The 113,469-nt window shown below is 56.8% G+C and carries 110 protein-coding genes, 2 pseudogenes and 1 riboswitch (2 of these 113 running past the window's edge); of the genes and pseudogenes, 66 read left to right on the plus strand and 46 right to left on the minus strand.

Features of this window, described 5'->3' with window-relative positions:
* The 9 genes from tar to flhE all read left to right on the plus strand — a co-directional run.
* A protein-coding gene (tar, locus tag C6A40_RS13815) for a methyl-accepting chemotaxis protein II (RefSeq protein WP_045335048.1) crosses the window boundary here: on the plus strand, positions 1-692 show its 3' end. It extends 976 nt beyond the left edge of the window; only the last 692 of its 1,668 coding nucleotides appear in the window; its start codon lies beyond the left edge, outside the window; the stop codon is at positions 690-692.
* A gap of 44 nt (positions 693-736) precedes the next feature.
* Positions 737-2,338: a methyl-accepting chemotaxis protein IV gene (gene tap, locus C6A40_RS13820; protein ID WP_032663276.1), complete on the plus strand. Its 1,602-nt coding sequence runs from the start codon at positions 737-739 to the stop codon at positions 2,336-2,338.
* Positions 2,339-2,357: 19 nt separating this feature from the next.
* Positions 2,358-3,224, plus strand: a complete 867-nt coding sequence (cheR, locus tag C6A40_RS13825; RefSeq protein WP_008500429.1) for a protein-glutamate O-methyltransferase CheR — start codon at positions 2,358-2,360, stop codon at positions 3,222-3,224.
* A complete protein-coding gene (locus tag C6A40_RS13830) occupies positions 3,221-4,270 on the plus strand; it encodes a protein-glutamate methylesterase/protein-glutamine glutaminase (RefSeq protein WP_008500430.1) in 1,050 nt (349 codons plus the stop codon). Before cheR ends, C6A40_RS13830 begins: the two co-directional genes overlap by 4 nt.
* Before the next feature lie 17 nt (positions 4,271-4,287).
* Positions 4,288-4,677: a chemotaxis response regulator CheY gene (cheY, locus tag C6A40_RS13835; RefSeq protein ID WP_008500431.1), complete on the plus strand. Its 390-nt coding sequence runs from the start codon at positions 4,288-4,290 to the stop codon at positions 4,675-4,677.
* Between the two features lie 10 nt (positions 4,678-4,687).
* The gene (gene cheZ / locus C6A40_RS13840) at positions 4,688-5,332 is read left to right on the plus strand and encodes a protein phosphatase CheZ (protein WP_008500432.1); all 645 of its coding nucleotides are present in this window, start codon (positions 4,688-4,690) and stop codon (positions 5,330-5,332) included.
* Between the two features lie 148 nt (positions 5,333-5,480).
* Entirely contained in the window at positions 5,481-6,629 is a 1,149-nt protein-coding gene (flhB, locus tag C6A40_RS13845) for a flagellar biosynthesis protein FlhB (protein ID WP_021240449.1), read from the plus strand.
* The gene (gene flhA / locus C6A40_RS13850; protein ID WP_008500434.1) at positions 6,622-8,700 is read left to right on the plus strand and encodes a flagellar biosynthesis protein FlhA; all 2,079 of its coding nucleotides are present in this window, start codon (positions 6,622-6,624) and stop codon (positions 8,698-8,700) included. The genes flhB and flhA overlap by 8 nt, the downstream gene beginning before the upstream one ends.
* On the plus strand, positions 8,700-9,092 hold the full coding sequence (gene flhE, locus C6A40_RS13855; protein ID WP_008500435.1) for a flagellar protein FlhE: 393 nt from the start codon (positions 8,700-8,702) through the stop codon (positions 9,090-9,092). The genes flhA and flhE overlap by 1 nt, the downstream gene beginning before the upstream one ends.
* A 58-nt stretch (positions 9,093-9,150) precedes the next feature.
* Here the strand turns inward: flhE and argS are convergent, their stop codons facing one another.
* Positions 9,151-10,884, minus strand: a complete 1,734-nt coding sequence (gene argS, locus C6A40_RS13860; protein ID WP_008500436.1) for an arginine--tRNA ligase — start codon at positions 10,882-10,884, stop codon at positions 9,151-9,153.
* 239 nt (positions 10,885-11,123) lie between these two features.
* On the opposite strand from argS, the gene C6A40_RS13870 reads away from it, so the two are divergent.
* Together C6A40_RS13870 and cutC are read left to right on the plus strand one after the other, a co-directional pair.
* Positions 11,124-11,693 carry a VOC family protein gene (locus C6A40_RS13870; protein ID WP_045335046.1) on the plus strand — a complete coding sequence of 190 codons (570 nt, stop codon included), beginning with the start codon at positions 11,124-11,126 and terminating at the stop codon, positions 11,691-11,693.
* A 69-nt stretch (positions 11,694-11,762) separates the two neighbouring features.
* Positions 11,763-12,506, plus strand: a complete 744-nt coding sequence (gene cutC, locus C6A40_RS13875) for a copper homeostasis protein CutC (RefSeq protein ID WP_023344430.1) — start codon at positions 11,763-11,765, stop codon at positions 12,504-12,506.
* 175 nt (positions 12,507-12,681) lie between these two features.
* Here the strand turns inward: cutC and cmoB are convergent, their stop codons facing one another.
* From cmoB to C6A40_RS13900, 5 genes are read right to left on the minus strand one after another with little or no spacing between them, the layout of a single operon-like run.
* A complete protein-coding gene (gene cmoB / locus C6A40_RS13880) occupies positions 12,682-13,653 on the minus strand; it encodes a tRNA 5-methoxyuridine(34)/uridine 5-oxyacetic acid(34) synthase CmoB (RefSeq protein ID WP_032652494.1) in 972 nt (323 codons plus the stop codon).
* A complete protein-coding gene (gene cmoA, locus C6A40_RS13885) occupies positions 13,650-14,393 on the minus strand; it encodes a carboxy-S-adenosyl-L-methionine synthase CmoA (RefSeq protein ID WP_008500441.1) in 744 nt (247 codons plus the stop codon). Before cmoA ends, cmoB begins: the two co-directional genes overlap by 4 nt.
* Positions 14,394-14,433: 40 nt before the next feature.
* Positions 14,434-14,829, minus strand: a complete 396-nt coding sequence (locus C6A40_RS13890; protein ID WP_021240443.1) for an MAPEG family protein — start codon at positions 14,827-14,829, stop codon at positions 14,434-14,436.
* Between the two features lie 51 nt (positions 14,830-14,880).
* Complete coding sequence (locus C6A40_RS13895) at positions 14,881-15,699, minus strand: DUF72 domain-containing protein (protein ID WP_045335044.1); 819 nt, start codon at positions 15,697-15,699, stop codon at positions 14,881-14,883.
* Positions 15,696-16,262 carry a hydrolase gene (locus C6A40_RS13900; RefSeq protein ID WP_045335041.1) on the minus strand — a complete coding sequence of 189 codons (567 nt, stop codon included), beginning with the start codon at positions 16,260-16,262 and terminating at the stop codon, positions 15,696-15,698. The genes C6A40_RS13895 and C6A40_RS13900 overlap by 4 nt, the downstream gene beginning before the upstream one ends.
* Positions 16,263-16,525: 263 nt before the next feature.
* On the opposite strand from C6A40_RS13900, the gene aspS reads away from it, so the two are divergent.
* The 6 genes from aspS (at position 16,526) to ruvB (ending at position 21,781) form a co-directional block, all read left to right on the plus strand.
* On the plus strand, positions 16,526-18,298 hold the full coding sequence (gene aspS / locus C6A40_RS13910; RefSeq protein WP_045335038.1) for an aspartate--tRNA ligase: 1,773 nt from the start codon (positions 16,526-16,528) through the stop codon (positions 18,296-18,298).
* 1 nt (position 18,299) lies between these two features.
* Positions 18,300-18,743 carry a dihydroneopterin triphosphate diphosphatase gene (gene nudB / locus C6A40_RS13915; protein WP_008500446.1) on the plus strand — a complete coding sequence of 148 codons (444 nt, stop codon included), beginning with the start codon at positions 18,300-18,302 and terminating at the stop codon, positions 18,741-18,743.
* A 27-nt stretch (positions 18,744-18,770) separates the two neighbouring features.
* Positions 18,771-19,511, plus strand: coding sequence for a YebC/PmpR family DNA-binding transcriptional regulator (locus C6A40_RS13920; protein WP_008500447.1), 741 nt, complete (start codon positions 18,771-18,773; stop codon positions 19,509-19,511).
* A 34-nt stretch (positions 19,512-19,545) separates the two neighbouring features.
* Positions 19,546-20,067 (plus strand): crossover junction endodeoxyribonuclease RuvC, encoded by a 522-nt coding sequence (gene ruvC, locus C6A40_RS13925; RefSeq protein WP_014832404.1) that lies wholly within the window; start codon positions 19,546-19,548, stop codon positions 20,065-20,067.
* 80 nt (positions 20,068-20,147) lie between these two features.
* The gene (gene ruvA / locus C6A40_RS13930) at positions 20,148-20,762 is read left to right on the plus strand and encodes a Holliday junction branch migration protein RuvA (protein WP_008500448.1); all 615 of its coding nucleotides are present in this window, start codon (positions 20,148-20,150) and stop codon (positions 20,760-20,762) included.
* 8 nt (positions 20,763-20,770) lie between these two features.
* Positions 20,771-21,781, plus strand: coding sequence for a Holliday junction branch migration DNA helicase RuvB (ruvB, locus tag C6A40_RS13935; protein ID WP_008500449.1), 1,011 nt, complete (start codon positions 20,771-20,773; stop codon positions 21,779-21,781).
* 52 nt (positions 21,782-21,833) lie between these two features.
* Here ruvB and znuB read toward each other — a convergent pair whose 3' ends face one another.
* Positions 21,834-22,619, minus strand: coding sequence for a zinc ABC transporter permease subunit ZnuB (gene znuB, locus C6A40_RS13940; protein ID WP_045335036.1), 786 nt, complete (start codon positions 22,617-22,619; stop codon positions 21,834-21,836).
* Positions 22,616-23,371, minus strand: coding sequence for a zinc ABC transporter ATP-binding protein ZnuC (gene znuC, locus C6A40_RS13945; protein ID WP_008500451.1), 756 nt, complete (start codon positions 23,369-23,371; stop codon positions 22,616-22,618). The genes znuB and znuC overlap by 4 nt, the downstream gene beginning before the upstream one ends.
* A gap of 77 nt (positions 23,372-23,448) precedes the next feature.
* On the opposite strand from znuC, the gene znuA reads away from it, so the two are divergent.
* The 3 genes from znuA to lpxM all read left to right on the plus strand — a co-directional run bounded on the left by znuA (position 23,449) and on the right by lpxM (position 26,820).
* Complete coding sequence (znuA, locus tag C6A40_RS13950) at positions 23,449-24,393, plus strand: zinc ABC transporter substrate-binding protein ZnuA (RefSeq protein ID WP_025910050.1); 945 nt, start codon at positions 23,449-23,451, stop codon at positions 24,391-24,393.
* A 15-nt stretch (positions 24,394-24,408) separates the two neighbouring features.
* Entirely contained in the window at positions 24,409-25,728 is a 1,320-nt protein-coding gene (mepM, locus tag C6A40_RS13955; RefSeq protein WP_008500453.1) for a murein DD-endopeptidase MepM, read from the plus strand.
* A 120-nt stretch (positions 25,729-25,848) separates the two neighbouring features.
* Positions 25,849-26,820 carry a lauroyl-Kdo(2)-lipid IV(A) myristoyltransferase gene (lpxM, locus tag C6A40_RS13960; protein WP_008500454.1) on the plus strand — a complete coding sequence of 324 codons (972 nt, stop codon included), beginning with the start codon at positions 25,849-25,851 and terminating at the stop codon, positions 26,818-26,820.
* Positions 26,821-26,865: 45 nt separating this feature from the next.
* Here the strand turns inward: lpxM and pyk are convergent, their stop codons facing one another.
* Both pyk and C6A40_RS13970 read right to left on the minus strand, forming a co-directional pair.
* Positions 26,866-28,308, minus strand: coding sequence for a pyruvate kinase (gene pyk, locus C6A40_RS13965; protein WP_008500455.1), 1,443 nt, complete (start codon positions 28,306-28,308; stop codon positions 26,866-26,868).
* Between the two features lie 137 nt (positions 28,309-28,445).
* The gene (locus C6A40_RS13970; RefSeq protein ID WP_008500456.1) at positions 28,446-29,315 is read right to left on the minus strand and encodes a MurR/RpiR family transcriptional regulator; all 870 of its coding nucleotides are present in this window, start codon (positions 29,313-29,315) and stop codon (positions 28,446-28,448) included.
* A gap of 356 nt (positions 29,316-29,671) precedes the next feature.
* On the opposite strand from C6A40_RS13970, the gene zwf reads away from it, so the two are divergent.
* From zwf to kdgA, 3 genes are all read left to right on the plus strand, one after another.
* Positions 29,672-31,147: a glucose-6-phosphate dehydrogenase gene (gene zwf, locus C6A40_RS13975; RefSeq protein ID WP_008500457.1), complete on the plus strand. Its 1,476-nt coding sequence runs from the start codon at positions 29,672-29,674 to the stop codon at positions 31,145-31,147.
* 233 nt (positions 31,148-31,380) lie between these two features.
* Positions 31,381-33,192 carry a phosphogluconate dehydratase gene (gene edd, locus C6A40_RS13980; RefSeq protein ID WP_032652400.1) on the plus strand — a complete coding sequence of 604 codons (1,812 nt, stop codon included), beginning with the start codon at positions 31,381-31,383 and terminating at the stop codon, positions 33,190-33,192.
* Positions 33,193-33,231: 39 nt separating this feature from the next.
* Complete coding sequence (gene kdgA / locus C6A40_RS13985) at positions 33,232-33,873, plus strand: bifunctional 4-hydroxy-2-oxoglutarate aldolase/2-dehydro-3-deoxy-phosphogluconate aldolase (RefSeq protein ID WP_008500459.1); 642 nt, start codon at positions 33,232-33,234, stop codon at positions 33,871-33,873.
* A 41-nt stretch (positions 33,874-33,914) separates the two neighbouring features.
* Here the strand turns inward: kdgA and purT are convergent, their stop codons facing one another.
* Positions 33,915-35,093 (minus strand): formate-dependent phosphoribosylglycinamide formyltransferase, encoded by a 1,179-nt coding sequence (purT, locus tag C6A40_RS13990; protein WP_045335033.1) that lies wholly within the window; start codon positions 35,091-35,093, stop codon positions 33,915-33,917.
* 171 nt (positions 35,094-35,264) lie between these two features.
* Here purT and C6A40_RS13995 point away from each other — a divergent pair, with 171 nt between their 5' ends.
* Positions 35,265-35,915, plus strand: coding sequence for a tellurite resistance TerB family protein (locus C6A40_RS13995; RefSeq protein WP_045335031.1), 651 nt, complete (start codon positions 35,265-35,267; stop codon positions 35,913-35,915).
* Positions 35,916-36,000: 85 nt separating this feature from the next.
* Positions 36,001-38,061 (plus strand): oligopeptidase B, encoded by a 2,061-nt coding sequence (ptrB, locus tag C6A40_RS14000; protein WP_023293953.1) that lies wholly within the window; start codon positions 36,001-36,003, stop codon positions 38,059-38,061.
* Here ptrB and exoX read toward each other — a convergent pair.
* From exoX to C6A40_RS14015, 3 genes are all read right to left on the minus strand, one after another.
* Positions 38,058-38,720 carry an exodeoxyribonuclease X gene (exoX, locus tag C6A40_RS14005; RefSeq protein WP_008500463.1) on the minus strand — a complete coding sequence of 221 codons (663 nt, stop codon included), beginning with the start codon at positions 38,718-38,720 and terminating at the stop codon, positions 38,058-38,060. The genes ptrB and exoX overlap by 4 nt on opposite strands.
* A 24-nt stretch (positions 38,721-38,744) precedes the next feature.
* Positions 38,745-39,395: a carbon-nitrogen hydrolase family protein gene (locus tag C6A40_RS14010; RefSeq protein WP_008500464.1), complete on the minus strand. Its 651-nt coding sequence runs from the start codon at positions 39,393-39,395 to the stop codon at positions 38,745-38,747.
* Positions 39,396-39,505: 110 nt separating this feature from the next.
* Positions 39,506-39,736: a DNA polymerase III subunit theta gene (locus C6A40_RS14015; protein ID WP_008500465.1), complete on the minus strand. Its 231-nt coding sequence runs from the start codon at positions 39,734-39,736 to the stop codon at positions 39,506-39,508.
* A 137-nt stretch (positions 39,737-39,873) separates the two neighbouring features.
* Here C6A40_RS14015 and yobA point away from each other — a divergent pair, with 137 nt between their 5' ends.
* From yobA to C6A40_RS14030, 3 genes are read left to right on the plus strand one after another with little or no spacing between them, the layout of a single operon-like run.
* Positions 39,874-40,245 carry a CopC domain-containing protein YobA gene (yobA, locus tag C6A40_RS14020; RefSeq protein WP_008500466.1) on the plus strand — a complete coding sequence of 124 codons (372 nt, stop codon included), beginning with the start codon at positions 39,874-39,876 and terminating at the stop codon, positions 40,243-40,245.
* Between the two features lies 1 nt (position 40,246).
* A complete protein-coding gene (gene copD, locus C6A40_RS14025; RefSeq protein WP_008500467.1) occupies positions 40,247-41,116 on the plus strand; it encodes a copper homeostasis membrane protein CopD in 870 nt (289 codons plus the stop codon).
* 16 nt (positions 41,117-41,132) lie between these two features.
* On the plus strand, positions 41,133-41,471 hold the full coding sequence (locus C6A40_RS14030; RefSeq protein ID WP_008500468.1) for a YebY family protein: 339 nt from the start codon (positions 41,133-41,135) through the stop codon (positions 41,469-41,471).
* 405 nt (positions 41,472-41,876) lie between these two features.
* On the opposite strand, the gene C6A40_RS14035 is transcribed toward C6A40_RS14030, so the two are convergent.
* The gene (locus C6A40_RS14035) at positions 41,877-42,818 is read right to left on the minus strand and encodes a VirK/YbjX family protein (protein ID WP_045335029.1); all 942 of its coding nucleotides are present in this window, start codon (positions 42,816-42,818) and stop codon (positions 41,877-41,879) included.
* Positions 42,819-42,994: 176 nt separating this feature from the next.
* On the opposite strand from C6A40_RS14035, the gene pphA reads away from it, so the two are divergent.
* Positions 42,995-43,639, plus strand: a complete 645-nt coding sequence (gene pphA, locus C6A40_RS14040; protein WP_045335027.1) for a protein-serine/threonine phosphatase — start codon at positions 42,995-42,997, stop codon at positions 43,637-43,639.
* A 34-nt stretch (positions 43,640-43,673) separates the two neighbouring features.
* Here pphA and C6A40_RS14045 read toward each other — a convergent pair whose 3' ends face one another.
* The 4 genes from C6A40_RS14045 to yebS all read right to left on the minus strand — a co-directional run bounded on the left by C6A40_RS14045 (position 43,674) and on the right by yebS (position 49,425).
* Positions 43,674-43,913: a YebV family protein gene (locus C6A40_RS14045; RefSeq protein ID WP_008500472.1), complete on the minus strand. Its 240-nt coding sequence runs from the start codon at positions 43,911-43,913 to the stop codon at positions 43,674-43,676.
* A gap of 106 nt (positions 43,914-44,019) precedes the next feature.
* Positions 44,020-45,462 (minus strand): 16S rRNA (cytosine(1407)-C(5))-methyltransferase RsmF, encoded by a 1,443-nt coding sequence (rsmF, locus tag C6A40_RS14050; RefSeq protein WP_045335025.1) that lies wholly within the window; start codon positions 45,460-45,462, stop codon positions 44,020-44,022.
* A 77-nt stretch (positions 45,463-45,539) separates the two neighbouring features.
* Positions 45,540-48,173 (minus strand): PqiB family protein, encoded by a 2,634-nt coding sequence (locus C6A40_RS14055; protein ID WP_045335023.1) that lies wholly within the window; start codon positions 48,171-48,173, stop codon positions 45,540-45,542.
* Positions 48,142-49,425 carry a membrane integrity lipid transport subunit YebS gene (gene yebS / locus C6A40_RS14060; RefSeq protein ID WP_021240425.1) on the minus strand — a complete coding sequence of 428 codons (1,284 nt, stop codon included), beginning with the start codon at positions 49,423-49,425 and terminating at the stop codon, positions 48,142-48,144. Before yebS ends, C6A40_RS14055 begins: the two co-directional genes overlap by 32 nt.
* 132 nt (positions 49,426-49,557) lie before the next feature.
* On the opposite strand from yebS, the gene C6A40_RS14065 reads away from it, so the two are divergent.
* From C6A40_RS14065 to htpX, 4 genes are all read left to right on the plus strand, one after another.
* The gene (locus tag C6A40_RS14065; protein WP_008500476.1) at positions 49,558-50,055 is read left to right on the plus strand and encodes a GAF domain-containing protein; all 498 of its coding nucleotides are present in this window, start codon (positions 49,558-49,560) and stop codon (positions 50,053-50,055) included.
* Between the two features lie 96 nt (positions 50,056-50,151).
* Positions 50,152-50,838: an RNA chaperone ProQ gene (proQ, locus tag C6A40_RS14070; RefSeq protein ID WP_014884292.1), complete on the plus strand. Its 687-nt coding sequence runs from the start codon at positions 50,152-50,154 to the stop codon at positions 50,836-50,838.
* A gap of 19 nt (positions 50,839-50,857) precedes the next feature.
* Entirely contained in the window at positions 50,858-52,906 is a 2,049-nt protein-coding gene (gene prc / locus C6A40_RS14075) for a carboxy terminal-processing peptidase (protein ID WP_025910096.1), read from the plus strand.
* A gap of 193 nt (positions 52,907-53,099) precedes the next feature.
* Positions 53,100-53,981 (plus strand): protease HtpX, encoded by an 882-nt coding sequence (htpX, locus tag C6A40_RS14080; RefSeq protein WP_014884290.1) that lies wholly within the window; start codon positions 53,100-53,102, stop codon positions 53,979-53,981.
* A gap of 50 nt (positions 53,982-54,031) precedes the next feature.
* Here the strand turns inward: htpX and C6A40_RS14085 are convergent, their stop codons facing one another.
* A complete protein-coding gene (locus C6A40_RS14085) occupies positions 54,032-55,405 on the minus strand; it encodes an MFS transporter (RefSeq protein WP_045335020.1) in 1,374 nt (457 codons plus the stop codon).
* 178 nt (positions 55,406-55,583) lie between these two features.
* Here C6A40_RS14085 and kdgR point away from each other — a divergent pair, with 178 nt between their 5' ends.
* Positions 55,584-56,375, plus strand: coding sequence for a DNA-binding transcriptional regulator KdgR (gene kdgR, locus C6A40_RS14090; protein WP_008500482.1), 792 nt, complete (start codon positions 55,584-55,586; stop codon positions 56,373-56,375).
* A 66-nt stretch (positions 56,376-56,441) separates the two neighbouring features.
* Here the strand turns inward: kdgR and C6A40_RS14095 are convergent, their stop codons facing one another.
* Positions 56,442-56,681 carry a YobH family protein gene (locus C6A40_RS14095; RefSeq protein WP_008500483.1) on the minus strand — a complete coding sequence of 80 codons (240 nt, stop codon included), beginning with the start codon at positions 56,679-56,681 and terminating at the stop codon, positions 56,442-56,444.
* A gap of 159 nt (positions 56,682-56,840) precedes the next feature.
* Between C6A40_RS14095 and mgrB the strand changes: the two genes are divergently transcribed.
* The 7 genes and pseudogenes from mgrB (at position 56,841) to rlmA (ending at position 62,075) form a co-directional block, all read left to right on the plus strand.
* Positions 56,841-56,984: a PhoP/PhoQ regulator MgrB gene (gene mgrB, locus C6A40_RS14100; RefSeq protein ID WP_006175995.1), complete on the plus strand. Its 144-nt coding sequence runs from the start codon at positions 56,841-56,843 to the stop codon at positions 56,982-56,984.
* A 74-nt stretch (positions 56,985-57,058) separates the two neighbouring features.
* The gene (locus C6A40_RS14105) at positions 57,059-57,349 is read left to right on the plus strand and encodes a YebO family protein (RefSeq protein ID WP_008500484.1); all 291 of its coding nucleotides are present in this window, start codon (positions 57,059-57,061) and stop codon (positions 57,347-57,349) included.
* 24 nt (positions 57,350-57,373) lie between these two features.
* Positions 57,374-58,363, plus strand: a complete 990-nt coding sequence (locus C6A40_RS14110) for an MBL fold metallo-hydrolase (RefSeq protein WP_084832312.1) — start codon at positions 57,374-57,376, stop codon at positions 58,361-58,363.
* 525 nt (positions 58,364-58,888) lie between these two features.
* Positions 58,889-59,033, plus strand: a pseudogene (locus tag C6A40_RS14115) (DUF2627 domain-containing protein).
* A 13-nt stretch (positions 59,034-59,046) separates the two neighbouring features.
* On the plus strand, positions 59,047-59,256 hold the full coding sequence (gene cspE, locus C6A40_RS14120; RefSeq protein WP_001062678.1) for a transcription antiterminator/RNA stability regulator CspE: 210 nt from the start codon (positions 59,047-59,049) through the stop codon (positions 59,254-59,256).
* A gap of 219 nt (positions 59,257-59,475) precedes the next feature.
* On the plus strand, positions 59,476-61,194 hold the full coding sequence (ftsI, locus tag C6A40_RS14125) for a peptidoglycan glycosyltransferase FtsI (RefSeq protein ID WP_045335016.1): 1,719 nt from the start codon (positions 59,476-59,478) through the stop codon (positions 61,192-61,194).
* A 65-nt stretch (positions 61,195-61,259) separates the two neighbouring features.
* On the plus strand, positions 61,260-62,075 hold the full coding sequence (gene rlmA / locus C6A40_RS14130; protein ID WP_032675027.1) for a 23S rRNA (guanine(745)-N(1))-methyltransferase: 816 nt from the start codon (positions 61,260-61,262) through the stop codon (positions 62,073-62,075).
* On the opposite strand, the gene mntP is transcribed toward rlmA, so the two are convergent.
* The 5 genes from mntP to manX all read right to left on the minus strand — a co-directional run bounded on the left by mntP (position 62,072) and on the right by manX (position 66,227).
* On the minus strand, positions 62,072-62,638 hold the full coding sequence (gene mntP, locus C6A40_RS14135; RefSeq protein ID WP_039266936.1) for a manganese efflux pump MntP: 567 nt from the start codon (positions 62,636-62,638) through the stop codon (positions 62,072-62,074). The genes rlmA and mntP overlap by 4 nt on opposite strands.
* Before the next feature lie 9 nt (positions 62,639-62,647).
* Positions 62,648-62,838: riboswitch (yybP-ykoY riboswitch) on the minus strand.
* 198 nt (positions 62,839-63,036) lie between these two features.
* Positions 63,037-63,495 (minus strand): DUF986 family protein, encoded by a 459-nt coding sequence (locus C6A40_RS14145; protein WP_114191297.1) that lies wholly within the window; start codon positions 63,493-63,495, stop codon positions 63,037-63,039.
* Positions 63,496-63,550: 55 nt separating this feature from the next.
* The gene (locus C6A40_RS14150; protein WP_006810994.1) at positions 63,551-64,402 is read right to left on the minus strand and encodes a PTS mannose transporter subunit IID; all 852 of its coding nucleotides are present in this window, start codon (positions 64,400-64,402) and stop codon (positions 63,551-63,553) included.
* A gap of 12 nt (positions 64,403-64,414) precedes the next feature.
* The gene (gene manY / locus C6A40_RS14155) at positions 64,415-65,215 is read right to left on the minus strand and encodes a PTS mannose transporter subunit IIC (RefSeq protein ID WP_008500490.1); all 801 of its coding nucleotides are present in this window, start codon (positions 65,213-65,215) and stop codon (positions 64,415-64,417) included.
* Positions 65,216-65,261: 46 nt separating this feature from the next.
* Positions 65,262-66,227 (minus strand): PTS mannose transporter subunit IIAB, encoded by a 966-nt coding sequence (gene manX / locus C6A40_RS14160; protein WP_045335011.1) that lies wholly within the window; start codon positions 66,225-66,227, stop codon positions 65,262-65,264.
* 315 nt (positions 66,228-66,542) lie between these two features.
* On the opposite strand from manX, the gene C6A40_RS25615 reads away from it, so the two are divergent.
* Positions 66,543-66,701: a protein YoaL gene (locus C6A40_RS25615; RefSeq protein WP_371258203.1), complete on the plus strand. Its 159-nt coding sequence runs from the start codon at positions 66,543-66,545 to the stop codon at positions 66,699-66,701.
* Positions 66,689-68,248, plus strand: a complete 1,560-nt coding sequence (gene yoaE, locus C6A40_RS14175) for a CNNM family cation transport protein YoaE (RefSeq protein ID WP_008500492.1) — start codon at positions 66,689-66,691, stop codon at positions 68,246-68,248. The genes C6A40_RS25615 and yoaE overlap by 13 nt, the downstream gene beginning before the upstream one ends.
* Positions 68,249-68,254: 6 nt before the next feature.
* Here yoaE and C6A40_RS14180 read toward each other — a convergent pair whose 3' ends face one another.
* The 4 genes from C6A40_RS14180 to pabB all read right to left on the minus strand — a co-directional run bounded on the left by C6A40_RS14180 (position 68,255) and on the right by pabB (position 73,444).
* The gene (locus C6A40_RS14180; protein ID WP_045335008.1) at positions 68,255-69,853 is read right to left on the minus strand and encodes an EAL domain-containing protein; all 1,599 of its coding nucleotides are present in this window, start codon (positions 69,851-69,853) and stop codon (positions 68,255-68,257) included.
* 130 nt (positions 69,854-69,983) lie between these two features.
* Entirely contained in the window at positions 69,984-71,348 is a 1,365-nt protein-coding gene (sdaA, locus tag C6A40_RS14185; RefSeq protein WP_008500494.1) for an L-serine ammonia-lyase, read from the minus strand.
* Between the two features lie 185 nt (positions 71,349-71,533).
* Positions 71,534-72,112, minus strand: a complete 579-nt coding sequence (locus tag C6A40_RS14190) for a CoA pyrophosphatase (protein WP_008500495.1) — start codon at positions 72,110-72,112, stop codon at positions 71,534-71,536.
* A 6-nt stretch (positions 72,113-72,118) separates the two neighbouring features.
* The gene (gene pabB, locus C6A40_RS14195) at positions 72,119-73,444 is read right to left on the minus strand and encodes an aminodeoxychorismate synthase component 1 (protein ID WP_045335005.1); all 1,326 of its coding nucleotides are present in this window, start codon (positions 73,442-73,444) and stop codon (positions 72,119-72,121) included.
* 61 nt (positions 73,445-73,505) lie between these two features.
* On the opposite strand from pabB, the gene C6A40_RS14200 reads away from it, so the two are divergent.
* Positions 73,506-73,688: a YoaH family protein gene (locus tag C6A40_RS14200; RefSeq protein WP_008500497.1), complete on the plus strand. Its 183-nt coding sequence runs from the start codon at positions 73,506-73,508 to the stop codon at positions 73,686-73,688.
* 6 nt (positions 73,689-73,694) lie between these two features.
* Here C6A40_RS14200 and C6A40_RS14205 read toward each other — a convergent pair whose 3' ends face one another.
* Entirely contained in the window at positions 73,695-74,039 is a 345-nt protein-coding gene (locus C6A40_RS14205; RefSeq protein WP_008500498.1) for a RidA family protein, read from the minus strand.
* Between the two features lie 133 nt (positions 74,040-74,172).
* Here C6A40_RS14205 and C6A40_RS14210 point away from each other — a divergent pair, with 133 nt between their 5' ends.
* The 5 genes from C6A40_RS14210 (at position 74,173) to rnd (ending at position 80,552) form a co-directional block, all read left to right on the plus strand.
* Positions 74,173-76,083, plus strand: coding sequence for an ATP-dependent DNA helicase (locus C6A40_RS14210; RefSeq protein WP_023293935.1), 1,911 nt, complete (start codon positions 74,173-74,175; stop codon positions 76,081-76,083).
* A gap of 66 nt (positions 76,084-76,149) precedes the next feature.
* Positions 76,150-76,845 (plus strand): tRNA (adenosine(37)-N6)-threonylcarbamoyltransferase complex dimerization subunit type 1 TsaB, encoded by a 696-nt coding sequence (gene tsaB / locus C6A40_RS14215; RefSeq protein ID WP_023293934.1) that lies wholly within the window; start codon positions 76,150-76,152, stop codon positions 76,843-76,845.
* Between the two features lie 37 nt (positions 76,846-76,882).
* Positions 76,883-77,464 (plus strand): Slp family lipoprotein, encoded by a 582-nt coding sequence (locus tag C6A40_RS14220; RefSeq protein ID WP_023293933.1) that lies wholly within the window; start codon positions 76,883-76,885, stop codon positions 77,462-77,464.
* Positions 77,465-77,667: 203 nt separating this feature from the next.
* Entirely contained in the window at positions 77,668-79,353 is a 1,686-nt protein-coding gene (gene fadD / locus C6A40_RS14225) for a long-chain-fatty-acid--CoA ligase FadD (RefSeq protein WP_014884268.1), read from the plus strand.
* An 83-nt stretch (positions 79,354-79,436) separates the two neighbouring features.
* Complete coding sequence (gene rnd, locus C6A40_RS14230) at positions 79,437-80,552, plus strand: ribonuclease D (protein WP_123060062.1); 1,116 nt, start codon at positions 79,437-79,439, stop codon at positions 80,550-80,552.
* A 73-nt stretch (positions 80,553-80,625) separates the two neighbouring features.
* Here the strand turns inward: rnd and minE are convergent, their stop codons facing one another.
* The 3 genes from minE to minC are packed head-to-tail and all read right to left on the minus strand — an operon-like array spanning position 80,626 to position 82,442.
* Positions 80,626-80,895 (minus strand): cell division topological specificity factor MinE, encoded by a 270-nt coding sequence (gene minE, locus C6A40_RS14235; protein WP_008500504.1) that lies wholly within the window; start codon positions 80,893-80,895, stop codon positions 80,626-80,628.
* A gap of 3 nt (positions 80,896-80,898) precedes the next feature.
* A complete protein-coding gene (minD, locus tag C6A40_RS14240) occupies positions 80,899-81,711 on the minus strand; it encodes a septum site-determining protein MinD (RefSeq protein ID WP_008500505.1) in 813 nt (270 codons plus the stop codon).
* Between the two features lie 23 nt (positions 81,712-81,734).
* Positions 81,735-82,442, minus strand: a complete 708-nt coding sequence (gene minC, locus C6A40_RS14245) for a septum site-determining protein MinC (RefSeq protein ID WP_114191298.1) — start codon at positions 82,440-82,442, stop codon at positions 81,735-81,737.
* A 123-nt stretch (positions 82,443-82,565) separates the two neighbouring features.
* Between minC and C6A40_RS14250 the strand changes: the two genes are divergently transcribed.
* The 3 genes from C6A40_RS14250 to C6A40_RS14260 all read left to right on the plus strand — a co-directional run bounded on the left by C6A40_RS14250 (position 82,566) and on the right by C6A40_RS14260 (position 84,082).
* Positions 82,566-82,841: a YcgL domain-containing protein gene (locus tag C6A40_RS14250; RefSeq protein WP_045335000.1), complete on the plus strand. Its 276-nt coding sequence runs from the start codon at positions 82,566-82,568 to the stop codon at positions 82,839-82,841.
* Positions 82,842-82,888: 47 nt separating this feature from the next.
* On the plus strand, positions 82,889-83,548 hold the full coding sequence (locus tag C6A40_RS14255; RefSeq protein WP_114191299.1) for a fumarylacetoacetate hydrolase family protein: 660 nt from the start codon (positions 82,889-82,891) through the stop codon (positions 83,546-83,548).
* A gap of 93 nt (positions 83,549-83,641) precedes the next feature.
* A complete protein-coding gene (locus tag C6A40_RS14260) occupies positions 83,642-84,082 on the plus strand; it encodes a YcgN family cysteine cluster protein (RefSeq protein ID WP_008500509.1) in 441 nt (146 codons plus the stop codon).
* Positions 84,083-84,197: 115 nt separating this feature from the next.
* On the opposite strand, the gene dsbB is transcribed toward C6A40_RS14260, so the two are convergent.
* Positions 84,198-84,728, minus strand: a complete 531-nt coding sequence (dsbB, locus tag C6A40_RS14265) for a disulfide bond formation protein DsbB (RefSeq protein WP_028015880.1) — start codon at positions 84,726-84,728, stop codon at positions 84,198-84,200.
* Between the two features lie 143 nt (positions 84,729-84,871).
* Positions 84,872-86,410, minus strand: coding sequence for a Na(+)/H(+) antiporter NhaB (gene nhaB / locus C6A40_RS14270; RefSeq protein WP_023325493.1), 1,539 nt, complete (start codon positions 86,408-86,410; stop codon positions 84,872-84,874).
* Positions 86,411-86,611: 201 nt separating this feature from the next.
* On the opposite strand from nhaB, the gene fadR reads away from it, so the two are divergent.
* Positions 86,612-87,331: a fatty acid metabolism transcriptional regulator FadR gene (gene fadR, locus C6A40_RS14275; protein WP_008500512.1), complete on the plus strand. Its 720-nt coding sequence runs from the start codon at positions 86,612-86,614 to the stop codon at positions 87,329-87,331.
* 109 nt (positions 87,332-87,440) lie between these two features.
* Here the strand turns inward: fadR and C6A40_RS14280 are convergent, their stop codons facing one another.
* Entirely contained in the window at positions 87,441-88,973 is a 1,533-nt protein-coding gene (locus C6A40_RS14280; RefSeq protein WP_045334993.1) for a SpoVR family protein, read from the minus strand.
* A gap of 321 nt (positions 88,974-89,294) precedes the next feature.
* On the opposite strand from C6A40_RS14280, the gene C6A40_RS14285 reads away from it, so the two are divergent.
* The 3 genes and pseudogenes from C6A40_RS14285 to C6A40_RS25620 form a co-directional block, all read left to right on the plus strand.
* Positions 89,295-90,593: a D-amino acid dehydrogenase gene (locus C6A40_RS14285; protein WP_008500514.1), complete on the plus strand. Its 1,299-nt coding sequence runs from the start codon at positions 89,295-89,297 to the stop codon at positions 90,591-90,593.
* A 9-nt stretch (positions 90,594-90,602) separates the two neighbouring features.
* Positions 90,603-91,673, plus strand: a complete 1,071-nt coding sequence (gene dadX, locus C6A40_RS14290; protein WP_045334989.1) for a catabolic alanine racemase DadX — start codon at positions 90,603-90,605, stop codon at positions 91,671-91,673.
* A gap of 14 nt (positions 91,674-91,687) precedes the next feature.
* A pseudogene (locus tag C6A40_RS25620) lies at positions 91,688-91,834 on the plus strand (hypothetical protein); the annotation flags it as partial.
* Here the strand turns inward: C6A40_RS25620 and C6A40_RS14295 are convergent.
* A complete protein-coding gene (locus C6A40_RS14295) occupies positions 91,769-93,502 on the minus strand; it encodes a potassium/proton antiporter (protein ID WP_021240401.1) in 1,734 nt (577 codons plus the stop codon). The pseudogene C6A40_RS25620 and the gene C6A40_RS14295 sit on opposite strands and share 66 nt — an antisense overlap.
* A 97-nt stretch (positions 93,503-93,599) precedes the next feature.
* Positions 93,600-94,514 (minus strand): muramoyltetrapeptide carboxypeptidase, encoded by a 915-nt coding sequence (ldcA, locus tag C6A40_RS14300; RefSeq protein ID WP_045334988.1) that lies wholly within the window; start codon positions 94,512-94,514, stop codon positions 93,600-93,602.
* A gap of 107 nt (positions 94,515-94,621) precedes the next feature.
* On the opposite strand from ldcA, the gene emtA reads away from it, so the two are divergent.
* Positions 94,622-95,233, plus strand: a complete 612-nt coding sequence (gene emtA, locus C6A40_RS14305) for a membrane-bound lytic murein transglycosylase EmtA (RefSeq protein ID WP_008502664.1) — start codon at positions 94,622-94,624, stop codon at positions 95,231-95,233.
* Positions 95,234-95,271: 38 nt separating this feature from the next.
* Here emtA and ycgR read toward each other — a convergent pair whose 3' ends face one another.
* Entirely contained in the window at positions 95,272-96,003 is a 732-nt protein-coding gene (gene ycgR / locus C6A40_RS14310; protein ID WP_008502663.1) for a flagellar brake protein YcgR, read from the minus strand.
* A gap of 208 nt (positions 96,004-96,211) precedes the next feature.
* Here ycgR and C6A40_RS14315 point away from each other — a divergent pair, with 208 nt between their 5' ends.
* Positions 96,212-96,466, plus strand: a complete 255-nt coding sequence (locus C6A40_RS14315; protein ID WP_008502662.1) for a GlsB/YeaQ/YmgE family stress response membrane protein — start codon at positions 96,212-96,214, stop codon at positions 96,464-96,466.
* Between the two features lie 112 nt (positions 96,467-96,578).
* On the plus strand, positions 96,579-98,681 hold the full coding sequence (locus C6A40_RS14320; protein ID WP_058657671.1) for a TonB-dependent siderophore receptor: 2,103 nt from the start codon (positions 96,579-96,581) through the stop codon (positions 98,679-98,681).
* Between the two features lie 64 nt (positions 98,682-98,745).
* Here C6A40_RS14320 and C6A40_RS14325 read toward each other — a convergent pair whose 3' ends face one another.
* Together C6A40_RS14325 and C6A40_RS14330 are read right to left on the minus strand one after the other, a co-directional pair.
* On the minus strand, positions 98,746-100,431 hold the full coding sequence (locus C6A40_RS14325; RefSeq protein ID WP_021240398.1) for an alpha,alpha-trehalase: 1,686 nt from the start codon (positions 100,429-100,431) through the stop codon (positions 98,746-98,748).
* Positions 100,432-100,533: 102 nt separating this feature from the next.
* Complete coding sequence (locus C6A40_RS14330) at positions 100,534-101,490, minus strand: AraC family transcriptional regulator (RefSeq protein ID WP_008502659.1); 957 nt, start codon at positions 101,488-101,490, stop codon at positions 100,534-100,536.
* A gap of 115 nt (positions 101,491-101,605) precedes the next feature.
* Here C6A40_RS14330 and C6A40_RS14335 point away from each other — a divergent pair, with 115 nt between their 5' ends.
* Entirely contained in the window at positions 101,606-102,793 is a 1,188-nt protein-coding gene (locus C6A40_RS14335; protein WP_025913132.1) for an MFS transporter, read from the plus strand.
* A 41-nt stretch (positions 102,794-102,834) separates the two neighbouring features.
* On the opposite strand, the gene gap is transcribed toward C6A40_RS14335, so the two are convergent.
* Positions 102,835-103,845, minus strand: coding sequence for a type I glyceraldehyde-3-phosphate dehydrogenase (gap, locus tag C6A40_RS14340; protein ID WP_021240396.1), 1,011 nt, complete (start codon positions 103,843-103,845; stop codon positions 102,835-102,837).
* A gap of 78 nt (positions 103,846-103,923) precedes the next feature.
* On the minus strand, positions 103,924-104,904 hold the full coding sequence (locus tag C6A40_RS14345) for a GlxA family transcriptional regulator (RefSeq protein ID WP_045334986.1): 981 nt from the start codon (positions 104,902-104,904) through the stop codon (positions 103,924-103,926).
* A 148-nt stretch (positions 104,905-105,052) separates the two neighbouring features.
* Here C6A40_RS14345 and C6A40_RS14350 point away from each other — a divergent pair, with 148 nt between their 5' ends.
* Together C6A40_RS14350 and C6A40_RS14355 are read left to right on the plus strand one after the other, a co-directional pair.
* Positions 105,053-106,024 (plus strand): fatty acid desaturase, encoded by a 972-nt coding sequence (locus C6A40_RS14350; protein WP_045334984.1) that lies wholly within the window; start codon positions 105,053-105,055, stop codon positions 106,022-106,024.
* Positions 106,017-106,775, plus strand: coding sequence for a phosphate/phosphite/phosphonate ABC transporter substrate-binding protein (locus C6A40_RS14355; RefSeq protein WP_045334982.1), 759 nt, complete (start codon positions 106,017-106,019; stop codon positions 106,773-106,775). The genes C6A40_RS14350 and C6A40_RS14355 overlap by 8 nt, the downstream gene beginning before the upstream one ends.
* On the opposite strand, the gene C6A40_RS14360 is transcribed toward C6A40_RS14355, so the two are convergent.
* Together C6A40_RS14360 and C6A40_RS14365 are read right to left on the minus strand one after the other, a co-directional pair.
* Entirely contained in the window at positions 106,754-107,650 is an 897-nt protein-coding gene (locus C6A40_RS14360) for a LysR family transcriptional regulator (RefSeq protein ID WP_045334980.1), read from the minus strand. The genes C6A40_RS14355 and C6A40_RS14360 overlap by 22 nt on opposite strands.
* Positions 107,651-107,671: 21 nt before the next feature.
* Positions 107,672-109,960 carry an FdhF/YdeP family oxidoreductase gene (locus C6A40_RS14365; protein ID WP_045334977.1) on the minus strand — a complete coding sequence of 763 codons (2,289 nt, stop codon included), beginning with the start codon at positions 109,958-109,960 and terminating at the stop codon, positions 107,672-107,674.
* 1,003 nt (positions 109,961-110,963) lie between these two features.
* On the opposite strand from C6A40_RS14365, the gene C6A40_RS14370 reads away from it, so the two are divergent.
* The 4 genes in view from C6A40_RS14370 to C6A40_RS14385 are tightly spaced (at most 28 nt apart) and all read left to right on the plus strand, a layout consistent with a single transcriptional unit that may run on beyond the window.
* The gene (locus C6A40_RS14370) at positions 110,964-111,458 is read left to right on the plus strand and encodes a hypothetical protein (RefSeq protein WP_039266581.1); all 495 of its coding nucleotides are present in this window, start codon (positions 110,964-110,966) and stop codon (positions 111,456-111,458) included.
* A gap of 23 nt (positions 111,459-111,481) precedes the next feature.
* Positions 111,482-111,985: a type VI secretion system lipoprotein TssJ gene (gene tssJ / locus C6A40_RS14375; RefSeq protein ID WP_023344389.1), complete on the plus strand. Its 504-nt coding sequence runs from the start codon at positions 111,482-111,484 to the stop codon at positions 111,983-111,985.
* 28 nt (positions 111,986-112,013) lie between these two features.
* Positions 112,014-113,357, plus strand: coding sequence for a type VI secretion system baseplate subunit TssK (gene tssK, locus C6A40_RS14380; protein WP_008502649.1), 1,344 nt, complete (start codon positions 112,014-112,016; stop codon positions 113,355-113,357).
* A gap of 17 nt (positions 113,358-113,374) precedes the next feature.
* Positions 113,375-113,469 carry the 5' end (the start) of a DotU family type VI secretion system protein gene (locus C6A40_RS14385; protein WP_008502648.1) on the plus strand. Its footprint extends 1,144 nt past the window's final position, so only the first 95 of its 1,239 coding nucleotides appear in the window; its start codon is at positions 113,375-113,377; its stop codon lies off the right edge, out of view.

Consider the following 113,469-nt stretch of genomic DNA (forward strand, 5'->3'; position numbering starts at 1 on the left):
AGCTGGCGGAAAGCGCCTCCGAGACGGCGCAGCGCGGCGGCCGCGTGGTGGATGGCGTAGTGAAAACCATGCACGACATCGCCGAGAGCTCGAAGAAAATCGCCGACATCATCAGCGTTATCGACGGCATTGCCTTCCAGACCAACATTCTGGCGCTGAACGCCGCCGTGGAAGCGGCGCGCGCGGGCGAACAGGGACGCGGATTTGCCGTGGTGGCCGGGGAAGTGCGCAACCTGGCCAGCCGCAGCGCCAACGCGGCAAAAGAGATCAAATCGCTGATTGAAGATTCCGTCTCCCGCGTCGATACCGGCTCCGTGCTGGTGGAAAGCGCCGGGGAGACCATGAATGACATCGTGAATGCCGTCACCCGCGTGACGGACATCATGGGTGAAATCGCCTCTGCGTCTGATGAGCAGAGTCGTGGTATCGACCAGGTTGCCCTGGCGGTATCGGAAATGGATCGCGTGACACAGCAAAACGCCGCCCTGGTGCAGGAGTCCGCTGCGGCGGCCGCTGCGCTGGAAGACCAGGCGAGCCGTCTGAAGATGGCCGTCTCGGCGTTTCGTCTCGCTTCACTCGCTGGAAACACGGTCACCCCGCAGGCGACGTACCGCGCGCCAGCCGCTGAAACGGCTGCAAACCGTACGCGTACCGCGGCGACCGGACAAGATGAAAACTGGGAAACATTTTGACTGACAATTAAACCGCGGCTGCTTGCCGCTTGATGGGAGCGTGGATGTTAAATCGTATTCGTATCTCGACCACACTGTTTTTGATTCTGATCCTTTGCGGTGTGTTGCAGGTTGGCAGTAACGGGTTGTCTTTTTGGGCGTTTCGCGATGGCTATCAGAATTTGCAGGACGTTGAGGCGAGTAATCAGCAGCGCTCCGCACTGGCACAAACCCGTGCCGTGCTGTTGCAGGCAAGCACTGCGCTGAACAAGGCGGGAACCTTAACCGCGCTAAGTTATCCGCCGGATGACATTAAGGCGCTGATGGCCACCGCACGCGACAGCCTGAAACAGGCTGACGCACAGTTTAAGACCTTTGCGGCACAGGCCACCGGCAGCGAGAAAGAGAAAGCGCTGAAGGCCGCCATGAAGACCCATTTTGAACAGTGGTACAGCGATCTCGACCATCAGGCGACGTGGCTTGAGAACAACCAGCTGTCGGACTTTATGACCGCGCCGGTTCAGGCCTCGCAGGCGGCGTTTGACGGCAGCTTTGACGCATGGCAGCAGGATATCAATCAGTCTGTTCTGCGCGCCGGTGAAGCAAGCCGCACCAGCTATCACATGTCGGGGGTCATCTTCGGCGTGATGGTGATTCTGGCGGGCTTGCTGACCGGCGCCGCGCTGCTCTGGTCACGCAAAATGATTGTGCAGCCGCTGGCGATTATCAGCAGCCACTTCGACAGCATTGCGAAAGGCGACCTGGCGCGTCCGGTGGCGGTGTTCGGCAAAAACGAAATTTCGGCAATCTTTGCCAGCCTGAAGGCGATGCAGGGATCGCTGAGGGAAACGGTATCCGACGTGCGTCAGGGCAGTTATGCCATGCACACCGGGATCTCAGAGATTGCGGCAGGTAACAACGATCTCTCATCCCGCACCGAGCAGCAGGCGGCCTCGCTGGCGCAGACGGCAGCCAGCATGGAGCAGCTGACGGCGACGGTTAGCCAGAACGCCGATAACGCGCGTCAGGCATCTGACCTGTCAAAACAGGCGGCGATGACGGCGAAGAAGGGCGGCGACCAGGCGTCCCACGTCGCCAGCACCATGCAGGAGATCGCCACCAGTTCACAGAAAATTGGTGACATCATTAGCGTGATTGACGGTATCGCGTTCCAGACCAACATACTGGCGCTGAATGCTGCCGTTGAAGCGGCGCGTGCCGGGGAGCAGGGGCGCGGGTTTGCGGTGGTAGCGGGTGAAGTGCGTAACCTGGCGAGCCGCAGCGCCAACGCGGCGAAAGAAATTAAGGTGCTGATTGAAGAATCGGTGTCACGGGTTCAGCAAGGCTCTGCCCTGGTGGATACGGCGGCACAAACCATGCACGAAATCGTCACCTCGGTGACGCGGGTGAACGACATCATGGGCGAGATTGCCTCGGCGTCGGATGAACAGCGTCGCGGGATTGAGCAGGTTGCTCAGGCGGTCACCCAGATGGATCAGGTGACGCAACAGAACGCCTCGTTAGTTGAGGAAGCGGCAGCGGCAACCGATCAGCTGGCCAGCCAGGCGGATCGTCTGACCGGGCTGGTCGCGGTATTTAATGTGAAAGAGCACGTTGAAGCAGTAACAGAAGTCGGGCGGTCGCAGGCCGTGCCAGTTGTATCCTGAATGTAATTAAGAAGGCGCTATGACATCACCAATGCCCCCTGGGCAAACGTCATTATTGTTGCAGATGACACAGCGCCTCGCGCTGTCCGACGCGCATTTTCGTCGGATATGTCAGTTAATCTACCAGCGTGCGGGGATCGTGCTTGCGGATCATAAGCGGGACATGGTCTACAACCGTCTGGTGCGGCGCTTGCGTACGCTGGGGCTGGATGATTTTGGCCGCTATCTGAGCATGCTCGAGGCGAACCAGAACAGCGCAGAGTGGCAGGCTTTTATTAACTCGTTAACCACCAACCTGACGGCATTTTTCCGGGAGGCCCACCACTTCCCGGTCCTGGCCGAGCATGCGCGCCGGCGCACCGGGGAGTATCGCGTCTGGAGTGCGGCCGCCTCGACGGGTGAAGAGCCGTACTCGCTGGCGATCACCCTTGCCGATACGCTGGGGATGGCGCCGGGACGCTGGAAGGTCTACGCCAGCGATATCGATACCGAAGTGCTGGAGAAGGCGCGTAACGGTGTTTATCGCCAGGATGAACTGAAAACGCTGTCGCCGCAGCAGCTGCAGCGTTATTTCATGCGCGGCACGGGCCCGCATGAAGGCCTGGTACGCGTACGCCAGGAGCTGGCGAACTGCGTCGAATTCGCGCCCGTTAACCTGCTGGATAAGCAGTACAACGTGCCGGGGCCGTTCGACGCCATTTTTTGCCGTAACGTCATGATCTATTTTGATAAAACGACGCAACAGGACATTTTGCGTCGGTTTGTTCCGTTGCTCAAGCCTGACGGTTTACTGTTTGCCGGGCACTCGGAAAACTTCAGCAACCTCGTGCGTGAGTTTAGCCTGCGTGGGCAAACGGTATATGCGCTGAGTAAGGAAAAAGCATGAGTAAAATCAGGGTATTGTCCGTCGATGATTCAGCGCTGATGCGTCAGATCATGACTGAAATTATCAATAGCCACAGCGACATGGAGATGGTGGCAACCGCCCCCGATCCGCTGGTAGCGCGGGATTTAATTAAAAAATATAACCCCGACGTGCTAACGCTGGATGTCGAGATGCCGCGCATGGATGGCATAGATTTCCTCGAAAAATTAATGCGGCTGCGGCCCATGCCGGTGGTGATGGTCTCCTCCCTGACCGGGAAAGGATCGGAAATCACCCTGCGCGCGCTGGAGCTGGGAGCGGTGGACTTTGTCACCAAGCCGCAGCTCGGCATTCGCGAGGGGATGCTGGCGTACAGCGAGATGATCGCCGAGAAGATCCGCACCGCGTCGCGGGCGAAGCTTGCCGCCCACACGCCGATGGCCGCGCCTGCGACCCTTAAGGCCGGTCCCTTACTCAGCTCGGAAAAACTGCTGGTCATTGGGGCGTCAACCGGAGGAACAGAGGCAATTCGTCATGTACTCCAGCCATTGCCGCTCTCAAGTCCGGGTATTCTGATCACGCAGCATATGCCGCCAGGCTTTACCCGTTCGTTCGCCGAACGCCTGAACAAGCTGTGCCAGATCAGCGTGAAAGAGGCGGAAGACGGCGAGCGCGTGCTCCCGGGACATGCCTATATCGCGCCGGGCGACAAGCATATGGAACTGGCGCGCAGCGGCGCTAACTATCAAATCAAAATTCATGACGGACCGCCGGTCAACCGGCACCGTCCGTCGGTGGATGTGCTGTTTCATTCGGTGGCGAAACATGCGGGGCGCAACGCCGTGGGGGTGATCCTGACGGGGATGGGCAACGACGGGGCCGCCGGAATGCTTGCAATGCACCAGGCTGGCGCCTGGACGATTGCGCAGAATGAAGCAAGTTGTGTGGTGTTCGGCATGCCGCGCGAGGCCATCAATATGGGTGGCGTGAGCGAAGTGGTCGATCTTAGCCAGGTAAGCCAGCAGATGCTGGCGAAAATCAGTGCCGGACAGGCAATACGTATTTGACTCAGGAGTATTATTTTATGGCGGATAAAGAGCTTAAGTTTTTGGTTGTGGATGACTTTTCCACCATGCGTCGCATTGTGCGCAACCTGCTGAAAGAGCTGGGCTTCAATAACGTTGAAGAAGCAGAAGACGGCGTGGATGCGCTGAACAAGCTGCAGGCGGGCGGGTTTGGTTTTGTGATCTCCGACTGGAACATGCCAAACATGGACGGTCTGGAACTGCTGAAAACCATTCGTGCTGATGCGGGAATGGCGTCCATGCCGGTGCTGATGGTCACGGCAGAAGCGAAAAAAGAGAACATCATTGCCGCTGCACAGGCGGGCGCAAGCGGCTACGTGGTGAAGCCATTCACGGCGGCGACCCTGGAAGAGAAGCTCGGTAAGATCTTCGAGAAACTCGGCATGTGAGGTGTTGGTTATGATGCAACCTGCTATGAAACCCGTTGAAGAACACTCGCCGAGCGACATTATCGTCCGCATCGGCAGCCTGACGCGCATGTTGCGTGACAGCCTGCGTGAGCTGGGTCTGGATCAGGCAATTGCCGAAGCGGCGGAAGCGATTCCTGATGCACGCGATCGTCTGGACTACGTCGTGCAGATGACCGCTCAGGCCGCGGAACGTGCGCTGAACAGCGTGGAAGCGTCGCAGCCGCACCAGGATGCGATGGAAAAGGGTGCGAAAGCGCTGACCAAACGCTGGGACGAGTGGTTTGAGAACCCTATCGAGCTGGCTGATGCCCGCGAGCTGGTGACCGATACCCGTCAGTTCCTGGGGGATGTGCCGGGTCACACCAGCTTCACCAATGCCCAACTGCTGGACATCATGATGGCGCAGGATTTCCAGGACCTGACCGGTCAGGTGATCAAGCGCATGATGGATGTGATCCAGGAGATTGAGCGCCAGCTGCTGATGGTGCTGCTGGAGAACATCCCGGAACCGGCAGCCCGTCCAAAACGCGAGAACGAAAGCCTGCTCAATGGTCCACAGCTCGACGCCAGCAAGGCGGGCGTGGTGGCAAGCCAGGATCAGGTGGACGACCTGCTGGACAGCCTCGGCTTCTGATGGTCCATTCCGCCTCAGGGGAGGGATGCCCCCTGAGGCGGTTTGCGACAAAATCACCGAAAAGAGCCCGAATAAACGGGCTTTTCCCGCCATTGGATTTCCGCTGCGCTGGCATGATACCCGTGACGTAATGGGCTGAGCGTGCACAGTGGCAGAAGAGAACGACGACAAAACGGAAGCCCCCACACCCCACCGACTAGAAAAGGCGCGTGAGGAAGGGCAAATCCCCCGATCCCGAGAATTGACCTCCCTGCTGATCCTTATCGTAGGCGTGTGCATTATCTGGTGGGGCGGGGAGTCGCTCGCCCGCAAGCTGGCGGGCATGCTGTCAACCGGCTTACGTTTTGACCACAGTATGGTCAACGATCCGAATCTGATCCTCAGCCAGATTATTCAGCTGATTAAAGGGGCCATGGTTGCGCTGCTGCCCCTGATCACCGGGGTTGTGCTGGTCGCGCTGGTCTCGCCGGTGATGCTCGGCGGTCTGGTTTTTAGTGCCAAATCGCTGCAGCCGAAATTTTCCAAACTCAACCCGCTGCCGGGTATTGCGAAAATGTTCTCTGCCCAGACCGGGGCCGAGCTGCTCAAAGCCATTCTCAAATCGGTGCTGATGGGCAGCTCCGCGGGGTTTTACCTCTGGTACCACTGGCCGGAAATGATGCGTCTTATCAGCGAATCGCCGCTCACCGCGATGAGCAACGCGCTGAATCTGGTCGGGCTCTGCGCGCTGCTGGTGGTGCTCAGCATTATCCCGATGGTGGGTTTTGACGTGATCTTCCAGCTCTATACCCACTTCAAGAAGCTGCGGATGTCGCGTCAGGATATCCGTGACGAATATAAGCAGATGGAAGGTGACCCGCACGTGAAGGGGCGCATCCGCCAGATGCAACGTGCCGCCGCCCGTCGCCGCATGATGGACGATGTGCCAAAGGCCGACGTCATCGTTACCAACCCGACACACTATTCCGTTGCGCTGCGCTATGACGAAAACAAAATGAGCGCGCCGAAAGTGGTGGCGAAAGGGGCGGGGCTGATCGCGCTGCGTATCCGTGAAATTGGCACCGAACACCGCGTGCCGATCCTCGAAGCCCCTCCGCTGGCGCGTGCCCTGTACCGCCATGCGGATATTGGACAACAGATCCCGGGACAACTTTACGCCGCCGTGGCGGAAGTGCTGGCCTGGGTATGGCAGTTGAAGCGCTGGCGTCTGGCCGGCGGTCAACGGCCTGTGAAACCTGAGAACCTTCCGGTGCCTGCCGCGCTGGATTTTATGAACGAGAAGGACACTGATGGCTAATCTGGTGGCAATGTTGCGCCTGCCCGGCAACCTGAAATCGACCCAATGGCAGATCCTGGCCGGGCCGATTCTGATCCTGCTAATTCTGTCGATGATGGTACTGCCGCTCCCGGCGTTCATCCTCGACCTGCTTTTTACTTTCAATATCGCGCTGTCCATTATGGTGCTGCTGGTGGCGATGTTCACCCAGCGTACCCTGGAGTTCGCCGCGTTCCCGACCATTCTGCTGTTTACCACCCTGCTGCGACTGGCGCTGAACGTGGCGTCCACGCGTATCATCCTGATGGAAGGCCACACCGGGGCGGCAGCGGCAGGTAAGGTGGTGGAAGCGTTCGGCCACTTCCTGGTGGGCGGTAATTTCGCTATCGGTATCGTGGTGTTCGTCATCCTCGTAATCATCAACTTTATGGTCATCACCAAGGGTGCAGGGCGTATTGCGGAAGTGGGCGCGCGCTTTGTGCTGGACGGGATGCCGGGCAAGCAGATGGCGATCGACGCCGACCTGAACGCCGGGCTAATCGCCGAAGATGAAGCCAAAAAGCGCCGTGCGGAAGTGACGCAGGAGGCGGACTTCTACGGCTCCATGGACGGTGCGAGTAAGTTTGTGCGTGGTGACGCCATCGCGGGCATTCTGATCATGGTGATTAACGTGGTCGGCGGCCTGCTGGTGGGCGTATTGCAGCACGGGATGGACATGGGCCACGCGGCGGAAAGCTATACGCTGCTGACCATCGGTGACGGTCTGGTCGCGCAGATCCCGGCGCTAGTGATCTCCACTGCGGCGGGTGTCATCGTGACCCGCGTGAGCACCGATCAGGACGTTGGCGAGCAGATGGTGGGACAGCTGTTCAGTAACCCGCGCGTGATGCTGCTGGCCGCGGCGGTGCTCGGGTTGCTCGGCCTGGTGCCGGGTATGCCAAACCTCGTCTTCCTGCTGTTTACGGCGGCGCTGCTGGGCCTTGCCTGGTGGATGCGTGGCCGTGAAACCAAACCGGCAGCGGAACCTGTTCCGGTCAAAATGCCGGAGAATAATCAGGCCGTCGAAGCGACCTGGAACGACGTTCAGCTGGAGGATTCTCTGGGAATGGAAGTCGGGTATCGCCTGATCCCGATGGTCGATTTCCAGCAGGACGGCGAGCTGCTCGGCCGTATCCGCAGTATCCGTAAAAAATTCGCCCAGGACATGGGCTTCCTGCCGCCGGTGGTACACATCCGCGACAATATGGACCTGCCGCCCGCGCGCTATCGCATCCTGATGAAAGGCGTTGAAATTGGCAGCGGTGATGCCTATCCGGGCCGCTGGCTGGCGATTAACCCCGGCACCGCCGCAGGCACGCTGCCGGGCGAGCAAACCATCGATCCGGCCTTTGGTCTGGCCGCGATCTGGATTGAAAGCGCGCTGAAAGAGCAGGCGCAGATCCAGGGTTACACGGTTGTTGAAGCCAGTACCGTGGTGGCAACCCACCTTAACCACCTGATTGGGCAATTCTCGGCGGAGCTGTTTGGCCGTCAGGAAGCGCAGCAGCTTCTGGACCGCGTCACGCAGGAGATGCCGAAGCTGACGGAAGATCTGGTTCCGGGCGTGCTGACCTTAACCACGCTGCACAAGGTGCTGCAAAACCTGCTCGACGAGAAGGTGCCGATTCGCGATATGCGCACCATTCTGGAAACCCTTGCCGAACACGCGCCGATACAAAGCGATCCTCACGAGCTGACGGCGGTGGTGCGCGTGGCGCTGGGCCGGGCGATCACCCAGCAGTGGTTCCCGGGAACCGGAGAGGTGCAGGTTATTGGCCTCGATACGCCGCTTGAGCGTCTGCTGCTGCAGGCTCTGCAGGGCGGAGGCGGCCTGGAGCCGGGCCTGGCGGATCGCCTGCTGGCGCAAACCCAGGAGGCGCTGGCGCGTCAGGAGATGCTCGGCGCGCCGCCGGTGCTGCTGGTGAACCACGCGCTGCGTCCGCTGCTGTCCCGCTTCCTGCGCCGCAGCCTGAGCCAGCTGGTCGTGCTGTCGAATCTGGAGCTGTCGGATAACCGTCATATCCGCATGACCGCGACGATTGGAGGAAAATAATGCGTAAATGGCTTTGGCTGCTGTTCTTCCCGCTGGCGGCGCAGGCTGCCGGGGGAGGCACCTGGCAGGCGAGCAGCATAGGGGTGACCCTCAGCAACCGCGGTGTTGCCATGTCATCTAACCCGCTGGCGCCTGCTGAAGAGGTTTCCGGTCTGATGGGTCTGGTGGTCTGGAACTACCGGCTGATTGGCCCAACGCCAGCGGGCCTGCGGGTGCGCCTCTGCTCTCAGACGCGCTGCACGGAAATCGACGGCGAAAATGGAACAACGCAGGCGTTCAACGGCGTGCCGGCTATTGAACCTTTGCGTTTCATCTGGGAAGTGCCGGGAGGGGGACGTTTAATCCCGGCGCTGAAGGTGCAGAGTAATTCTGTCATCGTGAACTACCGCTGACGGTTGAATTGTCAGGACTGCAAAAAAACAAAACCCGGCGATTGCCGGGTTTTTTGTATTACATACGTTCTACGGTTTCGATACCCAGAGTATCCAGACCCAGCTTCAGGGTCTTCGCCGTCAGCTGCGCCAGCTTCAGGCGGCTGTTGCGGACCGATTCATTCTCCGCAGAGAGAATAGGGCAGTGCTCGTAGAAGCCGGAGAACAGACCCGCCAGATCGTACAGGTAAGCACACATCACGTGCGGCGTGCCGTCACGCGCGACCACGGTCAGCGTCTCTTCGAACTGCAGCAGACGCGCCGCCAGCTGCGCTTCACGATCTTCCGTGATGGTCACGGTGGCATTCGCCAGCACGCTTTCGTCGATATTGGCTTTGCGGAAGACCGACAGCACGCGGGTGTAAGCGTACTGCATGTACGGCGCCGTGTTGCCTTCAAACGCCAGCATGTTATCCCAGTCGAAGATGTAGTCGGTGGTACGGTTCTTGGAGAGATCCGCGTATTTCACCGCGCCGATACCCACGGCGTTCGCCAGTTTTTCCAGCTCGTCGGCCGGCATGTCCGGATTCTTCTCGGCCACCAGACGGCGGGCGCGTTCCAGCGCTTCGTCCAGCAGGTCGGAGAGCTTCACGGTCCCGCCCGCACGGGTTTTGAACGGCTTGCCGTCTTTACCCAGCATCATGCCGAACATGTGGTGTTCCAGCGGAACGCTGTCCGGTACGTACCCGGCTTTACGCACGATGGTCCACGCCTGCATCAGGTGCTGGTGCTGACGGGAGTCGATGTAGTACAGCACGCGGTCGGCGTGCAGCGTTTCGTAACGGTATTTCGCGCAGGCAATGTCGGTCGTGGTGTAGAGATAGCCGCCATCCTTTTTCTGGATGATCACGCCCATCGGTTCGCCTTCCTTGTTTTTGTACTCATCAAGGAACACCACCGTTGCGCCTTCGCTCTCCACCGCCAGGTTTTTCGCTTTCAGGTCCGCCACGATGCCGGGCAGCATTGGGTTGTACAGGCTTTCACCCATCACGTCATCACGGGTCAGGGTGACGTTCAGACGGTTATAGGTAAGCTGGTTCTGCGACATGGTGATGTCAACCAGCTTGCGCCACATCTCGAGGAAGTATTGATCGCCGCCCTGCAGTTTTACCACGTAGCTGCGCGCGCGCTCGGCAAAGGCTTCGTCTTCGTCATAGTGCTTTTTGGCTTCGCGATAGAACCCTTCCAGGTCCGCCAGCGCCATTTCGCCTGCGTTTTCCTGCTGCTGTTTTTCCAGGTAAGCAATCAGCATCCCGAACTGGGTACCCCAGTCGCCCACGTGATTCGCGCGGATCACCTTGTGACCGAGGAACTCGAGCGTACGCACCGCGGCATCACCGATGATGGTGGAGCGCAGGTGGCCAACGTGCATCTCTTTCGCCACGTTCGGGGCAGAGTAGTCGATCACGACGGTCTGCGCTTCCGGCTGGGAAACACCCAGACGATCGGATTTCAGCGCCGCGTCAACGTGGCTTGCCAGGAAGGCAGGCTCAAGGAAGATGTTGATAAAGCCCGGGCCGGCGATTTCGGTTTTGCTGGCAATGCCGGCGAGATCCAGATGCGTCAGTACCTGCTCAGCGAGCTGTCGCGGCGGCATACCCAGTTTTTTAGCCACTGCCATCACGCCATTAGCCTGATAGTCGCCAAACTGTACTTTTGCTGACTGACGAACCTGCGGTTCGCAATCCGCAGGCGCACCTGCGGCAATCAGTGCCTGACTGACTTTTTCGGAGAGAAGAGCCTGAATATTCACCTGGATACCTTACTTTTTTGATGCGGGCTCACAACCACCCGCGCCAGTTAGAGAATTTAGGGCGGGAGTATACTGCAAATGCCTTCTGCCGTCAGCATCGCGGGGCCTGAAGATTGCTCAGAATCCAGGCTAAGAAGGTGTGCATAAACATGCAGTCGTAAAAAGCCGGATTCTGCGGTTGGTCAAAACAGAGCAACAGAGTAAATTAGCGGCTTTGCGACCCGAAAAGAGAGTGACTTATGGCGAACTGGCAATCCATTGACGAACTGCATGATATTTCCGCAGATTTACCGCGCTTCACCCAGGCGTTCACAGAACTTGCCACCCGTCTCGGCCTGGATATTACGCCGCTCGAGGCCGATCACATCTCTTTGCGCTGCCATCAGAATGCCACCGCAGAACGCTGGCGTCGCGGGTTCGAACAGTGCGGCGAGTTACTGTCCGAGAATATCATCAACGGTCGCCCCATCTGCCTGTTCAGGCTGCGCGAGCCGGTGAGCGTGGCCCACTGGCAATTCACCGTGGTTGAACTGCCGTGGCCGGGCGAGAAGCGCTATCCGCACGAAGGGTGGGAGCACATTGAAATTGTCCTGCCGGGTGAGCCGGAGACATTAAACGCGCGCGCGCTGGCCCTGTTAGCTGACGAAGGCTTAAGCCAGCCGGGGATTTTTGTGAAGACCAGTTCGCCCAAAGGCGAACGCGAGCGGTTACCCAACCCGACGCTGGCCGTCACGGACGGGCAGGTCACGGTGAAGTTTCATCCCTGGACCATTGAGCAGATCGTTGCCAGTGAGTCGCAAGAGATGTGAGTTCCCGCCGGGACTGAAAACAGACGGCATGTCATGATGGTGCGTTTGGTGGAATTTAAGGAGGATTACATGGCGCTGCTGGAGATTTGCTGTTACAGCGTGGAGTGTGCCGTCACCGCGCAAAATTACGGGGCTGACCGTATTGAACTGTGTGCGGCACCCAAAGAGGGCGGGCTGACGCCTTCTTACGGGGTGCTGAAGGCTGCCCGTCAGGCCGTCACGATTCCCGTTCACCCGATTATTCGTCCGCGCGGCGGTGATTTTTGTTACACGGCGGGCGAGTTCGGTGCCATGCTTGATGATATCGCCCTCGTGCGCGACCTGGGGTTCCCCGGGCTGGTCACCGGCCTGCTGGATGAAGACGGCAATATCGACCTCCCGCGCATGCGTCAGGTCATGAGCGCCGCGCAGGGGCTCGCCGTCACTTTTCATCGCGCATTTGATATGTGTAAAGATCCGCTTCAGGCCTTTGAAACGCTTGGAGAACTTGGCGTGGCGCGCATTCTGACATCGGGTCAACAGCCGTCCGCTGAAAAAGGACTGCAATTAATTACGGAACTAAAAGCACATTCCGGTGTTCCAATAATAATGGCGGGTGCGGGAGTCCGTGCCAGCAATCTGGAACGGTTTTTAAACGCCGGGGTAGAAGAGCTGCACAGCTCGGCAGGCAAATGGATGCCGTCACCCATGCGTTATCGCAATACAGGATTGTCAATGTCGACGGATGCTGAAGCGGATGAGTATTCACGCTACGGTGTCGAGGGAGAGTCGGTTGCGGAAATGAAGTCGCTGATTGAGCGCCATCACGTGTAGCAACGTACCGATTTTTACCGCGCATCATGTCGCCCAATATGATGCTTGCTTGTACCAGGCCCCTGCAATTTCAACAGGGGCCTTTTTTTCGCCTGCGCCCGGTAGCGCTTCGCTTACCGGACCTGGAAAATCGGGAGTAGGCCGGGTAAGGCGCAGCCGCCACCCGGCTAACAGGCTACGGCTTCGTCGCAATCAACACCGCTCGCATCGGGGCCGGATAGCCTTCAATGGTTTTGCTGTGATCGGCCGGGTCGAGGAACTGCTCCAGCGATTCGGTGATCATCCACTCGGTCCGGCGCTGCTCTTCGATAGAGGTCACGCTGACATCGGCAATTCGCACATCCACAAATCCGCACTTCTCGAGCCAGTTCTTCAGCGCCAGCGCGGAAGGGATGAAGTAAACGTTGCGCATCTGCGCGTAGCGATCGCCCGGTACCAGAACGGCATGTTCATCGCCTTCGATCACCAGCGTTTCCAGCACCAGCTCGCCGCCGCTGACCAGCTGATCTTTCAGTTGCCACAGGTGCTCCAGTGGGGAACGGCGGTGATACAACACGCCCATGGAGAACACGGTATCAAAGGCTTTCAGTGCGGGCAGCTGCTCAATACCCAGCGGCAGCAGGTGCGCGCGCTGGTCGTTACCCAGCAGCTTACGTACCGCTTCAAACTGACACAGGAACAGCTGCATCGGGTCGATACCAACCACCAGATGCGCGCCTGCGCCAATCATGCGCCACATGTGATAGCCGCTACCGCAGCCCACGTCCAGAATGGTGCGCCCGGTCAGGTCGGAAAGGTGCGGCAGAACGCGATCCCATTTCCAGTCTGAGCGCCATTCGGTATTGATGTTCACGCCGTACAGCGAGAACGGCCCTTTACGCCACGGCATCAGGTTGCGCATCAGCGTTTCGATACGGTTGATCTGCCCTGGCGGAAGCGGTTCTTCACTCTCTGCGGTGACGCTGTGCAGGAGATCCAGACGATGCGGGGTCAGTTCCGGCAGAAACTCCACCGCATTTGACCACTGCTTTAACAGGCCGTGCTGCTGATCCCGCTGCCAGGCGGCAATCTGCGCAGGCAGCGTCTCCAGCCAGTGGGAGAGGTGATTTTTGGCAATCAGCTGATAGAAGTTGCTGAACGCGATCATGCGGGTTTCCCCGCTTTCAGCGCCACCAGAGACCCAAAGTTGAAGCACTGGAACCACAGTTCGCTATGCTCAAATCCGGCCTGACGCAGGCGCGTCTTGTGGGTTTCTACGGAGTCCGTCAGCATCACGTTTTCGAGCATGCTGCGCTTCTGGCTGATCTCCAGCTCGCTGTAGCCGTTCGCCCGTTTGAAATCGTGGTGCATATTGAACAGCAGCTCGCCAACCTCGGCATCTTCAAAGCTGAATTTCTCCGAGAGCACCAGCGCGCCGCCAGGATTCAGCCCCTGATAGATTTTGTCCAGCAGCAGCTGGCGGTCTTCCGGCACCAGGAACTGCAGGGTGAAATTCAGCACCACCATCGAGGCGTTTTGGATCTCAATCTCACGGATATCGCCTTCCACCACGTCAACCGGAACAGGGGCTTTGTAGGCGTCAATATGGCGGCGGCAGCGTTCCACCATGGCCGGAGAGTTATCCACGGCAATGATTCGGCAGCCTTCGTGATGAACGTTACGACGTACCGACAGCGTTGCCGCGCCGAGCGAGCAGCCCAGGTCATAGACCTGCGTGCCGGGTTGAACGAAGCGCTCAGCCAGCATGCCGATCATAGAGATAATATTGGAATAACCGGGAACAGAGCGCTGGATCATATCCGGGAAGACTTCGGCTACCCGTTCATCGAAGGTCCAGTCGCCCAGGCTGGCGATAGGCGCGGAAAAAAGCGTGTCGCGATCTGACATAACGTAAAAATCCGGGAAAAATAAAGTGGCGTATTGTGCGCTAATGGAGGGAGAAAACCAACTCCCACGGCATATACCACAGGTTAGCCAGCACCATCAGCAAAAGCGAACACCAGGTCGCACTCATGCCGGAACGACGCCAGCGGATTAAGCGGTGGTGAAAACCGTAATAGTGCATCAGGCGGCCAGCGATAAGCAGCAGGCCACAGATGTGCACCATCCAGGTTTCTGCGCCATTCATCTCCATAAACAGCAGCAGGATTAAGGCCGCGGGGATGTATTCGACCGCATTGCCGTGAATGCGGATAGCGCTTTGCAGCTCGGAAAATCCGCCGTCACCGTAGGAGACGCGGTAGAGCGTTCTGAGGCGCACAACATCAAATGAAAATTTAATCAGCAGTAATGCACCTAACACCGCATACAGCGCGCTGACCATACAAACTCCCTGTTTTTGGCAGATGGCACTTCCCTATGATAGGGGGTGATATCAGAAAAGAGAAGATTGTTGTGGGATGGAAGGGGCGCTGCCCACGGACGGCACCGCAATCTGCAAGGCCTGCCACAGAGCATCGACCAGTTCAGGGGCCTGGGCAATATCCGGCGTGTGCAAAAAGAGATACGGCGTGGTGGTGTGTTCCCACGAGGCCAGTTTTTCCAGCCAGACGGCGAACATTGCCTGGTTTTGCGGCATGTTATCGCTGCCGATAAACCTGACCATTGGGTTCTTCGCGGTCACGATGGCGTGGACCGGCACTTTCGGTTTTTTACGCTGAGCTTCAGCGATGGCCTCGTTATGCGGTATCGCGCTGTGCACCGGACGGCTATCGAGGATCACACGGTTAACGGAACGCTCAAGCAGGCCGCGGTTGAGCGCTTTTTCCGCTTCGCCTTTCGCAAAGAAGTCCTGGTGTCGAACCTCCACGCCGTAGGTAAATTCCCGGGGCAGGGCATCCAGGAACTGCCAGAGCGCAGGCAGGTCGCGCGGAGCAAACGTGGCCGGAAGCTGCAGCCAGTACTGGCCGATGCGGTTTGCCAGAGGCGCCATCCGGCCAAAGAATTCGTCGGTCAACTCACCGCAGTTTCGCAGCGCGGCCTGGTGAGAAATGGTCGCCGGAAACTTGAAGCAGAAGCGGAAGTCGTCGGTTGTTTGCTCCCGCCAGCGCGCAACAATCTCCGCTTTGGGGAGTGCATACAGGGTGGTGTTACCCTCGACGCAGTTGAAGTGTCGGGCATACTCCTCAAGGCTGGTGATGCCCAGACGAACCCATTTCGGGTGCGACCACTGGGGCAGGCCCACATACATCATAACGCGCTGAGGATCTCGTCCGTGCTGCGCACGCGACCGATGCGCGGGAAGATGTGCGTCATGCTGCCCTGGTGCTGTTCCGCCGAGGCCGCGCTACACGCATCTTCGGCAATCACCAGATTAAAGCCCAGTTCCCACGCGTTGCGGGCAGTCGACTCCACGCCGATGTTGGTGGAAATACCGCACAGGATGATCGTGTCAATGCCGCGACGGCGGAGCTGCAGCTCGAGATCGGTCCCGTAGAAGGCGCCCCACTGACGTTTGGTCACTTCGATGTCGCCGTCGCGTTTGCCGAGCGATACCGGGTACGTCCACCAGTTTTCCGGCAGGGCGCGGGCGGGAGCCTGCGCATCAACGGGCTGTTTTAACGCTTCGGCGTAATCCGCAGACCAGCCGACGCGCACCATGACAACCGGGGCACCGCTGGCACGGCATTTTTCCGCCAGGCGGGCGGCGCGGCTGACCACATCGTCCGCGGTATGCGGGCCACCGGCGAAGGGCAAAATGCCTTCCTGTAAATCAATCACAACAAGCGCGGTTTTGCTGGCATCAAGGGTTAACATCGTTACTCCCGTTAAATGAATCACTTCCACACACCATACGACGCGATGGCCTGTTATTGGTCGCATAATTTTGTTAATTTTTGTGAGAATTCGCAATAAGAGTGCAGCAAACGACCGCCTGGCCGTGGTTCGCTCTTATCGTCCGGCGGAATTTCCAGTATAATAGCCGCCTTTTTTCATCCAGTTGTGACATACAGAAAGCTGCGACATAGTAGCCTGCATACCAGGCGACATTTAGCCTGCGGCTAATTAAGGGATATCTCATGCGTACAGAATATTGCGGGCAGCTGCGTCAGTCCCACGTCGGACAGCAGGTCACCCTGTGTGGTTGGGTCAATCGTCGTCGTGATCTTGGTAGCCTTATCTTCATCGATATGCGCGACCGCGAAGGTATCGTTCAGGTGTTCTTCGATCCGGATCGCGCAGATGCGTTGAAGCTGGCCTCTGAGCTGCGTAATGAGTTCTGCATTCAGGTCACCGGCACCGTGCGTGCGCGTGACGAGAAAAACGTTAACGCCGACATGGCGACGGGTGCCATTGAAGTGCTGGCGTCCGATCTGACGATCATCAACCGTGCTGAAGCGCTGCCGCTGGACTCCAACCACGTCAACACTGAAGAAGCGCGTCTGAAATACCGCTATCTGGATCTGCGTCGTCCGGAGATGGCTCAGCGCCTGAAAACCCGTGCGAAAATCACCAGCCTGGTGCGTCGCTTTATGGATGACCAGGGTTTCCTCGATATCGAAACCCCGATGTTGACCAAAGCCACGCCGGAAGGCGCGCGCGATTACCTGGTGCCATCCCGCGTCCATAAAGGCAAATTCTACGCGCTGCCACAGTCTCCACAGCTGTTCAAACAGCTGCTGATGATGTCCGGCTTCGATCGCTACTATCAGATCGTGAAATGCTTCCGCGACGAAGACCTGCGTGCTGACCGCCAGCCTGAATTTACCCAGATCGATGTGGAAACCTCCTTCATGACCGCCGAGCAGGTGCGTGAAGTGATGGAAGCCCTGGTACGTAGCCTGTGGAATGACGTGAAAGGCGTTGAGCTGGGCGATTTCCCAATCATGACCTTCGCGGAAGCCGAGCGTCGCTATGGCTCTGACAAACCAGACCTGCGTAACCCGATGGAGCTGGTGGACGTAGCTGATCTGGTTAAAAACGTGGAGTTCGCGGTCTTCGCGGGTCCGGCTAACGACGCCAAAGGCCGCGTGGCCGCGCTGCGTGTACCGGGCGGAGCGGCTCTGAGCCGTAAGCAGATCGACGACTACGGCAACTTCATCAAGATCTACGGCGCGAAAGGTCTGGCCTATATTAAAGTGACCGAGCGTGCGAAAGGTCTGGAAGGTATCACCAGCCCGGTTGCGAAATTCCTGAACGCGGACATCGTGGAAGCGATCCTGGAGCGCACCGGCGCGCAGGACGGCGACATGATCTTCTTCGGAGCAGATAACAAGAAAGTCGTTGCGGATGCGATGGGCGCGCTGCGTCTGAAGCTCGGCAAAGACCTGAACCTGACCGACGAGAGCAAATGGGCGCCGCTGTGGGTTATCGACTTCCCAATGTTTGAAGACGACGGTGAAGGCGGCCTGACCGCGATGCACCACCCGTTCACCTCGCCAAAAGACATGACGGCTGCCGAGCTGAAAGCGGCACCGGAAGAGGCCGTCGCCAACGCCTACGATATGGTCATCAACGGCTACGAAGTGGGCGGTGGTTCCGTGCGTATTCACAGCGGTGAAATGCAGCAGACCGTGTTCGGCATCCTGGGCATCAACGAGCAGGAGCAGCGCGAGAAATTCGGCTTCCTGCTGGACGCGCTGAAATACGGTACGCCTCCGCACGCGGGTCTGGCCTTCGGTCTTGACCGTCTGACCATGCTGCTGACCGGCACCGATAACATCCGTGATGTTATCGCTTTCCCGAAAACCACTGCTGCAGCGTGTCTGATGACCGAAGCGCCAAGCTTTGCCAACCCGGCCGCACTGGCTGAGCTGGGCATTGAGGTGGTGAAGAAGGAAGAGAAAAACTGATATGACATATAAGCTCCCCGTTTCGGTCCTGGTGGTCATTTATGCAGAAGACACGAAGCGGGTGCTGATGTTGCAGCGGCGCGATGACCCTGAATTCTGGCAGTCGGTTACCGGCAGTCTGGAAGAGGGGGAAACCGCGCCGCAGGCCGCCGCGCGTGAAGTAAAGGAAGAGGTCGCCATTGACGTTGCCCGCGAGCAACTGACCCTGAAGGACTGTCAGCGCACGGTGGAGTTCGAAATTTTTAGCCATTTACGTCATCGCTACGCGCCGGGTACCGAGCGCAATACGGAATCGTGGTTCTGTCTCGCGCTCCCCCATGAACGGGAGATCGTGTTCACGGAACACCTGACCTACCGCTGGGTGAATGCGGCGGATGCCGCCGCACTGACCAAGTCGTGGAGCAACCGGCAGGCGATTGAAGAATTTGTAATTAACGCTGCCTGAAAAGGCGCGCTCTTTGAGGATATTTTTATGGCAGGTCATAGTAAGTGGGCCAACACCAAACACCGCAAAGCGGCACAGGATGCCAAGCGCGGTAAGATCTTTACCAAAATCATTCGCGAGCTGGTAACCGCAGCGCGTCTGGGCGGCGGCGATCCGGCCTCTAACCCACGTCTGCGCGCGGCGGTGGATAAAGCGCTGTCTAACAACATGACGCGTGACACCCTGAACCGTGCTATCGCACGTGGCGTGGGCGGTGATGAAGACGCGAACATGGAAACCATCATTTATGAAGGTTACGGTCCTGGCGGTACGGCGGTGATGGTTGAGTGCCTGTCCGACAACCGTAACCGTACCGTTGCGGAAGTGCGCCACGCGTTCACCAAAACCGGTGGCAACCTGGGCACTGACGGTTCTGTTGCTTACCTGTTCAGCAAAAAAGGCGTCATCTCCTTCGAGAAAGGCGACGAAGATGCGATCATGGAAGCGGCGCTGGAAGCCGGTGCGGAAGACGTAGTGACCTTCGACGACGGCGCTATCGACGTTTATACCGCCTGGGAAGAGATGGGTGCCGTGCGCGATGCGCTGGAAGCGGCGGGCCTGAAAGCGGACAACGCTGAAGTCTCCATGATCCCGTCCACCAAAGCGGACATGGATGCAGAAACGGCACCAAAACTGCTGCGTCTGATCGACATGCTCGAAGACTGCGACGACGTGCAGGAAGTGTATCACAACGGTGAAATCTCTGATGAGGTTGCAGCGACTCTCTGATGAGAGCGTGTAAACCCGTTACAGGAGACGCGTGATGTCGATTATTCTCGGGATTGACCCAGGCTCACGCGTCACCGGTTATGGCGTTATCCGTCAGGTGGGACGCCAGTTAACCTACCTGGGCAGTGGCTGTATTCGCACCAAAGTGGACGATCTGCCGTCACGCCTGAAGCTTATCTATGCAGGCGTAACGGAGATCATCACCCAGTTTCAGCCAGATTATTTCGCCATCGAGCAGGTCTTTATGGCGAAAAACGCCGATTCGGCGTTAAAGCTCGGTCAGGCGCGGGGGGTGGCCATTGTGGCGGCGGTGAACCAGGATTTGCCGGTATTCGAATACGCGGCAAGACAGGTCAAGCAGACGGTGGTGGGGATTGGTAGCGCGGAGAAAAGCCAGGTGCAGCACATGGTGCGGACCTTGCTCAAGCTCCCTGCGAACCCGCAGGCCGATGCCGCGGATGCGCTGGCTATCGCGATTACCCACTGCCACGTCAGCCAGAACGCGATGCAAATGAGCGAGTCGCGGCTCAATCTGGCGCGAGGCAGGTTACGATAATGACAAATCAGGCTGGATGTTTATCCAGCCTTTTTTTATTATGTCGGCAGTTAATTTCTTCCAGAACGCAGGAGCGTCACGTGATAGGCAGACTCAGAGGCATCATCATTGAAAAACAACCCCCGTTAGTGCTGCTGGAAGTGGGTGGCGTGGGCTATGAAGTCCATATGCCGATGACCTGCTTCTACGAGCTGCCGGACGCGGGCAAAGAGGCGATCGTCTTTACTCAGTTTGTGGTGCGTGAAGATGCTCAACTGCTGTACGGCTTCAACAACAAACAGGAACGCACGCTGTTCCGCGAGCTGATTAAAACCAACGGCGTCGGGCCAAAGCTTGCGCTGGCGATCTTATCCGGCATGTCAGCGCCACAGTTTGTGAATGCCGTTGAGCGTGAAGATCCTGCGGCGCTGATTAAGCTTCCTGGCATTGGTAAGAAAACGGCAGAGCGCCTGATTGTCGAGATGAAAGACCGCTTCAAAGGCCTGCATGGCGATCTCTTCACGCCGGCGGCCGATCTGGTACTGACCTCGCCAGGTGCGCCTGCGGCGGATGATGACGCGGAGCAGGAAGCGGTTGCCGCGCTGGTGGCACTGGGCTATAAACCTCAGGAGGCCAGCCGCATGGTAAGTAAAATTGCCAAACCGGACGCCAGCAGTGAAACCCTGATTCGTGAAGCGCTGCGCGCTGCATTGTGAGGTAAAGGATGATTGAAGCAGACCGCCTGGTTTCGGCAGGCACTGTTCAGGCAGAGGATGTGGTGGATCGCGCGATTCGCCCAAAACTGCTTGATGAGTACATTGGCCAGCCGCAGGTTCGTTCCCAGATGGAGATTTTTATCCAGGCGGCAAAGCTGCGCGGCGATGCGCTCGATCACCTGCTGATTTTTGGCCCGCCGGGTTTAGGCAAAACCACGCTGGCGAATATCGTCGCTAATGAAATGGGCGTTAACCTGCGCACCACCTCCGGCCCGGTGCTGGAGAAGGCGGGCGATTTGGCGGCCATGCTGACCAACCTCGAACCGCATGACGTGCTGTTTATCGATGAGATCCACCGCCTGTCACCGGTGGTGGAAGAGGTGCTCTATCCGGCGATGGAAGATTATCAGCTGGATATCATGATCGGTGAAGGTCCGGCTGCACGCTCCATCAAAATCGATCTGCCGCCGTTTACCCTGATAGGCGCCACGACGCGAGCCGGGTCGTTGACCTCTCCACTGCGCGACCGCTTCGGTATCGTGCAGCGTCTGGAGTTTTACCAGGTGGCCGACCTCCAGCACATCGTTGGCCGCAGCGCCCGCTATATGGGGCTGGAGATGAGCGAAGAGGGGGCGTTTGAAGTGGCGAAGCGTTCCCGCGGTACGCCGCGTATCGCCAACCGCCTGCTACGCCGCGTGCGTGACTTTGCTGAGGTGAAGCACAACGGTTCGATCTCCGCTGAGATCGCCGCGCAGGCGCTGGATATGCTGAACGTTGATGCCGAAGGTTTTGACTACATGGACCGCAAGCTGCTGCTGGCGGTGCTGGACAAGTTCTTTGGGGGGCCGGTCGGGCTGGATAACCTGGCGGCAGCAATCGGGGAAGAGCGTGAAACCATTGAGGACGTGCTTGAACCGTATCTGATCCAGCAGGGCTTCCTGCAGCGCACCCCGCGTGGACGTATGGCCACGGTGCGGGCGTGGAATCATTTCGGCATTACGCCACCGGCAATGCCGTAAGCAGCGATAATTTATAGCCCCGGTAAGCGAAGCGCCACCGGGGACATACCCGCTACTGCGCGATCTTCTTCATCATACTGAAGATAAACAGCACCGCCGCACTCAGCACCACGGACGGCCCCGCAGGCGTGTCATAGAACGCCGAGAAGGTTAGCCCACCCGTTACCGCAATCATCCCGATAATTACGGCGACACCGGCCATCTGCTCCGGCGTACGGGCAAAACGACGCGCCGTAGCCGCAGGGATGATCAGCAGCGACGTAATAATCAGCGCGCCGACAAACTTCATCGCCACGCCAATGGTTAACGCCGTTACCAGCATCAGCAGCAGCTTAACGCGCTGCAGCTTCACGCCATCGACGAACGCCAGATCGGGGCTGACGGTCATCGCCAGCAGGTTACGCCACTGCCAGAGCAGAATCCCGAGCACCACCACAACGCCAATGGCGATAGCGATGAGATCGTCAGGCGTGACGGCCAGCAGGTCACCGAACAGGTAGGCCATCAGATCCACGCGGATATTGGACATCAGGCTGACCACCACCAGACCCAGCGACAGGGCGCTGTGCGCCATGATGCCAAGCAGCGTATCAATGGCGAGGTGAGGGCGTTTTTCCAGCCAGACCAGACCGGCCGCCAGCAGCAGCGTGACCACAATCACCGCATAGAACGGGTTGACGTTCAGCAGCAGGCCAAAAGCCACGCCCAGCAGGGACGCGTGCGCCAGGGTATCGCCGAAGTAAGACATTCTGCGCCACACCACAAACGAGCCGAGTGGACCCGCGGCGCAGGCAAGCATAATCCCGGCCAGCCAGCCGGGCAGTAACAGTTCAATCATGAGTGTCCATTTCCCCGACGCAGAACGATTCGTCCCTGCAAATCATGGCGGTGATTATGATGATGGCGATAGATGCCGAGCTGTTCAGCGCCGCGAGGGCCGAACATGGAGATAAATTCCGGGTGCATGGAGACCACTTCTGGCGTGCCGGAGCAGCAGATGTGGTGGTTAAGACACAGTACTTCGTCAGTCTTTGCCATCACCAGATGCAGGTCGTGGGATACCATCAGTACCGCGCAGTTCAGTTCCTGACGCAGCTGGTCAATAAGATCGTACAGCGCGACCTGGCCGTTGACGTCGACCCCCTGCGTCGGCTCATCCAGCACCAGCAGCTGCGGGCTGCTGAGCAACGCACGGGCAAGTAATACGCGCTGCGTTTCACCGCCGGACAGTTTTTGCAGCGGCGCATCGACAAGATGGCCTGCCTGCACGCGCTTCAGCGCCGGGAGAATATCGGCTTTACGCGTGCCGGGACGCAGGCGCAGGAAACGGCTCACCGTCAGCGGCAGCGTGGCGTCGAGGTGCAGTTTTTGCGGCACATAGCCGATGCGCAATTTTTCCTCACGCTTGATCACGCCTTCATCGGGTGCGACCAGACCCAGCACCACGCGAACCAGGGTGGATTTGCCTGCGCCATTGGGGCCGAGCAGCGTCAGAATTTTGCCGGGCTTCAGATCGAGCGACACGTCAGAGAGGACGCGGCGCTGGCCAAATGAGACCGAAATATTTTCAAGAGAAACCAATGTCGTCATGTCATTTTAAGCTTGAAGAAGTCAACGAATGTTATAATATCACATTCCACGCATTCACTACGATGATTAGTCGCATTATGTTACATAAAAATACGCTTCTTTTCGCAGCATTATCCGCTGCCCTTTGGGGCACAACCGCACAAGATGTTAACGCTGCGGTTGTCGCTTCGCTTAAACCACTCGGGTTTATCGCGTCAGCCATTGCTGACGGGGTAACAGAAACTCAGGTTCTGCTCCCGGATGGTGCATCCGAGCATGACTACTCCCTGCGCCCTTCAGACGTAAAACGCTTACAAAACGCGGACTTAGTTGTCTGGATTGGTCCGGAAATGGAAGCGTTTATGCAGAAGTCAGCAAAACAGGTGGCGGGCGAAAAACAGGTTGCGATTGCCGCCCTCCCAGGCGTGAAACCGTTACTCATGAAAGGGACGGATGACGACGGCGATGAACATGACCATCATGCTGCCGACGGTGAAAAAGGTGATGGAGATCACCATCACGGCGAGTACAACATGCATCTTTGGTTATCCCCAGAGATAGCGCGGCTTTCAGCGGTTGCAATCCATGACAAATTAGTGGAACTTATGCCGCAAAGTCGAGCCAAACTAGACGCCAACCTGAAAGATTTTGAGGCACAATTAGCCGCAACCGATAAGCAGGTAGGTAATGAGCTCGCACCGTTGAAAGGAAAAGGGTATTTCGTTTTTCATGACGCCTACGGCTATTACGAAAAACACTACGGTTTGACCCCGCTGGGGCACTTTACCGTCAACCCTGAAATTCAACCTGGTGCGCAGCGTTTACATGAAATCAGAACACAGCTGGTTGAGCAAAAAGCGACATGCGTTTTTGCTGAGCCACAGTTCAGGCCAGCGGTCGTAGAAGCCGTGGCCAGGGGGACATCCGTGCGCATGGGGACCCTTGACCCGCTAGGAACGAATATCCAGTTGAGCAAAGCGAGCTATTCGCAGTTCCTCAGCCAACTGGCGAACCAGTATGCGAGCTGCCTGAAAGGAGATTAACGAGGAAGTGAATACGTGCAACAGATAGCCCGCTCTGTCGCCCTGGCATTTAACAATCTGCCTCGACCCCACCGCGTCATGCTGGGGTCGCTTACAGTACTCACCTTAGCGGTCGCCGTCTGGCGGCCCTATGTTTACCACCCGAGTTCTGCCCCTATCATCAAAACCATCGAGCTTGAAAAGAGCGAAATCCGCTCTTTGCTGCCTGAAGCCAGTGAGCCTATCGACCAGTCGGCTCAGGAAGATGAAGCCATTCCACAGGATGAACTGGACGATAAAACCGAGAACGAAGCGGGTATCCACGAATATGTAGTTTCTACCGGTGACACGCTGAGCAGCGTGCTGAACCAGTACGGCATCGACATGGGCAATATCAGCCAGCTGGCGGCGGCAGATAAAGATCTTCGCAACCTGAAAATTGGGCAACAGCTCTCCTGGACGTTAACGGCCGATGGCGATCTCCAGCGTCTGACCTGGGAAATGTCCCGCCGTGAAACCCGCACCTACGATCGCACGGCAACCGGTTTCAAAATGACCAGCGAAATGCAGAAGGGCGACTGGGTCAACAGCGTTCTCAAAGGCACCGTGGGCGCAAGCTTTGTCTCCAGCGCGCGCGACGCAGGGTTGACCAGCGCTGAAATCAGTTCGGTGATCAAAGCCATGCAGTGGCAGATGGATTTCCGCAAGCTGAAAAAAGGCGATGAGTTTTCCGTCCTGATGTCCCGCGAAATGCTGGACGGCAAGCGCGAGCAAAGCCAGCTGCTGGGCGTGCGTCTGCGCTCCGAGGGCAAAGATTACTACGCGATCCGTGCCGAAGACGGCAAGTTCTACGACCGCACCGGTACGGGCCTTGCAAAGGGCTTCCTGCGCTTCCCGACGGCGAAACAGTTCCGCGTCTCCTCCAACTTTAACCCGCGTCGTCTGAACCCGGTCACCGGGCGCGTCGCACCGCACCGTGGCGTTGACTTTGCTATGCCGCAGGGCACACCGGTACTCGCGGTTGGGGATGGCGAAGTGGTGGTGGCCAAACGTAGCGGCGCAGCCGGATATTATGTTGCGGTACGTCATGGTCGCACGTATACGACCCGCTATATGCACCTGCGTAAGCTGCTGGTTAAACCAGGACAGAAGGTGAAGCGTGGTGACCGTATTGCGATCTCCGGTAATACCGGTCGCTCTACCGGCCCGCACCTGCACTACGAAGTGTGGATCAACCAGCAGGCCGTGAACCCGCTGACGGCGAAACTGCCGCGCACCGAAGGCCTGACGGGTAAAGATCGTACGGATTACCTGGCGCAGGTGAAAGAGGTGTTGCCGCAGCTGAGCTTAGACTAAGCACTCTGTTTTTGTTAAAAAAGCCGGCGCACCCTGACGCCGGCTTTTTCTTTTGTGCGCGGACGACTGCCTCGCTACACTATCTGAATTAATTTTGCGTCATCAGACCCTGGATCCAGCATGGAAACCCAAAAAAACAATATTGAATACATTCCTGAGTTTGAAAAATCCTTCCGCCATCCGCGCAACTGGGGCGCCTGGCTCGGTGTTTACGCCTTTGCGGGGATAGCGTTGCTGCCGGCTTCCGTCCGCGATCCTGTCCTGGGTAAAATTGGCCGTCTTGCCGGGCGCTTAGGCAAGAGTGCCCGCCGTCGCGCGCAGATCAATCTCTATTACTGTTTTCCTGAAAAGAGCGACGCCGAGCGCGAGGCAATCATTGATGAGATGTATACCACCGCACCGCAGGCCATGGCGATGATGGCGGAGCTGGCGCTGAAAGGGCCGGAGAAAATTGTCGATCGCGTTGACTGGAAAGGGCTGGATATCATTGAGGAGATGCGCCGCAATGACGAAAAAGTCATTTTCCTTGTCCCACACGGCTGGGGCGTTGATATTCCGGCGATGCTGATGGCCTCTCAGGGCCAGAAGATGGCGGCAATGTTCCATAACCAGGGCAATAAAATCTTCGACTTTGTCTGGAATACGGTGCGTCGTCGTTTTGGCGGACGCCTGCATGCGCGCAACGATGGCATTAAGCCGTTCATTCAGTCGGTACGCCAGGGGTACTGGGGCTACTATCTGCCGGATCAGGACCACGGCCCCGAGCACAGCGAGTTTGTCGATTTCTTTGCAACCTATAAAGCGACGCTCCCTGCGATTGGCCGCCTGATGAAAGTGTGTCGTGCCCGCGTGATCCCGCTGTTCCCGGTCTATGACGGCAAAACGCATCGCCTGAGCATTGAGGTTCGTCCGCCGATGGACGATCTGCTGACCGCTGACGACCACACCATTGCCCGTCGGATGAACGAAGAGGTGGAGATCCTGGTAGGGCCGCATGCCGAGCAGTACACGTGGATCCTGAAGCTGCTTAAAACGCGTAAGCCGGGTGAAAAAGAGCCGTATAAACGCAAAGAGCTTTATCCAACGAAATAAAAAAAGCCCTCTCCATCTGGAGAGGGCTTTTTAACAGAGACGTTATTACTCGACGGTCATAACGCGCGTGGTGTTGGTTGAGCCGATGGTGCTCATCACATCGCCCTGGGTCACAATGACGATATCACCAGAGACCAGATAGCCTTTGTCGCGCAGCAGGTTTACGGCATCGTGCGCCGCGGCCACGCCGTCATTGGTGCTGTCGAAGTGTACCGGCGTCACGCCGCGGTACAGCGCCGTCAGGTTCAGCGTACGTTCGTGACGGGACATGGCGAAGATCGGCAGACCCGAGCTGATACGAGAGGTCATTAGCGCGGTGCGGCCAGATTCGGTCATAGTGATGATCGCGGTAACGCCCTTCAGATGGTTTGCCGCATACATTGCAGACATCGCAATCGCTTCTTCAACGTTGTCGAACTGCACGTCCAGACGGTGTTTAGAGACGTTGATGCTTGGGATCTTTTCAGCACCCAGGCAAACACGTGCCATGGCGGCCACGGTTTCTGCCGGATACTGGCCCGCAGCGGTTTCCGCAGAGAGCATTACCGCATCGGTACCGTCCAGCACGGCGTTGGCCACGTCCATCACTTCTGCACGGGTTGGCATCGGGTTGGTGATCATCGATTCCATCATCTGAGTGGCGGTAATCACCGCGCGGTTCAGCTGACGTGCGCGACGAATCAGGGCTTTCTGAATACCCACCAGCTCAGGGTCGCCGATTTCCACACCCAGGTCGCCACGCGCAACCATCACCACGTCAGAGGCAAGGATCACGTCGTCCATAGCATCCTGATCGCAAACGGCTTCCGCACGCTCAACTTTGGCGACGATTTTGGCATCGCAGCCTGCATCACGCGCCAGACGACGCGCATAGTTCAGATCTTCGCCGCAGCGCGGGAAGGAGACGGCCAGGTAGTCAACACCGATCAGCGCAGCAGTCACAATATCCGCTTTATCTTTATCAGTAAGCGCTTCCGCAGAGAGGCCGCCGCCCAGCTTGTTGATGCCTTTATTGTTGGAGAGCGGGCCGCCGACGGTGACTTCGGTGAACACTTTCATGCCCTGAACTTCCAGCACTTTCAGCTGCACGCGACCGTCGTCAAGCAGCAGGATATCGCCAGGTACGACGTCAGCCGGGAGGCCTTTATAGTCGATACCGACTTTCTCTTTATCGCCTTCGCCTTTGCCCAGGTTGGCATCCAGCAGGAATTTGTCGCCGATATTGAGGAAAACTTTACCCTCTTTAAAGGTCGAAACGCGGATTTTAGGACCCTGCAAATCGCCGAGGATCGCAACGTGACGGCCCAGTTTGGCTGCGATTTCACGCACTTTATCGGCACGTAATTTATGGTCTTCTGGCGTACCGTGAGAGAAGTTCATACGCACCACGTTGGCGCCGGCGGCGATAATTTTCTCGAGATTATTATCGCGATCGGTGGCCGGGCCTAAGGTGGTTACGATCTTGGTTCTGCGAAGCCTTCTGGACATGTAATACTCCGTTGACTGAAACAACTTTGGTGTTGCGTGAACATTGAATCGGCCTTCATCTGCTGCAAGGCAGTGGAGAGGGGACCGAATGCCGTAAATCGTTACTTCGTCATTATTCGTGACGTCTTCGTTATCAACTATCGAACATCGCTCTTTATAAGCAATTCTTTATCAAAACGCGATTCCTTCAGCGCTTCCTTGACCCGCTTCAAGTTATCCCGGAATTTTGCCCCACGGCGTAAGGTAAAACCGGTTGCCAGCACGTCAATCACGGTGAGCTGGGCCAGTCGGGAGACCATTGGCATATAAATGTCGGTGTCTTCCGGCACGTCGAGAGTGATCGCCAGCGTCGCCTCACGGGCCAGCGGTGTGCCCGCTGTGGTCAGCGCAATCACCATGGCATCGTTTTCACGGGCCAGCTGCGCCAGTTCTACCTGACTCTTAGTGCGGCCAGTATGCGAAATCAGTACCACGACGTCATCTTCACTGCAATTCATACAGCTCATGCGTTGCAGGACAATGTCATCGGAATAAATCACCGGGACGTTAAAGCGGAAAAATTTGTTCATGGCGTCATGCGCGACGGCCGCCGACGACCCGAGCCCAAAGAAGGCAATTCGCTTGGCCTGGGTGAGTAAATCCACTGCGCGATTCACGGAACTCATGTCCAGAGACTGACGGACGTGGTCAAGCGAAGCCATGGCCGACTCAAAAATTTTCGCAGTATAGGCATCAACGCTGTCGTCTTCATCCACATTACGATTAACATAAGGGGTGCCGTTAGCCAGACTTTGTGCCAGATGCAGTTTAAAATCAGGAAAGCCGCGCGTTTCCAGGCTGCGGCAGAAGCGATTGACCGTGGGTTCGCTAACACCCGCTTCCTGTGCCAGAGCGGCGATGCTTGAATGAATCGCCTGAGCGGGAGAGGCGAGAATGACCTCGGCCACTTTTCGCTCGGATTTGCTAAGGTGTTCCAGTTGAAACTGGATTTTTTCCAGCATGTTCATGTTAACAGGACGCTCATGGGTGTAAACGATTTCATTAATTGATGAAATCGTGATTCGATTTAGCCGATATTACCCCTGTGGCTTCCATTAAGGGTAACAATCGACGAGATAATGTTGTTGTTTTTTTTCATTACTTGATCGATGTCGGGTTTTGCTATGACCCTGTTGCGCAAAGAAACGACGGTTGTTGCGTCATTAAGCCGTCGAAATCATCCGATGGGTGAAAAATCGCGGTATCGCACGCGACGATAAGCGCTAATGGTTTCGGGAATGACGTAAAAGCAGTACAGTGCATTGTAATAAAATTACAACGATACCTGGCAGAAGTACCAGGTGATCCAACTGAGGAGAATGACATGGCGGTAACGCAAACAGCCCAGGCATGTGACCTGGTCATTTTCGGCGCGAAAGGCGATCTTGCACGCCGAAAATTGCTGCCTTCCCTGTATCAACTGGAGAAAGCGGGCCAAATTCATCCGGATACCCGTATCCTGGGTGTTGGGCGCGCCGACTGGGACAAGGACGCTTATACCAAAGTCGTCCGCGAGGCGCTCGAAACTTTCATGAAGGAAAAAATTGATGAAAGTTTGTGGGATACCCTGAGCGGTCGTCTCGATTTCTGCAACCTTGACGTGAATGACGTCAGCGCATTCGCTCGCTTGGGCGCGATGCTGGATCAGAAAAACCGTGTCACCATTAACTATTTCGCCATGCCGCCAAGCACCTTCGGCGCCATCTGCAAAGGCCTGGGCGAAGCCAAACTGAACGCTAAACCGGCGCGCGTCGTGATGGAGAAGCCGTTGGGTACGTCCCTGGCAACCTCGCGTGAAATCAACGACCAGGTGGGCGAGTTCTTTGAAGAGTGCCAGGTCTACCGTATTGACCACTATCTCGGTAAAGAGACGGTGCTGAACCTGCTGGCGCTGCGTTTTGCTAACTCCCTGTTTGTAAATAACTGGGACAACCGCACTATCGACCACGTGGAAATCACCGTGGCGGAAGAGGTGGGGATTGAAGGTCGCTGGGGTTATTTTGACCAGGCCGGTCAGATGCGCGACATGATTCAGAACCACCTGCTGCAGATTTTGTGCATGATTGCCATGTCTCCACCGTCTGACCTGACGGCGGACAGCATCCGTGACGCCAAAGTGAAAGTGCTGAAGTCGCTGCGCCGCATCGACCGCTCCAACGTGCGCGAGAAAACCGTTCGCGGCCAGTACACCGCCGGGTTTGCGCAAGGCAAAAAGGTGCCTGGCTACCTGGAAGAAGAGGGCGCGAACAAGTCCAGTAACACCGAGACGTTCGTGGCCATCCGCGTGGACATCGACGACTGGCGCTGGGCGGGGGTTCCGTTCTACCTGCGCACCGGTAAGCGTCTGCCTGCGAAATGTTCCGAAGTGGTTGTCTACTTTAAGAACCCGGAACTGAACCTGTTCAAAGAGTCCTGGCAGGAGCTGCCGCAGAACAAGCTGACCATTCGTCTGCAGCCGGACGAGGGCGTGGACATCCAGATCCTGAACAAAGTGCCGGGCCTGGATCACAAACACAACCTGCAGACCACCAAGCTGGATCTGAGCTACTCCGAAACCTTTAACCAGACGCACCTGGCCGATGCGTACGAGCGTCTGCTGCTGGAAACCATGCGCGGTATCCAGGCGCTGTTCGTGCGTCGCGATGAGGTGGAAGAGGCGTGGAAATGGGTTGACTCCATCACCGAAGCCTGGGCTGCCGATCAGGATGCGCCAAAACCGTATCAGGCGGGCACATGGGGTCCTGTCGCGTCGGTGGCAATGATCACCCGTGATGGCCGCTCCTGGAACGAGTTTGAGTAAGATAATCCGCTAGCCCGAAAGTGTTATTTTACCGGTAACATGATCTAACACAGCTCGTGGCACAATTTTCAACTTTTAAGCTCCGCGTGGATTCACCCGCGGAGCTTTTTTTATTACACTGCCGGAAGTGATTTTGCCCCTGAGCTCCGGACAGCAAGCGTTTCAGCGTTGTTAACAACTGCCAGCGACTTTGTAAACTCCCGAGCCCGGACAGATAAATGAGAGGAGCTTTTATGAATCCGACATTGTTACGCGTAACACAGCGCATTATTGAGCGCTCGAAAGAGACCCGTTCGGCCTACCTCGCCCGGATTGAACAGGCGAAGAGCAACACCGTTCACCGCTCCCAGCTGGCCTGCGGTAACCTGGCGCACGGCTTCGCCGCCTGCCAGCCTGACGATAAAGCGTCGCTGAAAAGCATGTTGCGTAACAATATCGCCATCATTACCGCCTATAACGATATGCTCTCCGCGCACCAGCCCTATGAGGTTTACCCGGATATCATCCGTAAAGCGCTGCACAGCGTGAATGCGGTCGGCCAGGTGGCGGGTGGGGTACCCGCCATGTGCGACGGCGTGACGCAGGGTCAGGACGGTATGGAGCTCTCCCTGCTGAGCCGTGAAGTCATTGCCATGTCCGCGGCGGTGGGCCTGTCACACAACATGTTTGATGGCGCGCTCTATCTCGGCGTATGCGACAAGATTGTTCCGGGCCTGGTGATGGCCGCGCTGTCGTTTGGTCATCTGCCTGCGATCTTCGTGCCGTCGGGCCCAATGGCAAGCGGCCTGCCGAACAAAGAAAAAGTGCGCATTCGCCAGCTGTACGCGGAAGGAAAAGCAGATCGTCAGGCGCTGCTGGAAGCGGAAGCTGCATCCTACCACGCGCCGGGCACCTGTACGTTCTACGGTACCGCGAACACGAACCAGATGGTGGTGGAGTTTATGGGGATGCAGCTTCCGGGCTCGTCGTTTATCCAGCCGGACGCACCGCTGCGCAAGGCGCTGACCGAGGCCGCGGCCCGTCAGGTCACGCGTCTGACCGGAAACGGCAACGAATGGATGCCGATGGGCAAAATGGTCGACGAAAAAGTTATCGTCAACGGAATTGTTGCGCTGCTGGCCACCGGCGGTTCGACCAACCACACCATGCACCTGGTGGCCATGGCGCGTGCGGCGGGCATTCTGATTAACTGGGATGACTTCTCCGAGATCTCTTCCGTAGTGCCGTTGATGGCGCGCCTGTATCCGAACGGTCCGGCGGACATCAACCACTTCCAGGCCGCAGGCGGCGTACCGCTGCTCATGCGCGAGCTGCTGAAGGGCGGTCTGCTGCATGAAGATGTTAACACCGTAGCGGGCTTTGGCCTGCAGCGCTACACCCAGGAGCCATGGCTGAACAACGGCGAGCTGGACTGGCGCGAAGGGGCGACCGCATCTCTTGATGCGCAGGTTATCGCCACCATCGACAAACCGTTCTCACCTCACGGCGGCACCAAGGTGCTGAGCGGTAACCTCGGTCGCGCGGTAATGAAGACCTCTGCCGTACCGGAAGAGAACCAGATTATCGAAGCGCCAGCGGTGGTATTTGAAAGCCAGCACGACGTATTACCTGCCTTTGACGCCGGTCTGCTCGACAAAGACTGCGTGGTAGTGGTGCGTCATCAGGGGCCTAAAGCCAACGGGATGCCAGAATTACATAAACTTATGCCACCACTTGGTGTATTATTGGACCGCCGTTTCAAAATTGCACTGGTGACCGATGGACGCCTCTCTGGCGCCTCAGGTAAAGTGCCATCAGCTATCCACGTGACGCCGGAAGCGTACGACGGCGGCCTGCTGGCGAAAGTGCGTGACGGTGACATGATCCGCGTTAACGGTCAGACAGGCGAGTTAACCCTGCTGGTGGATGACGCCGAGCTGGCGGCACGTCAGCCCCATATTCCTGACCTGAGCGCGTCGCGCGTGGGAACAGGACGCGAAATGTTTGGCGCACTGCGTGAGAGCCTCTCCGGTGCTGAGCAGGGCGCAACCTGTATTACGTTTTAAGACGACTTGATTTTAACGATCTGGCGAGAGAAGACTCTGATGAAAAACTGGAAAACAAGTGCAGAAGCAATCCTGACCACTGGCCCTGTCGTGCCGGTTATCGTGGTAAACAAGCTGGAGCACGCTGTACCGATGGCGAAAGCGCTGGTTGCGGGCGGCGTTCGCGTTCTGGAAGTGACCCTGCGTACCGCCTGCGCGATGGATGCCATTCGCGCGATTGCCAAAGAAGTGCCGGACGCCATTATCGGTGCGGGTACCGTAACGAACGCAAAACAGCTGGCTGAAGTGACCGAAGCGGGCGCACAGTTTGCCATCAGCCCGGGCCTGACCGAGTCGCTGCTGAAAGCCGCCACCGAAGGCACTATTCCGCTGATCCCGGGCATTAGCACCGTTTCTGAACTGATGCTGGGCATGGACTACGGTCTGAAAGAGTTCAAATTCTTCCCGGCGGAAGCGAACGGCGGCACCAAAGCGCTGCAGGCCATTGCCGGTCCATTCTCTCAGGTACGCTTCTGCCCGACGGGCGGTATCTCTCCTGCCAACTACCGTGACTACCTGGCGCTGAAAAGCGTGCTGTGCATCGGTGGCTCATGGCTGGTTCCGGCGGATGCGCTGGAAGCGGGCGACTGGGATCGCATCACCAAACTGGCTCGCGAAGCGGTAGAAGGCGCGAAGCAGTAAGTCATTCGCCGCATGAAAAACGGGCCTTTCGGCCCGTTTTTTTATCCCGTTACCTTAACGCTTGCTGCGGCCGCTTTCGCTCTCGCCACGGCGTCGTCAACGTTATCTCCGGTGGCTAACGCCACGCCAAGACGACGGGTACCGTCGATCTCCGGCTTGCCGAACAAACGGACCTGCAACCCGGCACCCACCGCCGCGTCGACGTTATCAAACGTAACGTTCTGGCTGGTTAACTGCGGCAGGATCACCGCCGAGGCGGCCGGGCCGTACTGACGGATACCGCCGACGGGCAGGCCGAGGAAGGCACGCACGTGCAGAGCGAACTCGGAAAGATCCTGCGAAATGAGCGTGACCATGCCGGTGTCATGCGGGCGCGGGGAGACCTCGCTGAAAATCACCTCATCACCGCACACAAACAGCTCCACGCCAAACAGGCCATAGCCGCCCAGCGCCAGGACGGTTTTACGGGCGATTGCCTGCGCACGCTCCAGCGCCAGGGCGCTCATCTGCTGCGGCTGCCAGGATTCGCGGTAATCGCCATCTTCCTGGCGGTGGCCAATCGGGTCGCAGAAATGGACGCCGTCAACGGCGCTGACGGTCAGCAGGGTGATCTCGAAATCAAACTTCACCACCCCTTCAACGATCACGCGACCGGCGCCTGCGCGGCCACCCTGCTGGGCATACTCCCACGCCTTGTCCAGCGTGCTGCTGTCGCGGATAAAGCTCTGTCCTTTACCGGAGGAGCTCATCACCGGCTTAACGATGCACGGGTAACCAATCTCCTCAACGGCCTGCAGGAATGCGACTTTATCGCCAGCAAAACGATAGCTCGACGTGGGCAACCCGAGCTCTTCTGCCGCCAGACGACGAATGCCTTCGCGGTTCATGGTCAGCTTTGCGGCTTTCGCGCAGGGCACCACGCGCTGGCCTTCCTGCTCAAGCGCAATCAGCGTGTCGGTGGCGATGGCTTCAATTTCCGGTACAACGAAATCAGGCTTCTCGCGTGAAATCAGCTCACGAAGGGCATCGCCGTCCAGCATGTTAATCACATAAGAACGATGGGCGACGTGCATGGCGGGTGCATCGGCGTAGCGGTCTACGGCAATGACTTCCACGCCTAAACGCTGGCACTCAATGGCGACCTCTTTTCCCAGCTCGCCCGATCCCAACAGCATCACTCGCGTCGCCGCAGGTCGCAGCGCGGTTCCTAAACGAATCATAACAATCCCCCTGAAAAAGTTGCGGGCAGTATAAACGAAAACGTTTGCGTCTGTCTTGTGCACGGCCAGGCGAGGCGAGAAGAAATTTGCGCTTCTTTAGCCCGCCCAGACATTTCCTGACGCCTGCTCGCTTACGCTGTGGAACATGTTCACCGTTAAGTGAGGGAAATCATGTCTGGCTGGCTAAATCAATTGCAATCCCTGTTAGGGCAGAAAACGTCGTCTTCCGGCGAGCGGGATCTCAGCAAACTGCTGGTGCCCGGGGCGCTCGGCGGGCTGGCAGGCCTGCTGGTCGCGAATAAATCCTCGCGCAAGCTGCTGGCAAAGTACGGGACAGGCGCGCTGCTGGCCGGTGGGGGCGCCATTGCGGGCACCGTCCTGTGGAATAAATACAAGGACAGGGTCCGGACCGCGCACAGCGATGAACCGCACTACGGCGAGCACACCTCGCCGCTGGATCTGCGCACCGAAAGGCTCATTCTTGCGCTGGTTTTTGCCGCGAAAAGTGACGGACATATCGACGATAAGGAACGGCTGGCGATCGAACAGCAGCTGCGCGAAGCCGGCGTCGAAGAGAAGGGCAGAGCGCTGGTGGCGCAGGCCATCGAACAGCCCCTGGATCCGCAGCGTCTGGCGCAAAGCGTGAAAAATGAGGAAGAGGCGCTTGAACTCTATTTCCTCAGCTGTGCCGCCATCGATATCGATTACTTTATGGAGCGCAGCTACCTTAACGCCCTGGGCGATGCGTTAAAGATCCCGCAGGACGTGCGTGAGGGCATTGAGCGGGATATCCGGGAACAAAAACAGGCCTTACAGGGATAGTTCTCGCCGTTGCGACCCTGTTTCGCTTGCATCATGCGTGGGTTTTGCCAACCTTATAGGGTGTAAAACGAAAAAGAATGACGACATGCCACCGAAAGCCCGACGTATACCTTATGCGATCACCACGCATGGCGATACGCGTATAGACAACTATTACTGGCTACGGGACGATTCACGCTCCCGGCCAGAGGTGCTCGACTACCTGCACGAGGAAAACGACTACGGCCGCAAGGTCATGTCCAGCCAGCAGACGCTTCAGGACCAGTTGCTGAATGAAATGGTGCAGCGTATTCCCCAGCGCGATATCTCCGCGCCCTGGACCAAAAATGGCTATCGCTATCGCCATATTTATGAGCCCGGCAACGAGTATCCCATCTACCAGCGTCAGTCGGTCCTGAGCGCCGAATGGGATGCGTGGGATATTCTGCTGGATGCCAACCAACGCGCGGCCCACAGCGAGTTTTATACTCTGGGCGGCATGTCCATTTCGCCGGATAACGCGGTGATGGCGCTGGCGGAGGATTATCTCTCCCGTCGCCAGTACGGCCTGCGTTTTCGCAACCTGGACACCGGCAACTGGTATCCGGAAATGCTGGAAAACGTCTCCCCGGATTTTGTCTGGGCGAATGATTCCGAGACGGTGTACTACGTCAAAAAGCACGCCTCTACGCTGCTGCCCTATCAGGTATGGCGGCATACCATCGGAACGGACTCCGCTGACGACGAGCTGGTCTACGAAGAGAAAGACGAAACGTTTTATGTCAGCCTGCATAAAACCTCTTCGCGCCACTATGTCATTATCTTCCTGGCCAGCGCCACGACGTCGGAAGTCCTGCTGCTGGATGCCGAACTGCCGGACGCCCAGCCGCTCTGTTTTCTGCCGCGCCGAAAGGATCATGAGTACAGCCTGGATCACTTCCAGCACAGCTTTTATCTGCGCTCGAATCGCGAGGGTAAAAACTTTGGCCTCTATAAAACCAAAGTACGCGATGAGCGCAAGTGGGAGGTGCTTATCCCCGCGCGGGATCAGGTGATGCTGGAAGGGTTTACCCTGTTCACCGACTGGCTGGTGGTGGAGGAGCGCCAGCGCGGGCTGACCAGCATCCGGCAAATCAACCGCAAAACGCGGGAAGTGGTGGGGATCGCGTTCGACGACCCGGCCTATGTGACGTGGATTGGGTTCAATCCCGAACCCGAATCATCGCGGCTGCGCTACGGCTACTCATCCATGACCACACCGGACACCCTGTTTGAGCTGGACATGGATACCGGGCAGCGTCAGGTAATTAAGCAGACCGAGGTTAAAGGGTTTGAGTCCGAAAACTACCGCAGCGAGCACCTGTGGGTCACCGCCCGTGATGGCGTCGAGGTCCCCGTCTCGCTTGTCTATCACAAAGCCCATTTCCAGAAAGGCAAAAACCCGATCCTGGTGTACGGCTACGGCTCCTACGGCTCCAGCATGGATGCTGATTTCAGCAGCAGCCGTTTAAGCCTGCTCGACCGCGGCTTTGTTTTCGCCATCGCCCATATTCGCGGCGGCGGTGAGCTGGGGCAGCACTGGTATGAGGACGGGAAATTCCTGAAAAAGAAAAACACCTTCAATGACTACCTCGACGTCTGCGATGCGCTGATTGATCAGGGCTATGGCGATCCGAAACTCTGCTTTGGCATGGGCGGCAGCGCGGGCGGCATGCTGATGGGAGCGGTTATCAACCAGCGTCCCGAACGCTTTAAGGGGATTGTCGCGCAGGTGCCGTTTGTCGATGTGGTGACGACCATGCTCGATGAATCCATTCCGCTGACGACCGGGGAGTTTGAAGAGTGGGGGAATCCGCAGGATGAGATTTACTACCGCTATATGAAAACGTACAGCCCTTACGATAACGTCGAGGCGAAAGCCTATCCCCACATGCTGGTCACCACCGGTCTGCATGACTCTCAGGTGCAGTACTGGGAGCCGGCAAAATGGGTGGCGAAACTGCGGGAGCTGAAAACCGACGACAACCTGCTGCTGCTGTGTACCGACATGGATTCCGGACACGGCGGGAAATCGGGACGATTTAAATCGTATGAAGGGGTGGCGCTGGAGTATGCCTTCCTGATTGGCCTGGCGCAGGAGACGCTGCCAGGCCGTGCAGAGCGTTAAGCTTCGCCCAGATAGTGCTTTAGCGTCAGGCGCAGTTCCGGGCTCATTTTGTCAAGGTTGTTATACAGCCAGCGCAAATAGCCCGGGTCTTTATCCGCAATATCCGACACCGCTCTGCCCCGGTATTTACCAAAGGTAAACGTGGTCAGCAGTGCGGGACGGCCGGTGATGGTCGCCATATCATCCGGCGTCCAGCCAGAGGTATTCATGATATCAATCAGTAGCGCGGCGGTGATATAGCAGTCATACAGGGCCCGGTGATGATGAAGCCCCTCAGGCGTGCGGACGCTGAGCTTGCGGGACTTGTACAGCGCCATGTTGCTGTATTTAATGCCCGGCCAGAGGCGACGCGCCAGCTTCATAGTACAAATCCATTCCCCGGGCATTTCAGGGAGCACCCGGCGGTCAAAACTGGCGTTATGCGCGACGTACCAGGGGCTACCGTAATAGTGGGGAATGATCTCTTCGATCCACGGCTTGTCCGCCACCATCGATTCGGTAATGCGATGGATAGCCATCGCCTGAGGGCTGATGGGGCGGTCAGGACGCACCAGATGGCTCATTGGGTTGACGATTTTACCATCAACCACGTCGACAGAGGCCACTTCCACAATTCCGCCCTGAAGATCGCAAGTTTCGGTATCGATGACGCGCAGCATTGAACACTCCTGAGCTTAAAACGCCTAGCCTAAAGGAATGATATCGCCTTGCCAACCCTCTCCGCCGAGCGTGCCGGTCAACAGCAGCTCGCCCTTATCCGCGCGAACGATCAGCTGGCCTTTCTCATCCCACAGCGCGCTACCGCCGCAGGCGTTCGCCATCAGCACCGCTATGGCATATTTATGCGCGAAGCGCTGCAGGGTACTGATGGACTGCCGCCAGCGGTTATCCTCCACTGACTGACAGCTGGTAAACAGCGACGCTCTGGGATCGAGATTGGGGGAATCGGCATGCGCATCAATAATGCTAAGCTGTTTCTCTCCCGGCACCAGGCTGGCTCCGCCACCTTGCGGGTAGCGAAGGATGCGTTGACGAGCGGGGGTGAAGAGCGCGAGACCTTTCTGGCGCTGACCATCCCGCTCCACGGGGAGCCCGGCAATCACGGTTATCCGGTAACGATGCGCCGCGTCGAGCAGCGGTTCCAGCTGGGCGTCGCCGGGTGGGAGAGGTAACGTCGTCGTTCCCGAGCCTGTTAATGACAGTTCAGGAAACACCAGCAGATCGCACCCCTGCCGTGCTGCTTCGGCGATGAAGCGCAGGTGGTGCGTGATATGGTCATCGACACTCTGATGCTGCCCGCTATACTGGGCCGCCGCTATATTCCAATGTGACATCGTGACTTCCTTATACACTGAGTCGCAGGGATTTAAGAATACACTTAAATTTATCAGGGTTTTCTTATCCTGCCAGATTCAGCGTAAGGAAGTGTAACGGCTCGTTAAGCTTATTTAACTTTAGGTTCGTACGGTAAACGGGAGAGGTTGACCGAGGCGAGACGGTGGGCGATGAGTCTTTCGCGAAACCAGTCGCGCAGATGGGCGGGCTGTTCCCGTTCAACGACTTCAGCCACGACAGGCATGTTGTAACGCTCTTTAAACGCGACGCCAGCGGCAGCGAGATCGACATTCACTTTATCCATCTCGTCCTGTGGAAGGGCGGCCAGATTGATCTTCATTACCTTCTCCTTTTTATGCGGCGGCAACGTTACCGCGATTGCACGACGATGACAAGCGGAGGCAGGATGATCCTCGACTCGTTTATTATACAGCGTTATTCTTTAGCATACAGACATAACAAAAAGGAATGATTGCGATGGGTTTCTCCGCTTCCCGCGCGGTATGCGCACTGGTTTTTCTGGCCTCTACAATGATGACCCCCTCCGTGCTGGCGCATGCGCACCTTAAGCAGCCGATCCCGGCAGCGGACAGCGTGGTGAGCGCTCCGCAGGCACTGACGCTGAATTTTTCAGAAGGCATCGAACCGGGATTTAGCGGTGTGGTGGTGACGGATGCGCAAAAGCAGGTCATCAAAACGGGAACCGCCACGCGCGACGAAAAGAACAAGGCGCAGCTCACCGTTCCGCTGGACCAAACGCTGACGCCAGGGACGTACCAGGTAGACTGGCATGTCGTCTCTGTAGACGGTCATAAAACCAAAGGTAGCTATCACTTTAGCGTGAAATAGCATGCTGGCGCTGTGTTATATCGGGTTGCGCTTTATCCATTTCGGGGCGCTGATGCTGATTTTTGGCAACGCGCTTTACAGCGTCTGGTTTGCGCCTTCCTCTCTCCAGCGGCTGATGTCCCGACGTTTCCAGCTGCAGCAGAAAGTGGCGGCTTTTGTGAGCCTGGCGGCTGCACTCCTGATGTTTATGCTTCAGGGCGGGCAGATGGGTAACGGCTGGGGCGATGTATTTGCCCCACAGGTCTGGTCCGGCGTAATGAGGACACAGTTTGGCGGCGTCTGGCTGTGGCAAATGATTCTCGCTGCGATGACGGTCGCTGCAGCATGGCTCGCGCCGCTGAAGGGTTCGCGGCTGCTGCTGCTCGCCATGGGGCAGCTTATCCTGCTGGCGGGGGTAGGGCACGCGGCGATGAACGACGGTCCGATGGGGGCGCTGCAGCGCCTTAATCACGCTTTTCACCTGATCTGTGCTGCTACCTGGCTTGGCGGATTACTGCCCCTGCTGTTCTGCATGCGTCTGGCGAAAGGGCGCTGGCAGAATGCCGCCATCTATACCATGATGCGCTTCTCGCGCGTGGGCCATTATGCGGTCGCGGGCGTGCTGCTCAGCGGAGCGATCAATGCACTCATGATACTGGGCGTCCATATTCCCTGGCAGGCTGACTACGTGCAGTTTTTGTTGTTCAAATGTGCGCTGGTGGCGTTGATGGTGGTAATTGCGCTGGCAAATCGGTATTTTCTGGTGCCACGGTTTCGTCCGGAGACCGGGCGAGCACAACAGATTTTTATCAGGATGACACAGGCAGAAGTGGTCCTGGGGGCGCTGGTACTGGCAACGGTCAGTCTGTTCGCCACCTGGGAACCCTTCTGACAAGGTTAAATATCATATGAAAAAGACAGTACTTTCTCTCATATTGCTGGCCTGCACGGGGAGCGCGTTTGCCGCACCGCAGGTTATCACCGTCAGCCGTTTTGAAGTGGGTAAGGATAAATGGGCGTTCAACCGCGAAGAGGTGATGCTGACCTGCCGTCCGGGCCATGCGCTGTATGCCATCAACCCGAGCACGCTGGTGCAATACCCGTTAAATGAAACCGCCGAGCAGCAGGTGGCCAGCGGAAAGAGCAGCGGCCAGCCGATTAGCATCATTCAGATCGATGACCCGGCGAATCCGGGACAGAAAATGAGCCTGGCCCCGTTTATCGAGCGCGCCGACAAGCTCTGCTAACGTTCAGGTTTCCAATAAAAAACCGCAGATGCTTGCGAAAGCACTGCGGTTTTTCACATTTTATGATGCTCTGGCGCTTTTTTTCCGACCGCTTTAGCTGTGGACTGGAAAACCTGGCGTCGTCATCTATTCTTAAAAGGCAAGGCGACTTAGCCTGCATTAATGCCAACTTTTAGCGCACGGCTCTCTCCCAAGAGCCATTTCCCTGGACCGAATACAGGAATCGTATTCGGTCTCTTTTTATCTGCATGAAAGTAAAAGACTAATCCTTTTGTTGTCTCACTTCTGCAGCGCACGTCCTGTACGTCTGGTTAAAACATAACACACTACGGCATGCTGTAGTCCAGCCCTTTTTGCCTGTTTTGTTAAATTTTCGTGTGCAATTCAGTAAAGCGCGTGCGGGGTCTAAAAGTACGACCTAACAGACGCTTCGATTTCATCAAGCAGCTCAAAGCGACGGCGGTATTCAGCGCGTTTTTTACTGGCAATTTCTTCAAGGGATTTGCGCTCCATATGCAGCGGGAGCTGCCAACTGAAGGTCGAGCGTTTTTGACCGTCAATAGAAGCCCAAAACTCGTCGTAGCTGGCATGGAAATGACGACCTTTACTCAGACGATAGCGCAGCGCGCGGAAGATATGCCCTTCATCGCTGACTGCGTAAATGGCTTTCATGCCGGAGAGGGTTGCAAGCTGGAAAAGCACTTCCATCAACACGCGTTTCGGGAAAAGACCATGGCAGGCACGGGTCGCCTGTTTGATTACATCGCGGGATACGCTGCGGCGCGGGCCCTGAAGACCCCCAATCACCAGCGCATATTCTCCGTTTTCACGCGTAACGCAAAACGTCACGCTCGCAAGCAGGGTATTTTCGTTATCACGCAGCCACAGCGTACACTCGCCCTCACGCTCTGCTTTACTTGCGTTCATGGCATTAACGTTATAGCTCACGCCATCTTTAGCATGAAACTCAACAATGGATTGTTCTTGCGGCCCGGTTAAGGCGGCGATTAGCCCGGCATCTCTCAGGGAGTCAATCCACTGATAATGGGTGATGATGGCATTGGCCCGTGCGTTGGCATTCATCCCCCGCATGAGATACTGGCGATGCGTTTTGCTCGGCAGGGTGATTTGCGAAGCCAGCAGCTGGTCGAAATCGTTGCGGCGAGCCAGTGCATCGAGCATGCGATGCGTGGAAGACCAGAACAGCAGTGAACGTAACAGAAATTTGAGACGGTACTCGCGTTTTTGCCAGATAGGACCTGGAACGAGTTTACCTTTCACCAGTGCGGAAATGATATGGGTACGATGCGAATGTGGCGCATCTTCTTGCAGGCGCTTATTTGACACGGAAAGACCTCAAAGTTTATGCAATGCATATTTTAGGGGCATGCAAAAGTGTATTAATACTGGTGAAATATTTATTTATCCTTAGTTTACTGTTTGTTTAACTTTATGAAAAGCGCTCCAGCGGAGCTTCCCTGCGCATATGCTAGCTGCAGCTACACTCTCTTGTGGGAGGTTCTATGTATGGGCGAATAGATGGTCGAAAGTGGCGTCACGTCTGGGTGGTTAGCGATATACATGGCTGTTATCAGCGGCTTATGGATGAGCTTAAACGCCGTCATTTTAATCCGTATGAGGATTTGCTTATTTCCGTTGGGGATATGATCGATCGCGGTCCGGACAGCGTTAAATCATTACAGCTTATCAATGAAAAATGGTTTCGTGCCGTCCGGGGCAACCATGAGCAAATGGCGCTCGACAGTCTGGATAATAACGATTTTTCACTCTGGACAATGAATGGCGGAATATGGTTCAGGCAACTTGAACGGGACCAGCAACACCTTGCGCTATCGTGGCTTGAAGCCTGTCGCGATTTACCGCATATCATCGAGATAACCTGTGCGAACGGTCTGAACGTGATTGCCCATGCGGATTATCCGGCAGCGGAATACCGCTGGCAAAAACCGGTGAGCGCCCAGCGCGTTTTATGGGATCGCGATCGGTTGATGGGGTTTATGGTGGGTAAAGGGCAGGGCATTAGCGGTGCGGATCATTTCTGGTTCGGACATACGCCCGTCGACAGAAGGTATGATTTTGACAATCTCCACTACATTGATACGGGCGCCGTATTTGACGGTTACTTTACGCTGGCGCAGCTGCAGTAATAAATAACCCGCCTTCGGGCGGGTTCTCTTTAGGTCAGGCAAGACGCATGACCCAGGCATCGGTTTTACTATCGTAATGCTCACGGTAAAGAACAGAATGTTCGCCATCAAGTATTGCCGGGACGCTGGTGTCTGCATCCCATGCATCGAGCTGCATGCACAAATCCGGGTCGGATTTGCAGGGAATACTTAACGTTCGATCGCCTTGCGCTTCGCCGCGCAGTTCTGCGTCGTCGATCTCAAAAGCGCCAATACGCACGCTGGTTTTCGTCATAGTGCTCTCCGGGTCGGTTGTCAAAATCTGGTATGACCAGTACGGCCACCCATTTTTGATCGTAGACAAGGAGAGCAAAATCGCCAGTAAAAAAATGCGCTTTTTTTCAGGCCGTGCGATCGTTACCGGTAAACAGTCGTCCATCCCGGACCAGCTCGCGCGGATAGCTGTTTTTCAGTCGTGAACCGACTTTTTTTGCCAGCCCGAGCGGGTATCCCTGATACGTCACGATCACTTCATCGCCTGATGGCGTGCTGTCAGGATAGACATCGCGACCACGGTACCACTCTTCGGCTTCCTGATGCGTCAGGGCAAAGGTATTCTCGTGCCCGGCAAGGGCGATGACGGCCTCATGCTGCCAGCGATAGCCTTTATTATGCACTTCCGCCAGGCGGATTCCGATTCGGGAAAAACGGACCTTTCCGATGAGCGGTTCGATCTCAGCCGGGAACAGCCATACCTCTTTATCACGGATCCAGAGGTGCAGGCTCTCATCCCAGACCAGGCCAATTTTTTCGGCGGCGGCGGCAAGCTGTGCTGCATCGCGACCTTTGAGGGGGGCAAACGGGAAGTTGCCGACCTTGAATTTGGGGGCGGGCAGGGGAGCAACCGCCTGCGTTTTACGCAGACGTGCCACAAAGAAGCCTTCGCAGTCGTAAATCTGCGGGAATACGTGGAGGAAACCCTCCGGCGTAATCGCCTCCTGTGCCGAGGCGAACAGATCGTTAAGCGGCAGGAATTCGACCGCATCCGGGTATTGCGCTTTCAGCCACAGGCAGACGTCTTCGTTTTCATCGCGGTTTAAGGTGCACGTTGAATAGACCAGCGTGCCGCCAGGGCGAAGGGCATGGAATGCGCTCTCGATCAGCTCCCGCTGCGTGGCGGCGATCTCAATGTTGCTTTCCACGGACCAGTTCTTTAACGCATCGGGATCTTTACGCACCACCCCTTCGCCGGAGCAGGGGGCGTCCAGCAGAATGGCGTCGAAGGCTTCCGGCAGGGCAGCGCCAAACACGCGGCCGTCGAAGTGCGTCAGGGCAACGTTATGAATACCGCAGCGGCTGATGTTGGCATGCAATACCTTCACGCGGCTGGCGGAAAACTCGTTGGCGAGGATCGCGCCGCGGTTACCCATACGGGCGGCAATCTGCGTGGTTTTTGAGCCAGGCGCCGCGGCCACATCCATTACGCGTTCAGGCGCATTGCCCTCTGCAAACAGAGCAGCCACCGGCAGCATCGAGCTGGCTTCCTGGATATAGAACAGGCCGCTCAGATGTTCAGCGGTGCTTCCCAGCGGCACGGCGTCTTCGTCATCGCGCTCGATCCAGAACCCCTCAGCGCACCACGGTACCGGCGTAAGCTGCCAGCTGTAGGGCGCGACCAGCGCCAGAAAATCCTCGACGCTGATTTTCAGCGTGTTGACGCGAATACTGCGGCGTAACGGACGTTGGCAGGCGGCGATAAAATCGTCTAACGACAGGTGAGAAGGAAGCGCCTCGCGCATCTGCGCCAGGAATTGTTCAGGAAGAAATACGGAGTTTTGAGCCACGGGCACACCACAGGGAAAAGTTCAGGTGCGCAGTGTAACATAAAGGCTCCGGTGCGTTGACACCGGAGCCTTGCAGATTAACGCGGCAGGGCGGTTCCCCATTCGCGCCACTCTTTCGGTTCGCTTTCGAGCAGCAGGAAATGTTTACCCGGCTGCGCTTTCGGCGCCAGCGGCGTCCCCGGCGGTGTGGCAAACGCAATACCGCCGCGAATGAACTGGTTGAAGGTCCCGGTTTTCACCACGCCTCCCGTCAGGCCGAAGTCCAGCGAGTAGCCGGATGCCAGCCAGAACACCGAGTTATTACGCACCAGGTGCTGGTAGCGTTCGCTGATGCGTAGCGCCACCATCACGCGGTCGGAGAGCGTCCCGAGCGTCAGGCCCGTGACCGTACCGACCTCAATGCCGCGGAACAGCACAGGGGTGCCGATGCTCAGCGAGCCGGCTTCCGGCACTTCCACCACGATGCTCAGGCCGCCAAGGTAGCGCGAGTCGGTGATCGTGGCTTCCTGCAGCTCGAAATCACGACGGGCATTGCCCTGGCCGGGCTCCACGTTGATGTACGGCTGCAAAATGGTGTCGAGATGCTCAACGCCTGCGGCCGAGATCTGCGGTGTCACCACCGAGAAGCGCGAACCCGCGCGCGCAAAGGTCTGCACATATTCCGGGTAGAGCACGGCGGTAGCCTGCACCTCGTTGCGCGAGGTGATCAGCGTCAGCTTCTGGATCTGCCCGATATCAATGCCCAGGTAGCGGATGGGCATGCCTTCCGCCAGCTTGCCGGCATCAAACGCGTGCAGGGTAATCTGCCCGCCCACGGCGCGTGCGGCGGTCTCGGACGGGAAGAGAATTCGCTTATCGCCTTTACGCAGGTTCGCGCCCGCTCCGCTGAGGTTATCGAAGCTAATCGCCCCGCGCAGCGCGCGTGACAGCGGAGAGGCCTGTACGGTCAGTCCGTTACCGTTCAGCTGCACTTTCGCACCGCCTTCAGCCCAGAAGACGCTGTTCGGCGTCAGCAGCTTGCGGTACTCCGGCTTAATGTGCAGTTCGATATCAAAGGCGTCGGCACGCGGGCGAACGGTGATCACTTCCCCGACTTCAAACTTGCGATACAGCACCACGGAGCCCGCCTGAACGTCCGGCAGGGTCTCGGCGCTTAACGTCAGCGTGGTGGTAGGAAGATCGCTCAGGCTGTTTTCAATCGCTTTCTCAAGGTTGGCATACAGCGGGTAGCTGTCGCGCACGGGGCCTTTATCCCCCGGCAAAATACGGATGCCGCCGTTCACCCATTCGCTGGCGCTGGCGCCGAGAAACTCCACGCCGTCCAGACCTACCTTCACGTCGACGCGACTGTTCACCACGAATTTACTGTCGCCATGTACCAGGTCACTGTATTGCGGATCGATGGCGGCGGAGAATTGCACCCCATCCGCGGAGAGCTTGCGCTCCAGCACCTGTCCCACCTGCACGCCGTGTAAAATCAACGGCTGACCGGCTTCAATGCCATAGCTTTCTGGCGCATTGAGCGTAACCGTCACGACGCCCGGCTTTTGCAGCAGGGCTTTATCCGCCGGGGCAATCACGAAGCTATTGCTGGGCTGACCTTCCCCGGGGATCAGCTCAAAGGTATTGCCGGTCAGCAGCGTGCTGAGGCTGGTATCGTTAAGAGAGAGCTTTGGACTGCGCATTTCGATGCGTGTTTTCTCGCGCAGGAGATCGACCACGCTCGGATCGACCGTCATTTCGCCGGTGACCGAACCGCCCGGGTTGAGCGTCATTTTGGTGAGCTGGCCGACCTGCAGACCCTGATACATCAGCGGCGTTGAACCCGCTTTTAGTCCTTTAGCATCGGGAAGGGCGAGTTTGACGATCACGCCGCGCTGGCTGTGCGCCAGATCGGCGTACAATCCGAACGTGTCATCAGCCGTGGCAGGGCTTGAGTTTTCCGGGGAGTCAAAGGCGATGGCGCCGTTCACCAGTGCGGCCAAACTCTCCAGCTTCACTTTCGCACCGCTCAGGCTGAGGTCGGCATCCACGCCGGACACGTTCCAGAAGCGGCTGCCCTTTTTCACCAGATTGGTGAAGCGGCGCTCGATCAGCACATCAATGGTGACGCCCTGTTTATTCGGGTTAATCGCGTAATCGTACACGCGGCCAACCGGGATCTTACGGAAATAGACCAGGGAGCCGCTGTTCAGGGAACCGAGATCCGGCGCCTGGAGATGAATCATCAAATCGCCGTTATTGAGGCGGTATTTAGGCTGCGTATCCAGAGCAACAAAGTGATCCTGCGGTTCGCCTTTGCCGGGCATCATGCCGATATAGTTACCGCCGACGAGCGCATCCAGACCGGAAACACCGGCCAGCGAGGCTTTTGGCGTCACCAGCCAGAACTGCGTTTCGCTGCGCAGGGCATCCTGCATGTCAGATTTAATGCTGACCCGCACCTGAATCTTGTTCAGCCCTTTTCCAAGGGAGATATCCTGAACCGTACCCACTTCAACCCCCTGGAAGCGAACGGGGGTTCGCCCGGCGACGATGCCGTCGGCGGTCTGGAAATCAATGGTGACGGTACTGCCGCGATCCTCATAGCTTGTCCAGATAAGCCAGCCTGCAATCATCAGGGCGATGACGGGCAGCAACCAGAATGGCGAAATGCGGCGTTTTGTTTTAATTCTCGCTTCAGTCGGCGAAGCGGGGGTTTCCTGACTCATGTGCATCCCAAAGTAAGCGGCTATCCAGCCATTCCACAGCAAGAATAGTCAATATCACCGCAGAGCCGAAATAAAAAGCCGCGGGTCCCATTGTAAAAGCAAGTAACTGATCGCGATTGATGAGCGACATCATCAGCGAAATCACGAACAGATCTAACATTGACCAGCGGCCAATCCAGGTGACGAATCGCAGGAGCAAAATGCGGGTCCGTAAACCTTGTTCACACTTTAAGTGAATGCTGATGAGCAGGGTGATCATCACCACCACTTTGGTAAAGGGAACCAGGATACTGGCAATAAAGACGATCGCCGCCACCCCGACATTGCTGTGCGCAAGGGAGATAATCCCGGAGAGGATAGTATCCTCCTGACGTCCACCATTCACGTAAATGATGGAAATCGGCAGCATATTGGCGGGGATCAGAAACACCAGGGAGGCGATCAGCGCCGCCCAGCATTTTTGCAGGCTGTTATTGCGCCGCAGTCTCAACGGAATGTGGCACCGCGGGCAGCGTCCGCGCGTGTCGGGTAACCCGGTATAGTGGCAACCCAGACAGACGCGCAGATTTTCATCGGGACGCGTGGCGGGGCGCTGAGGGTAGAATCGCTCCCAGAGCTGCTCAACGTTCAGGTGGATCAGCGTCAGGATGCTCAGCAATACCAGACAGATGAAGGCAAAGAGTCCGACGCCGGGCTGCAAAAAGGCGTAGTCCTGCACCTTTATTGACGCAACCCCCACGCCCACCAGATAAATATCCAGCATCACCCACTCTTTGAGCTTGTCCAGCATCAGCAGCACCGGGCGAAGGTTCATGCCAAGAATGTTGCCAAACCAGAGATAGGCAATGGCGGCAACCAGCACCAGGGGGGCGCCGACGGTGCAGAACAGCACCATCGCGGCGGTGATGGGATCGCCCTGACGGGTCATCTGCCAGATGCCCTGCAGCACGTTGGCGTCAATGCGCACGCCGAGCAGGTAGAGTTTTAGCAGCGGCTCACTCCAGGCGAAGGGCATCAGCAGCAGCATGGTAACGGCCATGGCGGCGAGGCGGGTCAACGACCAGTCGCGGCCATCGCGAATTTTGGCGTCACAGCGGGGGCAGAAGGCACTTTGGTGCGATTTCATCTTCGGCAACATAAAAAGCGTATCGCACTGGGGGCAACGCTGATAATGTGCACGAGGCAAAGCTTCGCTTACCGTATGGACAGTTATCTTTCTCGTCGGCGTAATTTTGGTTGTTTTTAAGGCCATCAGCTGCGCACAAATAAGTATTGTTGAAAGTTATAATAACTCATGAACGGATTCATCTTGAGCATGAGCGCATTTAATGCTTATTTTAATAGGCTATGCGGTAATTTTGTAAGACAACTAAGTGATTGAATAATGAACAAAACAGAATTCTACGCGGATCTGAACCGCGATTTTAAGGCATTGATGGCGGGTGAGACCAGCTTCTTAGCCACTCTGGCAAATACTAGCGCATTGCTGTTTGAACGTCTCTCTGACGTGAACTGGGCTGGCTTTTACCTTCTGGAAGGTGAAACGCTGGTGCTCGGTCCGTTCCAGGGCAAACTGGCCTGCGTGCGTATTCCGGTAGGGCGTGGCGTATGCGGCACGGCGGTGGCCGAGAATCAGGTCCAGCGTGTGGAAGACGTTCATGCGTTTGACGGGCACATCGCCTGTGATGCCGCCAGTAATTCTGAAATCGTTCTGCCGCTGGTGGTCAAAAATCAGATTATTGGCGTTCTGGACATCGACAGTACGGTCTTCAGTCGCTTTACAACCGAGGACGAACAGGGGCTGCGCGAGCTGGTGGCGAATCTGGAAAACGTACTCGCAGCAACCGATTATCAAAAATTCTTTGCGAGCGTCGCAGGATAATCAACGGATAACGTAGCATTTACTGATAGCGTCATTATAATGACGCCTGTTCATGCCTGCGCTTGTTGGCAACGTCCGTTGTAATCAGGAAATTTCATGGAAAATCAACCTAAGTTGAATAGCAGTAAAGAAGTTATCGCATTTCTGGCCGAGCGTTTCCCGCAGTGCTTCAGCGCGGAAGGCGAAGCTCGTCCCCTGAAAGTCGGTATTTTTCAGGATCTGGTGGCGCGTGTTGAAGGGGAAATGAACCTCAGCAAAACTCAGCTGCGTTCCGCCTTACGTCTTTATACTTCGAGCTGGCGTTACCTGTACGGTATCAAACCTGGCGCGACCCGCGTTGATCTCGACGGCAACCCTTGCGGTGAGCTGGACGAGCAGCACGTTGAGCACGCGCGCAAGCAGCTGGAAGAAGCCAAAGCACGCGTTCAGGCACAACGTGCGGAACAGCAAGCGAAAAAACGCGAAGCCGCCGCGGCAAACGGCCAGGAAGAAGCGCCTCGTCGCGAGCGTAAACCACGCCCTGCGCCGCGTCGTCACGATAATAACGATCGCAAACCGCGTGCAGACAAACCAGCAGCAAAAGCCCCGCGTGCGCCTCGTGAAGAGCCGCGCCATACGCCGGTTTCTGACATCAACGCCCTGAGCGTCGGTCAGGCACTGAAGGTAAAAGCGGGTAACAATGCTATGGACGCCACCGTACTGGAAATCACCAAAGATGGCGTTCGTGTACAGCTGACTTCTGGTATGTCAATGATTGTACGCGCAGAACACTTGTTGTTCTGAAACGGAGGCCAAGCCTGGCATGAACACTTTTTTTAAGCTCACCGCGCTGGCGGGCCTGTTTGCTATAACAGGTCACGCCTTTGCAGTGGACGATATCACGCGTGTTGATCAAATTCCGGTACTCAAGGAAGAGACGCAGCACGCGACGGTGAGCGAGCGCGTGACCTCACGTTTCACCCGTTCGCACTATCGTCAGTTCGATCTCGATCAGGCCTTTTCGGCCAAAATCTTTGACCGCTATCTGAACTTGCTGGATTACAGCCATAACGTTTTGCTCGCCAGCGATGTCGAGCAGTTCGCTAAGCGGAAATCCGAGGTGGGTGACGAGTTGCGTTCAGGCAAGCTGGATCTCTTCTACGATCTCTACAACCTGTCGCAAAAGCGCCGCTTCGAACGCTATCAGTACGCGCTGAAAGTGCTGGAACGTCCGATGGACTTCACCGGCAACGACACCTTCAATCTGGACCGCAGCAAAGCGCCCTGGCCAAAAGATGAAGCCGAGCTGAATGCGCTGTGGGACGGCAAAGTGAAATACGACGAGCTGAGCCTTAAGCTCACCGGCAAAGACGAAAAAGAGATCCGTGACACGCTGACGCGTCGTTACAAATTTGCCATTCGTCGCCTGGCACAGACCAACAGTGAGGATGTTTTCTCACTGGCCATGACGGCCTTTGCGCACGAAATCGATCCGCACACAAACTATCTCTCACCTCGCAACACCGAGCAGTTTAATACCGAAATGAGCCTGTCTCTGGAAGGTATCGGCGCGGTGCTGCAGATGGACGATGATTATACGGTGATCAATTCGATGGTCGCGGGTGGTCCGGCATCCAAAAGCAAAGCCATTAGCGTAGGCGATCGCATTGTGGGTGTGGGACAAACCGGCCAGAACATGGTCGATGTGATCGGCTGGCGTCTTGATGACGTGGTTGCGCTGATCAAAGGTCCGAAGGGCAGCAAGGTTCGTCTGGAAATTCTGCCTGCCGGAAAAGGTACCAAAACCCGTATCGTTACCCTGACCCGTGAGCGTATCCGTCTGGAAGATCGCGCGGTGAAAATGTCGGTGAAAACCGTGGGTAAAGAGAAGGTGGGTGTCCTGGATATTCCTGGCTTCTACGTCGGGTTGACTGACGATGTGAAAGTTCAACTGCAGAAACTTGAAAAGCAGAACGTCAGCAGCATCATCATCGACCTGCGCAGTAACGGCGGCGGGGCGCTGACGGAAGCGGTTTCACTCTCTGGCCTGTTCATCCCATCTGGCCCGGTGGTTCAGGTGCGCGATAACAACGGTAAAGTGCGAGAAGATGCGGACAATGACGGTGTGGTCTACTACAAAGGCCCGCTGGTGGTTCTGGTTGACCGCTTCAGTGCATCTGCATCTGAGATCTTCGCCGCTGCCATGCAGGACTACGGCCGCGCGCTGATCGTCGGTGAGCCAACCTTCGGTAAAGGCACCGTTCAGCAGTACCGCTCTCTGAATCGGATTTACGATCAAATGCTGCGTCCGGAATGGCCTGCACTGGGCTCGGTTCAGTACACCATTCAGAAATTCTACCGCGTAAACGGCGGCAGTACGCAGCGTAAGGGTGTCACGCCGGACATTATCATGCCGACAGGCACCCAGGAGACGGAAACCGGCGAGAAGTTTGAAGATAACGCGTTGCCGTGGGACAGCATCAATGCCGCGACCTACGTGAAAGCGGGTGATATGACGCAATTTGGCCCTGAGCTGCTGAAGGCGCATAACGACCGCATCGCGAAAGATCCGGAGTTCCAGTACATCATGAAGGACATTGCGCGATTCAATGCTCTGAAGGATAAGCGGAATATTGTTTCTCTGAACTACGCGCAGCGTGAAAAAGAGAACAACGAAGACGATGCAACCCGCCTGGCGCGTATCAACGATCGCTTCAAGCGTGAAGGTAAACCTCTGCTCAAGAAACTGGACGATCTGCCAAAAGATTACCAGGAGCCGGATCCGTATCTCGACGAGACGGTGCATATCGCGCTCGACCTGGCGAATCAGGAAAAAGAGAAACCTGCCGTACAGCCCGCTCCGGCAAAATAACCTCCCAACAGGCACAAGAGATTGTGCCTGTTTCTTTTTGTTCTTCATCCTTCCGTCAGCCAGATTTTCAATTGTGTAAAGTTGTGTCTTTCTGGTGACTTACGCCCGCCGGATGCTTGAAAATAGCCGCAATACCCATACGATGTGGGTAATCGCATAGTGCGTTTTGTTAAACTGAGGTAAAAAGAAAATTATGATGCGAATCGCGCTCTTCCTGCTCACCAACCTGGCGGTGATGGTGGTTTTCGGGCTTGTGCTAAGCCTGACAGGAATTCAGTCGAGCAGCGTTCAGGGTCTGTTGATTATGGCGCTGCTGTTTGGTTTTGGTGGCTCGTTCATCTCCCTGCTGATGTCGAAGTGGATGGCATTGAAATCGGTAGGGGGTGAGGTTATTGAACAGCCGCGTAACGATATGGAACAGTGGCTGATGAATACGGTGGCTCAGCAATCCCGTCAGGCCGGGATCGCCATGCCGCAGGTGGCCATTTACCATGCTCCGGACATCAACGCGTTCGCCACGGGTGCCCGCCGCGATGCGTCACTGGTCGCTGTTAGCACCGGACTGCTGCAGAACATGAGCCGTGACGAAGCCGAAGCGGTTATCGCCCACGAAATCAGCCATATCGCAAACGGTGACATGGTGACCATGACCCTGATTCAGGGCGTGGTAAACACCTTCGTGATCTTTATCTCCCGCATTCTGGCGCAGATTGCCGCTGGCTTCATGGGCGGCAACCGTGACGAAGGCGAAGAGAGCAACGGCAACCCGCTGATCTATTTTGCCGTGTCGATGGTGCTGGAACTGGTATTCGGTATTCTGGCGAGCATCATCACGATGTGGTTCTCCCGCCACCGTGAATTCCACGCGGATGCCGGTTCTGCGAAGCTGGTTGGTCGCGAGAAGATGATTGCCGCGCTGCAGCGTCTGAAAACCTCCTACGAGCCGCAGGAAGCGAACAGCATGATGGCCTTCTGCATTAACGGTAAATCCAAATCGCTGAGCGAGCTGTTTATGTCTCACCCGCCGCTGGATAAACGTATTGAAGCGCTGCGCAGTGGGGAATACCTGAAGTAACGCAACAAAACACAATAAGCCGGGCAGGAGAACACTCCGCCCGGCTTTTTTTATGCCTGAACCCTGGGCTGGGTCACCCGCAGGCCGCTGACGATAGCCGCGAGGGTGGCAAGTACACCGGCGGTGAGGAGGGCAACATGGTTGCCGTTCTGGCCTGCGAGGTTAAACATCAGGGCGACCAGCGCTGCACCGGTGCTTTGCCCAAGCAGACGCGCGGTTCCCAACATGCCGCTGGCCCCTCCGCTACGATGGCGCGGTGCTGAGGTGATAATGGTGTGGTTATTGGGGGACTGGAAAAGCCCAAACCCCGTGCCGCAGAGGATCATGCGCCAGATGATGTCCAGATCGGAAGGCGACGAAGGCAGCAATGCCAGTGCGAAAAGGCCTGTCGCCATTACCGCCAGCCCCAGCGCCCCGAGTAAACCGGCGTGAACGCGTTCAATTAAGTACCCTGCCAGAGGGGCCATCACCATGGTCGCCAGCGGCCAGGGGGTGAGCAGCAGTCCGGTCTCCACTTCTGACCGGCCTACCACGCTCTGCAGAAAGAAGGGCAGAGAGACCAGAGCCAGCATCTGGGCGCAAAACGAGCAGACGGACGTGCAAATGGAGAGTGAAAAGAGAGGAATACGCAGCAGATCAACGGGCAGCAAAGGCGCGGGGAGGGTGAGCTGGCGGCGAACAAAGAAGAAGCCGATCGCCAGCAGGGCGATGAGCTCAGCGCCGGTAAGCATCAGCGATTGTCCCTGCGCAAAGCCGCTCAGCGCCGTAATCAGCAGGCCGAAGGTCAGGGCATTCATCACCGCACTCGTCACGTCGAAGCGCGGCATGCTGCTTTTGGGGCCGTTAGCGGGAAGAAAGCGCAGGGCAAAGAAGATGGCGAGGATACCCAGCGGCACGTTAATGGCGAACAGCCATTGCCATGACGCGACGGAAAGGATCGCCGCCGCAATGGTTGGCCCGGCGGCTGAAGAGACGGCCACAATAAACGAGTTTATACCCATCCCGCGCCCCAGATGGCGCTGCGGATAAATCAAACGGATCAGCGCCGTGTTTACGCTCATCAGCGCCGCGCCGCCAAAACCCTGCGCGATACGCGCCAGCGTCAGGGTATGCAGTGAATCTGAAAGGGCGCAGAACAGGGAGGTAAACGTGAAAACCACCAGGCCACACTGATACACCCGGCGATAGCCGAACATATCGCCCAGGAAAGAGAACGAGAGCAATGAAACCACAATCGCAATCTGGTAGGCGTTAACAATCCAAATCGAACTGGCGGGTGAGGCATGCAGGTCGCTGGCGATGGTTGGCAGGGCAACGTTCGCAATCGCGCCGTCAAGGACGGCCATGGAGATACCGATAATGATGGTCGCTATTGCGCCATACCGCTGGGGTAAGGGCAGGCCATCGGAAAGATTCTTTTCCATCAGGAGTAAAAAGCTCAGCGTGAAATTATTCTCAGGGTAACTATTTTAGCATTGTTACAGCCGCGATATGTCGCAGATTTGTAACGAAGTAAACGCGGATTGATTGCAGCTGACATGACGGGAACTTATAATAAAAACCAGTTCTGATTTTTATAAAACACTCGCTATGAGGTGGTAAATGGCTATTGCGGATTTGGATAAACAACCAGATTCTGTTTCTTCCGTACTGAAGGTGTTTGGCATCTTACAGGCGCTTGGAGAAGAGCGTGAAATAGGTATTACAGAGCTGTCACAGCGCGTGATGATGTCAAAAAGCACCGTTTATCGCTTTTTGCAAACCATGAAATCATTGGGTTACGTTGCGCAGGAAGGCGAATCTGAAAAATATTCTCTGACGCTGAAGCTGTTTGAATTAGGTGCGCGTGCGCTACAAAATGTTGACCTGATCCGCAGCGCGGACATTCAGATGCGTGAAATCTCTCGCCTGACCAAAGAGACCATTCATCTCGGTGCGCTGGATGAAGACAGCATCGTTTACATCCATAAAATCGACTCCATGTACAATCTGCGCATGTATTCGCGCATTGGGCGCCGCAACCCGCTCTACAGTACCGCGATTGGTAAGGTTCTGCTGGCGTGGCGCGATCGCGAGGAAGTGGAGCAGATCCTCGAAGGCGTGGAATACAAGCGCAGCACGGAACGAACCATTACCAGTACTGAAGCGCTGCTGACGGTGCTCGACCGCGTGCGCGAGCAAGGGTATGGCGAAGATAACGAAGAGCAGGAAGAGGGGCTGCGCTGTATCGGCGTCCCGGTATTTGACCGCTTTGGGGTGGTGATTGCGGGCTTAAGCATCTCTTTCCCAACCTTACGCTTCTCCGAAGAGCGTCTGCATGAGTATGTGACTATTCTGCACACTGCCGCACGTAAAATTTCTGAACAGATGGGCTATCACGACTACCCGTTTTAATCCCTGCTGAAATGAAAAAACGCCGCATCTGATGCGGCGTTTTTTATGTCCCATGAACCTGGCTGATTAGCCGTTATCAATCACGACGGATGTTTTACGCAGTACAGGACATTGGGTTAAGCCAATGATCCCGCTGTCAGTATGCAGATACTGGGCGGTGCTCATTCCTTGTGCGGTTAGGTATTTACACTGAATGCCTAACCCGGCTGCGTTTTCTGTGCTCCCCACAAGCACACCATAGCCCGTTAACAGAAGGCCAATCCAGACAAGGGCCAGTGCAATAATTGTTCGAATGATGAATCGCATTATTACCTCTTTTATCGTTGTTATCGTAATGCTAGCGTAACGTGTTTACGCAATGAAACAAGTGCAGCATTCTTAAAAACCGCGATGGTGGCGCAGTTAGCCCTTGTTTAAGATAAGCGTGATAATCTTGTTACATCAGGTCCTTAGACGGAGTGTGGAGTGAAAAAAATACGCTGGGTAATTCTGATTATCGTACTGATAGCGTGCGTGGTGTTATGGACGCAGACGATCAATGTGATGTGCGATCAGGATGTACAGTTTTTTAGCGGCGTTTGCGCAATCAACAAATTTATTCCGTGGTAATACACATTTTTTCTCAACGTGATTTCCTTCCTTCACGCCAGTGGTAAAATAGACGTTTTTATTGAGGTGGTGAAATGGGTGAGTTACTGAATTCAGGGCTGCTGAATATGGCATCCCTGATGATTTCTTTGGTGGTTCTGCTTGTGGGGCTGGTCATCTGGTTTTTCGTGAATCGGGCCAGTTCGCGTACAAATGAGCAGATCGAACTGCTGGAAGCGCTGCTCGATCAGCAAAAACGCCAGAATGCATTGCTACGCCGTCTTTGCGAGGCTAACGAACCGGAAGAGAAAGACGCGCCGAAAGACGCGGTCGCTGAAGATAACAAAGACGAAGACGACTTTATCCGCCTGGTGGCTGAGCGTTAATCTTTTTTGTCCTGGGAGGTGGCTGTGGTCTGGAAAAATCCCTGGTATAACCCCTCCCTGAAACATCATACCCCGAACGGTTTTCGTAATACCCTTCCTGTCGGACATCAACCCGGTGACCTTGACCGTTGGCGTAAAGCGCGCAAAGATGCCGGTTTACCGAAGCCGCCCGCGCTGGGTTATGACGATTTCATCCGCCAGTGGTGGCAACCCGTTGAGCTGGCGCAATCTCATGAAGATGGGGTGTGGTGGCTCGGACACGCGAGCGTGTTGCTGCAGCTGGACGGCAATATCATCCTTACCGATCCGGTGTTTTCACGACGTGCTTCTCCGCTGCCTTTCCTGGGACCCCAGCGCAAAACGCCTCCCGTACTGTCTGTCGAGCAACTTCATCAGCTTGATGCGGTTGTCATCTCCCATAATCATTACGATCATCTTGATGACGCAACCATTCGCAGAATCCTCAAGCGCTTTCCCGACGTCTGTTGTTTCGTTCCGTTGGGCCTGGCCGACTGGTTTCGTCGCCGGGGAGCAAAACGCGTGGTCGAACTCGACTGGTGGCAGAGTTTCACCTGGCAGGGGATGACGCTGACCGCCGTGCCGGCACAGCACTGGAGCATGCGCACGCCATGGAACCGCAATCGTTCCTTATGGTGCGGCTGGGTGATGGAAGGACGGCATCACCGTTTCTGGTTCAGCGGTGATACCGGCTATTCGCCTGAGCTGTTGTTGATTCCTGAACGCCTGGGCCAGATAGATGCCGCCGCGTTGCCGATTGGTGCCTATGCCCCACGATGGTTCATGGCTGTTCATCATATGGATCCGCAATCAGCGGTGGCATTGTGGCAGCAGTTGGGTTGCCCTCTGGCGTTTCCCATTCACTGGGGCGTGTTTGAACTGGCAGATGAAGCTTTAGATGAACCTGTGCAGGAGTTAACTGACGCGCTCGATAATTTAGCACCAGTTAATCATTCTTTCAGGATACTGAAAATTGGTGAATATTTATCCTTCTAAACGAAGCGATAAATTGTTGCATACATTCATGATGTAAACGCGCCTGGGAATGTTTTATTTTTATCGAAACGTTTTGCTTGCCTTCTTTTGATGCAGAGTCATAAAAATTTCATTATTTTGGTGCATAACGCTGTTTATTCGCTGGTGCATTTTAATACAGATGGAAGCGGGTTTTTAACAGTGTTTTTTCTCTGAAACAATTTGGTCGCGTTACAATGATTTAAGCATAACTTTTCACAAATTGTTCTAACTCAATCAGGACGAAAGATTTCTTTTCCTGGTTGCTGGACGGTTCGTAATGAATGAGCTATGTTAAAAAAGTCTTAGATTACAGCGGTTGTGCAAGCAATGCTGGGTCTTTGTTACGCAGCAGGGCTGTCTGTACGCGATGCGCATAATTGTGCAAAACCTGACAGGCACTGTTCGAATTTGTGCGGCGGATCGAGACATGTTTAAAAATGGCTTGCCATATTAAACATAGTGTGTGATAACACGTTTTGGGTCAAACGAGGTACAGTTCTGTTTATGTGTGGCATTTTCAGTAAAGAAGTCCTGAGTAAACACGTTGTCGTTGAATACCGCTTCTCTGCCGAACCTTATATTAGTGCCTCATGCAGTAATGTCTCAGTTTTATCTCAGTTAATGCCTGCGGGCTAAGAAAACACTCTAAGGAATTTTGCAAAATGGCAAAGATTAAAGGTCAAGTTAAGTGGTTCAACGAGTCTAAAGGTTTTGGTTTCATTACTCCTGCTGACGGCAGCAAAGACGTGTTCGTACACTTCTCTGCAATCCAGGGTAACGGCTTCAAAACTCTGGCTGAAGGCCAGAACGTTGAGTTCGAAATTCAGGACGGCCAGAAAGGCCCAGCTGCAGTTAACGTAACTGCTATCTGATCGAACCGCTGCTGACTGAAGTGCCCGGCACTTCACTCTCAGACATAAAGCCTCGCCTGTCGCGGGGCTTTTTTATGTCCCTTATCTTTCAAAATATTACCATCCACGGTCTTGTTAGTAACTTGTTGCAAAGCTGCGAGGTTAGTAGCACTGTTTTGCCACCCTAAACCCATCTTTTCCCGTTAAATCAGTGCGTTGTTTTACAGTCCTGGGGTTCAGGTGAAGAAGAAATCGATAGCGACCGTCGGAAATTTCACGCCGGCGCGTTTTGTGCTGCTCTGTTTAGCTATTTTTTGTAGTCTGGCTTTTCTGCTGGGCCGCGTTGCCTGGCTGCAAATCATTAAGCCTGACAATCTGGTGAAGCAGGAAGATATGCGATCCCTCCGCCAGCTGGCGATTGATGCGCCGCGCGGCATGATAATGGATCGCGAGGGTCGCCCTCTGGCGGTGAGCGTGCCTGTCCAGGCCGTCTGGGCCGATCCTAAGACGGTGCTGGCAAAAGGGGGCGTCAGCCTTGATGAGCGCTGGCAGGCGCTGGCCAGCGCGCTGCATCTCTCCCTCGGCACGCTCTCGGCACGCATCAACGCCAACCCGCAGGGTCGTTTTATTTACCTTGCCCGCCAGGTCGATCCGGCACAGGCAAAGTGGATCGATAAACTGAATCTGCCCGGCATCAATTTACGCGACGAGTCCCGCCGTTTTTATCCTGCTGGCCATGTGGCAGCGAACCTGATTGGTTTCACCAATATTGACGGGCAGGGCATTGAAGGTGTGGAAAAGAGCTTCAACGCCCAACTCACCGGCAAGCCGGGCGTGCGTCAGGTGAGGGAAGATCGTTACGGGCGCGTGGTTGAAAACCTGACTGAAATCGCGCCCTCACCGGCGCATAACATTCAGTTAAGTATTGACGAGCGGCTGCAAACCATCACCGAAGATGCGCTCGACAATGCCGTGGCCTGGAACAAGGCCGAGTCGGGGGCATCGGTATTAATTAATATCCCAACCGGGGAAATACTCGCGATGGCGAGCTATCCGGATTTCAATCCCAATAATCGGGAAGGCGCGACGATAAATGATTTCCGCAACCGCGCGATCAGCGATACGTTCGAACCCGGTTCGACCGTCAAGCCGCTGGTGCTGATGACGGCCCTGCAGCAGGGCCTGGTCCAGCCGGATAGCGTGATTGACACCCATCCATATACCCTTGACGGGCATCGCATTCGCGACGTGGGCTATTACCCTGAGCTGACGATGACCGGGATCCTGCAAAAATCGAGCGACACCGGCGTTTCCCGGCTTTCTCTGGCGATGCCCGTTCAGCACCTTATTGATACCTATCGAAACTTTGGTTTTGGCACCAATACGGGGCTTGGCTTAACGGGGGAAAGCTCGGGGCTGTTGCCACAGCGTAAATACTGGAGCCAGCTCGATCGCGCGACCTTTGCCTTCGGCTACGGGCTGATGGTCACGCCGCTCCAGCTGGCCCACGTCTACGCCACGATTGGCGGGTTCGGGCTTGAGCGTCCTCTCTCCATCACCCGCATCGATCCCCCCGTTATCGGGCACCGCGTCATGCCGGAAGAGATTGCGCACGAAGTGGAGCACATGATGGAGAGCGTTGCGCTGCCGGGCGGCGGGGGCGTTAAGGCTGCCGTGCGTGATTACCGGGTGGCGGTGAAAACCGGCACGGCGAAGAAAATTGACGATAGCGGGAAATATGTCGATAAATACGTCGCCTACACCGCGGGCGTTGCGCCTGCCAGCAATCCGCGTTTTGCTCTGGTGGTGGTGATTAACGATCCGCAAAACGGGGCCTACTACGGCGGTGCCGTCTCCGCGCCTGTCTTCAGCGAGATTATGGGTAACGTGCTGCGTCTGGAGAATATCAAACCTGACGGATTACCGGCGGGGTCCGAACACCTTATCGTCATGCGCTAACCGGGCGTTTATAACAGGGGCGAATAGCGGTACACTTCGCCCTTTGATTATGCTCCGGAGTAGCCATGTCCTTCAGCTGTCCCCTTTGTCACGCCCCCCTGACCTACTCAGATAAACGTTATACCTGTCCGCAGGGGCATCAGTTTGACCAGGCAAAAGAAGGCTACGTGAATCTTCTGCCGGTGCAGCATAAGCGCTCGCGCGATCCTGGCGACAGTGCAGAGATGATGCGGGCGCGCCGCGCGTTTCTCGATGCCGGGCACTATCTGCCGCTGCGGGAGACCGTCGCGCAGAGGCTGAATGACATTCTGCCGGCTTCCGCCACCGCCATGCTCGATATCGGCTGTGGGGAAGGGTACTACACCGCACGGTTTGCGGAGGTTGCTCGTGAGAAGGGCGCACAGACATTCGGTCTGGACGTGTCGAAAGTGGCCATTCGCGCGGCGGCAAAACGTTATACCGACGTGACGTTCTGCGTGGCGTCCAGCCACCGGCTGCCGTTTGACGATGCCAGCATGGACGCGGTTATCCGCATCTACGCGCCGTGTAAGGCGGAGGAGCTGGCGCGCGTCGTGAAACCGGGCGGATGGGTGGTCACCGTGACGCCAGGTCCGCGTCATCTGATGGAGCTGAAAGGGCTGATCTACGACGAAGTGCGTCTCCATGCCCCTCATTCTGAACAGCTGGCCGGTTTTACCCTGAAGCAGGCGGAATCGGTGGCGTACGAAATGATGCTGAAAGGGGAAGAGGCCGTCGCGTTATTGCAGATGACGCCGTTCGCGTGGCGGGCAAAACCTGAGGTATGGGAAACGTTAGCGGCACACTCAACATTTCGCTGCCAGACGGACTTCAGCATCCACGTCTGGCAGCGCGAAGATTAACCGGCGAAGTGTGCCCAGAGGATCTGGGCACCAATGCCAATCAGCACAATCCCCCCGAGGATCTCGGCGCGTTTACCCAGCAGCGGGCCGATAAACCGTCCGACCATCATGCCCAGCGTGGACATAATCAGGGTTGCACAGCCAATAGCCAGCGCGGTGGCGATAATATTGACCTGCAAAAATGCCAGACCGACGCCGACGGCCATCGCATCAAGGCTGGTGGCAATGGCCGTGGTGACCAGCAGCCAGAAGCCGTGGCGGTGCTGCGGCTCCTCGTTTTCATCATCGCCGCCGCGAAAACCTTCAATGACCATTCGGCCACCGAGAAACACCAGCAGGACGAAGGCAATCCAGTGGTTCCACTCCAGCACGAACTGGCTGGCGAGCATGCCGAGTCCCCAGCCGAGAAGCGGAGTCAGCGTTTCGATAGCGCCGAAAATCAGGCCGGTACGCAGGGCTTCTGAGAATTTAGGTTTGTGTAGCGTGGCGCCTTTCCCGATGGAAGCAGCGAATGCGTCCATGGACATGCCAAAAGCGAGAAGGATCGTAGCGGAGATATTCATAACAGCGTCCAGACCGGGGATATCCATATGACACATCACTGCCCCCAGTAAAAAGCAGTTGATGTATCTATGGTCTCGCCTGATCGCAACGCACATAAGACATGCGGTAAGCGATCCGTACGTGCCACGTTTTTCAACGAGTATGTTGACACGTACATTTCCTGCGAACAGGAAATCGGCTACTCCCCAACGACGGGCGCAACCTTAACATATTTTGAGAATATAAAACAACAATGAAAAGGCATTATTTAAATCGTTTGTTGATAACGATTTTCATTTGTCTTTAATCGTGAAAATATCGTTAACAAATAGCGTTCAAATTAGCGGTGGGGATATAGCTTTGGCTATATTGCTTGCGCAAAATAAACACAAGTTATAGCCATTGCTATATAGCTAAGTCATTGAGTTTTAACAAGTAAATTGTATATCCTTTCCAGGTCATCAATATTCTTCACCCGAATAAGCAGGCGGCGTTGTTCTAATTGCATCACCAGCACGCCGTCCTCGGATAAATTCATCTCTTTAATACGGTTATATTCTATCCATACATTGGCGAAGAAGAATCCGTGGGATTTAAAAATGATTTTCGGCGTGCGGATCCAGAACAGATAAATCGCCATTAATGCCAGCGCACATAATAACCATGTGGTTAATAATGCACCATGGCTGGTGACGTTATTGTAAATAAGAATGGCGATGAGGCCCACGAAGATAAAGGCATCCACGCGCCCGCGTCGTAGCAGGGGAAGGGAGAGCAGCGTCTCGCCGTGACGGCGCGGCATGATGAACTCGTCATAGATCGCATAAGCCAGAAGGGCAATAATAAATAAAACCAGTACGATGTCCGTGGCAGTCATTCATCCTCCAGATAAAAAAAACCGGGGGCAAGCCCCCGGCCTATAGCATTGATACTTACAGACCCAGCAGGCCGACGGCGTAACCCGCGATACCGATGACGAAGAAGCCAACGATAATCCACAGCGGGTTCACTTTCTTACGCAGCAGCCACATACAGGCGAAGGTCAACAGCAGCGGGACCAGGCCCGGCATCAGCTGGTCCAGAATCGTCTGTACGGTGGTGACGCGGGTCTGACCATCCTGTCCGGTGATGGTCGATACCACCAGCGGGATGTTCACGTGCGTCCACTTGTTAACCAGTGCCCCCATGACAAACAGGCCGAGGATTGACGCCCCCTCAGTCAGTTTCTGCAGGAAGCCGCCGCCCATGTCCTTAACGATGTCCACCCCTTTACGGTAGCCGTAGGCCACGCCGTAGTAACGGGTCAGCAGACGCACGGCGTTGAACAGGATGAAGAACAGCAGAGGGCCAAGCAGGCTGCCGCTCATCGCGATACCGGCGCCCAGTGCGGCGAAGACCGGACGCACGGTACCCCAGAAGATCGGGTCACCGACGCCAGCCAACGGGCCCATCAGGCCGACTTTGATACCGTTGATGGCACCGTCGTCAATCTCTGCGCCGTTCGCACGCTGCTCTTCCATCGCCAGCGTTACGCCCAGAACGGGCGCCGCAACGTAAGGATGGGTGTTAAAGAATTCCAGGTGACGCTTGATGGCCTGACGGCGCGCTTCGTTATTTTCCGGATACAGGCGTTTGATCGCCGGTACCATGGAGAAGCAGAAACCCAGCGCCTGCATACGTTCGAAGTTCCATGAACCCTGAAACAGGTTAGAACGGATGAACACGCCACGAATATCACCCGGAGTGAGTTTTTTCTCGGTGGTAGTTTTTGTCATATCAACCATGTCGCTCACCTGTTAGTCCAGTTCGTTATCGAGATCGTTGTTACCAGCAGCCTGCGCTGGGGCACCCGCGACGCGGTTATATTTCGGGCTGAGCTGGATGTAGAGAATCGCCATTACCGCACCAATCACACCCAGTGCAACCAGGTTGAAGTTGGTGAATGCCGCGGTCACGAAGCCGAGGTAGAAGAACGGCATCAGGTAGCCTGCGCGCATCATGTTGATGACCATCGCATAACCAACGACCACGATCATGCCGCCCGCGATGTTCAGACCGCCGGTGACCACTTCAGGAATGGCGTTCAGCATGCTCTGGACTTCACTGGTACCGACGGAGATCGCCACGATAACCGCCGGGATCGCGATACGCATCGCCTGCAGGAACAGGGAAGAAACGTGGATCCACGACAGTGCCGTGAGGTTGCCGTTTTCGGCGGCCTTATCCGCTGCGTGCTGGAAGGCTACGGTGATAGTACGAACAATGATGGTCAGAACCTGGCCTGCGGCTGCCAGCGGGATCGCCAGGGCGATACCTGCACCAATACTCTGGTGACCGGCAATAACCAGAACGGTCGAAATGATAGAGGCCAGCGCGGCATCAGGCGCAACTGCCGCACCGATGTTCATCCAGCCCAGGGCGATCATTTCCAGGGTACCACCGATGATGATACCGGTTTTCATGTCACCCAGAACGGCCCCAATCAGCGTACAGGCCACCAGAGGGCGGTGGAACTGAAATTCATCAAGTACGGATTCCATACCCGCAATACATGCGACGACGAACACCAGTACAATCTGAAGAGTGGTAATCTCCATTGCACTTCTCCTATTACATAAACTTTATGTGAGAACCGGCGCGGGCTTATTTCCCAACTTTGCCGATCAAATCCATCATTTTCAGTTTTTGATCCGTGGAAACCTTACGGGCTTCCAGCTCAATACCGCGCGCATTCAGCTTGTTGAATGCCTCGATATCTTTCGCATCAACTGAAATGGCGTTGTTGACCTGCGTTTTGCCCTGACGGAAGGCCATACCACCAATGTTAACGGAGGTGATTTTCACGCCGCCTTCAACAATGCGCTCAACGTCTGTCGGGTTAGTGAACAGGAGCATTACGCGTTCGCCCGCATATTTCGGGTTGTTGTAAACGCGGATCATCTTGGCGACATCCACGACGTGCGCGGTAACGCCAGGCGGAGCAACCTGTGTCAGAAGGGTTTTACGAACGGTGTCGGCGGCCACTTCGTCGCTGACCACGATAATGCGTTGAACGTTGGTCTCTTTGGTCCAGCGCGTGGCAACCTGACCGTGGATGAGGCGGTCATCAATACGCGCAAGGCCAATCACCATGTAATCATTCGGACCCATCGGTTTTGCCGGCGCTGCCGCTTTCGGTGCCGCTGCGGGCGCAGGGGCAGGTTTTTCCACCGGCTGTGCTTTCAGGGCTTTCACCCCTTCACGGCCCGTTTCAACGGCCAGGGCCACCAGCTCGTCGAAAGACGGATTGTCGTCGCGCGCCATGAAGGTTTCCACCAGCATGGGGATATTGACCCCGGCGACAACTTCATAGTGCTCTTTATCGACGACAATGCGGCTGGCAGCATTGAACGGGCTGCCGCCCCATGTATCAACGAGAAACAGCACGCCCTTGCTGATATCCAGCTTCGCGAGTTGAGCGTTGTACTTCTCAATCAGCGTCTCGGCATTTTCACCGGGAACGAAATCGATCCAGCCGACGTTTTCCTGCTCGCCCAACAGCATCTCTGCCGTTTTGAGTAGCTGCTCAGCAGCCCAACCATGTGTGCCTATGACAATAGCAATGGTCACTTGCTACCTCCTTTTATTATCATTAATACGCCTGCCGGGCAGTCGTACTGAGAATCGTATTGGCGAACCGAATCGATTCAGATAAGGGTTAGAGTTCAAAAACTAAGACTTCCGCGAATTATTTTAGATAGTGAAAAAATAATTTATGTGATGAAGATCCGTAATTTAGCCACGCGCGACAGATTTATCTTAAGGGTACAGCCACTGTGTTACAGATCTTTGCAAAGGAACGTAAATCTTTGCTAAAAATGCATTGTGTCTGATATGTTTAGCCTCCGTTTAATTGTTCAGGAGTATAGGGCTACAGCCCACTATATGGACCGTCACCGACGTCAGTCATCTTTCAGGCCATTTCGCGCCTTTTTCACCGGCGATCCTCGCCACGTATCGACTCTGTCTGCCTCTGTTTTGCCCACGTTGAGTGGGGCACCGTTTCGTCATTCCTTTAGCAGGAGCTTGTCATGGAATTCTTAATGGACCCGTCAATCTGGGTAGGATTGCTCACGCTGGTGGTGCTGGAGATTGTTCTCGGCATCGATAACCTGGTGTTTATCGCCATCCTTGCGGATAAGCTGCCGCCAAAACAGCGTGATAAAGCGCGTCTGATTGGTCTCTCGCTGGCGCTGGTCATGCGACTGGGTCTGCTCTCCGTTATCTCGTGGATGGTCACGCTGACCAAACCGTTGTTTTCCGTCATGGATTACACCTTCTCCGGCCGTGATTTGATCATGCTGATCGGGGGGATATTCCTGCTCTTCAAAGCGACGACAGAGCTCCATGAGCGGCTGGAAAACCGGCAGCACGATGATGGTCACGGTAAAGGGTATGCCAGCTTCTGGGTAGTGGTGCTGCAGATCGTGGTGCTGGATGCGGTCTTCTCGCTGGATGCGGTGATCACGGCGGTCGGCATGGTGAACCACCTGCCGGTCATGATGGCGGCGGTGGTTATTGCGATGGCGGTCATGCTGCTGGCGTCGAAACCGCTGACGCGTTTCGTGAACCAGCATCCGACGGTGGTGGTGCTGTGTCTGAGCTTCCTGCTGATGATTGGTCTGAGCCTGGTGGCGGAAGGCTTTGGCTTCCATATTCCGAAAGGCTACCTGTACGCTGCGATTGGCTTCTCGATCCTGATCGAGCTGTTCAACCAGATTGCGCGTCGTAACTTTATTAAGCAGCAGTCAAATCAGCCGCTGCGCGCCCGTACCGCGGATGCCATTCTTCGCCTGATGGGCGGTCGTCGTCAGGTGAACGTTCAGTCTGATTCCGAAAACCACAACCCGGTTCCGGTGCCGGAAGGGGCGTTTGTGGAACAGGAACGCTACATGATTAACGGCGTGCTCTCTCTGGCCTCCCGTTCGCTGCGCGGCATCATGACGCCGCGCGGGGAGATCAGCTGGGTCGATGCTAACCTGAGCGTGGATGAAATTCGCCAGCAGCTGCTCTCTTCACCGCACAGCCTGTTCCCGGTGTGTCGCGGCGAGCTGGATGAGATCATCGGCGTGGTCAGGGCAAAAGAGATGCTTGTCGCTCTGGAAGAAGGCGTTAACGTCGAAGCCGTTGCTGCCGCATCGCCTGCGATTGTGGTGCCGGAAACGCTGGATCCGATCAACCTGCTCGGTGTGCTGCGCCGCGCGCGCGGTAGCTTTGTTATCGTTACCAACGAGTTTGGCGTGGTGCAGGGGCTGGTGACGCCGCTGGACGTGCTGGAAGCGATTGCCGGTGAATTCCCGGATGAAGACGAAACGCCGGAAATTGTTGCCGACGGCGAAGGCTGGCTGGTTAAAGGTACGACCGACCTGCACGCGCTCTCGCACACGCTGGGGCTGGAAAACGTGGTCAACGATGAAGAAGACATCGCGACCGTTGCCGGTCTGGTTATCGCCGTGAACGGGCAGATCCCGCGCGTCGGCGATGTGATTGAGCTGCCGCCGCTGCACATTACCATTGTCGAAGCCAACGACTATCGTGTTGATATGGTCCGCATTGTTAAAGAACAATCTGCCCACGATGAAGATGAGTAAGTCTGCTTAACGCAGCGGCATTAAGGGCACGATGTGCCCGTTATGACGCGCTGGCGGGGGAGCACTTCCCGCCAGCCAGTCTGGAAAGTCCCGCAGCGGCATCGGCCGCGCATAGAAAAATCCCTGCAGCACAGGTACGCCGTGACGGCGTAAATAGCGCGCCTGCTCCTCTGTCTCAACCCCTTCCGCCACCAGTTCGATATTCAGCCGCTGGCCCAGCGCAATAATCATATCCGTCACCGTTGAATTCACGGCATCGGTGCCGATGGCGGTCGTAAAAGACTGGTCAATCTTCAGGACGTCCGGATGCAGCTTTTCAAGCCAGGAGAGGGAGCTGTTCCCGGTGCCGAAATCGTCGATAGCAAGCTTCACGCCTTTGCGATGCAGTTCGCGCACGATGCGATAATCCGCGTCCAGCAGCGCATCCCGTTCCGTGAGTTCAATTACCAGCTGTTGGCGCGGACAGGCGCTGAACCAGAGACGGTTCAGATCCTGTATCAATACTGCGTGGCGGAAATGGCTGGCGGCGACGTTAATGCCGATGTGAAAACCGGGGCTGGACGGGAAGTAGCCTATCTGGCGCACCGTTTCAGCGATGACGTAGCGGGTCAGGGGGACAATCTGGTTATGTTCTTCTGCCAGAGGGATAAACACCTCCGGGGTGATCCAACCCTGACGGGGGTTATTCCAGCGCAGCAGGATCTCCACGCCAGTGCACGCCTGGGTGCGGGCATTCACCAGCGGCTGGCAGAAAAGCTCAAATTCCCGCGCCGCAATGCCCATATCGATCTCCCACGTAAAGCTCATCCGGTTTGCCGTCGCCAGCCAGGCGAGATAGCCCAGCAGCAGGCTGAGCATCAGTCCCAGCGGCAGCTGGGCGGGCAGGCTTTTTAAGGCTAACTCTCCGGGGCCAGGTCCGCCGACCGTAATCGTGAAAGGATTTTGGGTTGAAGACTGCTGGAAAAGGGCGCTTTCCTCATCAAACGTCAGGCTGTCGGTGACGCGTTGACCGTAGCGTAAAAAGCGATTGCCGACTGTCAGCACCACGTCACTGATGAGCGGACGCTGGGGCTCAAGGATCATTCTGGCGATCAGGTCGATATTGATAATCTCGACGACGCCATCTTCACCGTCCTGAGAGACGGGATACCACTGGATCAAAACAGGGCTGCCCTTAAGCAGCCACTGGTCGGTCGATAAAATCAGCTTCGCCGTGCTGGCAGGGAGCTCCTGAAGGACGTCACGCACAGGCTCGCTGCGGCTGCCGAAAATACTCGAACAATACAGGATACCGTCTTTGATCAGGGCAATGGAGCGTACCGTCTGCAAAATGGCTGCCTGCTGCCGCAGCGCCAGTTGCACCTGCAGGCAGGGCTGCCCCACCAGCGGCTGCAGCACATTGCGGTGGTTTTCCAGGGAAAGCAGAACGTTATCAAGGGCGCGAACGGTATGGCTGGTAAAATCGAGGATCCGCTGTTGGTTAACGTTGCGCTGGGAGATAAAGCGAATGCCTAGCGTCAGGATGAGCGTGAGGAGCGCAACCGTCACGCAGACGATAACGCGTTTTCGGCGATAGTTTTTAATGATCGTTTGTGCAGTTTGCATGAACGGTCGCCTGATAAGCCACCAGCCACAAAAGCCGGACGCAACAGTCAAAGTGTAGTGGGGAAAGCAGAAGGAGACGAGGAAGAAGAGGGAAATTCGCCCATCCGTTGCAGATGGGCGAAAGGCAGTATTAGTCGCACTGCACCTTAATGGCCAGGCCACCACGGGACGTCTCGCGGTATTTCGCGTTCATGTCTTTGCCCGTTTCGTACATGGTTTCAATCACCTTATCCAGCGATACGCGAGGTTCGCTGGTACGGCGCATCGCCATACGAGAGGCGTTGATGGCTTTCACCGAGGCAATCGCGTTACGCTCAATGCACGGCACCTGCACCTGGCCCGCGACCGGGTCGCAGGTCAGACCGAGGTTATGTTCCATACCGATTTCAGCCGCCACGCAGACCTGCTCAGGGCTTGCACCCAACAGCTCTGCCAGACCCGCCGCCGCCATGGAGCAGGCCACGCCGACTTCACCCTGACAGCCCACTTCCGCACCGGAGATGGAGGCATTCATCTTGTACAGCGCGCCGATGGCACCTGCCGCCAGGAAATAACGGATATAGATGTCCGGCGTCACGGGCTCAATAAAGTGGTCGTAATACGCCAGCACCGCAGGAACAATGCCGCATGCGCCGTTGGTTGGCGCCGTCACGACGCGGCCCCCGGCGGCGTTCTCTTCGTTAACCGCAAGCGCAAACATATTCACCCAGTCGACCACGTTCATCGGGTCGTTGGAGAATTTGTCCGTGGTTACCAGCATACGGCGCAGAGCAGAGGCACGACGCGGCACGCGCAGTGGACCCGGCAGAACGCCTTCGGTGTTCATCCCGCGATCGATACAGGCGCGCATGGTTTGCCAGACGTTGGCAAAATAGTCTTCAATCTCTTGTTTGCTGTGCAGGGCCAGTTCGTTCTGCATCACCATGCCGGAGAGGGAAAGACCGGTCTGTTTGCAGTAGCCCAGCATCTCGGTCGCCGATTTGAACGGGTACGGCACGCTGACGTCGCCGACGCTGTCTTTGCCAAAATGCTCTTCATCCACGATGAAACCACCGCCGATGGAGTAGTACGTTTTGCTGTAGATCTCTTTTTCACCGCTGTAAGCGTGAATGGTCATGCCGTTTTCATGCAGCGGCAGGTTGTCGCTGCGAAAACGCATGCCGTCATCCTGCGGGAAATCGACTTCCTGCTGGCCGTTTGCCAGCAGCAGGCGGCCGCGTGTTTCCACGTCGCGGATGAATGCCGGAATGGCATCAATATCAACGGTATCCGGCATATTGCCTGCCAGACCCATAATAATGGCGATATCGGTGTGGTGGCCTTTACCCGTTAATGACAGCGAGCCGTAAACATCCACGGCGACACGGGTAACGCTTTCCAGTAATCCTTTTTCGACCAGATCATCGACGAACTGTTTACCGGCCTTCATCGGGCCAACAGTATGGGAAGACGAAGGGCCAATTCCCACTTTGAACATGTCGAATATACTAATCACTTTCACACTCCTGACAGGGTTACCGGGGTTCCAGTAACGATGTTATAACTGCGCATAGTGTAAGAGGGAACACCGACCTCGGCTTAACTATTCACATGAATTAAACTAATGGTTAACGATGGGTTTTGCTAATAGCGCGACGCAGATCGCAAACCTGGCAGAAGAGGGCGGAATGTAAAGTATAGTCAAGGTTTCAGGCCGATCTGCAGCGCCAGTTCACGAATGATGCCCGCCGTCATGCCCCAGACAAAATAATGCTGATACCAGGACAACCAGACCCGATGGTCATGCCCACGACGCTGAATATCCAGCGGGTGGTAACGACTCAGTCGAAGGGCTTCATCCAGCGGCATTTCAAACACCGCAGAGACTTCATCGACGCTGGCGTGATACTGCAGGCCCGGCGGGATAATGCCCACCACCGGCGTGACCTGGAAACCGGTAACGCTGTCCACGGGCGGCAGCACGCCGATGATCTCAACGGCCTCCGGCGGAATGGCCACCTCTTCCTGCGCTTCGCGCAGCGCGGCGGCAATCAGCGAGGCGTCGGAGCTGTCTACCGCGCCCCCCGGAAAAGCGACCTGACCGGCATGCTTACGTAAATGGGCGGAACGCTGGGTGAGCAGCAGGCCCGGCTTCGCGCGACGCACGACCGGGATCAGCACGGCCGCCTGACGCTGATTCAGCGCTTCGCGATTGACCTGCGGTCTTAGTAGCTGAAAACGCGATAAAAAGTCATCCAGCGTCAGGTTCTCTTTTTCCACCCGTGATTACTCCAGTAGTTTCAGGATACGGTTAACTTTATCAAAGGTTTCCTGATATTCCGCATCGACCTGACTATCGGCAACAATCCCGCCCCCGGCCGAACAGTAAAGGTTTCCGTTGCAGGCGGTCAGCGTACGAATGGTAATGCTGGTATCCAGCGTGCCGCACAGGCTGATATAGCCGATACTGCCGCACCAGGCATTGCGGCGGTGGGGCTCCAGTTCATCGATGATCTCCATTGCCCGCACCTTCGGCGCGCCGGTGATGGAGCCGCCCGGGAACGCGGCGCGCAGCAGGTCGCAGGCCGTGCGCGAGTCTGGCAGCCGCGCGGTAATGGTGCTGACCAGATGATGCACCGCAGGGAAAGGCTCGACGACAAACAGTTCCGGCACGCGGACGCTGCCCGGCACGGCCACCCGGCCAATGTCGTTGCGCATCAGATCGACAATCATCAGGTTTTCGGCGCGGTCTTTCGGCGAGGCGGCGAGTTTTTCCGCCTGCTTGCGGTCGGCGTCGGGATCGGCAAGGCGTGGCAGCGTGCCTTTAATCGGACGGGTTTGAATCGTGCCCTCGGCCAGATGAATAAAACGCTCGGGCGACAGGCTGAGGATCGCCCCCTGTTCCAGACGGACAAATGCGCTGAACGGCGCCTTATTGCTGGCATTTAGGCGGGTAAACGCCTGCCATTCATCTCCCCGATAGGTCGCCTGGAAGCGCTGGGCGAGGTTAACCTGGTAGCAGTCGCCGCTTTGCAGATACGCCTGAACGCGCGCGAATTTTTCGGCATATTCCGCAGCGCTCATGTTCGAGCGCCAGCCGGAGGTCAGCGTGAACGTCTGTGCCGGTGCAGGCTGCTGCGCCTCAAGCCAGTCCAGACGCGCCTGGACGTCACGATGGCTCAGCAGGGAAACCGTTTTTTTCAGGTGATCGACGATTAACGCCCAGTCATACAGCCCCACGGCCATATCTGGCAGGGAAATATCAGCCTGCGCACGCTCGGGCAGCGTTTCAAAACGGCGGCCCAAATCATAGCCAAACAGGCCCAGCGCGCCTCCCTGGAAGGGAAGGTCCGGGTTTGGCGTAGCGGATAAGCCCAGCGCGTTAATATCGTACTGAAGCTGCGCCAGCGGATCGTCCGTCAGCGACAGGTCATCGGTTGTCAGCGTCTTCAGCGGATCGGCGACCAGAATATCAAAGCGGCTGTAGGGATGGTCCGCATGGCCGGAGTGCAGCAGCATCGCAAACGGAAGATGGCTCAGGCGGGCAAACCAGTATTCAGCGGCGTCTGTCCGCCAGGGCAGGGTAATAACAGTGGGGAAGCGCATGTTCATGTGTGGCATACTACCGGGCAGCGTGAAATAATTAGCGCGAATAATTTAGCAGGAGTTGACGATGTTTGCAGGTTTACCTTCTCTGAGCCATGAACAGCAGCAGAAAGCGGTTGAGCGAATTCAGGAACTGATGTCCCAGGGGATGAGCAGCGGACAGGCGATTTCCCAGGTGGCGGAAGAACTGCGCGCCACGCATACCGGCGAGCGGATCGTGGCGCGTTTCGAGGATGAAGATGAAGAGTGATCGGGCTTAAACCGCCGCGATAATCTTAATCTCAACCTTGTATTCCGGCTTCATCAGCGTGGCCTGTACGGTGCAGCGTACAGGCGCGTGACCCGCCACCACCCACGCATCCCAGGCTTTGTTCATTGCCGCGAAGTCATCTTTGTTCGCCAGGAAAATCGTCGCATCCAGAATGCGGGATTTGTCGCTGCCCTGTTTTTCCAGCACCGCGTCAATCTGCGCCAGGGTATTGGCCGTCTGCTCAAACGCATCCGCGTCAAGGTTCGCCGGGACGCCGGTGTAGTAGAGCGTCTGGTTGTGGATCACCACATCAGACCAGCGGGCTTCGGCATCAATGCGCACAATTGTCATAAACGTTTCCTCGTTATTTTTCGTCGTCAGGCGGCAAGACTGCCATATTGTTCTCGTGTCGTCACTATTTGGGGTGGCACAGGAGAGGATGGGCTGACATAATCCCTGTGCAAAAATACAGTGAGAGAGCACCGTGGCAGACGATTTTTCCCCTGAAGGTCAATTAGCGCAGGCTATCCCCGGCTTCAAACCCCGTGAGCCTCAGCGACAGATGGCGCACGCCGTTGCACGCGCCATCGATAAGGCTCAGCCGCTGGTGGTCGAAGCGGGTACCGGCACGGGTAAAACCTATGCTTACCTTGCGCCGGCGCTGCGGGCGAAAAAAAAGGTGATTATCTCCACCGGTTCGAAAGCGCTGCAGGATCAGCTCTACAGCCGTGATTTGCCCACCGTGGCAAAAGCGCTGAAATATAAAGGCCGTCTGGCCCTGCTGAAGGGGCGCTCCAACTATCTCTGCCTGGAACGCCTTGAGCAGCAGGCGCTGGCGGGCGGTGACCTGCCGGTGCAAACCCTGAGCGACGTCATTATCCTTCGCGCCTGGGCGAACCAGACGGAAGAGGGCGACATCAGCACCTGCGCGAGCGTGCCGGAAGACTCTCCCGCCTGGCCGCTGGTGACCAGCACCAACGACAACTGCCTCGGCAGCGACTGCCCGCTGTATAAAGACTGCTTCGTGGTGAAAGCGCGCAAAACGGCGATGGATGCGGATGTGGTTGTGGTGAACCACCATCTGTTTCTCGCGGATATGGTCGTCAAGGACAGCGGCTTTGGTGAGCTGATCCCGGAAGCGGACGTGATGATCTTCGACGAAGCCCACCAGCTTCCGGACATCGCCAGCCAGTATTTTGGGCAGTCGCTCTCCAGCCGCCAGCTGCAGGATCTGGCGAAAGATTTCACCATTGCTTACCGGACCGAACTCAAAGATACCCAGCAGCTGCAGAAGTGCGCCGACCGTCTGGCCCAAAGCGCCCAGGATTTCCGCTTACAGCTCGGCGAGCCGGGCTATCGCGGCAACCTGCGCGAGCTGCTGGCGGACAAAAACATCCAGCGCGCGCTGCTGCTGCTTGATGACGCGCTTGAGCTCTGCTACGACGTGGCAAAGCTGTCGCTCGGCCGCTCCGCGCTGCTGGACGCGGCCTTCGAGCGCGCCACGCTCTATCGCGGGCGGCTGAAACGGCTGAAAGAGATTAACCAGCCGGGTTACAGCTACTGGTATGAGTGCACCTCACGCCACTTTACGCTGGCGCTGACTCCGCTGACGGTGGCGGATAAATTTAAAGAGGTGATGGCGCAAAAGCCGGGTAGCTGGATCTTCACGTCGGCAACCCTGTCGGTGAATGACGATCTGCACCACTTTACCGAGCGCCTCGGCATTGAGCAGGCGGAGTCGCTGCTCCTGCCCAGCCCGTTCGATTACGAAAAGCAGGCGCTGCTCTGCGTGCCCCGCAACCTGCCGCTGCCGAACCAGCCGGGTGCGGCGCGACATCTGGCCGCGATGTTAAAACCGATGATCGAGGCCAATAACGGCCGCTGCTTTATGCTCTGCACCTCCCACGCCATGATGCGCGACCTCGCCGAGCAGTTCCGCGCGACGATGACGTTACCGGTGCTGCTGCAGGGCGAAACCAGCAAAGGCCAGCTGCTGCAGCAGTTCGTCAGCGCCGGTAATGCCCTGCTGGTCGCAACCAGCAGCTTCTGGGAAGGGGTGGACGTGCGCGGCGACACGCTTTCGCTGGTGATCATTGATAAGCTGCCGTTTACCTCCCCGGACGATCCGCTGCTGAAGGCGCGGATGGAAGACTGTCGCCTGCGCGGCGGCGATCCGTTTGACGAGGTTCAACTGCCGGATGCGGTCATTACGCTTAAGCAAGGAGTAGGGCGCCTAATCCGTGACGTCACCGATCGCGGCGTGCTGGTCATCTGTGATAACCGGCTGGTGATGCGTCCTTACGGGGCAACCTTCCTTGCAAGCCTGCCGCCCGCGCCGCGGACGCGGGACATAAAACGCGCGGTGCGTTTCCTGGCAAACCCAACGGCGGAGTAATTTACCCCGGAGTGTGCTAAGATGCGCGCCATTTTGTGACTGACCCTTGCGAGAGCGCGACGACTGATGCGAATTCTGGCTATTGATACCGCGACAGAGGCTTGCTCTGTTGCTCTGTTGAACGACGGTGCTGTTTCTGCCCATTTCGAAGAGTGCCCACGGGAACACACCCAACGCATTCTGCCCCTGGTAAAAGCCATTTTAACCCAGGGCAACACCTCCTTAACCGACCTCGACGCGCTGGCCTTTGGCCGCGGCCCCGGCAGCTTTACGGGCGTACGTATCGGGATTGGCATTGCGCAAGGGCTGGCGCTGGGCGCCGAACTGCCGATGATCGGCGTCTCTACCCTCGCCACCATGGCACAGGGCGCATGGCGCATGACCGGGGCAACGCGCGTCCTGGCAGCGATTGATGCCCGCATGGGCGAAGTCTACTGGGCCGAATACACCCGCGACGAGCAGGGCGTGTGGCACGGTGAAGAGACGGAAGCCGTGCTTAAGCCGGAAGCGGTGACGGAACGGCTGAAGCAGCTGTCCGGCGAGTGGGCGACCGTCGGTACGGGCTGGCCAGCGTGGCCTGAGATGGCGAACGACACCGGGTTGACGCTGGTGGACGGCAACATGCTTCTGCCGGCTGCGGAAGATATGCTTCCGATTGCCAGCCAGCTGCTCGCAGCAGGAAAAACCGTGGCCGTTGAACACGCGGAACCGGTTTATTTGCGAAACACCGTCGCGTGGAAGAAACTTCCGGGCCGCGAGTGACTCTCAGTAACAGGAACTGAGAAAAAGGAGTCGCATCATGGCGGTTCAGACTAAAGTAGTACGCCTTATTATGGCAGGCGCGGTTGCCATAGCACTGAGCGGATGCGTTTCCGTTCCTGATGCGATTAAGGGCAGCAGCCCGACGCCACAGCAGGATCTGGTTCGGGTGATGAATGCACCTGAGCTGTACGTCGGCCAGGAAGCCCGCTTTGGTGGGAAAGTGATCGACGTGCAGAACCAGCAGGGGAAAACCCGCCTGGAGATCGCCACCGTTCCGCTGGACAGCGGCGCTCGGCCTGTGCTGGGCGAGGCCTCCCGCGGGCGCATCTATGCGGACGTCAGCGGGTTCCTCGATCCGGTTGATTTTCGCGGACAGCTGGTGACCGTCGTCGGGCCGATTACCGGCGCCGTACAGGGCAAAATCGGCAGCACGCCGTATAAATTTATGACCATGCAGGTCAACGGCTATAAGCGCTGGCGGCTGGCACAGCAGGTGATCATGCCGCCTCAGCCGATCGATCCGTGGATGTGGGGTCCACATCCTTATCGTTACGGCTACCCGGGCTGGGGCTGGTATAACCCGGGGCCTGCACAGGTACAGACGATCGTTACTGAGTAACTTACTGTTATTGCTAGAAAAGAGACAGCGGCTCAGCCGCTGTCTCTGTTTTTTTACGGATAAAACGAAAAAAAAGAGTGACGCGCTTCGCAACCTTAAATCTGAACAATTAATAAACTGGTACGCTGAGTTAATATAATGTTAACAAACTGTTTATTATCGGGGTTGTGATGACGACGAACACTCATTTCAGAGGTGATGCATTGAAGAAGGTTTGGCTTAACCGTTATCCCGCAGATGTTCCTGCTGAGATCAATCCTGACCGTTATCAATCCCTGGTGGAATTATTTGAACACTCGGTAAGGCGCTACGCGGACCAGCCCGCATTTGTGAATATGGGCGAGGTGATGACGTTCCGTAAGCTGGAGGAGCGCAGCCGGGCGTTTGCGGCGTACCTGCAGGAAGGGCTGGGGCTGCAAAAAGGGGACCGCGTCGCGCTAATGATGCCGAACCTGCTGCAATACCCGGTGGCGCTGTTCGGTATCCTGCGTGCCGGGATGATTGTCGTTAACGTCAACCCGCTATACACCCCGCGCGAGCTGGAGCATCAGCTTAACGACAGCGGCGCAGTCGCGATTGTCATTGTGTCCAACTTTGCCCATACGCTGGAAAAAGTGGTCGACAAAACCCAGGTGAAACACGTCATCCTGACGCGCATGGGGGACCAGCTCTCCACCGCCAAAGGCACGCTGGTTAACTTTGTCGTCAAATACGTCAAACGTCTGGTGCCAAAATACCATCTGCCGGACGCTATCTCCTTCCGCCGTGCGCTGCATGCGGGCTATCGTATGCAGTACGTTAAGCCGGAAGTGGTCTCAGAAGATCTCGCGTTCCTGCAGTATACCGGTGGGACCACCGGCGTGGCGAAAGGCGCAATGCTGACCCACCGCAACATGCTGGCGAACCTTGAGCAGGTCAATGCAACCTACGGGCCGCTGCTGCATCCCGGCAAAGAGCTGGTCATTACGGCGCTGCCGCTGTACCACATTTTCGCACTGACCATGAACTGCCTGCTGTTTATTGAGCTCGGCGGTCAAAACGTGCTGATTACTAACCCGCGTGATATCCCGGGGCTGGTGAAAGAGCTGGCAAAATACCCGTTCACCGCCATGACCGGGGTAAATACCCTGTTTAACGCGCTGCTTAATAACAAAGAGTTCCAGCAGCTGGACTTCTCCACGCTCCATCTCTCTGCGGGCGGCGGCATGCCGGTTCAGCAGGCGGTGGCCGAGCGCTGGGTGAAGCTTACCGGCCAGTATCTGCTGGAGGGCTATGGCCTGACGGAGTGCGCGCCGCTGGTCAGCGTTAACCCGCATGACATCGACTACCACAGCGGAAGCATTGGCCTGCCCGTTCCTTCCACTGAAGCGAAACTGGTCGATGATAACGATAACGAAGTCGCGCCGGGTGAGCCGGGGGAGCTGTGCGTCAAAGGTCCACAGGTCATGCTGGGTTACTGGCAGCGTCCCGACGCGACCGACGAAATCATCAAAGACGGCTGGCTGCATACCGGTGACATCGCGGTGATGGATGACGAGGGCTTCCTGCGCATTGTCGATCGCAAGAAAGATATGATCCTGGTCTCCGGCTTCAACGTCTATCCGAATGAGATCGAAGACGTGGTCATGCAGCACAGCGGCGTACTCGAAGTGGCAGCGGTCGGCGTGCCTTCCGGCAGCAGCGGTGAAGCGGTGAAGATATTTGTGGTCAAGAAAGATCCTTCTCTCACCGAGGAAGCGCTGATAACGTTTTGTCGTCGTCAGCTGACGGGCTATAAAGTGCCGAAGCTGGTGGAATTCCGCGACGAGCTGCCGAAATCCAACGTCGGGAAGATATTACGACGAGAATTACGTGACGAAGCCCGTGCCAAAGTAGACAATAAGGCCTGAGCTTCACGTTAATCGTCCAGACGCCGGTTAAGCCGGCGTTTTTTATGGGCGCAAACAAAAGAGAATCCGATTTGAATTACCAGATGATCACGACCAACGACGAGCTGGCTTCGCTGTGCGAAGTGACGCGCGACTTTCCTGCCATTGCCCTCGATACCGAGTTTGTCCGTACCCGGACGTACTACCCGCAGCTGGGGTTGATTCAGATGTACGACGGTAAACACGTGTCGCTGATCGACCCTCTCGGCATTACCGACTGGACGCCGATGCGCGATCTGCTGCTCGATACCGCCGTCACGAAATACCTGCACGCAGGCAGTGAAGATCTGGAAGTCTTTCTGAACACCTTTGGCATCATGCCTCAGCCGCTGATTGATACGCAGATCCTTGCGGCGTTCAGCGGGCGACCGCTCTCCTGGGGCTTTGCCGCCATGGTGGAGGAGTATACGGGCCTGACGCTGGATAAAAGCGAATCCCGTACCGACTGGCTGGCGCGTCCGCTTACCGCGCGCCAGCTGGAGTATGCGGCGGCTGACGTGTTTTACCTGCTGCCGATCGCCGGACAGCTGATGAAAGAAGCCGAGGCATCCGGCTGGCTGTCCGCCGCGCTGGACGAGTGCCGTATGACCCAGCTGCGTCGTCAGGAAGTGGTGGATCCGAAAGAGGCCTGGCGCGACATCAGCAACGCCTGGCAGCTGCGTACGCGTCAGCTGGCGTGCCTGCAGCTGCTGGCAGACTGGCGCTTGCGTAAAGCGCGCGAGCGCGATCTGGCCGTTAACTTTGTGGTTCGCGAAGAGCATCTCTGGGCGGTTGCGCGCTATATGCCGGGCAGCCTCGGCGAGCTGGACAGCATTGGGCTTTCGGGCAGCGAAATCCGTTTCCACGGCAAAACCCTGCTGGCGCTGGTCGCAAAAGCGCAGGCGTTGCCGGAAGAGGCGCTGCCGGAACCGCTGCTGAACCTGATGGACATGCCGGGCTATCGCAAAGCGTTTAAGGACATCAAAGCGCTGGTGCAGACGGTGGCTACGGAAAGCAAGCTGAGCGCGGAACTGCTCGCTTCACGCCGTCAGATTAACCAGCTGCTTAACTGGCACTGGAAGCTGAAGCCGCAGAATGGCTTGCCGGAAATGATGGCGGGATGGCGCGGGGAATTGATGGCCGATCGCCTGAATACGCTGCTGGAAGGTTATCCGCGATAAAAATATGCCGGGTGATAAACCCGGCATATTTCCCCGGTGGCGCTGCGCTTACCGGGGCGACGAAATCACAAACCTACGGACGTGACTCTTCCGCTTCCGGGAGCGTCACGTTCAGCTCCAGAATCGAAATATCCCCGTCTTTTTGTTCCAGCTGCACCGTCACCATCTCCGGGTCAATCTGCACGTACTTACAGATCACTTCCAGGATGTCCTTGCGCAGCTGCGGCAGGTAGTGAGGCTCGGCGTCGCTACGACGACGCTCCGCAACGATAATTTGCAGACGTTCTTTTGCGATGTTGGCGGTGTTCTTTTTCCGCGAGAGAAAAAAGTCCAGTAATGCCATAACTTATCCTCCGAACAGGCGTTTGAGGAAACCTTTCTTCTCTTCTTCAATGAAGCGGAAAGGACGTTCTTCTCCCAGCAGACGGTCAACGGTATCGGCGTAAGCTTTACCTGCATCTGCCATTGTATCAAGGATCACTGGCTCGCCCTGGTTAGAGGCACGTAACACGGACTGATCTTCCGGGATAACGCCCACCAGCTTAATGCGCAGGATCTCCAGCACGTCTTCCATGCTCAGCATGTCACCTTTGTTCACGCGGCCCGGGTTGTAGCGGGTGAGCAGCAGGTGTTCTTTAATCGGGTCTTCGCCATTTTCCGCACGACGGGATTTAGAGGCGAGGATCCCGAGAATGCGGTCTGAGTCACGCACGGATGAAACTTCAGGGTTGGTGGTGATGATCGCTTCATCAGCGAAGTAGAGCGCCATCAGGGCACCGGTTTCGATACCGGCAGGGGAGTCACAGACGATGAAGTCGAACTCCATTTTTTTCAGCTCGTCGAGCACCTTTTCTACCCCTTCACGGGTCAGGGCGTCTTTGTCACGCGTCTGAGAAGCCGGGAGAATGTAGAGGTTCTCGGTGCGCTTGTCTTTAATCAGCGCCTGGTTCAGCGTGGCATCGCCCTGAATGACGTTCACAAAGTCATACACGACGCGACGCTCACATCCCATGATGAGGTCGAGGTTACGCAGGCCGATATCGAAGTCGATAACGACGGTTTTCTTTCCCTTCTGGGCCAAACCAGTAGCGATGGCCGCGCTGGAGGTGGTCTTGCCAACGCCTCCTTTACCCGAAGTAACAACAATAATGCGTGCCATAGAAATTCCTTGTTAAAAAGGGATCAATTCAACGGTTGAACGGTCAACGCGTCGTCTGCCAGAAGCAGGCGAGCCGCTTTGGCATAAAATTCGGCTGGGATCTTGTCGCTCAGCCAATATTCACCTGCGATGGACACCAGTTCCGCCGTCAGGTGAGTACAAAATATTTGCGCGTCCCGATCGCCACTTGCACCTGCGAGCGCACGTCCACGCATCATACCGTAAACGTGAATATTGCCATCTGCAATCAGCTCAGCGCCAGCACTGACGTGGCTTGTAACAATCAGATCACAGTTTGGTGCATAAATGCGCTGACCGGAACGAACCGGCACATCAATCATTCGCGTTTTTGTGATGTTTGTAACGTTTTGCGCCGCAGGAGGGGGCGTTTCGACGGCAACGGGTGCCGCACGCGGGGCTTTTTCTTTGCCTTCATTCAGAAGCGGCAGCCCCGCACGGTCAATTTCCGCTTTCAGTTCAGTATCTTTGCAGCCGCTGATGCCGACAATACGCAGTCCGGTCGAGGAGACGGCCTGCTGGAGACGTTTCCAGTTAACCGGCGCTTCAAGACCGCTGACGTTGATCACAACAGGGGCGTGCTTCAGGAAGGCGGGAGCCTGGGCGATTTTGTCTTCTAACGCCTGACGAATAACCTCGGGTTTTGCATCATGCAAATGTACCACTGATAAGGTGAAGCTACTGCCTTTAAGCTCGATGGGCGTGTTTGACATCCTGGCCTTACTCAATTTGCTATTAACCGCAACCACTCGCTGCGATATTCCGAAGAGTATCAGGCATGTTATAGTCAGGAGTATATTGAGGCAAGCAACCACCCATTAATTCAGAGTAAAAACATGTTTTGTGTGATCTACAGAAGTACAACCCGTGACCAGACCTATCTTTATGTCGAAAAGAAAGACGATTTTTCACGCGTGCCTGAAGAATTAATGAAGAGCTTTGGCCGACCGCATATGGCGATGCTGCTGCCGCTTGATGGTCGCAAGAAACTGGTGAATGCCGATCTGGAGAAAGTGAAAACGGCATTAGCCGAGCAGGGCTATTATTTACAGCTTCCGCCGCCACCCGAGAATTTATTAAAACAGCATCTTGAGGCGAACGGTAAAAAATAGTCTCAACTGTTTTTGAGCACAACACATCAACCGTTTAGGGGTCGACCATGTATCAACATCATAACTGGCAAGGTGCATTACTGGATTATCCCGTCAGCAAAGTGGTTTGCGTGGGCAGCAACTATGCAAAACATATTCAGGAGATGGGCAGTGCGACGCCAGAAGAGCCGGTTCTGTTCATTAAGCCTGAAACGGCGCTTTGCGATATTCGCCAGCCGCTGGCCCTGCCGCAGGGGCTCGGCTCGGTGCACCACGAAGTGGAACTCGCCGTGCTGATCGGCGCAACGCTGCGTCAGGCCTCCGAAGAGTATGTGCAAAAAGCGATCGCCGGATACGGCGTGGCGCTGGATCTGACGCTACGCGACGTGCAGGGCAAAATGAAGAAAGCGGGGCAGCCGTGGGAAAAAGCCAAAGGGTTTGATAATTCCTGCCCAATTTCGGCGTTTGTGCCGGTGAGCGAATTTACCGGTAATCCGCAGGATACGCCGCTCAGCCTGAAGGTTAACGGTGAAATCCGCCAGCAGGGCACCACGGCAGACATGATCCATAAGATTGTGCCGCTGGTCGCCTACATGAGCCGCTTCTTTACCCTCAAGCCGGGTGATGTGATCCTGACCGGCACGCCGGAAGGCGTTGGTCCGCTCGCGAGCGGTGATGAACTTGAAGTTGGTTTTAACGGCCTGTCGCTGAAAACCCGCGTGCTGTAACCTCCTCTTGCCGCCTGAAAAGGGCGGCAAAACTTGCAACGACGTGCCAGACTCGTTATAAGGTGCGCTTTCTTTTGACGTGTGGACATCCTGATGAACGACATCCCTTTCTGGCAAAGCAAAACTCTTGACGACATGACCGACGCGGAATGGGAATCCTTATGCGACGGCTGTGGTCAGTGCTGCCTGCACAAGCTGATGGATGAAGACACGGACGAAATCTACTTCACCAACGTGGCCTGCAAGCAGCTGAACATCAAAACCTGCCAGTGCCGCAACTACGAGCGCCGCTTCGAGTTCGAGCCAGACTGCATTAAATTAACCCGTGAGAATCTGCCCACCTTTGAATGGCTGCCGCATACCTGCGCGTATCGCCTGCTGGCGGAGGGGAAAGGTCTGCCTGACTGGCACCCCCTGCTGACCGGTTCAAAAGCGGCGATGCACGGCGAACGTATCTCCGTGCGCCACATTGCGGTGAAAGAGTCCGAGGTGCGGGACTGGGAAGATCACATCATGAACCACCCGACCCGTTGAGATTAAAAAACCCGCCGAAGCGGGTTTTTTATTGTGCGCTGTTGTGTCGGGTGGCGCTGCGCTTACCCGACCTACAAAACCGTAGGCCCGCGCAAGCGAAGCGCCGCCGGGCGAATTAGCGTCCGAACAAATCGCGTTTCTTCGGTTTGAACGGCTGAGCGATCAACACCAGCAGCGCCACGACGAAGTAGGCGGCAAAAATGCCCACCAGCCACTGCGGCATCTCGAGGGTCAGGAATTCCCACTGGCGAACGGAGCAGTCACCGGAGGCAACAAACACCTGCGGCAGCCATTTATCCAGCGGCAGCCAGCTCGGGAAGCGGGCGGCAAAATCGCAGGTCATAAACGGTGACGGATGCAGCTGCATCATCGTGTGCTGCCAGGAGAGTTCAATGCCTTTCCAGGCGCTGTAGAGCCAGATTGCGATCCCGGCATAGCGAAGCGGCGACTTCGGCGCAATCGCGCCGACCAGGCCAGCCCCCATAATGCCGAACAGCGCGCAGCGTTCGTAAATACAGAGCACGCAAGGTTTGAGTCCCATTACGTGCTGGAACCACAGCGCGACCATTTCCAGCGCAAAGGCGGTCAGGGCCATTAACAACCACGCTCCGCGACCGCGGGAGCACTGGTTTAAAAATCTCAACATAATCATTTCCCTGGAACATGCTTAGAAAGCGCAGTGTAAACGAATTCGTTTTTCGCGCCACCTGTACCTGGCGAAATAAAACGTAATTGGATGTTTATCGTGCGAAAAGGCAAACGGGCAGCGAACTGCCCGAGTTACAGTGTTTACTGCGCCGCAAGTATACCCGCTTGTATCAACCATTGCGTACAGGGAATAAGGGTAATTTTGACGCAAAGCAATCCCACGATCGTAAGCACCAGCGTATAGGGCAGGGCCATCCAGACCATTCTTCCATAAGAAAGACGTATGAGTGGCGCAAGGGCGGAGGTCAGCAGGAACAGGAAGGCGGCCTGGCCATTGGGTGTCGCCACCGACGGCAGGTTGGTACCGGTGTTGATCGCCACGGCCAGCAGTTCAAACTGTCCGGCGCTGATCACGCCTTGCTCCATCGCGGTCTTAGCCTCGTTAATGTAAACCGTCCCGACAAAGACGTTATCAGAGATCGACGAGAGCAGGCCGTTAAACAGGTAAAACAGCGACAGCTGAGCATCCGGCGATGCCCGTAAGACAAAGGCAATAATCGGCGCGAACAGGTGCTGGTCGATTATCACCGCCACGACCGCAAAGAACACCGCCAGCAGGGCGGTAAACGGCAGCGCTTCGGTGAAGGCTTTGCCGATGGCATGCTCATCCGTCACGCCGGTAAAGGTGGTGGCGAGAATAATCACGGACAGACCAATCAGCCCCACTTCAGCAAGATGGAACGCCAGCGCGGCGATAAGCCAGACGCCGATGATCCCCTGTGCAATCAGGCGCAGCGTCTCCTGGCGCGTCCGCTGGCGTCGGCTCTGCAGATCGAATTTATGCAGCTCCTGACGTACCGGCTCCGGGAGTTGTGCCCCGTAACCAAAGAGGCGAAACTTCTCCACCAGCAAACAGGTCGCCAGACCGCAGATCAGCACCGGCACGCTCACCGGGGCCATTCTCAGGAAGAAATCACCGAAGTGCCAGCCCGCCGCTTTCGCAATGATCAGGTTTTGCGGCTCGCCCACCATCGTCATCACGCCCCCCAGGGCGGTACCCACCCCGGCATGCATCATCAGGCTGCGCAGGAAGGCGCGAAACTGTTCCAGTACCTCGCGGTTATGCGCATCGACATGGCTGTCATCCTGCAGATCCTCACCCGGACGAGAGGAGGCCACGCGGTGATAAATACCGTAAAACCCCACCGCGACGCTTATCACCACCGCGACGACCGTCAGCGCGTCCAGGAAGGCTGACAGGAAGGCGGCCGCAAGGCAAAACGCCAGCGAGAGAACCGTTTTCGACGGAATGCTGAGCAGCAGGCGCGTAAAGATAAACAGCAGCAGCTGTTTCATAAAGTAGATGCCCGCCACCATAAACATCAGCAGCAGAAGCACTTCAAGATTTGAAGCCAGCTCTGCTTTGACATGCTCGGCTGAGGTCATGCCAATCACTACCGCTTCAAACGCCAGCAATCCGCCCGGCAACAGGGGATAGCATTTCAGCGCCATCGCCAGGGTGAAGATAAACTCCGCGACCAGCAGCCACCCGGCAACGAACGGGTTCACGTAAAAGAGGAGAGGGTTAACGACCAGGAACACCAGCAGTATCAGTTTGTACCAGTCAGGAGACTGGCCTAAAAAATTGCGCCACAGGGCGCGCCCAAAAGAAATTTCCACGACAGACGTCCTTCCCCGTCAAGTAAGACAAAACATCAGTATACGCAAAATTCACGGTCCAGACGCGGATAAGACTGCATTGTAAATTTCATAAAAATGAAACGGCGATCCCTCTTTTCTCTCTTTGCCGCGCTACCTGCCACTGCACGCCTCTGGTATGATGAGTCCAATTTGCTAAAGCTGTGTAATGGAAATCTCACTATGGTCATTAAGGCGCAGAGCCCGGCGGGTTTCGCGGAAGAGTACATCATTGAAAGCATCTGGAATAATCGTTTCCCTGCGGGGTCCATTCTTCCGGCTGAACGCGAACTCTCTGAACTGATTGGCGTCACTCGCACCACGCTGCGTGAAGTGCTTCAGCGACTGGCGCGCGATGGCTGGTTGACGATCCAGCACGGCAAGCCAACAAAAGTGAACAACTTCTGGGAAACCTCCGGGCTGAACATTCTTGAAACGCTGGCGCGTCTCGATCATGAAAGCGTGCCGCAGCTCATTGATAATCTGCTCTCCGTTCGCACCAACATCGCGACGATCTTTATTCGTACGGCTTTCCGCCAGCATCCGGAAGATGCGCTTGCGGTGCTGGCCAGTGCCAACGAGGTGGAAGATCACGCCGACGCGTTCGCCACCCTCGATTACAACGTCTTCCGTGGGCTGGCGTTTGCCTCCGGCAACCCGGTGTACGGTCTGATCCTCAACGGTATGAAGGGACTCTACACCCGCATTGGCCGCCACTACTTTGCCAATCCCGAAGCCCGCAGCCTGGCGCTGGGCTTTTACCATAAGCTGAGCAAGCTGTGCTCCGAAGGTCTGCACGATCAGGTGTATGAGACGGTGCGCCGCTACGGTCACGATTCCGGTGAAATCTGGCACCGTATGCAGAAAACGCTGCCGGGTGATTTGGCGATTCAGAGCCGCTGAAATAAAAAACCTCTCGTGTGAGAGGTTTTTTTTCGCCCGGTGGCGCTTCGCTTACCGGGCCTACAAAACCCGTAGGCCGGGTAAGGCGTAGCCGCCACCCGGCAAAAAACTACAGCGTATTCAACCGCGCTGGGCAGCGTTCAAGCAGCTCGACGCTCCCGTCTTCATTCTGCTGCTCCAGCTGCACGTCAAAGCCCCACAGGCGATGCACGTGCTTCAGCACCTCTTTACGCCCTTTATCCAGCGGCGCGCGATTGTGCGGGATATAGCGCAGCGTCAGGGAGCGGTCACCGCGCAAATCCACGTTCCACACCTGAATGTTGGGTTCAAGATTGCTCAGGTTGTACTGGGAAGAGAGTCGAGAGCGGATCTCACGGTAACCCTCCTCGTTGTGGATTGCGGAGATCTCCAGATAGTTGTTGCGGTCGTCATCCAGCACGGTGAAGAAGCGGAAATCACGCATGATCTTCGGCGACATAAACTGGCTGATGAAGCTCTCATCCTTAAAGTCGCGCATCGCAAAGTGCAGCGTTTCCAGCCAGTCAGATCCGGCGATATCCGGGAACCAGTACTTGTCTTCTTCCGTCGGCGACTGACAGATACGCTTAATGTCCTGGAACATGGCGAAGCCAAGGGCATACGGGTTAATCCCGCTGTACCACGGGCTGTTATAGGGCGGCTGGAACACCACGTTGGTATGGCTGTGGAGGAACTCCATCATAAACCGCTCGGTGACTTTCCCCTCGTCGTACAGGTGGTTGAGGATGGTGTAGTGCCAGAAGGTCGCCCAGCCTTCGTTCATCACCTGCGTCTGTTTTTGCGGGTAGAAATACTGGCTCACCTTGCGCACGATGCGCAGGATCTCACGCTGCCACGGCTCCAGCAGCGGGGCGTTCTTCTCCATAAAATAGAGCAGGTTTTCCTGCGGCTCGGACGGATAACGCCGCGCTTCGGCGATCGTTTTTTCTTCCTCACGCTTCGGCAGGGTGCGCCACAGCATGTTCACCTGGCTTTGCAGATACTCTTCGCGGCTTTTCTGCCGGGCCTTCTCCTCCTGCAGGGAGATTTTCTGCGGACGTTTGTAGCGGTCTACGCCGTAGTTCATCAGCGCGTGGCAGGAGTCGAGCAGTTTTTCCACTTCGTCCACGCCGTAGCGCTCTTCGCAGTCGGTAATGTATTTACGGGCGAAGATCAGGTAATCGACGATGGAGCTGGCATCCGTCCAGCTGCGGAACAGGTAGTTATTCTTGAAAAAGGAGTTATGCCCGTAGCAGGCGTGCGCCATCACCAGCGCCTGCATGGTAATGGTGTTCTCTTCCATTAAATAGGCGATACACGGATTGGAGTTGATGACGATCTCATACGCCAGACCCTGCTGGCCGTGCTTATACAGCCGCTCCGTTTCGATAAATTTCTTACCAAACGACCAGTGCGGATAGTTAATCGGCATCCCGACGCTGGAGTAGGCGTCCATCATCTGTTCGGACGTAATGACTTCAATCTGATGGGGATAGGTATCCAGGCGATACAGTTTTGCAACCCGGTCGATTTCGGCGAGGTAAATATCCAGCAGCTCGAAGGTCCAGTCGGGTCCATCGCTCAGACGTGTGTTGTCCTTGTTCAGGGAATCAATAGTAGCCATTAGCGCGCCCTCGTTGTGGGTGCTCTCTCTGTCTGGAGAGCCTCCTTTCAAGCATAGATCAACGTGTTAAAAAGCGTGCTGGGGCAGAAATTTTTTCTTTGCGATTTCGCGTTTTTGATACGGCAAAAAAAGGGCGTCCATCAGCATATTATGCTGGTTAAAAATAACGCGCAGCAGGAGATCCCAAATTAGCACTATCCCCTGATGCTGGGGGATGTGTGAGGTAAGTCACCATAAAAAAGTCGTATGTTGAATAATATTTTCAACTAGGTTATCAATCTGTAATTAGAAGATTGTTCTTTTGCACATAATGGAGTGGCTATGCGTGTTGTCATACTGGGAAGTGGTGTCGTTGGGGTAACCAGCGCCTGGTATTTAAGTCAGGCGGGACATGACGTCACCGTTATCGATCGTGAGTCAGGCCCCGCGCTGGAAACCAGCGCGGCGAACGCCGGGCAAATCTCTCCGGGCTATGCGGCACCGTGGGCAGCGCCGGGCGTTCCGCTGAAAGCGATTAAATGGATGTTCCAGCGCCACGCGCCGCTGGCCATCAGCCTTGACGGCACGCAGTTCCAGCTGAAGTGGATGTGGCAGATGCTGCGCAACTGCGACACACGCCACTACATGGAGAACAAAGGGCGCATGGTGCGCCTGGCGGAATACAGCCGCGACTGTCTGAAAGCGCTGCGCGCCTCAACCGGGATTGAGTACGAAGGCCGTCAGGGCGGAACGCTCCAACTGTTCCGCACCGAACAACAGTATGAAAACGCCACCCGCGATATCGCCGTGCTGGAAGATGCTGGCGTACCGTATCAGCTGCTGGAAGCCAGCCAGCTTGGTCAGGTTGAACCTGCGCTGGCGGAAGTGGCGCATAAGCTGACGGGCGGCCTGCGCCTGCCGAATGACGAAACCGGCGACTGCCAGCTCTTTACGCAGCGTCTGGCGCAGATGTGCGAGCAGGCAGGGGTGAAATTCCGGTACAACACCTCTGTCGACAAGCTGCTGTCGGAAGGGGAAAAAATTTACGGCGTGAAGTGTGGCGAAGAGGTGATCAAAGCGGATGCCTACGTCATGGCGTTTGGTTCGTACTCCACCGCGATGCTGAAGGGCATTCTCGATATTCCGGTCTACCCGCTAAAAGGCTACTCGCTGACCATTCCGGTAAAAGAGGAGAGCGGCGCACCGGTCTCTACCATTCTGGATGAAACCTATAAAATCGCCATTACCCGCTTCGATAACCGCATCCGCGTAGGCGGCATGGCGGAGATTGTCGGCTTCAACACCGAACTGCTGAAACCGCGTCGTGAAACGCTGGAGATGGTGGTAGGGGACCTCTTCCCGCGCGGTGGCTTTGTCGAGCAGGCGACCTTCTGGACCGGCCTGCGTCCGATGACGCCGGACGGCACGCCGATTGTCGGGCGCACGCCGTTCAAAAACCTGTGGACCAATACCGGACACGGTACGCTTGGCTGGACGATGGCCTGCGGCTCCGGGCAGCTGCTGAGCGACCTGATTTCCGGACGCACGCCGGCCATTCCGTTTGACGATCTCAGTGTCGCGCGCTATCAATCGGGGTTTACGCCTTCGCGTCCACAGCACCTGCACGGCGCGCATAACTAAGGAGCTGTCATGTCCCGTCCTGTTCTCGCTCAGCTGAACCTGCAGGCCCTGAAGGATAACCTGCAGATTGTTCGTCGGGCAGCACCTGGCGCACGCGTGTGGTCGGTGGTGAAAGCGAATGCCTACGGCCACGGCATTGACCGTATCTGGAGCGCGCTGAGCGCCACCGATGGCTTTGCGTTACTCAATCTGGAAGAGGCCATTCTGCTGCGCGAGCGCGGCTGGAAAGGGCCCATACTGCTGCTGGAGGGGTTCTTCCACGCCGACGATCTGCCGCTGCTGGATAAGTACCGGCTGACCACCAGCGTTCACAGCAACTGGCAGATCAAAGCGATTCAGGATGCGAAGCTCCACGCGCCGCTGGATATCTATCTCAAGGTCAACAGCGGCATGAACCGCCTGGGCTTCCAGCCTGAGCGGGTGCATACGGTCTGGCAGCAGCTGCGCGCGCTGAAGAACGTGGGTGAAATGACGCTGATGGCGCACTTTGCCGACGCGGAAAAACCGGACGGCATTGCCGATGCCATGGCCCGCATTGAGCAGGCGGCAGAAGGGCTGGACTGCCCGCGCTCGCTGTCCAACTCGGCGGCCACGCTGTGGCATCCCGAGGCGCATTACAACTGGGTGCGTCCGGGGATCGTTCTGTACGGCGCGTCGCCCTCGGGCCAGTGGCAGGATATCGCCAACAGCGGCCTGAAGCCGGTTATGACCCTGCGCAGCGAAATCATTGGTGTGCAGACCCTGAAAGCTGGCGACACGGTGGGCTACGGTAGCCGCTATCGGGCAAAGGGCGAGCAGCGGATTGGTATCGTGGCGGGCGGCTATGCCGACGGCTACCCGCGCATTGCGCCGACCGGTACGCCTGTGTGGGTCGATGGGGTCCGCACGGGAACGGTAGGCACCGTTTCTATGGATATGCTGGCCGTTGACCTGACGCCCTGCCCGCAGGCGGGTATCGGTTCGCCTGTCGAGCTGTGGGGTAACGAAATCAAAATTGATGACGTGGCGGCCGCGGCGGGCACGGTAGGGTATGAACTGATGTGTGCCCTGGCACCGAGGGTGCCGGTTGTGACGGTGTAACGTATGTTCGCCGGGTGGCGCTAACGCTTACCCGGCCTACGTTCGAGGGTTTTGTAGGCCGGGTAAGGCGAAGCCGCCACCCGGCAAAAAAACCGCTACTCCGCTTCCTCTTCCATCGGCCTCAAACCGACTTTCCTTACCGCGTTATCTTCTTTCTCTGCTACCGTCCAGATCATCCCGGCAAACTCTACCTGATCGCCCACGACCGGGGCAGCGCCAAGCCGCTGCTGGATGATTTCGCCCAGCGTTTGCTGGCTATCTCCGTCTTCAGCACCTTCATCCAGGCCGTAAATCAGCGCCACATCGGCAAACCTGGCGCTGGCTTCCAGAATAAAATCGCCGAAGAAACGCTGGTCCAGCGCCACCGGCGGCGACTGGCTGAACAACTTGCCCAGCGCGGGCAGGTCACGCTCGCGGCCAATCACGCAGAGAATATCCCCTTCGCGCAGGCGTGTGCTGCCGGTAGGGTGCAACAGGACATTGTCGCGGAACAGGGCGGCAATGCGCGTTTCGGCCGGCATGTGCAAATCGCGCAGCGAAGCGCCCACGCACCATTTGTCGGCGCTCAGCTGATAGACGAACTGCTCCCACGGGTTTTCCGGATGAATGTCGAGCCCCACCCGCGACACCGGCCAGCCCACGGGAGGGACCACCACTTTTGCTTTTTTCGCCGCCCACCCGAGGGACGTTCCCTGGAACAGCAGCGAAATCAGCACCACGAAGAAGGCCACGTTAAAGAACAGCCGGGCGTTATCCAGACCGGCCATCATCGGAAAGACCGCAAGAATAATCGGAACCGCGCCGCGCAGACCCACCCAGCTGATAAAGACGCGCTCGCGCAGGTTGAAGCCGCGAAACGGCAGCAGGCCAGCAAATACCGACAGCGGACGGGCGAAGAAGATCATCCACGCAGACAACAGCAGCGCCGGAACGGCGATGGGCAGCAGGTCCGATGGGGTAACCAGAAGACCGAGCACCAGGAACATGCCGATCTGCGCCAGCCATGCCAGGCCGTCGAAGTTCTGCAAAATGGCATGGCGGTTGCGAATAGGGCGGTTGCCCATCAGGAACCCGCAGAGGTAGACGGCGAGAATGCCGCTGCCGTCCAGCGCTGTGGTAACGGCAAAAATGAGAATGCCGCCGCTCAAGGCCAGCAGCGGGTAAAGCCCCGCGGGCAGCGAGATGCGGTTGATCATCTGCTGTAAGAGGTATCCCCCCGCCAGGCCAATAACAATCCCCAGCCCGAACTGCTGCAGGATATGCCACGCAAACATCCAGCTGAGCCCCGTCTCGTGCTGCTGGATCATCTCAATCAGCGTGATGGTGAGAAACACCGCCATCGGGTCGTTGCTGCCGGATTCAATCTCAAGCGTGGAGCCAACGCGTTCGTTAAGCCCTTTACCGCCGAGCAGGGAAAACACCGCTGCCGCATCGGTTGAGCCCACGATAGCGCCTATCAGCAACCCTTCCATGATATTGAGATGGAAAAGCCACGCGGCCATCATTCCGGTGAGGCCGGAGGTAATCAACACGCCAACCGTCGCGAGCGACAGCGCAGGCCCTAAGGCCACGCGGAAGGAGCTCGCCTGAGTGCGCATCCCGCCGTCGAGCAGGATCACCGCCAGCGCCAGGTTACTCACCATGTAGGCGAAAGGGTAGTTATCGAAAGGGATACCGCCAATGCCATCAATGCCGGCCAGCATGCCGATGGCGAGGAAAATAACAAGAATAGGTATGCCGAGACGCGATGAAAATGAACTTAATAAAATACTGCTGGTTACAAGGACCGAACCCAGAATGAAAAGGCTGATTATCGCTGCGGCATCCAATGTTCTCTTACTCCCACCTCAATGTTAACGCTGTTACTAAAACCCTAACATATTAACGACGGCAACAGCGTTTTATTAAGGGGGTATAACGGCTTTTTTATGCCTTTATGACAGGATGGCCGCTGATGGTCAGCCGGGAGCCGGAATCATTATGGAGCAGGGAGGCGTGCGCCCCCAGCGCCAGGGTCACGGTGCGCTGCTCATGACCGAAGTCCAGACCGGCGATCACCGGAATATCCAGCCGCGAGCGAATGAACTCAACCATGGTTTCCAGGGAGTAACCCGCGTCATAGTCATTCGGGGCAGAGCCGCTGAAGCTGCCCAGCACAATCGCGGACTGGCGCTCAAGAATACCGGCATGATAGAGCTGCAACAGCATCCGTTCGACGCGGAACGGATGTTCGTTGATATCTTCCAGCACCAGAATGCCGTTTTCAATGTTCGGCATCCACGGGGTGCCGATGAGCGAAACCAGCATCGCCAGGTTGCCGCCCCAGAGCTGACCTTCGCATTCCCAGTGCGGTCCATTCCCCTGCCACTCCACGCTGTAGGTGGGATTACGCAGCGCGCGCCAGAAATGTTCCACGGTGAACGCTTCCAGCTCCGGCGCGCCGAAGTTCCCGGCCAGCATCGGGCCGCTGAAGGTGATGACGTTATGCAGCGCCAGCAGCCCAAGCTGGATGACGGTGAAATCGCTGTGGCCGCATATCAGCAGCGGATCCAGCTGCTGACGCTCCGCCAGGCCCTGCCAGTCAATGCTCTCCAGCAGCCGGCTCGCGCCATATCCGCCGCGCACCGCCAGCACTATCCGGTTTTCACCCTTCAGGTTCACCAGACTGTTGATATCATTCAGCCGCTGCGCTTCGGTACCGGCAAAACGCTGCTGGCGGCGGGGGATAATCGTCTGATTTTCTACCTGGTGGCCCGATTCCAGCAAACGCTGAACGCCCCGCTGCGCCGCGTCCTGGTTAATGCAGTAGCCCGACGGCGCGATGAGATGAATCTGAGACATGGCAATTCCTTGCTGAATGAGAAACTAATTGTCTATATCATGCCGCGTATACGCCGCCTGCTTCAAGGGGCGGCGCACCGCGATGACCGGCTATAAGGATAGATGACGTGAAATTGAGATGGTTTGCTTTTTTGATTGTGTTGCTCGCTGGCTGTAGTTCAAAACATGATTATCAAAACCCGCCCTGGAACCCGGAAGTGCCGGTGAAGCGGGCGATGCAGTGGATGCCGATCAGTGAACAAGCCGGGAAAGCCTGGGGCGTCAGTCCGCGTCTCATCACGGCGATCATTGCGGTGGAGTCCGGCGGTAACCCCACGCTTGTCAGCAAGTCGAACGCGGTGGGGCTGATGCAGCTTAAAGCGTCAACGGCGGGGAGAGAGGTATACCGCTACATGGGCTGGAGCGGCCAGCCGTCGACCAGCGAGCTGAAGAACCCGGAGCGCAACATTTCAATGGGCACGGCCTATCTGAGCATCATGGAGCATGGCGTGCTGAAGGGGATTCAGGATCCGGAGGTCATGCAGTACGCGCTGGTGGTGTCTTACGTTAACGGCGCCGGCGCGTTGCTGAGAACCTTCTCCTCTGACCGCAAAGAGGCGATAGAAGAGATTAACGGCATGGACAAAGACGAATTCTTTGAGCATGTGGTGAAAAATCACCCGGCACCACAGGCGCCTCGTTATATCTGGAAAGTGCAGAAAGCGATGGATGCCATGTAATGCCGCAGACGGGCGGCGGTCACGCTGCCCGATGTTTTTTAAAGAACTTTATTTGCGCGTTCGCGCGCCTCCCGCTCCAGGGAGTAGATAATGCGCTGCAGTTCGCGCTCTGCGCCAGGACCGACGTTGAGGAAACGGAAGCTCAGACGCGGCGTGGTGATCGTTTCATTTTTGCTGTCCACGACGGTGCGTTCGCTGATGGCAATCAGCTGTGCATCGAAATAAAACCGCCCCCAGCCCCCCATATCCAGCTCGATTTGCGTGAACCGCATGCCCTCTACCAGTCCGTCAGGCTTCGGCGTATCCATCAGCGCGCCCATACCGCCCAGCGACAGATCGAAGAGACGGAAGCGAATCTCTTTTTTGTCCGGCATTTTGGCCTTGCAGAAGTAGGCGGGGTGAAGCGGGGCGCTGATGCGGAAATATTCACGACGCTGGACAAACCAAAGATTAGTGGGAAGCGGGGTCACAAAGGCCGGCAGCCCCTGGTATTCGCTCAGTTCCAGTCGCGACAGGACAAACTCCACTTTGGCGCCCTGCGTTTCGGCCATCACGGCGATATTCTCCGCCTTCAGCGCCGCGCGGTTTTCATACTCCTGACTGCCTAAATCAATCACCAGCCGCTCCTGCGAGGCGTCAAGGATCTTACTGATGAACTGATTATTCGACCAGCTGATGCGCAGCGGCACTTCACCTTTTTGCAGGTCGCGTAATACCCCTAATACAGCCAGCGGATTTTGCTTGAGGAACTGCTCACTGTAATGACTCACGCCGGATGGCTCCTTGATAGATGACAGACTGTCTTAGCGTTATCGGCAATCTGCAATGAAACTTAATACAAACCGGTGAGTTTTTTTTGCCTGTTCAGGCAAAGATAAGTCGGTGACAAGAAAATGATTTTCCGGCGATGACCTATACTTAAGTTAGCTGTGCAGAAGGTTTTCTGCACATGCGTTAAACCTGCAAGAGGGCATCGCTATGGGTATCATCGCCTGGATTATCTTTGGTCTTATTGCTGGCGCTATCGCGAAATTGATCATGCCGGGAAACGATGGCGGCGGCTTTATTTTGACCTGCGTACTCGGGGTCGTTGGTGCGGTTGTGGGCGGCTGGCTGGCGACGATGTTTGGCTTCGGAGGCAACATAAGTGGTTTTGACCTGCACAGTTTTCTGGTCGCTGTCGTGGGCGCCATTGTGGTGCTGGGCATATTCAGGTTACTGCGACGAGCATAAGATAACGTAAACGGCTCTCTGCGGAGGGCCGTTTTTTTACCTGAGTATTGATTTGTTAATGTAAATGATAATAATTGTCGTTCCGTATTGCATCTGACAACAAGACGACATTATGACTCCCTCACGTTTTATGCTTTGCGCCCTGGCAGGCGCCATCACGCTCGCACTGCACGCTCCGGCATTCGCCGAAGAATCCACTATCGTCGTCACGGGCGCAGAGCAGGGCAGCGCGCTGCCGGCCTGGACGAACAGCGCCACGAAATCGGCCGTAGCTGAAAGTAAAACGCCGCAGGTCATCACGACCCTCTCTGCGCCGGAAATTGACAAGCGCCATGCGAATTCCGTGAATGAAATCCTCCGCTATGCGCCGGGCGTTTCAACCGAAGTGCGGGGAAATACCTCCTACATGAGCGAATATAAAATTCGTGGCTTTACCGTCGACCAGGAGTTCTACAACGGGCTGCAGTTACCCTATAACGTCACCGGCAATACCAAAGCGCGCATCGATCCGCTGTTGATTGACAGCGTTGATATCCTGAAAGGCCCCTCATCGGTTCTCTACGGCGGCGGCTCGCCGGGCGGGCTGGTGAATATCCAGAGTAAAAAGCCGCAGCGGGAAGCGCGAACCGAATTCGGTTTTAACACCGGCAACCGCAACCTGAAAGAGGGCTATCTCGACTCAACCGGGCAGATTGCCAACAGCGACTGGAACTACCGCCTGCTGGGGAAAGCGACGGAAAATGACGATCAGCCGCACACCACCCGGTATGAAAACTACCTGGTTGCCCCGTCCGTCACCTGGCAACCCGACAGCAAAACCCGCCTCACCCTGGATGCGCTGGCGCAGAACTCCCCGAGCCTGACGCCGTCTAACCCGCTTCCGATCGCCTACCTGCGCTCGACATACGCGGGCAAGCGCGATTACGCCGGTGATGAGTGGAGCGGGTTTAAGCAGCGTCAGTGGATGCTGGGCTACAGCTTTGAGCATGAGTTTGACAGCGGCTGGGGCTTTAACCAGAAGGCGCGCTATTTCGACGTCGACACGCACCAGCGCAGCGTCTATGCAACGGGCACGGGAAGCGAGGTTTATCAGCTCAACCGTTTTGCCTACACCACCGATGAAGATCTGCAGAGCTTCAACATCGATAACCAGGTGACCAAAACCGTGGCGCTCGGTGACTGGCAACACCATCTGCTGGCCGGGTTTGACTATCAGAAGCTGAACTCCCATTTCCACTACCGTTACGCGTCGACCACGCCGGGCATGGATATGCGCAATCCTGACTATTCGCAAATCAGCGAAAGCGCATTAGGGCTGTATACCGCTCAGAAAAACCGTCTGAGCTATCAGCAGAACGGCTATTACCTGCAGGATCAGGTGGAGTTTGGCGGGTTAAATCTGCTGGCCAGCCTGCGTTACGATGATTATCGCTCCGTCACCACCAATTATCTGCAAAACGGTGATAAGGACTGGGTCTCTCAGGATCGCGTCACCAAACGTCTGGGCGCGCTTTACGCCTTTGATAACGGGATTTCGCCGTTTATCAGCTATTCCGAAGGTTTTGCGCCGGTGTCGCCGCAGGGCACGCTCGTGGCGAAAGACGTCAAACCGACCACCAGCAAGCAGGTGGAGGGCGGGGTAAAATATCTGCTGGCCGACTACGCCACTACCTTTACCGCCTCGGTGTTCAACATCCGTCAGAAAAATGTCGTCACCTCCGATCCGGGCTTCCTGAACTATCGTCAGACCGGGGAAGTGGAATCCAAAGGGGCGGAACTGTCTGCCATCAGCCGCCCGACGGACAACCTGACGCTGATTGCCAACTACGCCTACACCCACGCGATCAATACGGAAGATGACAAGTACAAAGGTAAACGTCCAACGCAGGTGCCGGAGAATGCCTTCAACCTTTGGGGGGATTACACCTTTGAAAACACGCCGCTGAAAGGGCTGATGCTGGGCGCGGGCGCACGCTACACCGGGCCAATGGAAATCTCACCGGCTAACGATGCGGGTAAACTGGGCGGCAGCACGCAGTACGATTTGTCGGCATCCTACCGGATGGGCGAAATTCTGCCTTCGCTGGCCGGGCTAACGCTTAAAGCCAGCGCGCAGAACATCACCAACAAAGAGACGCTGACCTGCTACGACGCGACCAACTGCTGGATTGGGCGGGACAGAACGTATCAGCTTGGGGCAAGTTACAGTTTCTGAGCAAGGCCCTGTTAGGGCAAAAAGTAGGCCGGGTAAGGCGTAGCCGCCACCCGGCAATACTCCCTTACTGCGCCGAGGCTTTCACCGGCGCCACCTCGTCATTCGCCGCAGGCCGATTCTCCGGCACGCTGTCGCACGGTTTCTCTTTCGGGCAGACCCGGTCCAGCATCTTCAGGGTCACGCCGTTGCTCCAGCCGAAGCCGTCCTGCAGCGGATACTCACCGCCGCCGCCGCCCGTACCGGTGGTCGACACGTCATACTTCTCGACCAGTTTCTTTTCCCGGTCATAAGTATGCTGAACGTTCTTCAGGAAGCGCCAGGTCACATCCATTGAGACCTTCTCTTGCCCGTAATTCTGCAACCCTTCCGCGGCCACCCATTGCAGCGGAGCCCAGCCGTTTGGCGCATCCCACTGCTGGCCGCTGTTGACGGTGGTGGTCGCTATCCCGCCCGGCTTCAACAGACGAGAGGAGGTTGCCGCGGCGACTTTTTCGGCACGATCCTGCGCCGCCGCCTTGACGTAAAGCGGGAACAGGGCCGCCGCCGTGAGCTGATTGCGTACCTTCTTGCTCTTCAGGTCGTAATCGGCGTACCAGCCCTCTTTATCATTCCACAGGTGGCTCTCGATGGCTTTCTGACGCGCGGTGGCCAGCGTCTCATACTTGCTTGCGCTGGCGGCATCGCCGCTCTCCTGGCTTGCCCGTGCCAGCAGTTTTTCCATCTTGAACATCAGGGCGTTCAGGTCCACGGGCACAATGCTGGTGGTCCGGATGGTGCCAAGTTTTTGCGGATCGTCCATCCAGCGGGAGCTAAAGTCCCATCCCGAGGCCGCGGCGGAACGCAAATCACGGTAGATCTCGGTTGCCGGTCGGTTTGGGTTACTTTTCGCGGTGTTCACATCGTCAAGCCAGGACTCCGGGCGCGGGGTGTCGCGGTCGTCCCAGTAGCGGTTGAGGACAGCGCCGTCATCCAGTTTCACCACGCGTTTGTTGGCCTGGCCCGGCTGCAGGGCATCGACGCCGTCCATCCAGTAGGCATACTCTTTCTCCATCTGCGGACGATATTTCTTCAGCGCGTCGCTGTCATGGGTCGCCAGCAGTTCAACCATCAGTGAGAAAAACGGCGGCTGGGAACGGCTCAGGTAATAGCTGCGGTTGCCGTTGGGAATGTGGCCGAAGGTGTCGATCTCATACGCAAAGTTATCCACCATGTCGCTGATTTTGTCCCAATGATCGCTCTCAGCCAGGCCCAGCATGGTGAAATAGCTGTCCCAGTAGTAGACCTCGCGGAAACGACCGCCGGGCACAACGTAGGGCTTCGGTAACGGCAGAAGGGAATCCCATTTGTTGCTGGCTTTATCGGTAGTGCGCGTCAGTACGGGCCAGAGATCGTCAATGTGCTCACGTAAACTTTGTCCAGCAGGCGGAACATATTTTTCCCCTTCCGCAGGGAGCGTAAAGTTCATCTCGACAAAGTGGCGTAAGTCAAAGCTGGACTGCGTATGCTGCATCCGGTAGTCCGCCAGAATCATCAGCGGGTCGCTTTTGGGGACGGCATCCGCAAAGGTTTTCTGATCGGGAAACAGTTTGGCGCTCTGCACGTCGTTAAACAGAGGGCCAAGTAAAATATCGGGTGAGGTTGTCTGGGTTGCGGGGTTATCGTCGGCATAGCCCAGTGTCGTTACGCCGAGCAGCGCGCCGCCTAACGCAAGGGGCAAAAACGCGGGGCGTAGTGTACGAGGTCTTATCATCAGTTCGTCTCCTGTCTTCACTAAACAGCGTGACCGCTGTTGTCAATCACCTGAAAACCTTAGACGAATATTGCCCGCTTCGCGTTAAATATTGCCGCGCTTTCAGACCTCTTCCGCGGTCTGGCTGGCTTCCCGCAGCGTGCCCGGCGCATGGCCAATGATGCGCTTAAACGCCCGGCTAAATGCCGCCAGAGAACCATATCCCAGCCGCAGCGCGACCGTTTCAATGGGCTGGTTTTCATGACGAATATACTGAATGGCCAGCCGCATTCTCAGCTCGCTGAGATATTTTGCCGGGGTGGTTCCCGTCGCCGCGAGAAAGCGTTCCGCGAATACGGAGCGGGACGTGCCTGCTTCTTTTGCCAGATCCGCCACGCTCCAGTTCAGCCCTGGCTGCTGGTGCATGGCGTAAATGGCCCGGCTCAGGCGCGGGTCGCGCAGCACCTGCACCCAGCCGGTGGCTTTGCCACAGCCGCCTTCAACCCAGCCCCGCACAATTAATGCCGCCACCACGTCGGCCAGCCGCGCAAGGATCCCGGCATACCCGGCCTGACGCGCCGCGGATTCCCGCTCCATCGCCGCCAGCAGCGGATGAATTTCCGGCCAGGTGGACATCAGCCGGCTAACCATCATCACTTCCGGCATCGCCTTGATCAGCGGCTGCATCCCGCCCAGCTCAAAATCCATGCACCCGCTAAAAATGAGGGTGTTCTCGCTCTCAGGGCAGGGCTCGCAGGTAATGGCGCAGACCGAGCTGCAGATAGGCTCGCTCGGGAAGGCGTTGACCGGGGTAAGGGTGGCCTGCTCGTCAGAGAGCAAAGCGTGGGAATTCCCGCCGGGAATAAAGAGGGCGTCGCCGCCGCTCAGTTCGAACGTTGCGCCGCTCTCCATGCGCAGCAGGGCGCTACCGTGGCTCACAAAATGGAACTGTGCCCGGCCGGGAGCCTGATGAAACGCGACGCCAAAGGGCGCGCTGGCTTCAATCCGCCGGTATTTCACGCCTGACAGGCGCATGCCCCGTAAAAGTTCGCTGATCAAATCGGGTGACTGTACGGTCATGGCGCAACTCCGGACGAATAATCAATAAGTGGAGATTATATGTCATAGATCGTCCAGGGTGAACCTTCTATTCTTTTGCGACAGTAGTCACATTTTTATAACGGGAGATCAACAGATGAGTTCATGTGTCGCGGCGAGCGAGGCGGTAGCGCCTGCAAAACCCGCCTGGCGGGCCGTCTATTCACTGGGGCTGGGGGTATTTGGTTTGATTACGGCAGAATTTCTGCCCGCCAGCTTGTTAACACCCATGGCCGCGAGCCTGGGCGTGACCGAGGGGATGGCCGGACAGGCTGTCACCGCCACCGCGCTGGTGGCGCTGGTCACCGGGTTGTTGATCACCCCGGCGACCAAGAGTATCGACCGCCGCTGGGTACTGATGTTTTTCTCGGTGCTGCAAATTATCTCCAGCCTGCTGGTGGCCTTTGCGCCCAACCTGCACGTCCTGCTCATGGGGCGTCTGCTGCTGGGGATAGCCATCGGGGGATTCTGGGCCATGTCGACGGCGACAACGATGCGTCTGGTTCCGGCGGATAAAGTGCCGAAAGCGCTGGCGGTAATCTTTTCCAGCGTATCAATTGCCACGGTGGTCGCGGCCCCGCTGGGCAGCTATCTGGGCAGCCTGATCGGCTGGCGCAACGTCTTTATTCTCTGCATTCTGCCGAGCATGCTGGCGCTGCTGTGGCAGCTCTGGGTGCTGCCGTCCATGAAGCCGGAGAGCAGCGGTAGCCTGAGTACGCTGTTCCGCGTGCTGCGTCGTCCAGGGATGATCGGCGGCATGCTGGCGACCATTCTGATCTTCAGCGGCCATTTCGCTTTCTTTACCTACCTGCGTCCGTTCCTGGAGACGGTGGGGCAGGCGAGCGTGGAGACCATTTCTCTGATCCTGCTGGGCTTTGGCATCGCCAACTTTGTGGGCACCTCCGTGGCCGGGCATCTGCTGGCACGTAATCTGCGCCTGACGCTGGCGCTGGTGCCGTTTGCGATGGGCGTTCTCGCGCTCATGATGGTCGCCTTTGGTCATCTGGCGATGCTGGACGGGCTGCTGGTCGCGCTGTGGGGCTTTGCATTTGGTCTGGTTCCGGTGGGCTGGTCAACCTGGCTTGCGACCACCGTTCCGGATGAAGCCGAAAGTGCAGGGGGGCTGCTGGTGGCCTCAATCCAGCTGGCGATAAGCGCCGGTGCGGCCGGAGGTGGGGCGGTATTTGATCTTAACGGTGCCAGCGGCGTGTTCGCGGGCAGCGGTTTGCTGCTGGTGACGGCGATGGTGATTGTGTTTATGGGTGTGAAAGTGAAAGCGGAGTGATTTTTTAGCCGGGTGAGCGTTCGTGCCACCCGGCCTCAGGTTTATAGCCCTTTCTTATCCATCAATACCGCCAGATCCACCAGGCGGTTAGAGAAGCCCCATTCGTTGTCATACCACGCCAGGATCTTCACCATATTCCCGCCAATCACCAGCGTGGAAAGCCCGTCGATAATCGAGGAGCGCGGGTCACCCTGGTAATCGCTGGAGACCAGCGGTTCATCGCTATAGCCCAGAATGCCTTTCAGAGGCCCGCTGGCGGCCGCGTTGCGGAACGCGTCATTCACCTCTTCGGCGGTCACGTTGCGGCTCAGCGTCACGGTTAAATCGACAATCGACACCACCGGCACCGGCACGCGCAGGGAGTACCCGGTCAGCTTGCCGTCCAGGGAGGGGATCACTTTCCCCAGCGCTTTCGCCGCGCCGCTGGAGTAGGGCACAATCGACAGCGCCGCCGCGCGGGCGCCGCGCAGATCTTTCTCTGGCTGATCGTGCAGCGCCTGGCTGTTGGTGTAGGCGTGCGTCGTGTTCATCAGGCCATGCTCAATTCCGAACTGCTGATGCAGCACCTGAGCGGCCGGTGCCAGACCGTTCGTGGTGCAGCTCCCGTTGCTCACCACCGCGTGCCGGGCGGGATCGTACTGGTCATGGTTGACGCCCATCACAATCGTCAGGTCGTCGTTCTTCCCGGGGGCGGAAATGATGACGCGCTTAGCGCCGCCGTGGGTGATATGCACCGCCGCTTTCTCCCGCTCGGTGAAGAAGCCGGTGGCCTCAATCACCACGTCTACCCCGGCATCACGCCACGGGATATTCGCCGGGTCGCGTTCGCTAAATACCACGATCCGCTGGCCGTCTACCTGCAACGCACCGTCACCCGCTTCAACGGGCGCGGGCAGTTTGCCCAGAAGGGAATCATGCTTCAGCAGATGGGCGAGGGTTTTACTGTCCGTCAGATCGTTAATCGCCACAATCTGCAGATCCGGGTTGCCCAGCGCCGCGCGCAGGACATTACGTCCGATACGGCCGAAACCGTTAATACCGACCTTAACCATGGTGCACTCCTTATCTCTGTTGTCTGGAGTCACTGTAGGCGTCGGGCCGGCTGGCGTAAATGACAAAAAAGGATCAGATTACGCCATGTTGCGGCAGTGAAAGCGCTGGCGGTATTCGCCGGGCGTGAGGTGAAGCTGTTTCTCAAAGATGCGGCGTAAATTAATGCTGGTGCCAAATCCGCTTTGCTCCGCAACGCGCTCAAGGGGATCGCGGGTTTGCTCAAGCAGCTGGCGGGCGGCGGCCAGTCGCGCTTCGGTCACGTAGCGGGCAGGCGAGACCCCGGCCTCGCGGGTAAACACGCGGGTGAAGTTACGCGGGCTCATCGCCGCTTTCTCGGCCAGGTTCTCCACGCACAGATCGGCGGTGAGGTTCTGCAGGATCCAGCTTTGCACTTCGCCTATCGGCCCTGCGGTGCCCGGCTGCTGCAGGCTGTAGCGGCTGAACTGCAGCTGTCCGCCGGGACGTCGCAGGTACATCACCATATCCTGCGCCACGTCGCGGGCGAGGGTAAATCCGTAGTCGTCCTCCACCAGCGCCAGGGTCAGATCAAACCCGGAACTCACGCCGCCGGAGGTCCAGATGGGGCCATCCTGAATGTACAGCGGGCCGCCTTCGACCTGGATTGACGGGTACTGGGCTTGCAGGGTCTCCAGCAGCCGCCAGTGGGTGGTGGCGCGCCGACCGTCCAGCAAGCCGGTCTGGGCCAGCAGCATCGCGCCGCCGCAGACAGAGGCGATCCGCCGGGCGTGCGGCGCAGCGAGGTGCAGCCAGTCCACAACGGCTATGCTCTCCTGCTCGTTCATACCGCGTCCGGTGATGATAATGGTGTCCAGCGGTTCGCGCGGATCCAGCTCCGGCAGGCGATAGTCCGCCAGCAGGTTCAGACCAGACTGGCCGTGGATCACCTGGTGAGGCTGCGTGGTGGCGATGATAATCCGGTAGCGGGGATGCGCCAGCCCTTCCGGATGCAGCCGGTTGGCCTGCATCAGAATGTCGGCGATACCGGCGGCTTCAAACAGCATGCCGCCGTCGGGAACGATAATCAGGATCTTCTTCATGTCCTGAAAAGTACCTTTAACACAGAATAAGTCAAGCGTGCCCGCACTTCACGTTTCTGGCAAAGCAAAGCGATTTAAGTTGTTTGTGATTTCAGGCGTAATCCCCGATCGTCAGGGCACTGTCTCTGGCGAAACGGCGTCTGAAGGAATGGGTAAACGAAGCTCCCTCTATTTACATCCGCAACAACGCAATCAAATTCACCGCCTCGCGTCGAGTTTCTTATGGCGAAGCGAACTGCCCACCTGGCTGTTAATGTTCACGATTTATGCGGGCTGGTTTGCCACGCTGGCGTTCTGGCAAACGCTCGGCCTGCTGCCCGCCACGCTGCTGCTGATCGGGTTTACCGCCTGGTATATGTCCCTGCAGCATGAGCTTATCCACGGGCATCCCACCCGTTTTGCCTGGCTTAACCAGCTGTTCGGCACGCTCCCGCTGGCGGTCTGGTATCCGTATGGCCTCTACCGGGATTCCCATCTGGCCCACCATCGGTACGATAGCCTGACCCATCCGGTGGATGACCCGGAGTCGTATTATTTTACCGAGGCGAGCTGGGCGCGCTTTTCCCCCTGGCAGAAGCGCCTGATCCGGGCCCGAAATACCTTTGCCGGGCGGCTTCTGCTGGCGCCGCTGCTGGATATCGTCCAGACGCTGGGCAGCGCCGGGGCGGCGTTTCGTCATTTTCACCTGCGGGCGATGACGATGTGGCTGGTTCACATCACGCTGCTGGCGGCGCTTTTCGCCTGGATGACGCACGTCGGTTTTTCACCCGTCTGGTTTGTGCTGGCGGTCAGCTATCCGGCGCTGGCGCTGACCAAGGTGCGATCGTTTCTCGAACATCGCGCAGCGGACGATCCGCTGGCGCGCTCCGTCATTAACGAGGCCGGGCTGTTCTGGCGGATACTGTTTTTAAATCTCAACTACCATTCAGTACACCATGATTTACCGGGGGTGCCGTGGTACGGGCTGAAGGCGATCTACCAGCAAAACCGGGAGGCGTACCGGGAGCGAAACCGCGGTTTTCTCGTCAGGGGCTACGTTGAATGGCTGCGCCAGTTCTGGGCCAGGCCCGTCGACGTCACCGTTCACCCCGGAAAACAACAGGAGGAGGGATATGAGTAACCTGCTGGCGTTTCCCATGTATGCGGTGGATCGCGCCGACACCCGCGCGCTCTGGCTGGCGGTAAAGGGGCTGCTGGCTGCGCGCGGTGTGCCCGTCGAAGATGTCCCTGGCTGGCCGGAGTCCGATCTGCTCACCCACTGGCGACAGCCTGGGCTTGTTCTCAGCCAGGCCTGCGGTTATCCGCTCGTCACGCAGCTTCCGGACGTGCAGGTCGTCGGCTGTTTTCACTACGCGGCCCCGGGCTGCGAAGGGTTCCACTACCGCAGCTTTCTGGTGGTGCGCGAGGAGGATCGCCACCTCACGCTGGCGGATTTTCGCGGCCGACGAGCGGTCTGTAACTCTGCGGACTCGCAGTCCGGCTACAATGCGCTGCGAAAAAAAGTGGCGCCTCTGGTGGCTCAGGAGCCGTTTTTCGCGCAAACGTTCTTTAGCGGCAGCCATCGCCAGTCGCTGATTGATGTCAAACGCGGGGCAGGGGATATCGCGGCCATCGACTGTGTCACCTGGGCACTGCTGCAGCGTCACGAACCGGAAAGCCTGACGGGTCTGGCGGTCATTGACCGTACCCCTCTGACGCCAGGGCTGCCGCTCATTACCTCGCCCCGCACCTCGCCTGAGACCCTGAACGCCCTTCGCGATGCGCTCCACGCGCTGGTGAGTTCGCCGGAGCACCGGGCCGTTTGCGACGCGGTGCTGATCCGCTGTTTTAGCGTGGTGACGCGTCAGGCCTACGCCTCATTGCTGGCGTGATAGATCTCCTGCGCGTCGGTAAAACAGCGCAGCGCCAGCGAGGAGACGGGTTTTTGCCGGCGCATAATCAGGCCGACAGGGGCCTCGATATCCGCGTCGGCGATGGGGACGATCCTGAAATGGCTGTTCAACTCTTCCAGCCCGTTGTTCAGCGGCATCACGGCACAGCACACGCCGCTTTGCACCGCCTGGATGATCTGGAACGTGGAGTCGCTCTCGAAAACGGACCTCGGTTCAATGCCAGCAGACTTAAAGCTGGCCTCCATATGCGCCCGGTAATGCATCCCTTTGGTCAGGAACCCCAGCGGAAAATCCGTCAGATCGCGCCAGGTCAATGTCTCCTGGCCGAGCTGGAAATGGCGGACGTCGTGCAGCAGGCCCATCTTCGTTTTGGGAAGCTGGATAATATCGAACAGGCTGGTGTCGATGCTGTTGAGATAGCAAATCCCCAGCTCAAGCTGATTGCGGCTGACGCCGTCGGCAATCTGCGCGGAGGACATGGAATAGAGGCTATAGGTCAGTTCCGGGTATTTTTGCGTCAGCAGGCGAATAAAGATCATCGGATCCACGCTCGCCAGCGGCACCATCCCCAGACGGAGTTCGCCCACCACCTGACCTTTGCACAGCGCGGCTTCCGCCTGTAGCCCGTCATGTGCAGCCAGCAGCGCGCGGGCCCACGCGAGGATGCGTTCACCCTCCGGCGTAAACCCTTCAAAGCGCTGCCCGCGCACAATCAGTACCAGCCCGAGCTCCTCTTCCAGGCTGCGGATGCGCATGGAAAGGGTCGGCTGAGTGATGTTGCACTGCGAGGCCGCCTTGCCAAAATGGCGGGTCTCGTCGAGCGCGATTAAATATTTTAACTGTTTAATATCCATCGTTTTCTCTGCGCGATCGACTTACAGCATGCGGATCTCTTTTGAGCGCAGGGTGATGCGAACCGGAACGGATTTATACGACGGCGTACCGCTGTCCTTATCCAGATAATCAAGCGGTACCAGCACGTTGGCCTCCGGATAATAGGCCCCGACGGTCCCCGGCGCGATGTTGTACGCCACCACGGTAATGTCTTCCAGACGCTGTCCGTTGCCGGGCAGGGCGGTTTCGATATCCACGCGGTCGCCGTGGTCCAGCCCTGACTGCGCCATATCCTCTTCGTTCATAAACAGCACGTCGCGGCGACCAAACACGCCGCGGTAGCGGTCGTCCAGCGCGTAAATGGTGGTGTTGTACTGGTCGTGGCTGCGCAGCGTGATCAGGCGCAGGACGTGCTCACCTTCACCGCTGGCGTTCTCGTGTACGCCGTCGAAGACCGAGAACATCGCTTTTCCCGTCGCCGTTGGCCAGAGACGTTGCGTTGGCGGCAGCGGCATACGGAAGCCGCCGGGAACGCGGATCCGCGCGTTATAGTTCTCAAACCCCGGAATGGTCTGCTCGATCAGATCGCGGATGCGGTCGTAATCCTCAACCAGCGTCATCCAGTCCACGCGGGTATCCGGCAGGGTGGCTTTCGCCATGCCCGCGACGATAGCGGGTTCTGACCGAAGCAACGGGGAGGCGGGTTTTAGCTTGCCGGATGAGGCATGGACCATCGACATCGAGTCTTCAACGGTAATGGACTGGCGGCCGGTGGCCTGAACATCCAGCTCGGTACGGCCAAGACACGGGAAAATAAAGGTCTCTTTGCCCACCAGCAGATGGGTACGGTTGAGCTTGGTGCCGACGTGGACGCTCAAATCCAGGGAGCCCATGGCTGGGAACCCGCGTTCATGATCGGGCATCGCCACCGCAAAATTACCGCCGAGGCAGATGAGCGCCTTCGCGCGGCCGTCGATCATCGCCTGGGTAGCCTGCACCGCGTCATGGCCGTGGTGAGACGGTGGCTCAAAGCCGAAAACCTCCTTCAGACGGTTCAGGAAGGCCGGCGTGGGTTTCTCGCTAATCCCGACGGTACGGTTCCCCTGCACGTTTGAGTGGCCGCGCAGCGGGCATATTCCCGCGCCGGGCTTGCCGATATTCCCGCGCATCAGCAGCAGGTCCGCAATCAGGCGGACGTTGGCCGTCCCTTTATTATGCTGGGTAATGCCCATCCCGTAGGTAATGATGGTGGCATTCGATTTCGCATAGGCCTCAGCCACCTGTTTGAGCGCCGCCTGGCTGAGACCTGACTCGCGCTCAATGTCGTCCCAGCGGGTTTGCGCGATATCGGCGGCAAAGTCCTCAAAGCCCTGAGTATGTTCGACAATAAACGCGCGATCGAGCACGTTACCGCGTGCGGCCTCCATTTCGAGAAGGTGTTTGGCAATCCCTTTCAGCGCGGCGGCATCACCTCCGGCCTTCACCTGGAAATAGGTCGAAGCGATATCTGTGGAGCCGTAAGTCGCCATTTCAATCACGCTTTGCGGGTCCGCAAAACGTTCCAGCGCGCGCTCGCGCAGCGGGTTAAAGACGATAATCGGCACGTTGCGACGGGCCAGCTCATGGAGGGTCCCCATCATTCGCGGATGGTTCGTACCGGGGTTATGGCCGATGGAGATCACCAGCTCCGTCTTATCGAAGTCGTCCAGCGAGACGGTCCCTTTCCCAATCCCAATCGAACGGGGCAAACCGACGCTGGTGGCCTCGTGACACATATTTGAGCAGTCGGGGAAATTGTTGGTGCCGTATTCGCGGGCGAACAGCTGGAACAGATACGCCGCTTCGTTAGAGGCGCGCCCGGAGGTATAGAACTCGACCTCGTTCGGCTCGAGCCCGCGCAGTACTTCGCCGATGCGTTGAAACGCCTCGTCCCAGTCGACGGGGCGGAAGGTGTCGCTCGCACGGTCATAGCGCAGGGGATGCGTCAGTCGCCCGTAGCCTTCCAGCTCAAAGTCCGATTTTGCCAGCAGCGAGGAGACGCTGTTTTCAGCCAGAAACGCGGGGGTGACGCGTTTGCTCGTTGCTTCCCAGGTCACCGCTTTGGCACCGTTTTCGCAGAACTGGAACGTCGATTTGTGTTCTTTATCAGGCCACGCGCAGCCCGGGCAGTCGAAGCCGTCAGGTTGGTTAGTGCGCAGCAGCGTCGCGGGGGCGTCAAGGGTATCCATTTGGGTGCGTACCGCAATGGCCGTTGCTTTCAATGCGCCCCAGCCGCCAGCAGGGCCGTCATAGTGTCTGATGCCTGGCACCGAGCGTCTTTTCTTGTTCATACCCACTCCTGATTTGTTCAATCACACAACGCCTGAGCTCAAAAAATCACTGACGAGAGCAATAGGTGAAAGCAATGACGGCCGGATGGCAACGCACATACGGAACGGAAAAATGCCTTAACGCAAACTCTTTTTATTACAGTAATTTATTTGGGCTGGTGTTTAAATATTTAAAGAAATTATAACGAATTTTTATCATTTTAATAATAAATCTTATCTATCGTCCGGTAGGTGAGATAGATGGCGGTGAGCAGGAAAGTATGTAGCGCCAGTAAAATATCGAATGAAGCTGATGCGCTGGAGATATCGCCGCGATTCGCGGCTGGTGGGCTGCTGGAGGCATTTTTCAATTGAGAGAATGGCAGGAAGGTTTACTCACGCTTAATGAATAATAGATATAAGGTATACCTGACAGTGGAATTATTACGGCCTAAAATATACGCTTTTTTTGCGGCATGAAATTAACATTTTTCTGCATAAGTGAAATATTCTCACCCAGGCGATGAAGCGTCTTCAATATTAAAGATACCCTGTTAGTGCAACAAATAATTCATCAGGGATATATTCCTTTGCCATCAAAAAAACGCGAATTCTACTAATTATGGTAGTGGCGATAATAGCGTGATTGCGTTAATGAAGTGGTTCTCTTTTGTGTTTTTTAATATATAAAACATGATGTTATGTGGTTTTGTGGTGGAGGAATAAGAAAGGATGGGCGTTATCGTTTTTTATCATAGGATTAATCCTATAATTTTCCGACTGCTTCATTTACCAACAGTTACGCGGCGGTAAATATTGAATTGATACGAAGCTCATGTAAACTTGTTTACCGTTTGTCAAAATATGTCAGGAAGACACTGGGCCTTATTCTGAAAGGCTCGTGCGGTAGCTATGCCCTTAAAGTAGTAACGCCCCGAAAATATCCTGGCTATTTTAACAATAACACTTAAGTCAAACTTCATCCCCTTATCTCCATCATCGAAATATCGCTACGGAAAAGCATATGAAAATGCGCGTACTGTTTTCACTTCTGTTTGTAATGGCGGTGGCGGGCTGTAAAGCACCGCAGAAACCTGTGATCAACGACGATACGATCGAGACCAGCCAGGTCAACGGCGTCACCTTAACCCACCGTCACGCTGTGACGCCGCCGACGGAGTTCACGCCGGTTAACGAGCCGTATCGTGCCATGTATCCAGCCTCTCTGATGAGCCGTCCTGACTTCGGCGGTAAAGTTATCCGCACTCTTGATACCGGAAAAACGTACGTGGTGCTGGGTCAGGTTGAACACTACTGGATGGCGCTTGCCGATGAAGGTAACGAGCAGCTGATTGGTTACGTTCCGATGCGCGCCGTTATCAAGGCCGACCAGTACGACGCCGCCGTGCGTAAACAGGCCATTCGCCATAAGACGCGTAAAAAAGCGACCTGTGTCGATGTCGACGGCAACAGCAAAGCCTGCAAAGACAGCGCTAACGGTACCTGGATCCTGAACTAAACGGCTTTCATGAGCGCATTTTTATGAATAATAAAAATTTTCATAGGCTGTGGTTATTCTTTTACGCGATGATTTTCGCGCTGATCGGTGGTTGTTCGTCGTCTTCACACAGCGACCCCTCCCGCTACAATCTGCAGTTTCAGGCTCATCCACAAATCAATGAATCTGCGCCGCTTAAGGTTCGGGTGCTGTTGCTGAAATCCGATGCGGATTTCATGTCCAGCGACTTCTACTCCCTGCAGAACAACGCGTCAGCCACGCTTGGCGCGAATCTGCTGAACAGCGATGTGTTCTTCCTGATGCCGGGACAGCTGTCAAAAACTCTCAGCGGGCAAAGCTCGCCGGAGGCTCGCTACATCGGCGTGATGGCGGAGTACCAGGTGCTGGATGGCAAAAAATGGCGCGTTTCACTCCCTCTGCCCGTGCCTGGCGAAAATCATATCTACCAGTTCTGGAAATGGTCCGCCGATGAACTTCAGGCCAACGTTTTTCTCGACGTGAACGGCATTCGGGTCATCAGCCAGTAACGCGCTTCTAAACAGGAAACACATCATCATGACGAAAGCAGAAAAGGTCGTCTGGACCGAAGGCATGTTCCTGCGTCCACACCATTTTCAGCGGACTGAAAGCTATCTGCTCAACCATGTTCGTGAATGGGGCGCGCTGCAGCGATCGTATCTCTGGGGCTTTCTCGACGTTGAACTGGATGAAGCGATGCTTCGTCAGGGATGCATTGCCCTGAGCTACTGCAGTGGGCTGCTGCCGGACGGCACCTTTTTCCAGGTGCGCAACGGGCGTAACGGTCCAGTACCGCTGAAAATTCCTGACAATCTCACCAACGAAAAGGTGGTGCTCGCACTGCCGGTTCGTCGTGGCGAGAGAGAAGAGGTGATTTTCAGCGAAGAGCCATCCTCGCTGGCGCGCTTTATCGCGTTCGAGCAGGAGGTGGAGGACGATAACGCCATGTCGGTGGGGGATGCTACCGTCCAGTTTGGCCGCCTGCGTCTGACCCTGATGCTCGAAAAAGACCTCACGGCGGAGTGGACCGCCATCGGCGTGGCGTTTGTGACCGAGAAGCGTAACGACAACCACGTGCGGCTCGACAACAGCTACATCCCGCCGATGCTCAATGCCAATAACAGCCCGCAGATCTACAGCATGATCAACGATCTGCACGGCTTACTGGTGCAGCGCAGCCAGCAGATTGGCGGCCGTTTGCGCCAGCCCGGCCGCTTTAACACCTCTGAACTGATCGAGTTTACGCTGCTGTCGCTGGTTAACCGTCATCTGGGCGAGGTGTCTCATTTAAAAACCCTCCCGCTGCTGCACCCGGAAACCCTCTGGCGCAGCTGGCTGCCGTTTGCCACCGAGCTCGCCACCTGGACGTCGCAGCGTACCGCCGAAAGCGTGCTGCCGATTTACGATCATGACGATCTGGCGAACTGCTTCAGCAAGCTGATGCTGATGCTGCGTCAGGGGCTGTCGCTGGTGATGGAAGACCACGCTATCCAGCTGCCGCTTAACGAGCGCTCTCACGGCCTCAACATCGCCACGGTGCCTGAAACCAGCATGGTGCGTGAGTTCGGCTTCGTGCTGGCGGTCAAAGCCAACGTGCCGGGCGAACACCTGCAAACCCATTTCCCGGCGCAGATGAAGGTCGCACCGGTGTCGAAAATCCGCGATCTGGTTCAGCTTCAGCTGCCGGGCATTATGCTGCGCGCCATGCCGGTTGCACCGCCGCAGATCCCGTGGCATGCCGGCTACAGCTACTTTGAGCTCGAAAAGGGCAGCGAGCTGTGGCACGAGATGGATAAGTCCGGCGCATTCGCCCTGCACCTTGCGGGGGAGTTCCCGGGGCTGGATATGGAGTTTTGGGCCATCCGTAGCCCGACAGAATAATAAAGCGAGCGCTTAATATGCAGGAACGACAGGATACCGGCAGCGATGCCGCGTTCACCGGGGCCAGTAGCAACAATCAGCTGGTGGCGGCCGCCAATCCGCTGCTCAATGC

The organism is Enterobacter sp. GER_MD16_1505_Eko_090 (genome assembly GCF_003331015.1).
Lineage (GTDB): Bacteria > Pseudomonadota > Gammaproteobacteria > Enterobacterales > Enterobacteriaceae > Enterobacter > Enterobacter roggenkampii.

Bases quoted from the DNA above. Each gene is read 5' to 3' on its own strand.
- tap (WP_032663276.1), top strand. From the start codon at position 737: ATGTTAAATCGTATTCGTATCTCGACCACACTGTTTTTGATTCTGATC.
- cheR (WP_008500429.1), top strand. From the start codon at position 2,358: ATGACATCACCAATGCCCCCTGGGCAAACGTCATTATTGTTGCAGATG.
- C6A40_RS13830 (WP_008500430.1), top strand. From the start codon at position 3,221: ATGAGTAAAATCAGGGTATTGTCCGTCGATGATTCAGCGCTGATGCGT.
- cheY (WP_008500431.1), top strand. From the start codon at position 4,288: ATGGCGGATAAAGAGCTTAAGTTTTTGGTTGTGGATGACTTTTCCACC.
- cheZ (WP_008500432.1), top strand. From the start codon at position 4,688: ATGATGCAACCTGCTATGAAACCCGTTGAAGAACACTCGCCGAGCGAC.
- flhA (WP_008500434.1), top strand. From the start codon at position 6,622: ATGGCTAATCTGGTGGCAATGTTGCGCCTGCCCGGCAACCTGAAATCG.
- flhE (WP_008500435.1), top strand. From the start codon at position 8,700: ATGCGTAAATGGCTTTGGCTGCTGTTCTTCCCGCTGGCGGCGCAGGCT.
- C6A40_RS13870 (WP_045335046.1), top strand. From the start codon at position 11,124: ATGGCGAACTGGCAATCCATTGACGAACTGCATGATATTTCCGCAGAT.
- cutC (WP_023344430.1), top strand. From the start codon at position 11,763: ATGGCGCTGCTGGAGATTTGCTGTTACAGCGTGGAGTGTGCCGTCACC.
- cmoB (WP_032652494.1), bottom strand. From the start codon at position 13,653: ATGATCGCGTTCAGCAACTTCTATCAGCTGATTGCCAAAAATCACCTC.
- cmoA (WP_008500441.1), bottom strand. From the start codon at position 14,393: ATGTCAGATCGCGACACGCTTTTTTCCGCGCCTATCGCCAGCCTGGGC.
- C6A40_RS13890 (WP_021240443.1), bottom strand. From the start codon at position 14,829: ATGGTCAGCGCGCTGTATGCGGTGTTAGGTGCATTACTGCTGATTAAA.
- C6A40_RS13895 (WP_045335044.1), bottom strand. From the start codon at position 15,699: ATGATGTATGTGGGCCTGCCCCAGTGGTCGCACCCGAAATGGGTTCGT.
- C6A40_RS13900 (WP_045335041.1), bottom strand. From the start codon at position 16,262: ATGTTAACCCTTGATGCCAGCAAAACCGCGCTTGTTGTGATTGATTTA.
- aspS (WP_045335038.1), top strand. From the start codon at position 16,526: ATGCGTACAGAATATTGCGGGCAGCTGCGTCAGTCCCACGTCGGACAG.
- nudB (WP_008500446.1), top strand. From the start codon at position 18,300: ATGACATATAAGCTCCCCGTTTCGGTCCTGGTGGTCATTTATGCAGAA.
- C6A40_RS13920 (WP_008500447.1), top strand. From the start codon at position 18,771: ATGGCAGGTCATAGTAAGTGGGCCAACACCAAACACCGCAAAGCGGCA.
- ruvC (WP_014832404.1), top strand. From the start codon at position 19,546: ATGTCGATTATTCTCGGGATTGACCCAGGCTCACGCGTCACCGGTTAT.
- ruvB (WP_008500449.1), top strand. From the start codon at position 20,771: ATGATTGAAGCAGACCGCCTGGTTTCGGCAGGCACTGTTCAGGCAGAG.
- znuB (WP_045335036.1), bottom strand. From the start codon at position 22,619: ATGATTGAACTGTTACTGCCCGGCTGGCTGGCCGGGATTATGCTTGCC.
- znuC (WP_008500451.1), bottom strand. From the start codon at position 23,371: ATGACGACATTGGTTTCTCTTGAAAATATTTCGGTCTCATTTGGCCAG.
- znuA (WP_025910050.1), top strand. From the start codon at position 23,449: ATGTTACATAAAAATACGCTTCTTTTCGCAGCATTATCCGCTGCCCTT.
- lpxM (WP_008500454.1), top strand. From the start codon at position 25,849: ATGGAAACCCAAAAAAACAATATTGAATACATTCCTGAGTTTGAAAAA.
- pyk (WP_008500455.1), bottom strand. From the start codon at position 28,308: ATGTCCAGAAGGCTTCGCAGAACCAAGATCGTAACCACCTTAGGCCCG.
- C6A40_RS13970 (WP_008500456.1), bottom strand. From the start codon at position 29,315: ATGAACATGCTGGAAAAAATCCAGTTTCAACTGGAACACCTTAGCAAA.
- zwf (WP_008500457.1), top strand. From the start codon at position 29,672: ATGGCGGTAACGCAAACAGCCCAGGCATGTGACCTGGTCATTTTCGGC.
- edd (WP_032652400.1), top strand. From the start codon at position 31,381: ATGAATCCGACATTGTTACGCGTAACACAGCGCATTATTGAGCGCTCG.
- kdgA (WP_008500459.1), top strand. From the start codon at position 33,232: ATGAAAAACTGGAAAACAAGTGCAGAAGCAATCCTGACCACTGGCCCT.
- purT (WP_045335033.1), bottom strand. From the start codon at position 35,093: ATGATTCGTTTAGGAACCGCGCTGCGACCTGCGGCGACGCGAGTGATG.
- C6A40_RS13995 (WP_045335031.1), top strand. From the start codon at position 35,265: ATGTCTGGCTGGCTAAATCAATTGCAATCCCTGTTAGGGCAGAAAACG.
- ptrB (WP_023293953.1), top strand. From the start codon at position 36,001: ATGCCACCGAAAGCCCGACGTATACCTTATGCGATCACCACGCATGGC.
- exoX (WP_008500463.1), bottom strand. From the start codon at position 38,720: ATGCTGCGCGTCATCGATACCGAAACTTGCGATCTTCAGGGCGGAATT.
- C6A40_RS14010 (WP_008500464.1), bottom strand. From the start codon at position 39,395: ATGTCACATTGGAATATAGCGGCGGCCCAGTATAGCGGGCAGCATCAG.
- C6A40_RS14015 (WP_008500465.1), bottom strand. From the start codon at position 39,736: ATGAAGATCAATCTGGCCGCCCTTCCACAGGACGAGATGGATAAAGTG.
- yobA (WP_008500466.1), top strand. From the start codon at position 39,874: ATGGGTTTCTCCGCTTCCCGCGCGGTATGCGCACTGGTTTTTCTGGCC.
- copD (WP_008500467.1), top strand. From the start codon at position 40,247: ATGCTGGCGCTGTGTTATATCGGGTTGCGCTTTATCCATTTCGGGGCG.
- C6A40_RS14030 (WP_008500468.1), top strand. From the start codon at position 41,133: ATGAAAAAGACAGTACTTTCTCTCATATTGCTGGCCTGCACGGGGAGC.
- pphA (WP_045335027.1), top strand. From the start codon at position 42,995: ATGTATGGGCGAATAGATGGTCGAAAGTGGCGTCACGTCTGGGTGGTT.
- C6A40_RS14045 (WP_008500472.1), bottom strand. From the start codon at position 43,913: ATGACGAAAACCAGCGTGCGTATTGGCGCTTTTGAGATCGACGACGCA.
- C6A40_RS14055 (WP_045335023.1), bottom strand. From the start codon at position 48,173: ATGAGTCAGGAAACCCCCGCTTCGCCGACTGAAGCGAGAATTAAAACA.
- yebS (WP_021240425.1), bottom strand. From the start codon at position 49,425: ATGGCCTTAAAAACAACCAAAATTACGCCGACGAGAAAGATAACTGTC.
- C6A40_RS14065 (WP_008500476.1), top strand. From the start codon at position 49,558: ATGAACAAAACAGAATTCTACGCGGATCTGAACCGCGATTTTAAGGCA.
- proQ (WP_014884292.1), top strand. From the start codon at position 50,152: ATGGAAAATCAACCTAAGTTGAATAGCAGTAAAGAAGTTATCGCATTT.
- prc (WP_025910096.1), top strand. From the start codon at position 50,858: ATGAACACTTTTTTTAAGCTCACCGCGCTGGCGGGCCTGTTTGCTATA.
- htpX (WP_014884290.1), top strand. From the start codon at position 53,100: ATGATGCGAATCGCGCTCTTCCTGCTCACCAACCTGGCGGTGATGGTG.
- C6A40_RS14085 (WP_045335020.1), bottom strand. From the start codon at position 55,405: ATGGAAAAGAATCTTTCCGATGGCCTGCCCTTACCCCAGCGGTATGGC.
- kdgR (WP_008500482.1), top strand. From the start codon at position 55,584: ATGGCTATTGCGGATTTGGATAAACAACCAGATTCTGTTTCTTCCGTA.
- C6A40_RS14095 (WP_008500483.1), bottom strand. From the start codon at position 56,681: ATGCGATTCATCATTCGAACAATTATTGCACTGGCCCTTGTCTGGATT.
- C6A40_RS14105 (WP_008500484.1), top strand. From the start codon at position 57,059: ATGGGTGAGTTACTGAATTCAGGGCTGCTGAATATGGCATCCCTGATG.
- cspE (WP_001062678.1), top strand. From the start codon at position 59,047: ATGGCAAAGATTAAAGGTCAAGTTAAGTGGTTCAACGAGTCTAAAGGT.
- rlmA (WP_032675027.1), top strand. From the start codon at position 61,260: ATGTCCTTCAGCTGTCCCCTTTGTCACGCCCCCCTGACCTACTCAGAT.
- mntP (WP_039266936.1), bottom strand. From the start codon at position 62,638: ATGAATATCTCCGCTACGATCCTTCTCGCTTTTGGCATGTCCATGGAC.
- C6A40_RS14145 (WP_114191297.1), bottom strand. From the start codon at position 63,495: ATGACTGCCACGGACATCGTACTGGTTTTATTTATTATTGCCCTTCTG.
- C6A40_RS14150 (WP_006810994.1), bottom strand. From the start codon at position 64,402: ATGGTTGATATGACAAAAACTACCACCGAGAAAAAACTCACTCCGGGT.
- manY (WP_008500490.1), bottom strand. From the start codon at position 65,215: ATGGAGATTACCACTCTTCAGATTGTACTGGTGTTCGTCGTCGCATGT.
- C6A40_RS25615 (WP_371258203.1), top strand. From the start codon at position 66,543: ATGGACCGTCACCGACGTCAGTCATCTTTCAGGCCATTTCGCGCCTTT.
- yoaE (WP_008500492.1), top strand. From the start codon at position 66,689: ATGGAATTCTTAATGGACCCGTCAATCTGGGTAGGATTGCTCACGCTG.
- C6A40_RS14180 (WP_045335008.1), bottom strand. From the start codon at position 69,853: ATGCAAACTGCACAAACGATCATTAAAAACTATCGCCGAAAACGCGTT.
- pabB (WP_045335005.1), bottom strand. From the start codon at position 73,444: ATGAACATGCGCTTCCCCACTGTTATTACCCTGCCCTGGCGGACAGAC.
- C6A40_RS14200 (WP_008500497.1), top strand. From the start codon at position 73,506: ATGTTTGCAGGTTTACCTTCTCTGAGCCATGAACAGCAGCAGAAAGCG.
- C6A40_RS14205 (WP_008500498.1), bottom strand. From the start codon at position 74,039: ATGACAATTGTGCGCATTGATGCCGAAGCCCGCTGGTCTGATGTGGTG.
- tsaB (WP_023293934.1), top strand. From the start codon at position 76,150: ATGCGAATTCTGGCTATTGATACCGCGACAGAGGCTTGCTCTGTTGCT.
- C6A40_RS14220 (WP_023293933.1), top strand. From the start codon at position 76,883: ATGGCGGTTCAGACTAAAGTAGTACGCCTTATTATGGCAGGCGCGGTT.
- rnd (WP_123060062.1), top strand. From the start codon at position 79,437: ATGATCACGACCAACGACGAGCTGGCTTCGCTGTGCGAAGTGACGCGC.
- minE (WP_008500504.1), bottom strand. From the start codon at position 80,895: ATGGCATTACTGGACTTTTTTCTCTCGCGGAAAAAGAACACCGCCAAC.
- minD (WP_008500505.1), bottom strand. From the start codon at position 81,711: ATGGCACGCATTATTGTTGTTACTTCGGGTAAAGGAGGCGTTGGCAAG.
- minC (WP_114191298.1), bottom strand. From the start codon at position 82,442: ATGTCAAACACGCCCATCGAGCTTAAAGGCAGTAGCTTCACCTTATCA.
- C6A40_RS14250 (WP_045335000.1), top strand. From the start codon at position 82,566: ATGTTTTGTGTGATCTACAGAAGTACAACCCGTGACCAGACCTATCTT.
- C6A40_RS14255 (WP_114191299.1), top strand. From the start codon at position 82,889: ATGTATCAACATCATAACTGGCAAGGTGCATTACTGGATTATCCCGTC.
- C6A40_RS14260 (WP_008500509.1), top strand. From the start codon at position 83,642: ATGAACGACATCCCTTTCTGGCAAAGCAAAACTCTTGACGACATGACC.
- dsbB (WP_028015880.1), bottom strand. From the start codon at position 84,728: ATGTTGAGATTTTTAAACCAGTGCTCCCGCGGTCGCGGAGCGTGGTTG.
- fadR (WP_008500512.1), top strand. From the start codon at position 86,612: ATGGTCATTAAGGCGCAGAGCCCGGCGGGTTTCGCGGAAGAGTACATC.
- C6A40_RS14280 (WP_045334993.1), bottom strand. From the start codon at position 88,973: ATGGCTACTATTGATTCCCTGAACAAGGACAACACACGTCTGAGCGAT.
- C6A40_RS14285 (WP_008500514.1), top strand. From the start codon at position 89,295: ATGCGTGTTGTCATACTGGGAAGTGGTGTCGTTGGGGTAACCAGCGCC.
- dadX (WP_045334989.1), top strand. From the start codon at position 90,603: ATGTCCCGTCCTGTTCTCGCTCAGCTGAACCTGCAGGCCCTGAAGGAT.
- ldcA (WP_045334988.1), bottom strand. From the start codon at position 94,514: ATGTCTCAGATTCATCTCATCGCGCCGTCGGGCTACTGCATTAACCAG.
- C6A40_RS14315 (WP_008502662.1), top strand. From the start codon at position 96,212: ATGGGTATCATCGCCTGGATTATCTTTGGTCTTATTGCTGGCGCTATC.
- C6A40_RS14320 (WP_058657671.1), top strand. From the start codon at position 96,579: ATGACTCCCTCACGTTTTATGCTTTGCGCCCTGGCAGGCGCCATCACG.
- C6A40_RS14325 (WP_021240398.1), bottom strand. From the start codon at position 100,431: ATGATAAGACCTCGTACACTACGCCCCGCGTTTTTGCCCCTTGCGTTA.
- C6A40_RS14330 (WP_008502659.1), bottom strand. From the start codon at position 101,490: ATGACCGTACAGTCACCCGATTTGATCAGCGAACTTTTACGGGGCATG.
- C6A40_RS14335 (WP_025913132.1), top strand. From the start codon at position 101,606: ATGAGTTCATGTGTCGCGGCGAGCGAGGCGGTAGCGCCTGCAAAACCC.
- gap (WP_021240396.1), bottom strand. From the start codon at position 103,845: ATGGTTAAGGTCGGTATTAACGGTTTCGGCCGTATCGGACGTAATGTC.
- C6A40_RS14345 (WP_045334986.1), bottom strand. From the start codon at position 104,904: ATGAAGAAGATCCTGATTATCGTTCCCGACGGCGGCATGCTGTTTGAA.
- C6A40_RS14350 (WP_045334984.1), top strand. From the start codon at position 105,053: ATGGGTAAACGAAGCTCCCTCTATTTACATCCGCAACAACGCAATCAA.
- C6A40_RS14355 (WP_045334982.1), top strand. From the start codon at position 106,017: ATGAGTAACCTGCTGGCGTTTCCCATGTATGCGGTGGATCGCGCCGAC.
- C6A40_RS14360 (WP_045334980.1), bottom strand. From the start codon at position 107,650: ATGGATATTAAACAGTTAAAATATTTAATCGCGCTCGACGAGACCCGC.
- C6A40_RS14365 (WP_045334977.1), bottom strand. From the start codon at position 109,960: ATGAACAAGAAAAGACGCTCGGTGCCAGGCATCAGACACTATGACGGC.
- C6A40_RS14370 (WP_039266581.1), top strand. From the start codon at position 110,964: ATGAAAATGCGCGTACTGTTTTCACTTCTGTTTGTAATGGCGGTGGCG.
- tssJ (WP_023344389.1), top strand. From the start codon at position 111,482: ATGAATAATAAAAATTTTCATAGGCTGTGGTTATTCTTTTACGCGATG.
- tssK (WP_008502649.1), top strand. From the start codon at position 112,014: ATGACGAAAGCAGAAAAGGTCGTCTGGACCGAAGGCATGTTCCTGCGT.